Source organism: Streptomyces cinereoruber (genome assembly GCF_009299385.1).
Classification (GTDB): domain Bacteria; phylum Actinomycetota; class Actinomycetes; order Streptomycetales; family Streptomycetaceae; genus Streptomyces; species Streptomyces bikiniensis.
In genome coordinates, this window is the sequence record NZ_CP023693.1 from 1,540,347 (window position 1) to 1,652,948 (window position 112,602).

The following is a 112,602-nucleotide window of genomic DNA, read 5'->3' on the forward strand; positions in this document are numbered from 1 at the left end:
CGGGGACGTCGGGAGGGACGTCGGTGGGGGCGGGGACGGGGTCCCGCGAGGTATCCAGCATCTCGGGGGGATGATCGCGCACGCCGCGCACCCGACATCACGGAACACGCCTTCTGACCGGGGGGTTCACCCCTTCCCGTGGATCACCGAACCAGGACGGTCGGCGGAATCGCCAGAAGCGGTCAGATTCCGTGCTTCTTCAGAATCGCCTCGATGTCGCTGAAGTCGTCGCCCGCGGGCTCGGCGGCCCGCGGCTTCCCGGTCACGGCCCTCGGGGGCGCCGGCGCGCCGGGCGCCGCGGCTCTCGGGGCGGCCTCCGCGACGGCGGCTCCCGCCCGGCCGGCCCGGCGCCGCTCGACGGCCCGGGTGGACAGGAGGAGCAGCCAGGCCAGGCCGAGCACGCCGAAGCCGGCCCAGGCCACCGGGCTGAACGCCGTGTCCGCGATCCAGGCGACGGCCCCCGTCATCACCAGGCCGAGGGGCACCAGCGCGTAGGCCGCGATCCGGGCGGCGGACAGGAAGCGCTTCCGGTAGGCCGCGATCGCGGCGATGCCCAGGCCCGCCGCGGACACCGCGGAACAGATGGTCTCGGCGAGCATGCGGTCCTCCAGGTCCCCGGGTGATACGTCCCTTCCATCCTGCACCCCCGCCTCCGCCCGAGCCATGCCCCCGAGCCGGTCTCAGGGAGATCTCCGGGTCGCCCCGGCCGGGATCTCCTCCCCAGGTCCCGGTAAGTCCCCGGGTCCCGGTGAACCCCGTGCCCCGGTGGGGGAGACTGCTGGCATGAGTGACTCCACCACCGCACCCGTCTCCCCCGTCGTCCTGGAGGCGTGGTTCGACCTCCAGTGCCCCGACTGCTTCCGCGCCCTCGACGACGTCCGCGCGCTCCGCGAGAAGTACGGCGACCGGCTCGACGTACAGCTGCGCCACTTCCCGCTGGCGAAGAACAAGCACGCGTACGCCGCCGCCCAGGCCGCCGAGGAGGCCGCCGCGCAGGGCAAGGGCCGGCCGTACGTGGAGGCGCTGCTCGCCAGGACCGCCGAGCTCGGCGAGCGGGGCGAGCCGGTCCTCCTTGAGCTCGCGGCCGAACTGGGCCTGGATGCCGAGGAGTTCGACACCGCCCTGATCGACGGCCGGCACCTGCTGACCGTCGACGCGGACGAGGCCGAGGGCAAGGCGATCAAGGTCACCGGCACGCCGACCTACGTCATCGGCGGCGAGCGCCTGGACGGCGGGAAGAGCCAGGAGGGCCTGCGGGAGCGGATCGAGGCGATCGCCGACCGCCTCCTCGGCGCCTGACCCGGGCGGACGGGCCCGCGGTCCTGCGGGCCTACAGCAGCGGTTTGGCGCCGTTGACGTAAGTCGTGCGGTAGCCGAGCGACTCGTAGAGGCGGACCGCCGGGGTGTTGTCCGCGAAGACGTGCAGTCCGAGCAGGGTCTCCCCGGCCTCCCGCGCGACCCGCTCGGCGAGCAGCATGAGCGCCCGCCCGTAGCCGTGCCCGCGCTGCTCCTCGTCCACCTCGATGTCGTACACGTAGGCGGCCCAGCGCCCCGGTTCGAGCTCGGTCCGGCCCGTCCACAGGACACCGGCGGGCCGCCCGTCCCGGACGAGGACGTGGAACGCGGCGCCGGGGGTGGCGAGTCCCTCGGGCAGGAGGACGCGGTGGCTGCTCTCGGCCTTCGCGCGCGCCTGCTCCTCGGGGACGCCCCGCTCGGTCCACTCCTGTGCGAAGACCTCCCTGGCCCGCGCCCCCCACTCCTCGTACTCGGCGCCGGTCATCGGCCGGACCTCGACTCCCTCCGGCAGGACGGGCGGGGTGCCGGGCAGCTCCTTGACCATGTTCCGGCTGCGCTCGACGTAGCCGAGCGAGCGGACCATGCGCAGCGCGGGCGCGGCGTCGGCGGGCACCGACGCGGACACTTGGACGCAGCCCCAGCTCCGCAGCACCTCCTCGGAGGCGAGCGCGGCGACCGTGCCCCGGCCCCTCCCCCGGTCCGGCTCGTCGATCCGGAGGTCCCGGATCACTCCCGAGGCGGCGCCGAAGCCGGGGTCGGTGGTGAGGTGGACGGAGCCGACGCGGCGACTGTTCACGCACACGTCGTACGTGCGGGAACGGCCGCCGCCGGGCAACTGCTGAAGCGGCTCGACCGGCCGCAGGGTGGTGGTCATCGGAAGTGTTCTACCCACCCCGGGGCCGTCCGTCATCGGGTTTTACGGCGGGCCGCGACCGTCCTGCCCGAGGGCTACCCGAGGCGCGGGTCCCGGTCCCGGGCCGCGTGCTCGTCGAAGGCCCGCATGGCCTTGGCGGTGACCGGGCCGGGCGCCTGCGCCAGTTCGCGCCCGTCGATCCGGTGCACGGCCTGCACGTCGCGGAGGGTCGAGGTCAGGAAGACCTCGTCGGCGGTCTCCAGGACGTCCAGCGGCAGGTCGGTCTCCTCGGCGCCGGTCCACCGCACGGCGAGGGCGCGGGTGATGCCCGCGAGGCAGCCGGAGGAGACGGGCGGGGTGAGGATCCGGCCGTCGACCACGACGAAGACGTTGGAGCCGGTGCCCTCGCAGAGCTGCCCCACCGTGTTGGCGAAGAGCGCCTCGGAGGCCCCCTGCTCGCGCGCCTTCGCGAGGGCGACGACGTTCTCCGCGTACGAGGTGGTCTTGAGCCCGGTGAGGGCGCCGCGCTCGTTGCGGGTCCAGGGCACGGTGACCACGGCGGTGGTGTCGGGGCGGCGGCCGGTCTCGCCGAGGGCGACGACGAGGCTGGTCCCGGCGTCGCCGCGCTCCGAGCCGAGCGGGGAGGTGCCGCCGGTGTACGTGATGCGGAGCCGGCCGAGCTCCATCGGGTTGGCCTCCAGGACGGCGGCGCAGGCCCGGCGGACCTCGTCGAGGTCCGGGTCGGGCAGACCGAGGCCCCGGGCCGAGCGGGTGAGGCGCTCCAGGTGGAGGGTGAGGGCGAACGTTTCGCCGCGCTCGGCCTTGACCGTCTCGAAGATGCCGTCGCCGACGGTCAGTCCGTGGTCCAGTACGGAGACCCGGGCGGCCTCCGCGTCGTGCAGCCCGCCGTTGACCCAGAGTTTCATCGGGAAATGGCCTTTCCGGTCGCCTCGGAGGCGCCTGGTTCGTGGATGCCCGACGCTATCGCGACCAGCCGGGACGCCTTCAGTTCGGTCTCCTCCCACTCGCGTTCCGGGTCGGAGCCCCAGGTGATCCCGGCGCCGGTGCCGAAGCGCAGCACGCCCTCGGGGCGGTCGATCCAGAAGGTGCGTATGCCGACGGCCAGCTCGCCGGTGCCCGCGTCGGCGTCGACCCAGCCGACGCCCCCGCAGTAGGGGCCCCGGGGCGCGGTCTCCAGCGCCTCGATGATCCGCAGCGCGCTGGACTTGGGGGCGCCGGTGACCGAGCCGGGCGGGAAGGTGGCGGCCAGCAGCTCGGGCCAGCCGGCGTCCCGGCGCAGCACGCCGCTGACGGTGGAGACGAGGTGGACCAGGCCGGGGTGCTCCTCGACCGCGCAGAGGGCGGGGACGGCGACGGAGCCGGTCTCGCTGACGCGTCCCAGGTCGTTGCGGACCAGGTCGACGATCATCACGTTCTCCGCGTGGTCCTTGGGCAGGAGGTCGGCGGCGGTGCGGCCGGTGCCCTTGATGGGCCCCGAGCAGACCCGGGACCCCTCCCTGCGCAGGTAGAGCTCGGGGGACGCGGTGGCGACCTCCACGCCGTGGGCGGGCAGGCGAATCGTTCCGGCGTACGGGGCGGGGTTGCCCCGGGCGAGGAGCGCGGTGAGGGCGTCCACGTCGGCGGAGGCCGGGTCCGGGAGCGGTGCGGACAGCACCCGGCAGAGGTTCGCCTGGTAGACCTCGCCGCGCGCGATGTGCTCCCGCACGCGCCGTACGCCCGCGGTGTACGCGGCGCGGTCGAGGGAGGACGTCCAGGAGTCGGCGGTCGGGCCGCGCCAGGCGCCCGGCACGGGCGCGGGGACCGGGTCCGGCCGCACGTCCCCGAAGCGGGCGCAGGTCAGGCGCCCCTCGAAGTCCGCGCAGACGGCCCAGAACCCGGTGGAGTCCAGGGCCTCGGGGTCGTGGGTGACGTCCCGGAGGTCGGTGGCGACGAGGCCGCCGAAACGGGCCAGGGGTGCGAGGTCGTACACGCGTCGAGTCTAGGTCGGGCGGGGCGGGGACACCGGGCCGCGTCGCGGCGGGGGCACCGCGCGACCCGGGGAACACGGCGAGTGAACGCCTCGCGAACCCTCCGGGGGTCCCGTCGGAGCGTGGTCGTCGGCGCCCCGGTCGGCCCGCAGGTCAGCACGCTGCGGAAACGCGTTTTTGTACTGGCCCGGGAATCCGCTAGAGTTCAACACGTCGCCGGGACGCGCAAGCGGAACGGAAACGACAAGCGGACGTGGCTCAGTTGGTAGAGCATCACCTTGCCAAGGTGAGGGTCGCGAGTTCGAATCTCGTCGTCCGCTCGATGTGGGGGATCTTCCCGAACCCCCGTATTCACTCCTGGTGGAGTGGCCGAGAGGCGAGGCAACGGCCTGCAAAGCCGTCTACACGGGTTCAAATCCCGTCTCCACCTCCAAGGACGATTAGCTCAGCGGGAGAGCGCTTCCCTGACACGGAAGAGGTCACTGGTTCAATCCCAGTATCGTCCACTGGACCTTCGGGTCCCGGGTCTTCGGATCCCCCGCGCGATTAGCTCAGCGGGAGAGCGCTTCCCTGACACGGAAGAGGTCACTGGTTCAATCCCAGTATCGCGCACGCAGTACGACCGCCTTCGGGTAGGTTGTGCACAGCCCGCGCGATTAGCTCAGCGGGAGAGCGCTTCCCTGACACGGAAGAGGTCACTGGTTCAATCCCAGTATCGCGCACCACAGCAAGAAGCCCCCGGCCGCGTCTCGCGGCCGGGGGCTTCTTCGTTCCGGGGCTTCAGGAGGAGAAGAGCATCCGGCCGAAGCCGCGCTGGCGGTAGTGACCGCCGTGGTGGCCGCCGTGGTGCGGGGCGCCCCAGGCCGGAGCGGCGGGAGCGGGCTGCGCCGGGTAGGCCCCCGGGGCGGGCGGCGCCGGCGGGGCCTGCTGCACCCACTGGGACTCCAGACGGGTCAGGGCCTCCAGCTCGCCGTAGTCCAGGAATATGCCCCGGCAGCCGCTGCACTGCTCGATCTGGACGCCGTTGCGGTTGTACGTGTGCATGGCCGCATGGCACTTGGGACACTGCATGCTCGGCTCAACTCCCTGACATTGCCGTTCGAATGGTGGCTTCACCTTACGTGGACGCCGAAAGTGCCTACCCGGTTCGATGTCCGGCGATGCGGGCGCAGGTGTCGATCATCACCTCCTCGACCTCGTCCAGCGGCCGGCCCTCGGCCGTGGACTTCGCCAGGGCCAGCGCGGCGGTCTGCACCGTCAGGGCACGGGCCGGCACGTCGAGTCGGATCCAGGGGTCGGTCCCCACCGCCGGGCCGCCCGCCTCCTGGTACGCGCCGAGGAAGCGGGACCAGACCTCCGGGGGCAGGATGCCGGCGGCGAACCAGGCGGCCGGACGGGCCAGGTCCCAGGCGGGATCCCCCAGGCCGAGGTCGTCCACGTCGATGAGCCTCCAGGGGGGAGGGGTGGACGGGGTGGGTGAGGATGGGGCGAGGCGGACCAGTTGGCCCAGGTGGAAGTCGCCGTGACAGAGCAGGTGGGGGGTGTTCCCGGGGGCCATGAGTTCCGTGGGGATCGTTCCCCAGGCCGCGAGGACCGTGGCCGCGGCCGGATGGTCCGGCGCCGACCGGCGCATCCGGTCCACCGCGAGGGCGGCCTTGAGCGGGGCCCGCATCGGCGGAAGGTCGGCCCCGGGCGGGAGCGGAGTGCGGTGGAGCAGGGCGAGGAGCCGCGCCGCCTCCTCCCACGGGGCGGCGTCGGGGTCTCCCGGGTCGACGGGCGGCCCGTACGGCCAGGCCGTGACCGGACGTCCGCCGAGCACCTCCGGCGCGGCCGGCGGCAGCGGCAGGGGCGACAGGAGCACGTCGGCGACGTCCGGGCGGGCGGCCAGCGCGAGCCGCGCGCGGTGCGCCTCGGGGTCGGTGTCGGGGGCGTGCGCCTTCACGACGAGCGCCCCGTGCCGTACGACGGTCCCGTCCTCCCGGTCCGCGAGCACCCCGACGAGACCGCCGTCCGCGCAGCCGCAGGGAGTCGCGCCGGGCGGGTGGGCGGCGGTACGGGCCAGGGCGGCGAGGCCGTCGAGCGGGGCGCCCGAAGCGGGCGTGGACCGGGCGGTGGGAGTCACGCGGGGAGCGTACGGGGTGGGGCGGGGGGTGTGTACGGGGCGGGGGCGTGCGGGTGTGTGGGGAGCGTGCGGGGTGGTGGGGACGCGCGAGGGCCGGTCGGCTCCCCGGCCGACCGGCCCCACGCTGCCGTCCGTCGCACCCCCGTCCCCACGGGGCTGATGGCCGGATGTCCCGACCCGGGCCGCTCTCCCGGGTCCGGGGCGCCGCTCAGCGCCCCAGCATCACGCCCACGGACGACGCCTGTGTGACCACCGCTTCCCAGCCGCCGAAGACGACCACGAGCAGGGCCGCGAGAGGAAGGACCATGGCCGTGGCCACCAGGGGGTGACGGCGGCCCGGGGGCCGGCTGGTCGTCCGCGGTGCCGTGTAGGCCATGGTTCCTCTCCCGTCGTGTGGCGCGGCGGGTGCGTAACCTCGGGGGACGAGTGCTGCACCCGCCGCGTGACAACAACCTTAGGAAGCGGGGAGCGCCGGGGCGTCATGCCCGCGTACCGACTTGCGGGCCTCCCGGAGGATGACGGCCGCCCGCACGGCGTACTCCCCTGGGTGGAGACGGGGGCCCTCAACCCGGGGTCTTCCCCCAGGGGTTGCGTACGGGAGGCGCGTGGGCGGGAGGTGGGGTGACATCGCTCACTTCCTTGATCGTCTCGGGTGCGGCCGGGACCGTCCGAGCGGCCGGGTCCCTTCTCCGGGGGCGTGCGGCCGGGGTCGGGAGGTCTCGTCAAGTGGGTTTTTCGGGGCGGGTGTTGGGGATGGAGACCGGCCGCCGGTCCTTCGGGGGCTTTCACAGCACTGACAATCGATCCCGGTGCGAGGGCGCGGCCTATGAGCGCGTGCGGGCGCCACTACGTAAGCTGTGCCACGTCGAACGGACGAGGGGACGGACATGGCGATGATGCGGCTCCGGCGCGAGGATCCGCGGATCGTCGGGTCGTTCCGGCTCCACCGCAGGCTGGGGGCCGGCGGAATGGGCGTCGTGTACCTGGGGTCCGACCGGCGCGGCCAGCGGGTGGCGCTCAAGGTCATCCGGCCCGACCTCGCCGAGGACCAGGAGTTCCGGTCGCGGTTCGCCCGCGAGGTGTCGGCGGCCCGGCGGATCCGCGGCGGCTGCACGGCCCGGCTCGTCGCCGCCGACCTGGAGGCCGACCGCCCCTGGTTCGCCACCCAGTACGTGCCCGGCCCCTCCCTGCACGACCGCGTCGCCGAGGAGGGCCCGCTGCGCGCCGCCGACGTGGCCTCCATCGGGGCGGCCCTCTCGGAAGGCCTCGTCGCCGTCCACGAGGCCGGCGTCGTGCACCGGGACCTCAAGCCGTCGAACATCCTGCTCTCCCCCAAGGGCCCCCGGATCATCGACTTCGGCATCGCTTGGGCCACCGGCGCCAGCACCCTCACCCACGTGGGCACCGCCGTCGGCTCGCCCGGCTTCCTCGCCCCCGAGCAGGTGCGCGGCGCCGCCGTCACCCCCGCCACCGACGTCTTCTCGCTCGGCGCCACCCTCGCGTACGCGGCGATGGCCGACTCCCCCTTCGGGCACGGCAGTTCCGAGGTCATGCTCTACCGGGTCGTGCACGAGGAGCCGCAGCTGCACGGCGTGCCCGACGCGCTGGCGCCCCTCGTCCGGGCCTGTCTCGCGAAGGACCCCGAGGACCGGCCCAGCACGCTCCAGCTGTCGATGCGGCTCAAGGAGATCGCGGCGCGCGAGGCGCAGGGGCTGCCCGTCTCCCGGCCGCCCGTGCAGCGGGAACGGTCCGAGGAGCGCAGCGCCGTCCGGCCGACGGAGCGGTACACCGAGTACACCGAGCGGGACACGCGCGGGCGCGGGCCGGAGCGGGCGGGTGAGCGCGGTCTCGAACGCGGCTCCGAGCGGGAGCGGGGGCAGGGGCGGGGGTCTTCCTCGCGGTCCTCCTCCGCCGCCGGGCCGCGGACCGGGGGCTCGCGGTCCCCGCAGTCCCGGCCCGGCACCAGGCCCGGCGTCCGCTCCACCTCGACGGGCCGCCGGCCCGCCAACCCCCGGCTGCTGCGGCAGCGGCTCTTCGTCTTCGTGGTCGTCACCCTGGTCGTCGCCCTCGGCATCGCCGCCGCGCAGGCCCTCCAGGGCTGATCCGGGCGGGTTCGCTACGACTCCGGGCGGCCCGTCGCCACCGCGTAGAACGCCACCGCCGCCGCCGCTCCCACGTTGAGCGAGTCCACGCCGTGGGCCATCGGGATGCGGACCCACTCGTCGGCGGCCCGCAGCGCCTTCTGCGACAGTCCCTCGCCCTCCGCGCCCAGCATCAGCGCCACCCGGTCCAGCTTGTGCGGGGCGGCCTCGTCGATGGAGACCGCCCGCTCCGCCGGGGTGAGCGCGAGCAGCTTGAAGCCCGCCTCCCGTACCGTCTCCAGGCCTCGCGGCCAGCCTTCCAGGCGGGCGTACGGGACGGAGAAGACCGCGCCCATGGACACCTTCACGGAGCGCCGGTAGAGCGGGTCCGCGCAGTCCGGGGAGAGCAGGACCGCGTCCATGCCGAGGGCGGCGGCGCTGCGGAAGATGGCGCCGATGTTGGTGTGGTCGTTGACCGACTCCATCACCACCACCCGGCGGGCCTCCGCAAGCAGCTCGGACGCCTCCGGGAGCTCCTTGCGCTGCATCGACGCGAGCGCGCCCCGGTGCACGTGGTAGCCCGTGACCCGCTCCGCCAGGTCCGGATCGATCACGTACACCGGTGCCCCGGAGCCGTCGATGACGTCCCGCATGGGCTCGACCCACTTGGCCGAGAGCAGCATCGACCGCATCGCGTACCCGGCCTGGCCCGCCCTGCGGATGACCTTCTCGCCCTCCGCGATGAACAGGCCCTCGGCCGGTTCCCTCCTGCGGCGGAGTTCCACGTCGGTCAGGCCCGTGTAGTCGTGCAGGCGGGGGTCGTCGGGGGCTTCGATGGTGATGAGTTCGGCCACGGGGTGTTGCTGCCTCGTTCGGGGGTCGGGGTTGTGTGGGTGTGCTTTACGCCGTCGGCCCGTTCGGGCCTTCCGTGACCACCGTGCCTATGACGATCACTGCCGGCGGGCGGACCTCCTGGGTCCTGACCGTCTCCGCGACCGTCGCGAGCGTCGCGTCCACCCGGCGCTGGGCCGCCGTGGTGCCCTCCTGGACCAGGGCCAGGGGGGTCTCCGGGGCCTTGCCGTGGGCGATGAGGGCCTCCGCGATCTTTCCGATCTTGTCGACGCCCATGAGGATCACCAGGGTGCCCGTCAACTTGGCGAGCGAGGCCCAGTCCACGAGGGAGCGCGGGTCGTCGGGGGCCACGTGTCCGCTGACCACCGTGAACTCGTGGGCCACCCCCCGGTGCGTGACCGGGATGCCCGCCGCGCCCGGCACCGAGATCGAGCTGGAGATGCCGGGGACCACCGTGCAGGCGATGCCCTCGGCGGCGAGCGCCTGCGCCTCCTCCATGCCCCGGCCGAAGACGAACGGGTCGCCGCCCTTCAGGCGGACCACCGACTTGCCCGCCTTCGCGTGCTCGATCAGCGCGTTGTTGATGGCCTCCTGCGCCATGAACCGGCCGTACGGGATCTTCGCCGCGTCGATCACCTCGACGTGCGGCGGCAGCTCGTCCAGGAGGTCGCGGGGGCCGAGGCGGTCCGCGATCACCACGTCCGCCTCCGCGAGCAGGCGGCGGCCGCGCACCGTGATCAGGTCCGGGTCGCCGGGGCCGCCGCCGACCAGGGCCACGAACGGGGTGCGGGCGCGGTGCTGGGGTGCCGCGATCGAGCCGTCCCGCAGGCCCTCCACGATCGCGTCCCGCACGGCGGCCGAGCGGCGCGGGTCGTGGCCGGTGAGCACCGCCACGGTGACGCCGTCGCCGCGGCCGGTGGCCGGGGTCCAGGCGGTGGCCGCCTCGGCGTCGTCCGAGCGCACGCACCAGGTCCGGGTCCGCTCGGCCTCGGCGGAGGCGGCCTCGTTCGTGGCGGGGTCGGTGGTGGCGACCAGGACGTACCAGGCGTCGGCGAGGTCGCCCTCCTCGTAGCGGCGCTTGAGCCAGGTGATCTCGCCCGTCTCCGCCATCGCGTCCACGGACGGGGTCGCGGAGGGGGAGATCAGGGTGATGTCCGCGCCCGCGGCGATCAGGGCGGGGAGGCGGCGCTGGGCGACCTGGCCGCCGCCGAGGACCACGACGCGGCGGCCGGCGAGGCGGAGGCCCACCGGGTAGGCGGGGTGGGCGGCGGGGGTCGCCTTCTCGGTGTTCTCGGCCATGGGTGAGCGGCTCCTCGGGGCGTGGCAGGTGCGGGCCGCTGCGGCGGTGGAGCGGCTGGTGGGGCGCTGTTTCGGGTCCCACGATATCGGGGGCCCCGGGGGGTCACCCTGTGACGGATCTCCCCGCCGTGGGCGTGACGTGGGGGCCGCTCAGGAACAGGGTTCGGGACTGCATGATTTACGGCGCCCGCTGTACTGGAGAGCTGAGCCCACTGGTCGCGCCACACATCACGCTTGACGTCCCGAACCCTGTTCCTGCGCGGCCCCCACTCCCGTGTGGGGGTGGGGGCCGCGCCGGTGGTGACTACTTCTCGGTGACGCCCGCCGCGTCGAACGTGGCCACCTCGTGCATCGCGCGGGCCGCGCTCTGCACCAGCGGGAGGGCCAGCAGGGCGCCCGTGCCCTCGCCGAGGCGGAGGTCCAGGTCGACCAGGGGGCGCAGGCCCAGCTTGTTCAGGGCCGCCACGTGACCCGGCTCGGCGCTGCGGTGGCCCGCGATGCAGGCCGCGAGCGACTCGGGGGCGATCGCCCGGGCCACGAGGGCCGCCGCTCCGGTGGAGACGCCGTCGAGGATGACCGGGGTACGGAGGGAGGCCGCGCCCAGGATCAGGCCCACGAGGGCGGCGTGCTCCAGGCCGCCGACCGCCGCGAGGGCGCCGATCGGGTCCTCCGGGTCCGGGTTGTGCAGGGCGAGGGCGCGGCGGACCACGTCCACCTTGCGGGCGTGGGTCTCGTCGTTGATGCCGGTGCCCCGGCCCGTGACCTCGGCCGGGTCCACGTCGGTGAAGACCGAGATCAGGGCGGCGGACGCCGTGGTGTTGGCGATGCCCATCTCGCCCGTGAGCAGGGCCTTGTTGCCGGCCGCCACGAGGTCGCGGGCCGTCTCGACGCCCACCTCGATCGCCGCCAGGACCTCTTCGCGGGTCATCGCGGCGCCCGTGGTGAAGTCGGCGGTGCCGGGGCGGACCTTGCGGGGCAGCAGGCCCGGGGTGGCCGGGAGGTCGGCGGCCACGCCGACGTCGATGACGCAGACCTCGGCGCCCACCTGGTGGGCGAAGGCGTTGCAGACCGCTCCCCCGCCGAGGAAGTTGGCCACCATCTGGCCGGTGACCTCCTGCGGCCAGGGCGTGACGCCCTGGGCGTGGACGCCGTGGTCGCCCGCGAAGATCGCGACGGCCGCGGGCTCCGGGATCGGCGGCGGGCACATCCGGGAGAGGCCGGCGAGCTGGGCGGAGATGATCTCCAGCATGCCCAGGGCCCCGGCGGGCTTGGTCATGCGCTTCTGGCGCTCCCAGGCCTCGCCGAGCGCCTTGGCGTCCAGCGGGCGGATGTTCGCGACGGTCTCCTGGAGGAGGTCGTGCGGCTCCTCGCCGGGCAGGGCGCGGCGGCCGTACGTCTCCTCGTGGACGACCCAGGCCAGCGGGCGGCGCTTGGACCAGCCCGCCTGCATCAGCTCGGGCTCCTCCGGGAACTCGTCCACGTAGCCCACGCAGAGGTACGCGACCACTTCGAGGTGCTCGGGGAGGCCGAGGGCGCGGACCATCTCGCGCTCGTCGAAGAAGCTGACCCAGCCGACGCCGAGGCCCTCGGCGCGGGCAGCGAGCCAGAGGTTCTCGACCGCGAGCGCGGAGGAGTACGGGGCCATCTGCGGCTGCGTGTAGCGGCCGAGCGTGTGGCGGCCGCCCCGGGTGGGGTCGGCGGTCACCACGATGTTGACCGGGGTGTCGAGGATGGCCTCGATCTTCAGTTCCTTGAACTGCTTCGCGCGGGCCTTCGGGAGCGACTTGGCGTACGCCTCGCGCTGCCGCTGGGCCAGCTCGTGCATCGTCTGCCGGGTCTCGGCGGAGCGGATGACGACGAAGTCCCACGGCTGGGAGTGGCCGACGCTGGGGGCCGTGTGCGCGGCCTCCAGGACGCGGAGCAGCACCTCGTGCGGGATCGGGTCGGAGCGGAAGCCGTTGCGGATGTCGCGGCGCTCGCGCATGACGCGGAGCACCGCCTCGCGCTCGGCGTCGTCGTAGGCCGGGGCTGCCGGGGAGGGTTCCGGGGTCCCCTCCGGGGCCGGCGGCTCGGGGAGTGCTTCCGGGGTCGCCTCCGAAGTCCCCTCCGGGAGCGGTTCCGGGGCGGGCTCCGTGAGTGCTTCCGGGGTCTCCTCCGGGAGCGGTTCCGGGGTGGGGGCGGGCTCTTCCCCTTCGGTGGGGGCTGCCTCCGAGGCGGGGGTCGGTTCCGGAGCGTCCGGCGCAGGTGTCGGCTCCGGGGCGGGTGCCTGTTCCTGGGCCGGGGTCGGCTCCTGGGCCTGGAGCGGCTCCGGCTGCTCCTGGGGTGCGGCTTGCGGGGTCTCCTGCTCCTGCGGCTGCTCGGGGGCGGCCTCCGCGACCGGCTCCGCGGGGGCCTGCTCCACCGGGGCCTCGGGCTCGGTGGCCGGGGTCTCGGGGGCGGTCTCCTGCGCGGGCTCGTCCGGCACCGGGGCGGGCGCGGTCAGGACGGGCTCCGGCTCGACCGCTTCCGGCGCCGCCGGCTCGGGCTCGCGCGGGGCGGGCACGACGACCGCCTCCGGGCCGGTCGGCTCCTCCCAGATCTCCGGGGCGGCCTCGGGCGTCGGCTCCGTCTCGGCGGCGGGCGCCTCGGGCTGCTCCTCGGGGACGGGAACGGGTGCCGGAGGCTGTTCCTCGGTCGGCGTCGGGGCCAGGTGCGGGGTCGTCGGGACGGCGCCCTCGACCTGGACGAACCGGCCGGAGTGGTCCGGCTGCGGGACGACCGTTTCTGCGGGGGGCTGCGCCACCGGCTCCTGCGCGGTCCACGGCTCGGCGCCCTGCGGCGCGAGCTGCTGCTCCTGCGCGATGTCGAAGTACTCGGGGCCCGTGGTCGGCGGGCCCGGGGTGCGGACCGGCACCGGGGCGGGGCCGGTGGCCACGAGGGGTTCCGGCGCGGGCTGCGGGGCCGGGGCGGGCGCGGTGGCCGGGCCGCGGTCGGCCAGCGAGCGCACGACTCCGCCGGTGCCCTCGGGCACGGGCGGGCCCATGTGCAGCGGGCGGCGGGCGGGCGGCGGAGTCTGCGCCACGCCCTGCGGGGACGGGGGCACGGCGCCGAGGTCCACGGAGCCCGAGCCGTGGCCGGTGAACTCGTGCGCGCCGGTGTCGAGGATGCCCGGCTCGTAGCCGTGGTCGGTGACGACCGGCTCGTGCGGGGCGACGGGGACGCCGTGTGCGGGAGTGCCGGCGGCGGGGACGCCGTGTGCCGGGGTGCCGGTGTACGGGTCGACCGGTACGCCCTGCGGCGGGGTCTGGCCCTGCGGGGCTGTGAGGGCGTCGCCGAGGGCGACGGGCTGCTCGGGGAGCGGGTCCGTGAGCGGATCCGGCAGGGGGTCCGTCAGCGGGTCGCCCGTCGGGACCGGGACCTCCTGGTGCGGGACGGCCTGCGGCACGCCCTGGTGCGGGACCACGGGGGCCGGCGGCGGGGGCGGCACGGCGACCGGCGGCGCGGGCGCGACGCCCGGCGGGTGCTCGCTCCAGGCGCCCTGGGCGCCCGGCATCAGAAGGAGGTCGTCGTCCTCGGCGGTGTGCTCGGAGGGGTCCAGGAAGGTGTACGCGCCCGGTGCGGGGATGCCCGGCTGCTCGACCATGCCTGCGTTCTCCGGCAGCCCCTCGCCCGGGACCTGGCCGGTGTCCGTCATGCGTACCCCTCGCCCATCGCTTGTGCTCCTTCAGACCTGCGCCCGTCGACAAGAACGAGCGTGCGCGCCGCGCGGCACGAAGGACGCGGGCACCTGCACATTGTCCCGGCCCTCGGCCTCCGTGGCAGGAAGATTCGCCACGGTGCGCTGTGGACTGCGCCACGTCGCGCGGTCCCCCCTTGCCGCGTACCACACCGGCGTCCACCAGGGGCCACCAATTCAGGACATCGGCACACGAAGCGACGAGTGTCCGGACGCGGTACAACAATCGGCCAGCCTACCCCGCCCGGTGGGGCGGGCGGATCACGGGGCGCGTTCGATCCTGCGTCCGGAGAGCAGGAAGACGGCCGAACGATCGCGTTCCGACCAGGTGTCCGGGTCGAGTCCGACGGTCTGGAGGAGGAGGGTCTCGACGGCGTAGCCGCCCGCGGCGGTGAGGGCGGCTCCGATCGCCTCGGCCTCGTCGCGGGTGGAGGCGTGGGCGACGATGCGTTCCGGACGCCGGTCGGCGCAGGCGGTGACGACGGGGACGCCGCCGGTCGCGATCCGTACGACGTCGGGTTCGGGGAGGCTCTCCAGGACGTGCGGGGCGCGGCCCCGGACGGTCTGGAGGGGGACGCCGTGGCGGCGGGCGGCGGCTTCGGTGCGGGCGCAGGCGGCCGGGTCGAGGTCGACGGCGATGACGGCGGCGCCGAAGCGGGCGGCCTCGACGGAGAAGGCGCCGCCCGCGCAGCCGATGTCCCAGACGAGGTCGCCGGTGCGGGGCCCGAGACGGGCGAGCTGGGCGGCGCGGAGGGCGGGGTCATCGCCCGCCTTCGGGCGGACCTGATCGGTTCCGGTGGCAGGCCCCTCGGAGTCGTACTCCTCGGTGGGGAGGCCCCAGCCCCGGACCGGGCGGACGGACGGGTCCAGGCCCGCCAGCCAGGGAGTGGCCGGGGTGCCGCCGCCCCCGCCGATGACGAGGACGACGTTCGGGTCGCGCCAGGTGTGGTCGGCGGCCTTGTCGGAGGTGAGGACGGAGACCCGTTCGCGGTCGGTGCCCAGCTCCTCGCAGACGACGAAGGTGCGGTGGACCCCGTCGAGGAGGAGGGCGAGCTCGGCGGGGCCGGCGCCCGGCGAGGTGAGGACGGCGACCTTGGGGTGGGCGCGGCAGACGTTGACGGCGCGGCGCAGGGTGCGCTGGTGGGCGACGACGATCCGGGCGTCCTCCCAGGGCATCCCGGCCCGGGCGAAGGCGGCGGCGACGGAGGAGACGGCCGGGACGACCTCGACCTCCAGACCGTGCTCGGGGGCGCGCAGGGTGCGGACGACGCCGAAGAAGCCGGGGTCGCCGTCGGCGAGGACGACGGCGGTGCCGCGGTGGCCGGCGATGCGGCGGGCGGCGAGGTCGACGCTGCCGAGGCGGATGCGTTCGGCGGCGGGCGGGACCTCGGGCCGGGTCAGGTGGTGGCCGGCTCCGGCCACCAGGGTGGCGGCGGAGAGCGCGGACAGGGCCGCCGGGGAAAGGGGCGAGCCGTCCCAGCCGATCACCGTGACGCGGTCGGCCATCGTCGTCTGTCTCCCTGTGGTGTTGTCGCAGGTCGGGGGCGTGCCGAGCGTACCCCGGGATGGCCCCCGGGAATCAGTTCCAGTCGGTGTACGAGGAGTATCCGGCTTCGGCCATCTGGTCGGCGACGTCGTCGAGGTCCTCGGGGAGGAGGCCCCAGAGGATGAAGTCGGTGCGCAGTTCGGTCCAGCCGCCGTCCTCGGTGCGGGTGCGGGCTATGCAGGCGTTGCGCAGGACGCCCTCGCTGATGCAGCCGATCTTCTGGGCGACCTGCTGGGAGGCGGTGTTGTCGGCGGCGGTGCGCAGTTCCAGGCGTTCGAACTTCCGGTCGTTGAAGAGCCAGCGGGCGGTGGCGAGGGCGGCTTCGGAGGCGTAGCCCTCGCCGCGGGCCCAGGGGGCGACGATGTAGGAGAGTTCGGTGGAGCGGACGCGCCAGTTCGTGTTGCTCAGCTGGACGATGCCTACCAGGCGCTGGGTGAGGAACTCGGTGACGGCGAGGTCGATGCCCCGGCCGGCGGCGCGTTCGGCGGGGGCGTACTCGGTGATCCAGTGGTGGGCGGCGGCCTCGGTGAAGGGCTGGGGCACGGCGGTCCAGGCGCCGACGAGTTCGTCGTTCATCATCTCGGCGAGCGCGGGGGCGTCCGCCTCCTCCAGCGCGCGCAGCACCAACCGGTCCGTGTTGATGGAGATGTCCGGAAAGGTGGTAGTCATGCGCAGCTCCATGCCGTGGACCGTCCGAATCGACCGTGAACGCACAGCATGCAGCATGCCACCGCCGGTGCGCATGGCCGGGTCGGGTACGGCGGAAGGCCCCGCGCACCGGACGGGGTGCGGGGGCCTTCCGTTCAAGGACTGTACGGGGGAACCGTTCTGACGGCCCCTCGGGCGGCGCCTACTTCTGCGGGGCGCCGAAGGCCGGGACGACCGAGCCCTTGTAGGTGTCCTCGATGTACTTCTTCACCTCGGGCGAGTTGAGGAGCTCGGCGAGCTTCTGCACGCGGGCGTCCTTCTCGTTGCCCGCCTTGACGGCGAGGAAGTTGGCGTACGGGTTGCCCTCGGCCTTCTCCAGGGCGATGGCGTCCTTCGCCGGCTCCAGCTTCGCCTCCAGGGCGTAGTTGCCGTTGATGACGGCGGCGTCGACGTCGTTCAGGGCGCGGGGCACGGTGGCGGCCTCCAGCTCCTTGAACTCCAGGCCCTTCTTGTCGGTGATGTCGGAGAGCTTGGCGTTGGTGCCGACGCCGTCCTTGATCGCGATCAGGCCGTTCTCGGCGAGGAGCTGGAGCGCGCGGCCGCCGTTGGTGGTGTCGTTGGGGACGGCTACGGTCTGGCCGGGCTTGATGTCCTTCAGCGACTTGAGCTTCTTGGAGTAGAGGCCCAGGGGCTCCAGGTGGACGTTGACCACGGGGACGACGGTGGTCTTGTTCTTCTGGTTGAAGTCGTCCAGGTACGGCTTGTGCTGGAAGAAGTTGGCGTCGACCTGGCCGGACTGGGTGGCGGTGTTCGGCAGGACGTAGTCCGTGAACTCCTTCACCTCCAGCTTCAGGCCGGCCTTCTCGGCCAGGTTGTCCTTGACGTAGTTGAGGATGTCGGCGTGCGGCGTCGGGGACGCGGCGACGACGAGGGGCTTGTCGGCGGAGCCGGCCTGGTCCTTGGAGGAGGACGGGTCGGAGGAGGTGCCGCAGGCGCTCAGGCCGAGGGCGAGGGCTGCGGTGGCGGCGACGCCGGCGGTGAGCTTGATGTTCTTGCGCACGAAGAGTGCCTCTTTCAGGTGGAGTGGTAGTCGTCTGGACAACAAGTCCGGACTGTTCTTCGAAGGACGAAGTCGGGGGGCGGGGCGGGACGGCTCAGGCCGTGCGGCCCCGGCGGGCGAGGAGTCGGACGACTCCGTCGCCGATGAGCTGGACCACGGTCACGATCACGACGAGGACGACCACCGTGACGAGCATGAAGGTGGTGTCGAAGCGCTGGTAGCCGTAGGTGACGGCCTTGGAGCCGAGGCCTTCGCCGCCGACCGCGCCGGCCATCGCGGAGTAGCCGATGAGCACGATCACGGTGGTGGTGACGGCCGAGACCAGGGAGGGCAGGGCCTGCGGGAGCAGGACCTTGCGGACGATGGTGGGGATGCCGCCGCCCATGGCCTGGACGGCTTCGACCAGTCCGTGGTCGACCTCGCGGATCGCGGTCTCGACGAGGCGCGCGAAGAAGGGGATGGCGCCGATGGCGAGCGGCACGATCATCGCGGTCGGGCCGATGAAGGTGCCGACGACGAAGGTGGTGAAGGGGATCAGGGCGATCAGCAGGATGATGAAGGGCAGCGAGCGCCCGATGTTCACGATCGCGCCGACGACCTTGTTCACCGGCCGGTTCTGCAGCAGTCCGCCCTTGTCCGTGAGGACGAGGAGGATGCCGAGCGGCAGGCCGCCGAGGACGGTGACGAACGTGGCCCACAGGACCATGTAGAGGGTGTCGACGGTGCCCTGCTCCAGCAGGGGCTGCATCTCGGACCAGGTCACTTGGCACCTTCCTTCACCAGTGCGGGCGCGGTGGCGGACGCCGCTTCCCGGACGCCCGTTTCCTCGGCGGTCTCGGCTTCTTCCACGACCTCGACCTGGAGGCCCTGCTCGCGCAGGAAGCCGACCGGGACGACGTTCTCCTCGTACCGTCCGGGCAGTTCGATCCGCATCCGGCCGATCTGCCTGCCGCCGACGGTGTCCATCGCCGCCCCGAGGATCGAGATGTCGATGTTGTACGTGCGGGAGAGCTGGGAGATGACCGGCTGGGTCGCGGCCTCGCCGTGGAAGGTGACGTCGACGACCGTGCGGTCGGGACCGGTGGGAGCGCCGCCGACCGGGAAGAGCTCGGCCGCGAGCTGGGAGCCGGGGGTGGCGAGCAGTTCGCCGACGGTGCCGGACTCGACGACGCGCCCGTGCTGCATGAGGGCGGCGGAGTCGCAGATGGTCTTGACGACGTCCATCTCGTGCGTGATGAGCAGGACGGTGAGGCCGAGCTGCTGGTTGAGGTCGCGCAGGAGCTGGAGGATGGAGCGGGTGGTCTCCGGGTCGAGGGCGCTGGTGGCCTCGTCGGAGAGGAGGACCTTGGGCTTGCCGGCGAGGGCGCGGGCGATGCCGACGCGCTGCTTCTGGCCGCCGGAGAGCTGGGCGGGGTAGGCCTTGGCCTTGTCGGCGAGACCGACGAGGTCGAGGAGTTCCAGGGCGCGGCGGGAGCGCTCGGCGCCGGATGTTCCGAGGATCTCCAGGGGGAGCTCGATGTTGTCCTTGACCGTGCGGGAGGACAGCAGGTTGAAGTGCTGGAAGACCATGCCGATGCTGCTGCGCGCCCGGCGCAGGTCCTTGCCCGCGCGGCGGCCCTTGCCGGCGAGGGCGGTGAGGTCGACGCCGTCGACGGTCACCGTGCCGGAAGTGGGGCGCTCCAGGAGGTTGACGCAGCGGATGAGGGAGGACTTGCCGGCGCCGCTCTGGCCGATCACGCCGAACACCTCGCCCTCGCGGACGTGGAGGTCGACGCCGTCCAGAGCGGTGACCTGCCGGCCGCGCGACTCGTAGACCTTGGTCAGGCCCGAAGTGGTGATCACAGGGGGTTTCCGTCACTGTCGAGTGCGCGACGCGGGGTCCGTCACGCACGGGGCATTCGTCATCGGACAGTCAGGCGCACGGGGGCCGGTCCGGCGGGTGGCCGGGCGTCGGCGGGTGCGCGGGGGCAGGCACGGTCCGCCGCCGTGGGGCGGTGGGGAGCCGGTGCGGCCGTCGGTCTCGCTTCGGGGCGCGGGACGCAGCGGGGGCCCTCAGATGGCGCACATTCGACACGTACAACGAGCACCGGGCGTCGTGATCGCCTCGGTCGCAAGGGTGCGGCTGCTCGTCGTGGTCATGGCTGCAAGTAAAGCACGCACGGTCGCGAACGAAAGGGAACTGTCCGAATAGCGGACGTCGATGAGATGCCATGCGGACACTTCGGAGGGGCCCGTTCCGCTTCTTTCCCTTGTGCGGCCTGCGGGGACGGGGTTGCGGGCGGGAGCCGCCCGGAGCCCCTTCTGTGGCCAAGGCCACGCGGGGACAGGGGCCGAGGCGGCGAGGCGCGGACAGGAAGGACAGGGGGTGATGGGAGCGCGGGTGGGGAGGGCCGGGCGCGGCGGGGCGTTCGGGCCGTAATACCCTCGGGCGCATGCTCGACGCCCTGACGGTCGCGGTCTCCGTGGCCGCGCTCGCCCTCGCCGCCTGGTGCGGCTTCGCCGCCTTCCGCGACCAGCCGACCAAGGACTGGCACTTCATCGGCATGGCCGTGGTGACCTTCCTGGTCCTGGTCCAGCTGATCGTCGGCATCGTGCAGCTGGCGCGCGGCGAGAAGGCCGAGGAGGGCACGACGATCTTCGTCGCCTATCTGCTCGGGGCGCTGTGCGCGGTGCCGATCGCCGGGTTCATGTCGCTCGCGGAGCGCAGCCGGTGGGGTTCGGCGACGGTGGCGGCCGGCGCGGTCGTCCTGGCCGTGCTCGAAGTACGTCTCCACGACATCTGGACGGTGGGCTGACCATGACCGCGACCGAGGGAACGACCCGCCTGGTCAGGGGGCCGGGCATGCTCCTCGTCTGGCTGTACGGCGTGATGTCGGTCGGCGCGGTCTCCCGCTCGATCTACCAGATCTCCACCGAGTTCGACCGGGCGCCGCTCGCGTACTCCCTGTCGGGGGTGGCGGCCGTCGTCTACGTCTTCATCACGTACACGCTGGTACGGGGCGGGGAGAAGGCCCGCAGGGCGGCGCTGGTGTGCTGCGCCGCCGAGCTCACGGGTGTGCTGGTGGTGGGGGCCTGGACGCTGGTCGAGCCGTCCGCCTTCCCGGACTCGACGGTCTGGTCGGACTTCGGCTACGGCTACGTCTTCATCCCGGTGCTGCTGCCGCTGACCGGGATCTGGTGGCTGCGGAGGTCCAAGGCCGCCGCCTAGGGCCTGTCCGGCGGATCAGGCGTCGCGGCCCCGGCCATGATCCGCCGGACAGGCCCTGGGGTCCCGCTCCGGGCGGACAGGTCCTACGCGGCCTTCTCCAGGGTCACCAGGGTGAGCTCGGGGCCGAGTTCCCGGGTGGCGACCTGGGCGTACCCCTTGCTGCGGTAGAGGCGCAGGTTGACCTCGCTGCGGTGGCCGGTGAAGAGCTGGAAGCGCTTGACGGGCGAAGCCGCCTCGGGGACGGCGGCGAAGTGGCGCTCGATGGCGTCGAGGAGCCGGCCGCCGAGGCCGTGCCGCCGCATCCGGGGGTGGACGATGAGCTTGGCGATCCGTACGGTGCCGTCCTCGTCGACGCGGGCCCGTACGGAGGCGACGACCTCGTCGCCGAGGCGGGCCACGAGCCCGTGCCCCTCCTCCAGTTCGGCGCGCAGGGCGTCGAGCGACTGGGTGAGCGGTTCGATGGACCAGTCCCCGTAGAGCTCCGCCTCGCTCTGGTAGCAGAGGTACTGCAGCTTCAGGACGTGCTCCGCGTCCCGCGCGTCCGCCGCTGAGATGGTCACACTCAGGCCCATGTGTGCACGCCTCCCGCTCATCTGTCGATCATCGGTTCAACACACCCTTCCCCGACGACCCGGGGCGGGAACCTCTGCCGCCAGCATTCTGCGCAGGCATCCCAGGCAACGGGAACGCATCGGCCCCAGACTCCCCTGTGAGATACCCAACTCTCCTGCGATTTCGCGGTAGGTGGGGTCCTTCGGGTCGAGCATCGCGGCGAGGACCCCGGGGCAGCGGCCGGGGGTGCGGGTGACGGCGGCGCGCAGGGTGCGGCGGCCCTCGGCGGCGAGGAGGGAGTGCTCCGGGGAGCCGTGGGGTTCGGCGCCGGCCGGTTCGTGGACGGGCTCGTCCCGGTACGGGCGTTCCCGGTCGCCGGTCCTGCGGGCGCGGCGGGCCTCGGCGCGTACCGCCCGGCGCAGCCACTCGGCGGGCCGCTCGGGGGCGCCGGTCTCCCGGAGGCGTTCCAGGAGGCGGAGCCAGACGGCCTGTTCCAGGTCGCCGGGGTCGACGCCGGCGGCCGGCGCCTCGGCGTCCGACTCGGCGGCGAGGAGCGGGGCGAGTTCGGCGAGGAGACCGGCCGGCACGTCGGCGGTGTCGGGGGTGGGTGCGGGGGTGGCGGGGGTGGTCATGCCCCGCACGATGCCGGGGTGCGCGCCCGTGGTTGCGGTACGGGGCGTAAACCACCCGGGAGGGGGTCGCCGCGCGGGCCCGGGGGCCGGGTTCGCCTCGTACGGGCCCGGGGGCGGGTCCACGGCGTGCGGGCCCGGGGTGGCCGGGCCCGCGGGGGTGTCAGCGGTGGGCGGTGAGGTCCGCGGCGGCGAGCAGGGCGGTGTCCGGGTTGTCGGAGAAGATGCCGTCGATGCCCGTCTCCAGGTACTTCCTCAGGGCCCCGAAGGAGTCGCCGTAGGCGTTCGGGTCGGTGCCCCGGCGGAACTCGGCGGGCAGGAAGGCGTTCTCGTTGCGGTGCGTGTACGGGTGGAGGACGAGCCCGGCCTTGTGCGCGTCGCGCACCAGGGTGGTCGGGGTGCCGAGCCGGCCGCCCGCGTCCCGGGGGATGACCAGGTCGAGCGTGGGGCCGATGCCCTTGGCGTACGAGGAGATCCAGCGCAGGCCCTCGGGGGTGATCAGGTCCGCGACCGTGCGCGGGTCGCCGGCCTCGGTGAAGTCCCAGGGGCGGGTGCCCGCGCCGGAGAGCAGGACCACGCCGGGGGCGTCGACCAGCTTCGCCAGGCGCTGGATGCTGCTCGGCTCGAAGGACTGGAGGATGACCGGGGAGTGCGCGCGGTGGCGCCCGTACCGGCGCAGCAGCCTGGCGAGCCGTTCCTCCAGGCCGAGGCCGAGGGAACGGAAGTGGCTGGGGTGCTTGGTCTCGACGTACAGCCAGACCTCGCGGCCCCGGCGGCGGCCCTCCTCCTCGGCCCAGCGCAGGACCTCCTCGAAGGTGGGGACGGTCCAGCGTCCGTCGTAGAGGGTGTTCTCCTGGCGGTTGCCGGGGATGCGCTCCTTGGCGCGCAGGGTCTTGAGCTCGGCGAGCGTGAAGTCCTCGGTGAACCAGCCGGTGAGCCTGGTCCCGTCGACGGTCTTGGTGGTCCTCCGGGACGCGAACTCGGGGTGGTCGGCGACGTCGGTGGTGCCGGTGATGTCGTTCTCGTGGCGGCAGACCAGGTGCCCGTCCCGGGTGGGGACGAGGTCCTGCTCGATCACGTGGGCGCCCAGGTCGAGGGCCAGCCGGTAGGCGCCCAGGGTGTGTTCGGGCCGGTAGCCGCTCGCGCCGCGGTGGCCGATGACGGTGGGGACGGGCAGGGAGCGGTAGCCGCGGCCCCGGCCGTGCGCGCCGCTCGCCCCGGCGGCCGGCGCGGCCTGCGGGGCCCGGTCGGCGGCCTGCGCGGTGCCGGCGGTGAGGGCCGCGGAGGCGCCGAGGACGGTGGCGCCCGCCGCGCCGAGAACCGTCCGCCGCGCCGGGGTCCGGCGTTCGCCCTGGGTCATGGGGGATCCTCCTGGTGGTCCGTGGTGTGATGTCGATGTGATGTCCCGCACCTGTCGGCGGTGACCCCGACGCTAGGCACGGAGCCCCTACGGGCGGCAGACCTGCGCGGAACATGGCGGAAACACACGTCAACACTGCGTATCGACTAGGTGAACCCGATGTGCGCGCGGTGGTGACCCGCGAGTATCGTCGCCGGGTGCACCGTCGGTGCGGCCGCCTTCGCCCGACCCGCTTCCCACCGGAGGAACCGTTGTCCCGTCTCGCGATCATCAAGGCAGTGCTCGGGCCGGTCATGCGCCTGATGTTCCGCCCCCGCGTGGAGGGCGCCGAGAACATCCCGGGGACGGGTCCCGTGATCCTCGCGGGGAACCACCTGACCTTCATCGACTCGATGATCATGCCGATCTGCCTGGACCGTCCGGTCTACTTCATCGGCAAGGACGAGTACGTGACGGGCAAGGGGCTCAAGGGCCGGGCGATGGCCTGGTTCTTCACCAGCGTCGGCATGATCCCGGTGGACCGGGACGGCGGCCGGGGCGGGGTGGCGGCGCTGATGACGGGCCGCCGGGTCCTGGAGGAGGGCAAGGTCTTCTCGATCTACCCGGAGGGCACCCGCTCCCCCGACGGCCGGCTGTACCGGGGCCGTACGGGCATCGCGCGGCTGACCCTGATGACGGGCGCGCCGGTGGTGCCGTTCGCGATGATCGGCACCGACAAGATCCAGCCGGGCGGGGCGGGCTTCCCGCGCCCGGGCCGGGTGACGGTCCGCTTCGGCGAGGCGATGGAGTTCTCGCGGTACGAGGGGATGGACCGCGACCGCTACGTCCTGCGGGCGGTGACGGACTCGGTGATGGCCGAGGTGATGCGGCTCTCCGGGCAGGAGTACGTGGACATGTACGCCACCAAGGCGAAGGCCGCGTAGGTCTCGCTCGTACGCGCACGGAAGCGCCCCCGTACGGTTTCTTGCCGTACGGGGGCGCTTTCGTGTGCGGGGCGGGCCCGTAGGGGCGCTCCCGGCCGCGGGGCCGCGCGTCAGTGTTCGATGCCGTCGGCCAGCTTCTGGCCCTTGAGCAGGAACCAGGCCGCGACCGCCGTCGCGAGGAGGACCGCCGCGCCGACGCCCGCCGCGATCCGCAGGCCGTCGACGAAGGCCTCCTGGCCGGCCGAGACGAGGGCCGCCGCCGTCTGCGGGGCGAGGGCTCCGGAGGCCTCGACGGCGCCGCCGAGGGACTCGTGGGCGGCCGACGCGACGTCCGCGGGGACGCCGGCCGGGACGGGGAAGCCCCGGTAGACCCCGGTCACGATGGAGCCGAGGACGGCGATGCCGAGCGCGGCGCCCAGTTCGTACGCGGTCTCGGAGACGGCGGACGCGGAGCCGGCCTGCTCCTTGGGGACGCTGGAGAGGATCACGTCGGCGGTGACGGTGAAGGCGAAGCCCGCGCCGACGCCGACGACGAGCAGGGCGGCGCCGAGCAGCGGGTAGCCGGTGTGCTGGTCGAGGGTGGTCAGGACGGCGAGGGAGAGGCCGACCGCCGCGAGGCCGGCGGTCACCACGGACCGTACGGAGAAGCGGCGGGCCGCGACGCCCGCGACCAGGCCCGCGGTGACCGCGCCGATCGCGGCGGGCAGTTCGGCGAGCCCGGCCTCCAGGGGCTGGCGGCCCTGGACCAGCTGGAAGAACTGGGACAGGAAGAACACCAGGCCGGAGAGGCCGAGGATGGTCAGCAGGTCCGCGAGGACGGCGCCGGAGAAACCGCGGTGGCGGAAGAGGCGCATGTCGAGGAGGGGCGCGGGCAGGGTCAGCTGCCTGCGGACGAACCAGGTGAGCGCGCCGGCGCCGGCGAGGGCGGCGAGACCCGCGTCCAGGGAGGGGCCGTGCGAGGCCAGTTCCTTGATCGCGTAGACGACGCCGATCATGCCGACGAGGGAGAGGGCGACGCTGGGCAGGTCCCAGGGGCCCGGGTTCGGGTTCTTCGACTCGGGGATCAGCTTGACGCCGACGAGGACGAGGACGGCCATGACGGGCAGGTTGATGAGGAAGACCGAGCCCCACCAGAAGTGCTCCAGGAGGAAGCCGCCGACGACCGGTCCGACGGCCGCGCCGGCGGAGGCCATGGCGCCCCAGATGCCGATGGCGAGGCTGCGCTCGCGCGGGTCGTGGAAGAGGTTGCGGATGAGCGCCAGGGTGGACGGCATCAGGGTCGCGCCGGCCACGCCGAGGAGGGCGCGGGCGACGATCATCGTCTCGGGGCTGCTCGCGTAGGCGTTGAGCACGGAGACGGCGCCGAAGGCGGTGGCGCCGATCAGGAGCAGCTTCTTGCGGCCGATGCGGTCGCCGAGGCTGCCCATGGAGACCAGGAGTCCGGCGATGACGAAGGAGTAGACGTCGCCGATCCAGAGCAGCTGGGTGCCGGTGGGTTCGAGGTCCTCGGAGAGGAAGGGGGTGGCGAGGCCGAGCACGGTGGCGTCGACCGCCACGAGCAGGACGGCCAGGACGAGGACGGAGAGGGCGAGCCACCGGCCGGGGCGGCGCACGCCCCCGGTATGGCCCGTGCTCTTGAAGGTGCTGGTGGTCACTTCTCCACGCTCCTGCGCGCTCCGCCGAGCAGCAGCTCGACGATCATGTACTGGAAGTCCTTGGCGGCGACCCGGCCGTCCTGCACGGCCCAGGCGCCGGAACCGACGAGCCCGTAGAAGGCCTCGGTGAGCCAGACGGGGGTCAGGTCGATCCGGAAGACGCCGTTCTCCTGTCCGCGCCGGAAGAGCGCGGAGACCCGGGCGTCGATGCGGGCCCAGCCCTCGTTCTGCTGGTCGCCCTCGAAGAGCTGGTTCTCGGTGACGAGGAACGAGAGCAGGGGGCCGACGGGCTCGACCGCGGCGACGAGCCGGCGTACGGCGTCGTCCTCGGGTCCTTCGTCGATCGCGGCGGTGTCGAGGGCCGCCTCCAGCTCCTGGAGGCCGAGCTCTTCGAGCGCCCGCACCAGGGCGTCGCGCCCGGCGAAGTGCCGGTGCAGCGTGGCCCGGCCGATCCCGGCGGCCCGGGCGACCTCGTCCATGGTGGCGGTCGCCTTGCGGGTGAGCAGGGCGGCGGCGGCGCGGAGCACCTGGGTGCGATCGACTGACATGAGACGAGCATACACCGAATGAGACATCAGCGTCTCATTCAATAAATCGATGCCTCATCAGGGGCGGGAACGGAATGCTGTGAACATGACGAAGCCACTGCTGCTCATCGACGTGGACGGACCGCTGAACCCGTACGCGGCGAAACCCGAGCGGCGCCCGGAGGGATACGAGACCCATCGGATGAGCCCCACGGGCTGGACGGGGGCGAAGCCGCTGCGGGTGTGGCTCAACCCGGACCACGGGGGCGAGCTGCTGGCGCTCGCGGAGACGTACGAGCTGGTGTGGGCGACGACCTGGAAGGGCGAGGCCAACGACTGGATAGGTCCTCCGCTGGGGCTGCCCGTGCTGCCGTACATCGACTGGCCCCAGATGCACGGGAAGGCCCCTCTCGGGACCTTCTGGAAGACGCAGTACATCCTGGAGTACGCGGCGGGGCGGCCGTTCGCGTGGGTCGACGACGACATCACGCCGTACGACCGCGAGCACGTGGAGCGGAACCACCTCGCCGCCGCCCTGCTCCTGCGCGTCGACGAGCGGATCGGGCTGATCCGGCCGGACTTCGACGCGCTCGCGGAGTGGGCGGCGGCGCTGTGATCCCCTGGCGTCCTACTGCTTCGCGGTGGCCCAGGCGTGCTGGATCACCAGGTCCGCCTTGACCTCGACGAGCTGGGTGGCGACGGCGGAGGGGGCGGTGCCGCCGCGGCCGTTGCGGGAGGCGAGGGCGCCGGGGACGTTCAGGACCGTGCGGACCTCGGGGGTGAGGTGCTCGGAGATCTTGGCGAACTGCTCGTCCGTCAGCTCGTCCAGCTCCTTGTCCTCGGACTCGGCGACCTTCACGCACTCGCCGGCCACCTCGTGCGCCACCCGGAACGGCACGCCCTGCTTGACCAGCCACTCCGCGATGTCCGTGGCCAGCGAGAAGCCGGCCGGGGCGAGGGCCTCCATGCGCTCCCGGTTCACGGTGAGCGTGGCCATCATGCCGGTGAAGGCGGGCAGCAGGAGCTCCAGCTGGTCGCAGGAGTCGAAGACCGGCTCCTTGTCCTCCTGGAGGTCCCGGTTGTAGGCGAGCGGGAGCGCCTTGAGGGTGGCCATCAGGCCGGAGAGGTTGCCGATGAGGCGGCCGGACTTGCCCCGGGCGAGCTCCGCGATGTCGGGGTTCTTCTTCTGCGGCATGATCGAGGAGCCGGTGGAGAAGGCGTCGTGGAGGGTGACGAAGGAGAACTCCTTCGTGTTCCAGATGATGACCTCCTCCGCGATCCGGGAGAGGTTGACCCCGATCATCGCGGTGATGAAGGCGAACTCGGCGACGAAGTCGCGGGAGGCCGTGCCGTCGATCGAGTTGCCCGCGCTGCCCCGCTCGAAGCCGAGGTCCTTCGCGACCGCCTCCGGGTCGAGGCCGAGGGAGGAGCCGGCGAGGGCGCCGGAGCCGTACGGGGAGACCGCCGTCCGGGTGTCCCACTGGCGCAGCCGCTCGGCGTCCCGGGAGAGGGACTGGACGTGGGCCAGGACGTGGTGGGCGAAGAGCACCGGCTGGGCGTGCTGGAGGTGCGTGCGGCCGGGCATGGCGACGTCGGCGTGCGCCTCGGCGAGGCCGACCAGGGCGTCCTGGAGGTCGGCGAGGAGGCCGCCGATGATCCGGGCGTGGTCGCGCAGGTACATCCGGAAGAGGGTGGCGACCTGGTCGTTCCGGGACCGGCCGGCGCGCAGCTTGCCGCCGAGGTCCGGGCCGAGGCGCTCCAGGAGGCCCCGCTCCAGGGCGGTGTGGACGTCCTCGTCGGCGATCGTGCCGACGAAGGAGCCGTCGGCGACGTCCGCCTCCAGCCGGTCGAGCCCGGCCAGCATGCGGGTCAGCTCGTCCTGGGTGAGGAGGCCCGCGGTGTGCAGCACGCGCGCGTGGGCGCGGGAGCCGGCGATGTCGTACGGGGCGAGACGCCAGTCGAAGTGGACCGACGCGGACAGCTTCGCCAGGGCCTCGGCGGGACCGTCGGCGAACCGTCCGCCCCAGAGCCGTACGTCACCGTTGTTGCTGCTCACAGCTGCTGCTCCTCGGGAGGGTGGGTGGACCGTCGCCTTCCCGGCCCCGGACCTCTCGGGGGGACAGGAGAAGACGATGGCATAACTATGCAATCCTCCGTATGTTTTGTCAATGCGCGGCGGCGGGTGTGCCTCCGGCCCGATATTCGGCGGCGCCCCCGGCCTCACGGACCTAGGCTCCGCCCATGCCGACCAGCGCTTTCGACGCCCTCGCAGACCGCTTCGCCCGGATACCGGAGGGGGCCGGCGCGAGCGCGTGGACCGACTTCGACGAGGACGTCCGGGAGGCGCTGCGGTGGAGCCGCTCCGTCCCGCCCGTCCACACCTGGTTCCCCGGCACCCCGGGCCGGCGGCCCACCGCCGCCGAGACGGCCGTCGCCCTGTGCGGTCCCGACGGGCGGACGCGGGAGGCCGCCCTCTCCTTCGCGGGCGGCTCACCCGGACTCCTGCCCCTGGTCGTCGTCCGGTGCGCCGACTGGGCCGGGCCCGTACGGGAGCGGGCGCGGTCCGTGCTGCGCGCGGAGCTGCCGGGACTGCCGCACAGGGCGTTCGGCGACCTCCTGGCGGTCGCCCTGCTGATCGCGGGGCGCCTGCGCGGGGACGCCGCGCGGACGCTGCTGACCGGGGCCCTGCGGGAGGGGCCCGAAAGCCGGGTCGCCGCGCTGCTCGGACACGGCGACCGCGGGATCCGGCGGCTGGCCCACCGGATCGGCGTCGAGCGCGGACTCCTCTCCCCCGCCCGGCTCGCGGAGATCGCCGCGACGGACCCCGACGCGGTCGTCCAGGACCTCTGCGCGAACGCCGTGCTCGCGACGGTCCGGGACGCGGTCGACGGGGCCCTCCTCGACCCGCTCCTGTGCTCCCGGCAGGGCCGGGTGCGGGCCGCCGGGGTCACGGGGCTGCGCCGGGCGGGGCGGGCCGCCGGGGCCGAGCCGTTCCTGTACGACCGCTCCGCACTGGTGCGCGCCTGCGCCCGCTGGGTGCTGCGGCAGGCGGGCACGGAGCCGCTGCCGCTCTACCGGGCGGTCTGCGCGGCCGGGGCCGGTGCCGGTGCCGGTACCGCGGCGGGGATGCCCGACGACGCGCCGCTCGGACTCGCCGAGTGCGGCGACCGGGCCGTGGACGTCCCGGCCCTGTGGACGCTCACCGGGCACGAGCGGCCCCGCGTGCGGGCGAGCGCCGTGGCGGGACTGCGCCGGCTCGACGCCGTACGGGTCGATCCCCTCGTACCCCTGCTGGACGACGGTTCGGCGCGGGTCGTGCGGGAGGCCGTGACGGCGCTGCTGCCGTGGGCCGACCGGATTCCGGCCGACGCGCTCCTGCGGCGCGCGACCGCCGGCCCCGCCCCGCACGTGCGGAAGGGCGCGCTGCGGCTGCTCGCCGAGACCGGTGGCGCCGCGTTCCGGGAGGCGGCCCGGGTGCTCGCCGACGACCCGGACCCGAAGCTGCGCGCCCTGGCGCGCCGGGCGACGGGGGCATGAGCGCCTTCTTCCGCAAGGGAGTCGCCAACCCGTCGCCCCCACCAGGAGCGTTGAGGAGAATGCAGACCATGGGAAAGACATACGAACGCATCGAAGGACGGCTGCGCGCCTTCATCGAGGAGCAGCCGGTCTTCTTCACCGCGACCGCTCCCCTGTCGGGCGACGGTCACGTCAACCTCTCCCCCAAGGGCCGGTACGGCACCCTCGTGGTGCTCGACGAAATGACCCTGGCCTACGTGGACTTCGGCGGCAGCAGCGCCGAGACGCTCGCGCACCTGCGGGAGCCGGGCAACGGGCGGATCACCCTGATGTGGACCTCGTTCTCGGGGCCGCCGACGGTGGTCCGGGTGCACGGCTCCGGGGAGGTGGTGCTCCGTGACGACCCGCGCTGGAGCGAGCTGTTCGCGCGCTTCCCGGCCGAGGCCGTGGAGGGGCAGGGCAGCGCCCGGGCGATCGTCCTGGTGCGGGCGCGGCGGATCAGCGACTCCTGCGGGTTCGCCGTCCCGCTGATGGAGTACCGGGAGGACCGGACGCTGCACGCCGAGTACTTCAACCGGAAGTCGGACGAGGAGTTCAACGCGTACTGCGAGGGCAAGGAGCACATCGCGAGCAGCCTGGACGGGCTGCCCGCGCTGCCGCTGCCGCTGCCGCCGATGCCCCGTACGGCCGGATGACCCGTACGGGCCCGTACGGGTCATCCGGCCGTACGGGCCCGCCCCCCGGGCGGAGGCCTACTTCTGGGCCAGCTTCAGGAGGTGGTCCGCCAGGGCCTGGCCGCCCACCGGGTCGCGGCTGATCAGCAGGAGGGTGTCGTCGCCCGCGATCGTGCCGAGGATGGCGTGCAGTTCGGCCTGGTCGATGGCCGACGCGAGGAACTGGGCGGCGCCCGGCGGGGTCCGCAGGACCACCAGGTTCGCGGAGGCCTCGGCGGAGATCAGCAGTTCGCCGGAGAGGCGCCGCATGCGCTCCTCCTTGGCGGACTCGCCGAGCGGGGCCTGCGGGGTGCGGAAGCCGCCCTCGCTGGGCACCGCGTAGATCAGCTCGCCGCCGGTGTTGCGGATCTTCACCGCGCCCAGCTCGTCGAGGTCGCGGGAGAGCGTCGCCTGCGTGACGCTCAGCCCGTCGTCCGCGAGGAGCTTGGCCAACTGGCTCTGCGAGCGCACCGGCTGCCGGTTGAGGATGTCCACGATCCTGCGGTGGCGTGCGGTGCGGGTCTGCGGAACGGACGGCCCTCCGTGCTCGTTCTCCTGCGCGTCGGTCATCGTCGTCTCAATCTCCGCTTCGTCCTTGCCCGTTCACCACGTCGAGGACCCCGGGCAGGGCCCGGACGAAGGCGTCCGCCTCGGCGTCGGTGAGGAGCAGCGAAGGCATGATCCGTACGACGTCGGGCGCGGGCGCGTTCACCAGGAGGCCGGCGTCCTGAGCCGCCTGCTGCACCTGGGGCGCGAGGGACTCCGTGAGCACGATACCCAGCAGGAGGCCCGCACCACGGACGTGGGAGACCAGCGGGTGGCCCAGGGCCTCGATTCCCTGCCGCAGCCGCTCCCCGACCGCCTTCACGTGGTCGAGGGCCGCGTCCGCGGCGAGGGTGTCCAGGACGGCGAGTCCGGCGGCGCAGGCGACCGGGTTGCCGCCGAAGGTGGTGCCGTGGTGGCCGGGGCCGAAGAGGTCGGCGGCCGGGCCGAAGGCGACGGTCGCGCCGATCGGGAGGCCGCCGCCGAGGCCCTTGGCGAGGGTCACGACGTCCGCCTCGACGCCCTCCGCCTGGGCCGCGAACCAGTGGCCGCAGCGGCCGATGCCGGTCTGGACCTCGTCGAGGACGAGCAGGGTGCCGGTGGCGCGGGTGATCTCCCGGGCCGCCTTGAGGTAGCCGGGGGGCGGGACGACGACGCCGTTCTCGCCCTGGATCGGCTCGATGATCACCAGGGCGGTGTCCTCGGTGACCGCGGCCCGCAGCGCCTCGGCGTCGCCGTACGGCACGTGGGTGACGTCGCCGGGCAGCGGCAGGAAGGGGGTCTGCTTGGCGGGCTGGCCGGTGAGGGCGAGGGAGCCCATGGTCCGGCCGTGGAAGCCGCCGTGGGTGGCGACCGTGTGGGGGCGGCCGGTGAGCCGGCCGAGCTTGAAGGCGCCCTCGACGGCCTCGGCGCCGGAGTTGCAGAAGAAGACCTTGCCGGGCCGGCCGAAGAGGCCGAGGAGCCGTTCGGCGAGGGCGACGGGCGGTTCGGCGACGAACAGGTTGGAGACGTGGCCGAGGGTGCCGATCTGGCGGGAGACGGCCTCGACGACGGCCGGGTGGGCGTGGCCGAGGGCGTTGACGGCGATGCCGCCGACGAAGTCCAGGTACTCCTTGCCGTCGGCGTCCCAGACCTTGGCGCCCTCGCCGCGGACGAGGGGCAGCCGGGGCGTGCCGTAGTTGTTCATGAGCGAGCCCTGCCACCGGCGGGTCAGCTCGGCGTTGCCAGTGTCAGTGCCGGTGCCCGTGCTGTCGTTGCTGCCGTTGCTGTCGTCGGCGCTCATCAGTCCCCCTGTCCGTGGTGGCCGTCCGGTACGACCATCGTGCCGATGCCCTCGTCGGTGAAGATCTCCAGCAGGATCGAGTGCGGGACCCGGCCGTCGATCACCCGGGCCGTGGTGACCCCGTTCCGTACGGCGTGCAGGCAGCCCTCCATCTTGGGGACCATGCCGCTGGAGAGCTCGGGCAGCAGCTTCTCCAGCTGGCTCGCGGTGAGCCTGCTGATGACCTCGTCGCTGTTCGGCCAGTCCTCGTAGAGACCCTCGACGTCGGTCAGGACCATCAGGGTCTCGGCACCCAGCGCCGCAGCGAGTGCCGCAGCCGCCGTATCAGCATTGACGTTGTAGACATGTCCGTCGTCCTGGGAGCGTGCGATGGAGGAGATGACCGGGATCCGGCCGTCCTCCAGGAGTGCTTCGATGGCGCCGGTCTCGATGGCGGTGATCTCGCCGACCCGGCCGATGTCGACCTGCTCGCCCTCGATGAGCGGCCGGTGCTGCGTGGCGGTGATGGTGCGGGCGTCCTCGCCGGTCATGCCGACGGCGAACGGGCCGTGCTGGTTGAGCAGTCCGACGAGTTCGCGCTGGACCTGTCCGGCGAGCACCATCCGTACGACGTCCATCGCCTCGGGGGTGGTGACCCGGAGGCCGGCCTTGAACTCGCTGACCAGGCCGTGCCGGTCGAGGGCGGCGTTGATCTGGGGGCCGCCGCCGTGCACCACGACCGGCCTGAGGCCGGCGTGCCGCAGGAAGACGACGTCCTGGGCGAAGGCGGCCTTGAGGTCCTCGTCGACCATGGCGTTGCCGCCGAACTTGATGACGACGGTCCTGCCGTGGTGGCGGGTGAGCCAGGGCAGGGCCTCGATGAGGATCTGGGCCTTGGGGAGCGCGGTGTGCTTCCGCGTGGCGCCGGTCACGACGAGTACGCGCTGTTCTCGTGGACGTAGTCCGCGGTGAGGTCGTTGGCCCAGATGACGGCGGACTCGGAGCCGGCGGCGAGGTCGGCGGTGACGGTGACCTCCCGGTAGCGCATGTCCACGAGGTCGCGGTCCTCGCCGACGGAGCCGTTCTTGCAGACCCAGACGCCGTTGATGGCGACGTTGAGCCGGTCGGGCTCGAAGGCGGCCGAGGTGGTGCCGATGGCGGAGAGCACCCGGCCCCAGTTGGGGTCCTCGCCGTGGATGGCGCACTTGAGGAGGTTGTTGCGGGCGATGGTGCGGCCCACCTCGACGGCGTCGTCCTCGGTCGCGGCGTTGACCACCTCGATGCGGATGTCCTTGCTGGCGCCCTCGGCGTCGCCGATGAGCTGGCGGGCGAGGTCGTCGCAGACCGTCCGTACGGCCTCGGCGAACTCGTCCCGGGCGGGGGTGAGGCCGGAGGCGCCGGAGGCGAGGAGCAGGACGGTGTCGTTGGTGGACATGCAGCCGTCGGAGTCGACCCGGTCGAAGGTGGTGCGGGTGGCGCTCCGGAGGGCGGCGTCGAGGCCCTCGGCGTCCACGTCGGCGTCGGTGGTGAGGACGACGAGCATGGTGGCGAGGCCGGGGGCGAGCATGCCGGCGCCCTTGGCCATGCCGCCGACCGTCCAGCCGTCCTCGGTGACCACGGCGGTCTTGTGGACGGTGTCGGTCGTCTTGATGGCGATGGCGGCCTTCTCGCCGCCGTGCTCGGAGAGTTCGGCCGCGGCCTTCTCGACGCCGGGGAGGAGCTTGTCCATGGGGAGCAGGACGCCGATGAGGCCGGTGGAGGCGACGGCGACCTCACCGGCGCCGACCTCCTCGCCCTGCGCGGAGAGGACTTCGGCGACCTTCTCGGCGGTGGCGTGGGTGTCCTGGAAGCCCTGGGGGCCGGTGCAGGCGTTGGCGCCGCCGGAGTTGAGGACGACGGCGGTCAGTTCGCCGTCGGTGAGGACCTGCTGGGACCAGACGACGGGGGCGGCCTTGACGCGGTTGGAGGTGAAGACTCCCGCGGCGGCGCGGCGGGGCCCGGTGTTGACCACGAGGGCCAGGTCCGGGTTGCCGTTCTGCTTGATCCCGGCGGCGATGCCCGCCGCCGTGAATCCCTTCGCTGCGGTGACGCTCACGGAGCGACTCCAATCGTGGAAAGTCCGGTCGCCTCGGGGAGCCCGAGGGCGATGTTCATGCTCTGCACCGCGCCGCCGGCGGTGCCCTTGGTGAGGTTGTCGATGGCGCTGATCGCGATGATCCGCTGCGCGCCGGGGTCGTACGCGACCTGGATCTGGACGGCGTTGGAGCCGTAGACGGACGCGGTCGCCGGCCACTGCCCCTCGGGGAGCAGGTGGACGAACGGCTCGTCCGCGAAGGCCTTCTCGTACGCGGTCCGTACGGCCTCGGCGGTGGTTCCCGGCTTCGCGGCGGCCGTGCAGGTGGCGAGGATGCCGCGGGGCATCGGGGCCAGGGTGGGCGTGAAGGAGACGGTGACCCGCTCCCCCGCCGGTCCGCTGAGGTTCTGGATCATCTCGGGGGTGTGGCGGTGGCCGCCGCCGACTCCGTACGGGGACATGCTGCCCATGACCTCGCTGCCGAGCAGGTGCGGCTTGGCGGCCTTGCCGGCGCCGGAGGTGCCGGAGGCGGCGACGATCACGGCCTCGGGCTCGGCGAGGCCGTGCGCGTACGCGGGGAAGAGCGCGAGCGAGACGGCGGTGGGGTAGCAGCCGGGCACCGCGACGCGCTTGGACCCCTCCAGTGCGGCGCGGGCGCCCGGCAGTTCGGGGAGGCCGTAGGGCCAGGTCCCGGCGTGCGGGGAGCCGTAGTACGTCTCCCAGTCGGCCGGGTCCTTCAGCCGGAAGTCGGCGCCCATGTCGACGACGAGGACGTCCGGGCCGAGCCGCTCGGCGACGGCGGCGGACTGGCCGTGCGGCAGCGCGAGGAAGACGACGTCGTGCCCGGCGAGTTCCTCGGCGTCGGTGGGCACGAGGACGCGGTCGGCGAGCGGGAACAGGTGGGGCTGGAGGGCCCCGAGTCGCTGACCGGCGTTGGAGTGGCCGGTCAGGGCCCCGATCTCGACATGGGGGTGCGCCAGGAGCAGACGCAGGAGCTCTCCGCCCGCGTATCCGCTCGCACCCGCCACTGCTACTCGTACCGTCATCGAAACCCTCCTCATGGATGGCATGACTATACGCAAGGCCGCACTTTTATGCAACGAGTGATGGGGGCCTCGACGTCGCTCCGTACGCCCGCCCGCCCGGGGCGCCGGCGTCATCCGGCACCATTCGGCGTTATTCGGCGTTATTCGGCGGCGGAACGGTCCTCGCGCTCCCACTTCCGGCGAAAGATCGCGGAGAGACGGTGGTCGTGCTCGTAGCCGGGCCGGGAGAGCGGGCCGAGTCGTTCGATCGCCTCGTCGGCGCGCGGGTCGTGGCGCCGGAGGAGGCCGTAGGCGGCATTGAGCCGCGTCTCGAACTCACCCTCGTCGCGCAGGGCCGCGAGGGCGTCGGCGATCGCCCCGGTGCGGTCCGTGCCGCTCGCGACGGCCTCCGCGGCTCGGGCCCGCACTTCGGCCGCGGGGTCCCGGAGCAGGGCGACGACGGCGTCCGTGAAGCCGGGGCCGGTGCCGTGGGCCGCGGCCAGCGCCCGGGCGGCTCCGGCGCGCACGTCGCGGTCCTCGTCCCGGGCGAGCGCGAGCAGGGCGGCGCGGATCGCCGCGCCGGGGGCGGGGCCCTCCCCGTCGAACAGGAGAAGGGGGACCCGGGCGCGGACACGCGGATCCGAGTGACCGGCGTGCCGCAGCCCCACGGCTTCCAGCTCCCGGTGCTCCGCCTCGCCGAGGACGCGGAGCACCTCGGCGAGGACGCGGGGGTCGCTCTCGCCCTCGGTCGCCCAGGCGACGAGCAGTTCCGCCGTCTCCCGCTCGTAGGAGTTCCGCCAGTTCGAGATGAAGAGGAGGTGGAGGCGGAGGACGTCGAGGACGAACAGCCGGCGTTCCGGATCCGGGCAGTGGCGGTGCGCGGTGACGGCCGACCACGTCTCCCTGCCGCGCCGCTTGTCGAGGGTCCACAGGGCGGCCGACCGGTCGACGTGCTCCGGGTCGTGCCGCGCCACGGCCCTGGCCACCAGTTCGTCCACGGGTGCCAGGACGCGGAAGGCCCATTCCAGCTCGGTGAGGATCGCGCCGTGCCCGTCGCGGACCGTCAGGCCGCCGAGCGTCAGCTCCGGCACGGAGCCGTACTCGTCGTCCCTCACCGACGACCGGCGGACGGGGCCGGATCCGCCCACCCTGTCCCGGAGCCCCTCCTCCGCGCCCCGCTCGTACCAGCGCCGGGCCAGGGCGAGCAGTCGCTCCCTCTCGGCCTCCGGGAGACGCGTCCGGGGCTCCCGGCCCAGTACGGCGGTCACGACCGCCGGGGAGCCGCCTTCGACCGCCCGTACCAGCGGGGTCGTCCCGTCCGGCAGCCGCCGGTCCGGGTCCGTGCCGCCCTCGGCGAGTGCCTCCGCGACGGCGGCGTCGTAGGCGGCGACCGCGAGGCAGAGCACCGGCAGGCCGTCGTCCGTGACCGTGTCCGGGTCCGCTCCGGCCTCCAGCGCGGCGGTCACGGCCTCCGCGTCCCCCCGCTCGGCCGCCGCCACGAGCCGCTCGTCGTCCATGTTCCGCCGTCCCCCCGTCCCGTACCGGAGCGGATCGTCGGCCGTCCGTCCCGGTTCACCGCGCACGTTACGTCGGATGCGGCCGCGCCACGGATACGGGCGGGCGGGCACGCCCCCCTTCTCGGCCCGGCCGCATCCGCGCCCCCGGCCCCTTTCCACGGTCTCCCCCGACCCTCTTTGCATGACCATGCGAGATGATGCATACTCTTCCCATGTCCAAGGTCCTCACCTCCCTGCCCGCCGGCGAGCGCGTCGGCATCGCCTTCTCCGGCGGCCTCGACACCTCCGTCGCGGTCGCATGGATGCGCGACAAGGGCGCCATCCCCTGCACCTACACCGCCGACATCGGCCAGTACGACGAGCCCGACATCGCCTCGGTGCCCGGTCGCGCGAAGACCTACGGTGCCGAGATCGCGCGCCTGGTCGACTGCCGGGCGGCGCTGGTCGAGGAGGGCCTCGCCGCGCTCACCTGCGGCGCGTTCCACATCCGCTCGGGCGGTCGCGCCTACTTCAACACCACGCCCCTGGGCCGCGCCGTCACCGGCACGCTGCTCGTCCGGGCGATGCTGGAGGACGACGTCCAGATCTGGGGCGACGGCTCGACCTTCAAGGGCAACGACATCGAGCGGTTCTACCGCTACGGCCTGCTCGCCAACCCCCACCTGCGGATCTACAAGCCGTGGCTGGACACCGACTTCGTGACCGAGCTCGGCGGCCGCAAGGAGATGTCGGAGTGGCTCCTCGCCCACGACCTCCCCTACCGGGACAGCACGGAGAAGGCGTACTCCACCGACGCCAACATCTGGGGCGCCACCCACGAGGCCAAGACCCTGGAGCACCTGGACACGGGCGTCGAGACCGTGGAGCCGATCATGGGCGTCCGGTTCTGGGACCCGTCGGTCGAGATCGCCACGGAGGACGTGACGATCGGCTTCGACCAGGGCCGCCCGGTCACCATCAACGGCAAGGAGTTCGCCTCCCCCGTCGACCTGGTGATGGAGGCCAACGCCATCGGCGGCCGCCACGGCATGGGCATGTCGGACCAGATCGAGAACCGGATCATCGAGGCCAAGAGCCGCGGCATCTACGAGGCCCCGGGCATGGCCCTGCTGCACGCCGCGTACGAGCGCCTGGTCAACGCGATCCACAACGAGGACACCCTCGCCCAGTACCACAACGAGGGCCGGCGCCTCGGCCGGCTCATGTACGAGGGCCGGTGGCTGGACCCGCAGGCCCTGATGGTCCGCGAGTCGCTCCAGCGCTGGGTCGGCGCGGCCGTCACCGGCGAGGTGACGCTGCGGCTGCGGCGCGGCGAGGACTACTCGATCCTCGACACCACGGGCCCGGCGTTCAGCTACCACCCGGACAAGCTGTCCATGGAGCGCACCGAGGACTCGGCCTTCGGCCCGGCGGACCGGATCGGCCAGCTCACCATGCGGAACCTCGACATCGCCGACTCCCGCGCCAAGCTGGAGCAGTACGCGGGCCTCGGCCTGATCGGCAGCGGCGGCCCGGCCATCGGCGCCGCGCAGGCCGCCGCGACCGGACTGATCGGCAGCATGCCGGAGGGCGGGGCCGAGGCCATCGCCTCGCGCGGCGAGTCCTCGGGCGACGACGAGCTGCTCGACCGGGCCGCGATGGAGTTCGGCACGGACTGACGCGCGGGCGCCGGGCGGCGCCCCGGCGGTACGGAAGGCCGGTACGGCGCCTCGGTGCCGTACCGGCCTCTTCGCTGTCCGCCTTTTGCCGCCGGTCTGTCCCTAGGGGCGGCGGACCGCGCGCAGGATCACGAACTTCGGGTCGCTCGCGACCAGTTCGCTGTTGCCGAAGACGCGGCGGAGGGTGACGTGGTAGCCGAGGTGCCGGTTGCCGACGACCCACAGTTCGCCGCCGGGGCGCAGGGCGCGCCGGGCGTCGGCGAACATGCGGCGGGCGGTGCGGTCGGTGGTGGCCTGGTGGCTGTGGAACGGCGGGTTGTTGAGGACCAGGTCGAGCGAGCCGGGTTCCAGGTCCGCGAGCCCGTCGCCGACGTGGAACCCGGCCGTGCGCCCCTCGCCCGCGTGGGCGCGGAAGTTCTCCTCGGCCGAGGCGACGGCCTGGTACGACTCGTCGGTGAAGACCAGCTCCGCCTCCGGTTCGGCGAGGGCGACCGCGAGGCCCACCACGCCGTTGCCGCAGCCGAGGTCCGCGACGCGGGCCCGGCCGATGTCGCGGGGCAGGTGCGCGAGGAGGAAGCGGGTCCCGATGTCGAGGCGGTCGGCGCAGAAGACGCCGGCGTGGTTGGCGACGGTCCGTCCGGGGAGGCCGGGCGCGGGGGTGTCGGCGGGGAGGTCGTACCGGTACGGCCAGGGGTTCGGGCCCGGGGCGGCGGCCGGGTCGGGGGTGGTGTGGATCAGCCGGGCCTTCTTCACCGCGAGGGAGGTGCGGGTGGGTCCGAGGATCCGCTCGAAGAGCTTCAGCGTGGAGGTGTGGATCTCCTTGACCATGCCGGTGCCGACGATCACGGTGCCCTCGTGGACGGCGGGCGCGAGACGGTGCAGCTGGTCCTCCAGGAGCGCGAGGCTCTTGGGGACGCGGACGAGGAGCACGTCGATCCGCTCGGGCGGCGGGTCCTGGGTGGTGAGCAGCCGGACGGCGTCCGGGGCGGCGCCGGCGCGCGCGAGGTTGGTCCGGGTCGCCCGCCCGCCGAGGTACGAGTCGGTGATCTGGACCAGTGCGCCGGGGCCCGCCGCCTGGAGCGCGGTGACGAGGGCGCCCCAGCGGTCGCCGAGGACGGCGACGGTGCCGGAGAGGTCGGTGCCGGTCTCGGCCAGGTGTCCGAGGAGGTACTCGTCGGACGCGTCCCAGGCGCGCAGCGGGTCGCGCGGGTCCTCGGGGTGGCGGGTGAGCGTGAAGGCGCCCCATGACGTGCTCAAACGGTTCATCGTGGGTTCAGGCTAGCCGGTCGCGGGGGCGGGCCGCCCTTCTCCGCCGTGCGCCCCGTCCCGGTGACGCGGGCGGGCCCCTCAGCGCAGGGCCGCGTCGAGCTGGAGGTGCCAGAGGCCGGGGCGGCCGGTGAGGGTGACGGTGGAGAGGGGGCGGACGTCCACGTTCCAGTACGTGGCGGGCGGCGCCTTCAGGGCGTACACGAGGGCGGCCCGTACGACGGAGGGTTCGGCGACGGCGACGATGGCGCCGTCCTCGGCGGGGCGGGTGTCGAGCCAGTTCCCTATCCGGGTGATGAAGGCGAGGAGCGGTTCGCCGCCGTGCGGGGCCGTGCGGGCGTCGGTGAGCCAGGCGTCGACGGCGGCCGGTTCGAGGGCGGCGACCTCGGCGAGGGTCAGGCCGCGCCAGCGGCCCATGTCGCAGTCGCGCAGCGCGGGCTGGACGAGGGGCGCGTAGCCGAGGGCGGTGCCGGTGGCGCGGCTGCGCGGGGTCGGGGAGCAGTAGCGCAGTTCGGCCGCGCCGAGCGGGATGAGCGCGGGCGCGGCCTGCTGCACCTCGTACCAGCCGGCCTCGTCCAGCGGCCGGTCGTCGTCGAACCGTTCGGCGAGCAGGGAGGAGCTGCGTGCCGCCGTGACGAGCGTCACCCGAAGACTCATGGCGGCGATCGTGAGGCCGGTGGCGCCGCCGGTCAAGGGGTCGCTTCGAGGGGGCGGAGGGAGTGCGGCTCACTGCCGCCCGAGAGCCATCCACATGTCCGGATTTCGGAGTGGCGCGAAACCCACCTTCTCGTACACGCCGTGCGCGTCGGCGGTGGCGAGCATGATGCGGCTCAGCCCGTACGGCTCCAGGTGGTCCCGGACGGCGGTGACGAGCGCGGTGCCGAGGCCGGTGCCGCGGGCCGGGCGGTCGACGTAGACGTCGCAGAGCCAGGCGAAGGTGGCGTAGTCGGTGATGACGCGCGCGTAGGCGCTCATCTCGCCGGTCTCGCGGTGGTAGGCGCCGAGGTTGAGCGAGCCGGCGATGGCCCGGTCCTGCTTCTCCCGAGGTCGGCCGTGGGCCCAGTAGGAGTCGGTGGAGAGCCAGTGGTGGACGCGGGCGGCGTCGATCCGGGCCGGGTCGGACGAGATCTCGTACGCCCCGTGCAGGACGGGGCCCTCCGGGAGGCTGCTGTCGGTCATGGGCGCAGGCTTCCAGGAGGGCGGGGGCTTGTCAGGTGATTTCACCGGGAGCCGGGGCGGGGCGGAACGCCCGTACGGCACGGTCCCGGGGTCAGCCGGTGAGTTCGTCCACCGCCGTCCGCAGGCGGCGCACCCCCTCCGCGATCTCCGTGGGGCCCGCGACACCCGCGAAACTCAGCCGGATGTGGCCGGCGGGCGGTTCGGCGCAGAAATAGGGGCGGCCGGGGGCGACGGCGACCCCGGTGCGCAGGGCGGTGGCGTGGAGGGAGGCCTCGGGCAGGGTGTCGGGGAGGCGCAGCCAGAGGTGGTGGCCCCCGGAGGGGATGTGCGGCAGGGCGAGTTCGGGGAGGTGGTGGGCGAGGGCGCCGGTCATGGCGTCCCGGCGGCCCTTGAGCTCCTGGGAGACGGCGCGGAGGTGGCGGGGCCAGGCCGGGGAGCCGACGAGTTCGAGCGCGGCCTCCTGGAGGGGCCGGGGGACGAAGAAGCTGTCGACGACCTGGATGGCGCGCAGCCGTTCCAGGACGGGGCCCCGGGCGGCGAGGGCGCCGACGCGGAGGCTGGGCGAGGTGGGTTTGGTGAGGGAGCGGACGTGGACGACGACGCCGTCCGGGTCCTCGGCGGCGAGGGGTTCGGGGAGCGGCGGGGCGTCCTCGTGGACGAGGAGGCGGGCGAAGTCGTCCTCGACGACGAAGGCCCCGGCGGCACGGGCGATCCGGACGACCTCCCGGCGCCGCTCCGGCCCGAGGACGGCGCCCGTCGGGTTCTGGAAGAGCGGCTGGCAGACGAGGACGCGGGCCCCGGTGGCGCGGAACGCGGCTTCGAGGAGTTCGGGGCGGACTCCCCCGGCGTCGGCGGGCACGGGGACGGGCCGGAGTCCGGCGGCGCGGGCGACGGCGAGCATGCCCGGGTAGGTGGGCGACTCGACCAGGACGGGGGCGCCGGGCGGGGCGAGGGCGCGCAGGGCGGTGGTGATCGCGGACTGGCCGCCGGCGGTGACGAGGACCTCGGCCGCGGTGACGCCGCCGCCGATCTCGCGCGCGAACCACGCGCGCAGCTCGGGCAGGCCGTCGACGGGCGGCCTGCCCCAGGCGCCGGGGCGGCGGCCGGCCCGCGCGAGGGCGGCGGCGAGGGCCCGTTCGGGCTGGAGGGAGGGGTGGAGGTAGCCGCCGTTGAACTCGATCGTGCCGGGCGGCGGCGCGGAGAGGGTGACGAGGACGCCGGAGGCGTCGACGGACCGGGGCACGAGTTCGGTGGCGGTGTCGGCGCTGAGGGCGACCTCCTGCCAGGAGGTGTCCCCGGCGGCCGGGGTGGGGGTACGGGGCTCCGCGCGGAAGGCGCCGGCGCCGGGGCGGGTGACGACGAGCCCTTCGGCGGCGAGCTGGGCGAGGGCGCGGGTGACGGTGACCGGGGAGACGCGGTAGCGCTCGACGAGCGCCCGACTCGACGGCAGCTTTCCTCCTGGGGAGTAGCGGTCGAGCTCAAATCTCAGGGATTTCACGAGTTCCGCGACACTGCTACGCTCATGCATGAGGACACACGATAGCGCTACTGCTCCTGACGCGATAGCGGTCACCGGCCCGGGGGCCCGCACCGCCGGGGCGTCCGGCCCTTCGACTCCCGCGCCCGGCTCCCGGGCCGCGGCCTCCCAGGCCCCTGGCTCCGGCTCCCGAGCCGCTGTCGCCGGTTCTCGGACCGCGGCCCCCCGGGTCCCCGACTCCGGCCCCGACTCCGGCCCCGATTCCCGGGCCACCGTTTCCCGGGCCCCCGCCCCCGACTCCCGGCGCCGTGGCACCCTGCTCGCCGGGCTCGGTGTCGTCGCGTTCTCCCTCACCTTCCCCTCGACCGTCTGGGGCCTGGAGAGCTTCGGCCCCTGGTCGCTCGTGGCCGTGCGGTCCGCCCTCGCCGCGCTCCTCGCCGGCGTCTTCCTGCTCGCCGGTCGGGTGCCGCTGCCGGAGCGGCGCCACTGGGCGGGGCTCGCGGTGGTCGCCGGCGGTGTCGTCATCGGCTTCCCGCTCCTGACCAGCCTGGCCCTGCAGACCTCCACCACCTCCCATGCCGCCGTGGTGGTGGGCCTCCTGCCGCTCACCACGGCCGCCTTCGCCGCCCTGCGGACGGGCCGGCGCCCCTCCCGCACCTTCTGGATCGCGGCCGTCTCCGGAGCCGTGGTGGTGCTCGGCTTCACGCTCGCGGAGAGCGGCGGGGCGCTCTCGACAGGCGACCTGTACCTGTTCGGGGCGCTGCTCGTGTGCGCGGCCGGGTACACCGAGGGCGGCCGGCTCGCCGGGCTGATGCCGGGCTGGCAGGTCATCGGCTGGGCCCTGGTCCTCTGCCTGCCGCTGATGGTGGCCGCCTCGGCCGTCGCCCTGTCCCTGGAGCCGGTCCGCCTCAACGCCCACGGCGTCATCGGCCTGGTGTGGGTCGCCGCCGGCTCGACCTTCTTCGGCCTGTACGTCTGGTACCGGGGCATGGCCGCGATCGGCATCCCGAAGGCCAGCCAGCTCCAGCTCGCCCAGCCGCTCCTCACCCTCGTCTGGTCGGTCACCCTGCTCGGCGAGACCCTGTCGCCGGCCGCCCCCGTCGCGGCGGTCGCGGTCCTGGTCTGCATCGCGGTCACCCAGCGGTCGAAGTCGTGAGCCGGAGGCCGGGAGGCCAGGCGCGACGGAACCGGCCGAAAAGGGTCACAATGACAAGCAGAGGCCTTGAAGACTCGAAGAACGGGAGACCGGCACGGGTCCGGTCGCGAGGAGGTCACCCCGATGCAGGCGAGCGTGGGCGACAAACTGCTGGTGCACGGACGGACCGTAGGCCACCACGACCGTACGGCCGAGGTCCTTCAGGTACTGGGGGAGAACGGCACTCCCCCGTACCGCGTGAAGTTCGACGACGACGGACACGAGGCCCTGATGTCGCCGGGCCCCGACGCCGTCGTGCGTCACCGCCCGGAGGCGAAGTCAGGCTGAGCGGCGAGGTCCGACCGAGAGGCCAGGACCGGCTGAGGAGCAGGAACCGGCCGGGAGGCCGTCACCCCGGCGGGCGGACCCTGGTCGGGTAGTGGTCGGCCACCACGGCGGCCATCGCCCCGATCCGGTCCCGCGCGACCTCCTTGGCCGAGAAGAAGCAGTGGCCGCCGACCCCGGCGTACCCCTTGGCCAGCTCCAGATGGCGCGAGAGCTCCCCCGGGTCCTGCCAGGCGGCCGGCTGGGCGGGGTCGCCCGCCTTGTGGAGCGCCTCGCCGACGTAGAGGCCGACGCCGGTGCCCCGTACCGTCTCGTCCCACCAGGGCAGCAGCTCGGCGTAGTCCGCCGCGGGCAGGCCGATGTGCCAGTACAGCTGTGGCACGACGTGGTCGAGCCACCCCTCCCGCACCCACTTGCGGGTGTCGGCGTACAGGTCGTCGTACGTCTGGACGCCGGCGTTCGTGTTCGAGCCCTCCGGGTCGGTGGCGCGGTTCCGCCAGACCCCGAAGGGGCTCACGCCGAAGGCCACGTCCGGCTTGGCAGCCTTGATGCGGGCGGACATCTCGGAGACCAGCAGATCGGTGTTGTGCCGCCGCCAGGACGCCTTGTCGGGGAAGTCCCCGCCGTGGCGCGCGTACGTCTCGTCGTCGGCGAAGGCCTGTCCGGCGACCGGGTACGGGTAGAAGTAGTCGTCCCAGTGCACGGCGTCGATGTCATAGCGGCGCACCGCGTCCAGCATGGCGTCCTGGACGAAGCGCCGGACCTCGGGAAGGCCGGGGTCGTAGTACAGCTTCCCGCCGTAGGGCAGCACCCACTCGGGGTGCCGCCGGGCCGGGTGGGAGGCGGTGAGCCGGGCCGGGTCGGTGTGGTTCGCCACCCGGTACGGGTTGAACCAGGCGTGCAGCTGGAGGTCCCGCGCGTGGGCCTCGGCGACGGCCGTGCCCAACGGGTCCCAGCCGGGGTCGCGGCCCTGGGTGCCGGTCAGGCACTCCGCCCACGGCTCGTACGGCGAGGGCCACAGGGCGTCGGCGGTCGGCCGGACCTGGAGGACCACGGCGTTGAGGCGCCGCTCGGCCGCCGTGTCGAGGTGGACGAGGAGCTCGGAGCGCTGCTGCGCTGCGGTCAGGCCGGGCCGGGAGGGCCAGTCGATGTTGGCGACCGTCGCCAGCCACATGCCGCGGAACTCCCGGCGGCGGTACGGCCTCCCCCGCGCCTGGCTCCTCACCTCGGGCGCCGCACCCGCCTCCGTCACCCCGCGAACCGCTTCGTCCGCCGCCACCGCTGCTCCTGTCGTCCCCGTCGTTGCTGTCGTTCCCGTCACGGCGAGCGCCGCCCCGGCGGCTCCGGCCACGAACCCTCTTCTCCCGATAGGCCGCACTTGTACCCCTCCTGTGTTGGATACGTCACACTCACCGGGAGAGCATGCCCACGTCCCGGGCGATCGATCATCGGTTAATGAGCGGTAACGTCGTGGGACAGAGGCGGACGCACCGGAATCGCACGGCCCCGCCGCCGGCAGAGAGCGAAAGGCACGAGGTGACGGACTCCATGGCCGACATTGAGCGCGTCGGAGTGGTGGGCTGCGGCCAGATGGGCGCGGGCATCGCAGAGGTGTGTGCCCGGAGCGGCCTTGACGTGAGGGTCGCCGAGACCACCGGCGAGGCGCTGGAGATCGGCCGCACGCGGCTCTACAACTCGCTGTCGAAGGCCGCCGAACGCGGCAAGATCAGCGAGGAGGAGCGGGACGCGACGCTCGCGCGCCTCAGCTTCACCACCGACCTGGGCGAGTTCGCCGACCGCGACCTCGTCATCGAGGCCGTGGTGGAGAACGAGCAGGTCAAGACCGAGATCTTCCAGGTCCTCGACCAGGTGATCACCCGGCCGGACGCCATCCTGGCCTCGAACACCTCCTCCATCCCGCTGGTGAAGCTGGCCGTGGCGACCTCCCGCCCCGACCAGATCATCGGCATCCACTTCTTCAACCCGGCCCCGGTGCAGAAGCTCGTCGAGCTGATCCCGGCCCTCACCACCTCCGAGGGCACGATCAGCCGGGCCCAGGCCTTCGCCGAGAAGACGCTGGGCAAGCACGCGATCCGCGCCCAGGACCGCTCGGGCTTCGTGGTGAACGCGCTGCTCGTGCCGTACCTGCTCTCCGCGATCCGGATGTTCGAGTCGGGCATCGCGAGCCGCGAGGACATCGACAACGGCATGGAGTTCGGCTGCGCCCACCCGATGGGCCCGCTGAAGCTGTCCGACCTGATCGGCCTGGACACGATCGCCTCGATCGCCGACTCGATGTACTCGGAGTTCAAGGAGCCGCTGTACGCCGCTCCCCCGCTGCTCCAGCGCATGGTGGACGCGGGCCGGCTCGGCCGGAAGACGGGCTCGGGCTTCTACCCGTACGCCTGACCCCGTCCCTCGCGGGACACCCTCAGACCACTCTCCGCACCACCCGGACGGCCCGTACTCCCGCACAGGTACGGGTCGTCCGGCCTTTCCCCTGCCTCTGGGCGCCGCTTCCGGCTCAGCCGAGGCGCAGGTGGTGGAGCATCAGCAGACCGGCGGCCATGTTGGCGGCCGGGACCTCGCCCCGGGCGATCATGTCGGGGATCTGCTTGAGCGGGATCCAGGCCCGCCGCGAGGACTCGAAGGCGTCCTCGGGGGGCCCGGTGTAGGTGGCCCGCTCCGCCCAGTAGAGGTGGTGGCGGGCGTCGGTGAGGCCGTTGGAGGGCTCGACGGTGAGGAGGTGGCGCAGCGGCCCCGGCCGCCAGCCGGTCTCCTCCTCCATCTCGCGGGCGGCGGCGGACTCGACGTCCTCGCCGTCCTCGACCACGCCGGCGGCCAGTTCCCAGCCCCAGCTGTCGGTGATGAAGCGGTGGCGCCAGAGCATCAGGACTTCGTCGGCCTCGTTGACGGCGGTCGCGACGGCGACCGGACGGAGCCGGATCAGGTAGTGGTCCAGGTGGCGGCCGTCCGGGAGTTCGACGTCCGCGAGGTTCACCCGGAACCAACGGTTCTCATAGACAGAGCGTTCGCTCAGCTTCGTCCACTGCACGTTCTTGCCACCTTCCGACTGATCGGAGCTTGTTCGGTGGCAATATCGCAGCAGTCGGAGACCCGAAGGGGACCGGAGACGACCGGAAAGGATCGTCAAGGGGCGGAAAGGAGCAGGGGGAGGGCCCGGAAGGAGGCAGAGGCAGGGGTCGGAAGAGGTCAGAGGGAAGCAGAGGGGTTCAGAGGGGGACGCGCAGCGCCCCGTCGATGAGCGCCGCCGCCTCCCGCGCGTCCTCCGCGCCGCTCGCGAGCAGGTGCTCCCGCACCTCCCGCAGCCGGTCCCGCAGCCGCCGCGACTCCGTCCCGCGCGCCAGCTCCGTCATCTCCACGGCCGTGTGTGCCGCCCCGTCGGCCTCCCCCTGCCGGAGCTGGACCCGGCACAGCATGGCGAGCCGGTGGACCCGCCCCCGGTCGTGCGAGGGCGCCCCGACCGCCGCCGTGGCGTGCTCGTGGGCCGCCGGGAGGTCGCCCAGGCCGAAGAGGGCCTCCGCGATCTGCACGTTGACGAGCCCCGGCTGCACATAGCCCGTCTCGGCCGGTTCCTCGCCCGGACTGATCCGCTCCGCCGCCGCCTCGGCCCGCCGGATGCAGGCGAGCGCGGTCGCGCCGTCGCCCAGGTGCGCGTACGCCTTCGCCTGCATCGCCGTCAGGTCGGCGGCGAGCGCCGGGGTGATCTGCCGCCCCGCCGCCCGCAGCGCCGCCTCCGCGAACGCCACCGCCTGCCGGTACTCGCCCGTGAACAGCGACTGGTTGACGAGGAGCGCGATCACGTACGCGCCGAGCCCCCGGTCTCCGCTGGCCTTCGCGAGCCGCAGCGCCTGGTGGAAGTAGCGCTGGGCCAGGCCGTGGGCGTCGGCGTCGTAGGCGCAGATCCCGGCCACCGCCACCAGGCCGCCGGCGGCGCGGTGCAGCCGCCGTCCGAGGTCGTCGCCGTAGCTTCCCCGGAGCAGCGGCGCCGTCTCGGTGGTGAGGAAGCCGACGATCCGGGCCCGGGTCGCGATGCCCCCGGCCTTGCGGTACATCTGCTCGTAGTGGGTCCGGGCGGCGACCAGGACGTCGATGTCGGCGGCCGAGACCGCGGTCCGGCCGGTGCGGGAGACGTCCGTGTCCTCCGGCGGGTTCTCCCACTCCCAGACGGGCATCACCGCGGGGGTGCCGGTCAGGGCGGGCGCGGCGACGATGTGCGGCCGCTGCTGCTCGTCGGAGCGCCAGAGGGCGGCCGCCCGCTCCACGAAGCCGGAGAGCGGCGAACCGGGCGCAGGGACCGGGCCGCCCGGCACCCCGAGGCCGATGTCGTCCAGGGTCACCTGCCGGTCCAGCCGGGCGGCGAGCACCTCGCAGATCAGGTCCGGCACCTGGCCGCGCGGCCGCTGGCCCTTCAACCAGCGGGCCACGGCGGTGTGTTCGTAGCGCAGGGTGAGTCCCCTGGCCCGGCCGGCCCGGTTCACCCGGGTGGCGAGGCCGGCGTGCGAGACGCCCGCTTCGTCGAGCAGGGCGTCGAGCAAGGTGTTGGGCTGCATGGCCGCTCCGGTCCGCTCGGTGAACTCAGCGTAGCGGTGGCCGATTTCGTACGGGGCAAAGTGACGTGGAGTGGCCCGTACGGGGGGATTCGCGCACACGAGGTGTACGCGCGGAGGGTCCGGGAGGCCTCCTCCGAGGGTTTCGCACGGGGTGTGAACGAAGCACCCGTTCTTCCGGTCCGCGTGCTCTGCCGCGCCCGGCCCGTCCCCGGTTGACTGTGCTTCTCGCCGCAAGGCGACGACCGGGCCGCCGGCTCCCCCTCGTACAGTGCGGCCGCCCGGTCCGCGTCGCCCGCCCCGCTGATCTGCCCGACACTCCGTGGCGGGGCGGGCGGCGCCGGTACCGTCCCCTCCCTCCCCTCAGGGGGAGGAGGGGGCGGGCCGGGGCCGGCGCAGCCCGGGTTCGGCGGGCTGCGCCGGCACCCTGGCGCGGTCGTTCCGTACGACGAGGAGCGCGATGTCGTCGGCGAGCCGGCCGCCCGTGTGGTGCAGCAGCTCCGCGTGGACCCGGCGGACGAGCGCCGCGGGCGCCTCGCCGGGCGGCCCGGCCAGGGCGGCGTCGAGGGCGAAGAACCGGCCCCGGTGGTCCCGGGCCTCCTCCGCGCCGTCGGTGTGCAGGACGAGGGTCTCGCCGGGCAGCAGCCGGGCCGCGGTGTACGGGGCGAGGCCGGCGGGCAGCGGCAGCACGCCGAGCGGGGGCAGCGGGTCCCCGACGGGCAGCCGCTCCGCCTCCCGTCCGAGGCGGTACGGGCCGGGGTGACCGCAGTTGAACACGGAGAGCCGCCCGTCGGGCCCGATCTCCAGGAGCAGCAGGGTCACGAACTCCTCGGCCGCCGGGTGCTCGGGGTCCGTCCCGGCCCGCGCCGGGTGCTCGTCCCGGGCCCGCTCCCGCAAGTGCCGCTCCAGGGCGCGCTCCAACCGCCGCAGCACCCCCGCGAGTTCGGGCTCGTCATGGGCGGCCTCGCGGAAGCTGCCGAGCAGCGCGACCACGGCGCCGAGCGCGGCGAGCCCGTGGCCCCGGACGTCCCCGACGACGATCCGCACCCCGTAGGGGGTGGCCACCGCCTCGTACAGGTCGCCGCCGACGGAGGCGCCCCGGGAGGCGGAGAGCTGCCCGGCGGCCAGGGTCAGCCCTTCGAGACGGCCCGGCGGGGGCCGCAGCAGCACCTGCTGGGTGGCCTCCGCGACGGCCCGCGCCCGCGCCAGCTCCCTTGCGAGGCCGCGCCGGACGCCGAGGACGAGCCCGATGCCGACGGAGAGGAAGACGACGCTGGTGGCGATCCGTATCGGCAGCCCGGGCTCCCGGGCCGACGGACAGGCGAACTTCCACGCCACGGCCACCGCGCCCCAGGCGGCGGGAGGAGCGAGCGGGGCCAGCCGGCGGAGCCGGGAGCCATCGGAGTCCAACGACCTCGTACGGATCATGCACGGCCCTTCCCGAGCCCCGACAGCGCCCGAAGGCCCTGCGGCACGCAGGTCCGCCCCTGCGACCGCGTCGATTCTCCCGACCGCACCCATCCCCGCGGAACACCCCCCACCGATCTCACCCGAAGGAGTGAGCACCCCCGGCGCGCCGCCCCGCGCCAGGGTCGCGCCATCGGCACGGACGTGCCATTCCCGTAAGGGTGTGCGTGCCGTGGCCCCCGGAAAGGACGGAGGGCCGCCCCGGAGAGGATCTCCGGGGCGGCCCTCCTGGTGCCGCTGGGTGGCGCCGCGGGGTCAGGCGCCGCGCAGGACGGCGCCGGTGCGGTCGGTGGCCAGGGCGACGGCCGCGTCGCGGGCCGCGGTGGCCTCGTCGACCGTCAGGGTGCGGTCCGGGGCGCGGAACTTCAGGGCGTACGCCAGGGACTTGGTGCCCTCGCCGAGCTGGTCGCCGGTGTAGACGTCGAACAGCCGGATGGACTCCAGGAGTTCGCCCGCGCCCTCGCGCAGGGCGGCCTCGACCTCGGCGGCCGGGACGCCGTCGGCGACGACCAGGGCGACGTCCTGGGTGGCGACCGGGAAGGAGGAGATCCGGGGGGCCCTGAGGGGACCCTCGTTCGCCTTCTCCAACAGGTCCAGGTCGATCTCCATCGCGCAGGTGCGGGCCGGGAGCCCGAACGCCTTCACCACGCGCGGGTGGAGCTCGCCCGCGTGGCCGACGAGGACCTTCTCACCGTCCGCCTCGACGTGGAACGCGGCGCAGCGGCCCGGGTGCCAGGGAGCGTGCTGGTCGGCGCTGATGATCAGCTCGACCCCGGCCTCGGCGGCCACGGTGCGGCCGGCCTCGACCGCGTCCGCCCAGTCGGACGGACGTCCCTTGCCCCACCAGCCGGCCTGCTCGCGCGCACCGGCGAGGACGACGGCGACCCGGCGCGGCTGCGCGGGCAGCACGGCGTTGACCTCGGCGATCTCCTCGTCGGTGGGGCGGCGGTCGACGGGCAGCCGGACGGCGACGCCGGGCCGGCCCTCCGGCCGGAAGACCAGACCGGTCTCGAAGAGGGCCAGGTCGTGGCCGCCCCGGCTGTCGTTGCGGCGCAGCGCCCCGAGCAGGCCCGGGAGCAGCGTCGTACGGAGCGCGGGCTCCTCGTCCGAGAGCGGGTTGACCAGCTTCACCAGGCGGCGACGGGCGTCGTCCGCGTCGAGGCCGAGGTTGTCGAGGGCCTGCTCGCCGATGAACGGGTAGTTCAGGGCCTCGACGTAGCCGGCGCCGGCCAGGGCGCGGCCCACTCGGCGGTGGACGCGCTGGCGCTCGGTGAGCCCGCGGCCTGCCGGGGGCTTGGGCAGCGTGGAGGGCAGGTTCTCGTAGCCCTCCAGGCGGATGACCTCTTCGGCCAGGTCGTTCGGCTCGTTGAGGTCGGGGCGCCACGAGGGCACGGTGACGACCAGCTCGTCCTGGCCGTAGACGTCGCAGCCGACCTCCTGGAGGCGCCGGACGACGGTCTCGCGGCCGTAGGCGACGCCCGCGACCTTGTCCGGGTGGTCCGCCGGGATGACGATCGTCCGGGGCGCGGACGGGGCGACGACCTCGGTGACGCCGGCCTCGGCCGTGCCGCCCGCGAGCAGCACGAGCAGGTCGACGGTGCGCTGCGCGGCAGCGGCGGCGGCCTGCGGGTCGACGCCGCGCTCGAAGCGCTTGGACGCCTCGGAGGACAGCTTGTGGCGGCGGGCCGTGCGGGCGATCGAGATCGGGTCGAAGTGCGCGGCCTCGACGACGACCTCGGAGGTGCCGGTGACGACGCCGGTCTCCGGGTCGAGGACCGGGTCTGCGATCTCCGTGTTGGCGCCGCCCATGACGCCCGCGATGCCGATCGGGCCGCGGTTGTCGGTGATGACCAGGTCGGCGGCGTCCAGGACGCGCACGGTGCCGTCGAGCGTGGTGATCTTCTCGCCGGCCTCGGCGCGGCGGACCCCGATGGGGCCGTCGAGCCGGGTGCGGTCGTAGGCGTGCAGCGGCTGGCCGAGCTCCAGCATCACGTAGTTGGTGACGTCCACGGCCAGCGAGATCGGGCGCATGCCGGCCTTCTGGAGGCGGCGCTGGAGCCAGATCGGGGAGCGGGCCTCGGGCGCCAGGCCGACGACGGTGCGCGCGGTGAAGCGGTCGCAGCCGATCGGGTCGGTGATCTGGACCGGGTAGCCGTACGAGTTCGGCGCGGGCACGTCGAGCAGCGCCGGGTCGCGCAGCGGCAGGCCGTAGGCGGTGGCCGTCTCGCGGGCGACGCCGCGCATCGAGAGGCAGTAGCCGCGGTCCGGGGTGACGGCGATGTCGAGGACCTCGTCGAACAGCTCCAGGAGGACCGTGGCGTCGGTGCCGACCTCGTGCTCCGGCGGCAGCACGATGATGCCGTGCGAGCCGTCGTCGCCCATGCCGAGCTCGTCGCCGGAGCAGATCATGCCCCGGGAGACGCGGCCGTACGTCTTGCGCTCGGCGATCCGGAAGTCGCCGGGGAGGACGGCGCCGGGCAGGGCCACGACGACCTTGTCGCCCTCGGCGAAGTTCCGGGCGCCGCAGATGATCTCCTGGGGCTCGCCGGTGCCGTTGGCCTGACCGACGTCGACGGTGCAGAAGCGGATGGGCTTCTTGAACTCCGTCAGCTCCTCGATGGTGAGGACCCTGCCGACCACCAGCGGGCCGGACAGGCCGGCGCCGAGCTGCTCGACGGTCTCGACCTCGAGGCCCGCGGAGATGAGTTTGGCCTGGACGTCGCGGCCGGTCTCCGTCGCCGGCAGGTCGACGTACTCCCGCAGCCAAGAAAGCGGGACCCGCATCAGATCTCCATCCCGAACGGCCGGGTGAACCGGACGTCACCCTCGACCATGTCTCGCATGTCTTCGACGTTGTGGCGGAACATCAGCATCCGCTCGATGCCGAACCCGAAGGCGAATCCGCTGTACTTCTCGGGGTCCACGCCGCAGGCGACGAGCACCTTCGGGTTGACCATGCCGCAGCCGCCGAGCTCGATCCAGCCCTCGCTGCCGCAGGTGCGGCAGGGCCGGTCCGGGTTGCCGACGGACTCGCCGCGGCAGACGTAGCAGAGCATGTCCATCTCGGCGGACGGCTCGGTGAACGGGAAGAAGTTCGGGCGCAGCCGGGTCTTCATGTCCGGACCGAAGAGCGCCTGGACCATGTGGTCGAGGGTGCCCTTGAGGTCGGCCATGGTGAGGCCCTCGTCGACGGCGAGCAGTTCGATCTGGTGGAAGACCGGGGTGTGCGTGGCGTCGAGCTCGTCGGTGCGGTAGACGCGGCCGGGGCACACGACGTAGACCGGGGGCTCCCGGTCGATGAGCGTGCGGGCCTGCACCGGGGAGGTGTGGGTGCGCAGGACGACGCCGGACTCGTCGCCGGTCGTGCCCTCGGGGCCCTCGACGAAGAAGGTGTCCTGCATCTGGCGCGCCGGGTGGTCCGGGACGAAGTTGAGGGCGTCGAAGTTGAACCACTCCGCCTCGACCTCGGGGCCCTCGGCGACCTCGTACCCCATGGAGACGAAGACGTCGGAGACGCGCTCCATGAGGGTGGTCAGCGGGTGGCGGGCGCCGGCCGGGACGCGGTCGTACGGCAGGGTGACGTCGACGGCCTCCTCCACGAGGACGCGGGCGTCGCGCTCGGCCTCCAGCTCGGCCTGGCGGGCGGCGAGCGCCTTGGAGACGACGCCGCGGGCCTGGCCCACGAGCTTTCCGGCGGCGGCCTTGGCCTGCGGGGGCAGGGCGCCGATCTCCCGGTTGGCGAGCGCCAGCGGCGAGGTGCCACCGGTGTGGGCGGTCTTCGCGTGCGCGAGCGCGTCGAGGTCGCCCGCGGCGGCGAAGGCGGCGAGCGCCTCGTCCCGCATGCGCTCGATCTCTTCCGGTTTCAGTGCCTCGACCTCAACCGGGTCGTACGACTTATTGGGTGCGGACATCTCTTCCCGTGCTTCCGTTGGCTTGGCTGGGCGGCCCCGCTCGACGTCAAGGGCGCAAACGTGCCAAAGGTCGAGTCTAACGGGGTGGGGGGACGCGAATGAGCCCGTGGGCAGGCCGGGCGGCTCCTGATCGTCCGAGGTCTCGCGGGGTGAGACGTCAGAGGAGGTGGGCCGGGGTGCCGACGGGCAGGGTAAATCGGAACTCGGCCCCGCCGCGGGGGCCCCGTCCGACGGTGATGGTTCCGCCGTGGGCCTCGACGACGCCCTTGACGATGTAGAGGCCGAGTCCGGTGCCGCCGCGCTTGCTGCCCCGCCAGAAGCGGGTGAAGACGCGGTTCATGGACTCCTCGGGGATGCCGGGGCCCTCGTCGCTCACGGTGACCTCCGTCCCCTCTTCTCCGTCGTCGCCCGCCGTGGTGGGTGCCACCTCGATGGTGACGGTTCCCTCGCCGTGGCGCACCGCATTTTCGAGGAGGTTCCCGAGGATCTGGTCGATCTTGTCGGGGTCGGCCCAGAGCGGGGGCAGCTGGGGCCTGATCCGTACGAAGAAGCGGTCCGGGGACTGGCCGCCGGTGGTGTGGGCGTGGACGTGCCGGCCGACGGCCGCCGCGATGTCGACGGGCTGGCGGCGCACCTCCAGGCGGCCGGAGTCGATCCGGGAGATGTCGAGGAGTTCGGCGATGAGCCGCTTGATGCGGCCGGCGTCGGCGTCGACGGTCTCCAGCATCAGCCGCTTCTGCTCGTCGGTGAACCGCTCCCACTTGTGCAGGAGGGTGGCGGTGAAGCCCTTGACGGAGGTCAGCGGGGAGCGCAGCTCGTGGGCGACGGTGGCGATGAGCTCGGCGTGGCTGCGTTCGGTGCGGCGGCGGGCCTCGGTGCCGCGCAGGGAGACGACGACCCGGCGGACGGGGCCGGTGGGGTGCTCGCGGACGTAGCGGGCGGAGACGAGGACCTCGCGGCCGCCGGGCAGGAGCAGGTTGCGCTCGGGCTGCCCGCTGCGGGTGGCGAGTCCGCCGTACGGGTCGGTCAGCGCCCACCAGCGGCGGCCCTTGAGGTCCTCCAGGGGCAGCGCCCGGTCGAGGGGGAGGCCGAGGGCCCGGTCGGCGGGGAGGGCGGTGATGCGGGCGGCGGCGGCGTTGAAGCAGACGACGCGGCCGGTGCCGTCGGCGACGACGAGGCCGTCGGGCAGGTCGTCGGGGCGGACCCCGGCGAAGCCGGCGGGGTCGGCAGGGCCGGGGAGGTCTGCGGGGGCGGTGCGGACCGTGGTGCCGGTGGTGCCGGCGGGGGTCTGGGTGCCCGCAGAGTCGGCGGGAGCGGTGCGGGCGGCGGCCGTGGTGCCGGTGGGAGTCGCGGCGTCGGCGGGGGCCGCGGCGTCCGCCGTGTCCGCGGGTCCGGCCCGTTCCGGGGCGTGCGGCCCGGTGCTCCGTGCCTCCGTGGAACTGCCCGTGCCGGCCGTCATCCCCGTCCCCCACCCCTTCGTGTGACGCGCAGTGGGCCCCCGAGTGCGTCACTCTACTGGGCGGGCGGGGCGGAATGGGCCCTTCCGGGGTCCCTCAGGCGGAGGTCCGGGGGCGCTGGGCGCGCGCGGAGGCGTACAGGCAGACCGCGGCGGCGGTGGCGAGGTTGAGGCTTTCGGCCTTGCCGTGGATCGGGACGCGGACGACGGCGTCGGCGAGGGCCCGGGTCTCCTCGGGCAGCCCCCAGGCCTCGTTGCCGAAGATCCAGGCGGTGGGCCCGCCCATGGTGCCGGCGTCCAGCTCGTCGTCCAGGTCGTCCCGTCCGGCCCCGTCGGCGGCGAGGATCCGTACGCCCGCGGCCTTGAGTCCGGCGACGGCCTGCTCGACGGGGACGCCGACGGCCACCGGCAGGTGGAAGAGCGAACCGACCGAGGCGCGCACGGACTTGGGGTTGTAGAGGTCGACGGAGGCGTCGGTGAGGACGACGGCGTCGGCGCCGGCCGCGTCGGCGCAGCGCAGCACGGTGCCGGCGTTCCCGGGGTCGCGCACGTGGGCGAGGACGGCGACCAGCTTGGGGCGGGCCGCGACGATCTCCTCGAACGGCGAGTCGAGGAACCGGCAGACGCCCACGAGCCCCTGCGGGGTGACGGTCTGGGAGACCTCGGCGAGGACGGCGTCGGAGGCGTGGTGGACGCGGGCCCCTGCGGCGCGGGCCGCGTCGACGATGGCGGCGTAGCGCTCGGCGGCCTCGACGGTGGTGAACAGCTCCACGAGGGTGGGCTCCCCGCCGGGTCCCCGGTGCTCGACGGCCTCGCGGACGGCCTGGGGGCCCTCGGCGATGAAGAGGCGGTCCTTGCCCCGGAAGTTGCGCTTGGCGAGCCGCCGGGCGGCGACGACGCGCGGGGAACGCGGGGAGATCAGCTCGGGGGTGACCATGGCGTGCGGCGGTTCTCTCTTCGGGGCCGGGGGCTGCGGGGGCCGGGGACGGTCGCGGCCCGGTACGGGCGCGGGGACGCGTCACGCGCGCGGGTGCGCCACGGGTACGGGTACGGCGCGGGCCGGGTGGTGCGGGGGGCCGACGCACCCGGACCCGCAGGCGCGTGAGCGACTGCGGGTCCGGGCGGAGGTACTGCGGCCTGGAAGATCAGGCGGCGGCCTTCGGGGCGTTGACGTCGGCCGGGAGGGCCTTCTGCGCGACCTCGACCAGCGCGGCGAACGCGTTGGCGTCGTTGACGGCCAGCTCGGCGAGGATCTTGCGGTCCACCTCGATGTTGGCGGCCTTCAGACCCTGGATGAGGCGGTTGTACGTCATGCCGTTCAGGCGGGCAGCGGCGTTGATGCGCTGGATCCACAGCTGACGGAAGTCGCCCTTGCGCTTCTTGCGGTCGTTGTAGTTGTAGACCAGCGAGTGGGTGACCTGCTCCTTGGCCTTGCGGTACAGGCGCGAACGCTGACCGCGGTAGCCGGAGGCCTGCTCGAGGATCGCCCGGCGCTTCTTGTGGGCGTTGACTGCCCGCTTGACGCGTGCCACTTCTTAACTCCTTGTAGCGGGGTCGTGGTGGTCCTCACACGACCCGGAAAACGGATGGGTCCCGGTCTGTGCCGGATGCCCTCGTCGCCGAGGGCGGGAGATCAACTCAGATGCCCAGCATCTTCTTGATCTTGGCGGCGTCACCCGGGGCCATCTCGGCGTTGCCGGTGAGGCGACGCGTCAGCTTGGACGACTTGTGCTCGAGCAGGTGGCGCTTGCCGGCGCGCTCCCGCAGGATCTTGCCGGAGCCGGTGACCTTGAAGCGCTTCTTGGCACCGGAGTGCGTCTTGTTCTTCGGCATGGCGCCGTTCTCTCCTCGTCAGTGGCGCTCCCCCCGGCGCGGGCACCGGTCTGCGGGGAGCGTCATTCTTCGATTGGGTGGGAACCGGGCGGAACCCGGGGGCCGCCTGCGGGGCAGCCCCCTCGGATCACGCCTCGGCGTTCTCGGCCGGGGTCTCCGGGGCGGTCGCCTCGGGGGCCTCGGCGGCGGCCTCGGACGAACCGCCCTGGCGCTCCGCCTTGCGCGCGGCCTGGGCCTCGCGCGCCTCGGCCATGGCCTCGGTCTTCTTCTTGTGCGGACCGAGAACCATGATCATGTTCCGGCCGTCCTGCTTCGGGTTGGACTCGATGAAACCGAGTTCCTGGACGTCCTCGGCGAGGCGCTGCAGGAGTCGGTAACCGAGTTCGGGCCGGGACTGCTCACGACCACGGAACATGATCGTGATCTTGACCTTGTCGCCCTGCTTGAGGAACCGTACGACGTGACCCTTCTTGGTGTCGTAGTCGTGCGGGTCGATCTTCGGCCGGAGCTTCATCTCCTTGATGACCGTGTGCGCCTGGTTCTTGCGCGCCTCACGGGCCTTCATGGCCGACTCGTACTTGAACTTCCCGTAGTCCATGAGCTTGCACACGGGCGGGCGGGCGTTCGCCGCGACCTCGACCAGGTCGAGGTCGTACTCCTGAGCGAGCTCCAGGGCCTTGGCAAGCGGCACAATGCCGACCTGCTCGCCGCTGGGGCCGACAAGACGCACCTCGGGAACGCGAATCCGCTCGTTGATGCGGGGCTCGGCGCTGATGGATCCTCCTCGGTAGCACCACGCGACCGCCTTGGCGGACGGACACGTCACGTGAAACAGTTGAGACCAACCGCGCCGGTACGTGAAAAACGCCCCGGACGGTACACAGGCGGGGCTCCACGGAAACCGGAGCACCGCCGCGGTGGCCGCGGGGCGCGCATTCGGGCGGTTCCATCGTCCGTACGGAACGATGGGGACCGCCTGACCGGTGACCCGCCGCCCGTGAGGGTGGTCGGGTGGGAGTACGGAGCCTCCACTTGTGGGCCGGGCACAGAGGTGTCCAGCCGGTCGTTACACAAGGTTAGCAGGACTCGTCCCGGTTCGCGAACGGGGACGGCCGCTCCCCCGTGCGGGAGGGACCGGCATATCGTGTGGGGCATGAGCGAGACGCCCCAGAACGAGTCCACCGACTCCTCCGACACCCCCGACTTCGAAGCCATGACCCGCGACATCGCCGAGGTCCCGGCGGTCGAGGTGATCGTGACAGTCGCCGTCAACCTGATGAGCGCCGCCGCGGTGAAGCTCGGCCTCACCGAGGAGGGCGACAAGCACAAGGACCTCGACGAGGCCCGCAAGCTGGTGCACGCGCTCGCGGGTCTGCTCGACGCCGGCGCGACGGAGGTGTCCTCCTTCCACGCCGCGCCCCTGCGGGACGGCCTGAAGTCCCTCCAGCTCGCCTTCCGCGAGGCCTCCCTGGTCCCGGACGAGCCGGGCCAGGGGCCTGGCGAGAAGTACACGGGGCCGGTGTACGGCTAGGACCCGTCGCGGGGGTACGGGGGTCGCCCCCCGGAAGACAACAGCCACGGGGCCGGTGTACGGCTAGGACCCGTACGTCTACACGTTCCGTACGTAGAAGGGCTCGCCCGGAGGCGTGGCCGAGGCCGGCAGGAGTGCCAGGTCGAGGCCCCGCACCAGGCGGGCCCTCAGTGTCTCGTCGGCGGCCAGGGCGCGCGCCACCCGCTGGGCGGCCTCCGCCGGGGAGGCGTCCCCGGCGAGGACCAGGGCGAGGGTGCCGTCGGCGGGGCCGGGGCCCAGGTGGGCGCGGAGCACGGCGGGCTCGGCGGCGACGGCGGCCCGGACCGCCTCCCGCACGGCGGGGTCGTCGAGCGGGTCGGCGCTGGTACGGCCCTCGGCGAGGGCCAGCAGGGCGGGCCCTGTGACCTGGTACGGCACGGGGCCCGCGAGGTCGAGGAGGAGGGTGTCCGCCTTCTCGTGCGCGACGGCCTGGAGCGCCTGGTGCAGCGGGACGGCCACGGGCCGGGCCTGCGGGTCCCAGAGGGCGAGCGAGGCGGTCGAGGTGAAGGCGGGCAGGGCGCGCCGGTCGCCGGCCGTGAGGGTGGGGACCGCCATGTCGCTGGTCTTCTCGCGGCGCAGGCCGTTCTCGTCGGTCTCGACCTCGCCGAGGACGGCGACCACGGGGACGAGGAGCCGGGCCCCCCGCAGCGCTTCGAGGACGGGGCCGTGGGCGGTTCTGTCCTCCGCCCAGGCCGCGAGGGCCGCGGCGAGCCGCGGGTCGGCGGTGCCGTCGTCGTCGGAGAAACCGGGGTCCGGGATGTTCTTGAGCGCCACGCCCCGAGCCTAGTCCCCGGACCGGTCCGCCCGGCCCGCCGGGTGCCGGGCCGGGCCCGGGGGCTCAGTCGGCGCGAGGCGTGCGGCGGAGCACCACGGCGGTGAGGAGCAGCAGGGCGCCGAGGCCGCCGAGGAGGGGGGCGAGCAGGCCGAAGGAGCGGGGCTCCTCGGCGGGGGCGGTGGGGCCGGGCCCGAAGTGGCGCCCCTGGTAGCCGGCGGCGGTGTTCTTCGGGTCGCCGCCCTTGAGCCGGGCGCCCGCCTCGATCGCCGCGGCCGGGTCGACCGTCCCGTACCCCTTGGCGTCGCTGCGGCCGCCCTCCGGCCGGCTGCGCGCGGTGTCGATGAGGAGGGTCTTGATCTGGGCCGGAGTGAGGTCGGGGTGGGCGGCCCGGACGAGGGCGACGGCGCCGGAGACGAACGCGGCGGCGGCGCTGGTGCCCCAGCCCTCGTAGTAGCGGCGGTCGGGGTAGGCCATGACGATGTCGACGCCGGGGGCGCTGACCGTGGCGTACCAGCGGCGGGTGGAGAAGGAGGCGCGGGTCCCGTAGCGGTCGACGGCGGTCACGGCGATGACGCCGGGATAGGCGGCGGGGTACGAGGCGTGGTCGCCCTTCTCGCCGCCGTTCCCGGCGGAGGCGACGACGGCGACCCCCTTGGACAGGGCGTACTGGACGGCGGCGTCCTCGCCCGCGTCGGGGTGGGCGGACTTGGAGTCGTCGCCGAGGGAGAGGTTGATGACGTCGGCGCCGTGGTCGGCGGCCCAGCGGATGCCCTGGGCGAGGGCGGTGCCCCGGCTCTTGCGGGCCTTGTCGCGGGCCTTGTCGGAGGACTCCAGGATGACCCGTACGGGCAGGATCTCGGCCTCGGGGGCGATGCCGAGGACGCCGTCCTCGCCGTCGGGACCGTGGCCGTGCCCGGCGATGATCCCGGCCATGGCGGTGCCGTGCTGGGCCCAGGCGCGGTCGCCCCGCGCGGCCCCGAAGCCGATGAGGTCGTGGCCGGGCAGGACGGAGCCCTCCAGGTCGGGGTGCTCGGCGTCGACGCCGGTGTCGAGGACGGCGACGGTGATCCCCTCGCCCCTGGTGGTGCGCCAGGCCTCGGTGGTGCGGAGGGCTTCGAGGCCCCACTGCCGGGCCCGGATGGTGTCGGCGTGCGCGGGCGCGGTGGTGGCGGGCAGGACGGAGAAGGCGGCGGCGAGCAGGACGGCCGCGCCGGCGCGCGCCCGCCGGCGGACGGATCGGTTCACCGGGCCTCCTTCTCCTTCGCCGCCGTGGTGGCGGTCGTGCGCAGCAGGCGCTCCAGGCGCTCGGTGATGCCCTTGGCCTCGTGGCCGAGGCCGGACTGGGCGACGGCGTCGGTGCGGCCCTTGGCGGTGGCCTTGTCGGCGGGCTGGGGGGCGTCGACGGCCCGGCCGTCGGCGAAGCCGGAGACGGCGGTGACGACGACGGGGAGGTCGGCGGGGGCGCTCGTCCACCAGCTCGCGCGCTGCCGGTCGCCGAAGCGGGCGGCGACGGTGGAGGGGCCGGAGAGGGCCGGGGGGACGTCCTGGCCGAGGCGGGCGGTGAGGCCTTCGCCGAGGGTGCGCTGCACGGTGGCGTCGGCGCGGGTGAAGACGAGGCCGACGGTGATCACGCTGCTGGCGGTGGCGTCGGTGTACGTGGCGCGCAGGACGCGCTCGCAGCCGAGCGGCTCGACGGCGGTGAGCAGGCCCTTGGCGAGGACGGCGGGCGAACAGGGGGCGTCCGGGGCGACGACGATCCGGGTCCAGGTGCGGTCGGCGGCGCCGGGGCCGGCGCCGGGGCCGGGGAGGGTCTGGGGGAAGAGGGCGTCGACGGGGGCGTTGTGCCAGAGCTCCCGGGCCTCGGCGTACCCGACGGGTTCGGCGGGCTTCCCGGGCTCGGAGGCCGCCAGCCACACCCCGGCGAGGGCACCGCCGATGAGCCCGAAGCCGAGCACGGCGCAGGCGGCGGCCGCGGCCGTCCGCCCGGCACTCCGCCGGTCCCGGACGGGCCGCAGCCGCGTGGTGGTCTCGACGGGCGCCTCGGGCGGCGGGGCGTAGCCGGTGGTACGGCCGTACGGCGCCGGTACGAAGGCGGCGGGCGCGGGCCGCGCAGGCGCAGGCGGCGCGGCCTGCGGGGGCACGGACCGCGCGGCCGACGGCCGGGCCGGTGCGGGCGGCCCGGACGCCGGTCGGGGCGGGGCGGCGGCCCGCGGCGGGCCGAGCGGATCGGATACGGACCGTACGGACCCGGAAGGCGCGGACGTGGGGCGGGGCGGGGTGGTCGGCGCCGGGGCGGGAGGCGCGGCCGGGGGACGAGGCGCGGCGACCTGCGGGGGCGCGGTCGGGGCGGGCGCGGGGCGGGGCGGCACGGGCGGGCGCGCCGGACCGGTCTGCGGACCGGCGGCGCCCTGCGCGGGACGGATCGGGCGGAGGCGGGCCGTCGTCTCGACGGCGGGCAGATCGGCGCCGGCGGGCCCCGGACGATCGGAAGCGGAGCTTCCGGCGGGGCCGGCTGCCACCGGGCGGGCGGGGGCCGAGCCGGCAGCAGCGGGCGGCGCCGTGTGCGCGGGAGCGGGGCCGGTGGGGCCGGGCGACGCGGTACGGGTGGGAACCGGGCCATCGACAGGGCGGGGCGGCGCCGAGCGGGTGGGAGCCGAACCCTCGGCGGGGCCGGGCGTCGTCGGGCGGGTCGGGGGTTCTGTCGGGGAGGGCGGGAGGAGGAGGTCGGTGATGCGGGAGGGTGTGGGGCGGTGCTCGCTGGTCATCCCCGTCTCCCGCTCGTGTCGACAATGCCCGTCACTCTACGGGCTGTTCCCCGCCGTACGGGAAATCAGGGGCTACCCACCCGTAAACCCGTCTGGCAAGCTCGGGCCATGACTCCCCGTGCCGGCGACCGGGCCCGTTACGACCGGGCCACCGCTCATCTCGACGCGCCCGTGGCGATCGTCGATCTCGAAGCCTTCGACGCCAACGCGGCGGACCTCGTGCGCCGGGCCGGGGGCAAGCCCATACGCGTGGCCAGCAAGTCCGTGCGGTGCCGGGCGCTCCTGGAGCGGGCGCTCGCGCGGGAGGGCTTCGCCGGGATCATGTCGTTCACGCTGGACGAGTCGCTGTGGCTGGCCCGTGCCGGGTTCGAGGACGTCCTGCTCGCGTACCCGTCGGCGGACCGCGCCGGGTTCGGGGAGTTGGCGCGGGACCCGAAGCTGGCCGCCGCCGTGACCGTGATGGTGGACGACGTGGCGCAGCTGGACCTCGTCGACGCCTCCCGCGCGGGCGGCACGGAGGAGGTCCGGGTCTGCCTGGAGCTGGACACCGCGCTCAGCCTGCTCGGCGGCCGGATCCGGATCGGCGCCCGCCGCTCCCCGCTGCGCGAGCCCGCCGAGCTGGCGGAGCTGGCCCGCTCGGTGGTGCGGCGGCCGGGGTTCCGCCTGGTCGGGATCATGGCGTACGAGGGGCACGTCGCGGGGGTCGGGGACGCGGTCGCGGGCCGGCCGCTGCGGTCGCGGGCGATCCGGCTGATGCAGTCCGCCGCCCGCAGGGAGCTGGCGGAGCGCCGGGCGGCCGTGGTGCGGGCCGTGCGGGCGGTGGCGCCGGACCTGGAGTTCGTGAACGGCGGCGGCACCGGCAGCGTGCAGCACACGGCCGCCGAGGAGGCGGTGACGGAGATCGCCGCCGGTTCGGGGTTCTTCGTGCCGCGCCTCTTCGACCACTACACGTCCTTCAGCGGCCGGCCCGCCGCGCTCTTCGCACAGCCGGTGGTCCGGCGGCCGGGCGTGGGCGTGGTGACCGTGCTCGGCGGCGGCTACCCGGCCTCCGGGGTGGCGGGCCCGGACCGGCTGCCCGTGCCGTACCTGCCGGAGGGGCTGCGGTACGACCCGCAGGAGGGGGCCGGCGAGGTGCAGACCCCGCTGCTCGGCTCGCCGGCCGACGACCTGCGGATCGGCGACAAGGTGTGGTTCCGGCACGCGAAGGCCGGCGAGCTGTGCGAGCGGTTCGAGAGCCTGCACCTGGTCGAGGGCGACCGGATCACGGCGACCGTGCCGACGTACCGGGGCGAGGGCCGCACCTTCCTGTAGGGCCTCCAGGAGCGACACGGGAACGGCCGGGCGTCTCGTGACGCCCGGCCGTTCCCGTGGGCGGGGCCTACAGCGGGGTCACGTACGCGCCCGCGATGCCGCCGTCCACGAGGAAGTCGGTGGCGTTGACGAAGGAGGAGTCGTCGCTGGCGAGGAAGGCGACGGCGGCGGCGATCTCGTCGGCCTCGGCGAAGCGGCCGACGGGGATGTGGACGAGTCGGCGCGCGGCCCGCTCGGGGTCCTTGGCGAACAGCTCCTGGAGGAGCGGGGTGTTGACGGGCCCCGGGCAGAGGGCGTTGACGCGGATGCCTTCGCGGGCGAACTGGACGCCCAGCTCGCGGGACATGGCGAGCACGCCGCCCTTGGAGGCGGTGTAGGAGATCTGGCTGGTGGCGGCGCCCATGATCGCGACGAAGGAGGCGGTGTTGATGATGGAGCCCCGGCCCTGACGGCGCATGTAGGGCAGGGCGGCCTTGCAGCAGAGGTAGACGGAGGTGAGGTTGACGTCCTGGACGCGCTTCCAGGCCTCCAGGCCGGTCTCCAGGATGGAGTCGTCGTCGGGCGGCGAGATGCCGGCGTTGTTGAAGGCGACGTCCACGGAGCCGTACGTGTCGAAGGCGGTCCTGAACAGCGCCTCGACCTGCTCGGGGTCGGTGACGTCGACCCGTACGAAGGTGCCGCCGACCTCCTCGGCCGCGGCCTTGCCGGCGGTCTCGTCGATGTCGCCGCAGACGACGTTCGCGCCCTCGGAGGCGAGGCGGCGGGCGGTGGCGAGGCCGATGCCGCTGCCGGCGCCGGTGATGACGGCGGTGCGGCCGACCAGACGGCGGCAGATGATCTCTTCGGTGGTCATGCGGTTCGGGCCTCCGTGCTGAGGAAGACGTTCTTGGTTTCGGTGAAGGCGGTCAGGGCGTCGGGGCCGAGTTCGCGGCCGAGGCCGGACTGCTGGTAGCCGCCGAACGGGGTCCAGTAGCGGACGCTGGAGTGGGAGTTGACGGAGAGGTTGCCGGCGCGGACGGCGCGGGAGACGCGCAGGGCGCGGCCGAGGTCCCGGGTCCAGATCGAGCCGGACAGGCCGTACTCGGTGGCGTTGGCGAGGCGGACCGCGTCGGCCTCGTCCTCGAAGGGGAGGACGACGGCGACGGGTCCGAAGACCTCCTCGACGGCGCAGGGGGCGTCCTCGGGCAGGCCGGTGAGGACGGTCGGCGGGAACCAGAAGCCGGGTCCTTCCGGGGCCTTGCCGCGGATGCCTTCGAGGGTGTCGGGGACGTAGGAGCGGACGCGGTCGAGCTGGGCGCGGGAGATCAGCGGGCCCATCTGGGTGCGCTCGTCGGAGGGGTCGCCGACGACGATCTCCTCGATCGCGGGGGCGAGCAGCTCCAGGAAGCGGTCGTACGCGCTGCGCTGGACGAGGATGCGGGTGCGGGCGCAGCAGTCCTGGCCGCTGTTGTCGAGGAAGGACATGGGAGCGGCGGCGGCCGCGGCTTCGAGGTCCGCGTCGGCGAAGACGACGTTGGGGCTCTTGCCGCCGAGTTCGAGGGTGACCCGCTTCACCCGTTCGGCGCACTTGGCCATGACGGCCTTGCCGACCCGGGTGGAGCCGGTGAAGACGATCTTGGCGACGCCGGGGTGTTCGACCAGGGCGTTCCCGGCGACCGGGCCGGTGCCGGGGAGGACCTGGAAGAGCCCTTCGGGCAGGCCCGCCTCCAGGGCGAGTTCGGCGAGGCGGAGCGCGGTGAGCGGGGTGGTCTCGGCCGGTTTGAGGATCACGGCGTTGCCGGCGGCGAGGGCGGGGGCGGTGGCCCAGGCGGCGATCGGCATGGGGAAGTTCCAGGGGGCGATGACGCCGACGACCCCGAGGGGTTCGAGGATCGTGACGTCGAGGCCGCCGGCCACCGGGATCTGGCGCCCGTTGAGGCGCTCCACTCCCCCGGCGGAGAATTCGAGCAGGTCGCGGACGTTTCCGGCCTCCCAGCGGGCGTTGCCGAGGGTGTGGCCGGCCTCGGTGACCTCCAGGCGGGCCAGTTCCTCGACGTGTTCGTCCACGGCGGCGGCGAAGCGGCGGAGGAGCCGGGCGCGGTCGGCGGGGGCGGCGGCGGCCCAGCCGCGCTGGGCGGCGGCGGCCCGGGTGACGGCGGCGTCGACGTCGGCGGGGGTGGCTGCGGGGACGTCGGCGACGTGTTCCTCGGTGGCCGGGTTCAGTACCTGGAGCAACTCTTTCCTCACAAGCGTTCGAAGGAGCGGCGCAGTTCCCAGTCGGTCACCGCGGCGTCGAAGGCGTCGAGTTCGACGCGGGCCATGTTGCGGTAGTGGGCGACGACCTCGGGGCCGAAGGCGGCCTTGGCGATCTCGCTGGTCTCCCAGAGTTCGGCGGCCTCGCGCAGGGTGGTGGGGACGTGGGCGTAGTCGGCGGCGTAGGCGTTCCCCGTGCAGGGTTCGGGCAGTTCGAGGCGCTGCTCGATGCCGTGGAGTCCGGCGGCGACCAGGCCTGCGACGGCGAGGTAGGGGTTGACGTCGCCGCCGGGGAGGCGGTTCTCGAAGCGGGTGGAGCGTCCGTGGCCGACGACCCGGAGGGCGCAGGTGCGGTTGTCGTGGCCCCAGGCGACGGCGGTGGGGGCGAAGGAGCCGGGCTGGAACCGCTTGTAGGAGTTGATGTTGGGGGCGTAGAGGAGGGAGAAGTCGCGGAGGGCGGCGAGCTGTCCGGCGAGGAAGTGCCGCATGGTCCCGGACATGCCGTGCTCGTCGTCCCCGGCCATCACGTTCTCCCCGGCGGCGTTCTGGAGGGAGAGGTGGATGTGGCAGGAGTTGCCCTCGCGTTCGTTGTACTTCGCCATGAAGGTGAGCGAGTGGCCCTCCTGGGCGGCGATCTCCTTGGCGCCGGTCTTGTAGACGGCGTGCTGGTCGCAGGTGGTGAGGGCCTCGTCGTACTTGAAGGCGATCTCGTGCTGGCCCGGGTTGCACTCGCCCTTGGCGGACTCCACGGTGAGCCCGGCGGCGGTCATCTCGTTGCGGATGCGGCGCAGGAGCGGTTCGACGCGGCCGGTGCCGAGGACGGAGTAGTCGACGTTGTACTGGTTGACGGGGGTGAGGCCGCGGTAGTTCGCGTCCCAGGCCTGCTCGTAGCTGTCCTTGAAGACGATGAACTCCAGCTCGGTGCCGACGTGGGCCGTGAGGCCGTGCTCCGCGAGGCGTTCGAGCTGGCGGCGGAGGATCTGGCGGGGCGCGGCGGTGACGGGGGTGCCGTCGGCCCAGGCGAGGTCGGCCGTCACCATGGCGGTGGCCTCGTTCCAGGGGACGCGGCGGAGGGTGGTGAGGTCGGGGTGCATGGCGAAGTCGCCGTAGCCGCGGTCCCAGGAGGACATCTCGTAGCCGTCGACGGTGTTCATCTCGGTGTCGACGGCCAGGAGGTAGTTGCAGCCCTCGGTGCCGTGGCCGAGGACGTCGTCCAGGAAGAACCGCGCGGCGAACCGCTTGCCCTGGAGCCGCCCCTGCATGTCGGGGAAGGCGAGGACTACGGTGTCGATCTCGCCGCTCGCGACGAGGGCGCGCAGCTCCTCGACGCGGAGCGGGGGTGTGCGGTCTGCCACGGGATTGCTCCTCCTTCGGCCTGCCGGGAGCCATAAGGTATTGCGCGAGACCATTGCTTGGGAAGTCCCGGCGGGAAGGAAACGAGAACGTGGCCAGTACGAGTGAATCGGCGGACCGGCTGACGCCCGTGCTGCGGCCGGTGCGGGCGGGCAACGGGTTCGAGGAGGCCCTGGAGCAGATCCTCCAGGTGGTGCGGCTGGGCCTGGTGCCGGACGGGGAGCGGCTGCCGGCCGAGCGGGAGCTGGCCGAGCGGATGGGGATCAGCCGGGTGACCCTGCGCGAGGTCCTGAAGGTCCTCCAGGAGCAGGGGCTGGTGGAGAGCCGGCGCGGCCGGTACGGCGGGACGTTCGTGCTGCCACGGGTCCGGACGGGCGACGAGGACGAGCTGCGCCGCCGGATCGCCTCGGTGGACGTGGAGGACACCCTGCGCTTCCGGGAGGTCCTGGAGGTGGGGGCCGCCGGGCTGTGCGCGGCCCACGGCCTGGACGCGGCGGGCGCCGAGCGGCTGCGGTCCGCCCTCGCGGCGACCCACGACGCCCCGCTCGGCGACTACCGGCGGCAGGACACCCTGCTCCACCTCACGCTCGCGGAGCTGTCGGGCTCGCCGAGCCTGACGGCCCGGTACGCGGCGGTCCGGGCGACCGTGAACGACCTGCTCGACTGCATACCGCTGCTCGTGCGGAACCTGGAGCACTCCCAGCACCAGCACACCGCGCTCGTGGAGGCGGTCCTCGACGGGGACGCGGACGCGGCGCGCGAGGTGATGCGGGAGCACTGCGCGGGGACGGCGGCGCTGCTGCGGGGCTTCCTGACGTGAGCGGGGCCCGGGCCGCACGGAGGGGCCTCGTAACCCGAAAGTAACGCACGGGGGTTGCGCCGCACCGACGGCCGACGCAAAGGTATGGCCTCAATCCATTGGGCCCGTTGCGGGGAGCTGACGCTGCCATGACGCTCGAAGACACGACCGGGAGCACGTCCGGGAAGACGCCCGGGGACGGGAAGACACCGGGAGCCCCGCCGGAGGACGACTACCTGAGGCGGCGGGCGCTGCGCCGCGGCAGCGCCGGCTGGCTGCTGCTCACCGGCCTCGGCGTCGCCTACGTCGTCTCCGGGGACTTCTCCGGCTGGAACATCGGCCTGTCGAAGGGCGGCTTCGGCGGGCTCGCCGTCGCCACCGTCCTGATGGGCGCGATGTACGCCTGCCTGGTCTTCGCGCTCGCCGAGCTCTCCGCCATCCTGCCCACGGCCGGCGGCGGCTACGGCTTCGCCCGCCGGGCGCTCGGCACCTGGGGCGGCTTCCTCACCGGAACCGCGATCCTCATCGAGTACATCCTCGCCCCCGCCGCCATCTCCATCTTCATCGGCGACTACGTCGAGTCCCTGGGGCTCTTCGGCCTGGAGTCCGGCTGGCCGGTCTACCTGGTCTGCTTCGCGCTCTTCATCGGGATCCACCTGTGGGGCGTGGGCGAGGCGCTGCGGTTCAGCCTGGTGGTGACGGCGATCGCGGTCGCGGCCCTGGTCGTCTTCGCGCTCGGCGCGTTCACCGACTTCCGCGTGGACGGCCTGAACGACATCCCGGTGGACGGCGAGGCCTTCGGCTCGAACTCCTGGCTGCCGTTCGGGCTGCTCGGGATCTGGGCCGCGTTCCCCTTCGGCATGTGGTTCTTCCTCGGCGTCGAGGGGGTGCCGCTGGCCGCCGAGGAGGCGAAGGACCCGGTCCGCTCGATGCCGAGGGCGCTTGCGATCTCGCTCGGCGTCCTGGTGCTGCTCGCCGTCATGACCTTCTTCGCCGCCACCGGGGCACGGGGCGCGGCCGCCATCCAGGAGGCCGGGAACCCGCTGGTCGTGGCGCTCCAGGGCGACGGGGAGCCGACGGCGCTGAGCCGGTTCGTGAACTACGCGGGCCTGGCCGGCCTGGTCGCCTCCTTCTTCTCCCTCATCTACGCCGGCTCGCGGCAGCTGTTCGCCCTCTCCCGGGCGGGCTACCTGCCCCGCTTCCTCTCCCTGACCAGCCGCCGCAAGTCGCCCTACCCGGGGCTCCTCATCCCGGGCGCGATCGGCTTCGCGCTGGCGGCCGGGACCGGGAACGGGGCGCGGATGCTGAACATCGCGGTCTTCGGCGCCACCATCTCGTACGCCCTGATGGCGCTCTCGCACATCGTGCTGCGCCGCCGCGAGCCGCACCTGCACCGGCCGTACCGCACGCCCGGCGGGACCCTGACCTCCTCGACGGCCTTCGTGCTGGCCCTGTCGGCCCTGGTGGCGACCTTCCTGGTGGACCGGACGGCGGCGTTCATGGCGCTCGGGGTGTACGTGATCGCCCTCGCCTACTTCGCGTTCTACAGTCGGCACCACCTGGTCGCCAAGGCGCCCGAGGAGGAGTTCGCGGCGCTCGCCGCGGCCGAGGCCGAACTCGAACGCGGCTGACGTCGTCCCGATCTCTCTGGAGGAATCCTCGTGTCCGAGCCGCTGATCGGCGTGACCACCTATCTGGACCGGGCCCGCTGGGGGGTGTGGGACATGGAGGCGGCGCTGCTGCCCGCCCCGTACCCCCGGCTGGTGCGGGAGAGCGGGGGGCTCGCGGTGCTGCTCCCGCCGGACCGGCCGGCCGTCGCCGCGACGGTGGTGGCCCGGCTCGACGGGCTGGTCGTCGCGGGCGGGGCGGACGTCGAGCCCGTACGGTACGGGGCCGAGCCCGACCCCCGTACCGGACCGCCGGCCCGCGCCCGGGACTCCTGGGAGCTGGCCCTGATCGACGCGGCCCTCGCCGCCGGCATCCCGCTCCTGGGCATCTGCCGGGGGATGCAGCTGCTCAACGTGGCCCTCGGGGGCACGCTGGTCCAGCACCTGGACGGGCACGTGGAGGCGGTCGGGGTGATCGGCCGGCACAAGGTGGAGCCGGTGCCGGGCACCCGCTACGCCTCCCTGGTGCCGGAGACGGCCGAGGTGCCGACCTACCACCACCAGGCCGTGGACCGGCTGGGCGCGGGGCTCGCGGCCTCGGCCCACGCGGAGGACGGCACGGTGGAGGCGGTGGAACTGGCCGCCCCGGCCTGGGCCCTGGGCGTGCAGTGGCACCCGGAGATGGGCGAGGACACGCGCGTGATGCGGGGACTGGTCCAAGCGGCGGCGGCCCGTGGACGTACCTGATCAGGCGGCCGCGCGGGCGGCGAGCACCGTGCGGTCGCCCCGCATCAGGAGGGCGTAGAGGGCGGCGGAGACGCCCATGCCGACGGGCAGCGAGAGGTCGGCGCCGCCGAGGGCGGCGGCGACGGGCCCGGTGTAGAGGGTGTTGACGCAGAGGGACGCGGCGGCGACGCCGCAGACGAGGGCGAGCGCCCCGGCCCGGTTGACGCCGGCGGTGTACCAGAAGGGGCTGCCGGGGGTCTCGTCGGAGAGCGCGGCGCCGTCGTAGCGGCAGCGGCGCAGCAGGACGTCGGTGACGTACACGGCCATGAGCGGGCCGACCAGGACCGTGATCACCTGGAGGGCGTTGCTGACGGTGTCCAGGAAGTCGGAGACGAGCACGCCGTACAGGGTGAGGGCGACGGCCACGGCTCCGTCGAGGAGGACGCTGACGGAGCGGCGGACGCGCAGGCCGACGGCCTGGAGGGCGAGTCCGGCGCTGTAGGCGGTCAGGGCGTTGATGGCGATGGTGCCGAGGACCAGGGCGAGCAGGAAGACCGGCACGAACCAGCCGGGCAGGATCTCCTGGAGCGCGGTCTGCGGGTCGGTCATGTCGACGGTGGTGGCCGCGAGGGCGCCGAGCGAGGAGACGACGACGCTGGGCAGGAAGGCGCCGAGGGCCGTCCAGCCGACGATCGCCTTCTTCGAGGCGGTGCGGGGCAGGTAGCGGGAGAAGTCGGCGCTCGTGGTGTACGAGAGCGGGCCCGAGGCGATCATCGTGGTGCCCGCCAGGAGCAGGGTCCAGAGCTCGGCGCCGGAGAGGCGCTCGGCGGGGACGTACGCGAGGTCGGCGTGGAGCAGGACGGCGAACGCGACGACGGCGAAGGCGGCGGCGAGGGCGAGCGTGATCGGCAGGTACAGCCTGACGATCAGACCGTGCCCGTAGACGCTGATGACCAGCGTGAGGGCGGCGATCACCACGATGACGACCACCTCGACGGGGACGGTGACCGCGATGCCGGTCTTCTCCACGAGCGCGAAGGCGGCGGTGGCCGCGGCGGCCAGGTTGAGGGCGAAGTAGCAGACGGAGACGAGCCAGCCGCCGACGGCGTTGTTCACGCGGTTGCCGCGGACGCCGTACACGGCCCGGGTGATCACCTCGCTGGGCGCGCCGGCGGCCGGGCCCGAGGTGGCGAGCAGGCCGGTGAGCACCCAGAAGAGGTTGCCCGCGACGATCACGCCGAGGGCCTGCCAGAGGCTCAGGCCCATGAGGACGAGGGCGCCGCCGATGACCAGGCTCAGATAGTTGACGTTGGCCGCGGCCCACACGGAGAACAGCTCGCGGGGGTGTCCGTGGCGCTCCTCGTCGGGGATGTGGTCGATGCCGTGGGCCTCGATGCGGCCGGGCCGATCGGCGGCCGGAGGGGTGACCTGAGCGGCCCGGGAGGCCGGGTCCTGGTCGGGGATCGTGGAAGCCATGCGGCCCTCCGGAAGCGTGTGGTGCCCACCTGGTTGCTTATTGGTCGCACACTCAATAGCATCCCCGGTATGTCGTCAAGCGTCGAGCGCAAACGAATCCGGAAAACCCCCGAAGCCCGGCGGGCGGAGATCGTGGAGGCCGCGGCCCGGGTCGCCCTGACCGAGGGCCTGGAGTGCGTCACGCTGCGGCGGATCGCCGAGGAGCTGGCCGTACGGCCGGGTCTGATCAGCCACTACTTCCCCTCGGCGGAGGAGCTGGTGGCCGAGGCGTTCGCCGTGGCCGCCACCGGGGAGCTGGACTCCCTGCTGCCCGCCGAGCGGCCGCACGGCACCCCCGCGCAGTACCTCGCGCGCTACTTCGCCCTCTCGGCCGGAGAGGCGTACGACGACATCAGCCGCCTGTGGATCAACGCCCGGCACCTCAGCCGCTACCGGCCCGTCCTGCGCGACCGGGTCGCCGAGCAGGAGCTCGCCTCCGACGACCGCCTCGAAGGGCTCATCCGCGAGGGCGTCGAGCGGGGCGAGTTCCGCACGGACGACCCGCGCGCCGCGGCCATCCAGATCCTGGTCGTCCTCGACGGCCTCGGCGCCCACGCCAACACCGACCGGAGCAACCGGCCGGAGGCCGTGACCCGCATGGCCGTCACCACGGCGGAACGCGAACTCGGGCTTGAGGCCGGGGCGTTGACGGAGACGCCGCTGCCGGGCGTAGCGGACTGAGCCCCCGGTCGTACGGCGCGTCGAGCCGCCGGGCGGGCCCGATCCGTAGAGGCTGGTCCGCACCGGTCTTCCCCTCGGGGGCCGCCCTGTACGCGTCTCCGCCCCGCACGCTCCGGACGCGCCTTCCCCCATACGCACCTCCGCCCATCCGCGCGACCCGCCCCCGTACCGCCGAAGAACCACCCCGCAACCCTCCCTGGAGCCACCCGTGCGCACCCGACTCGTCCTGCTCTCCGCCCGTCTGCTCGACCCCGGCACGGGGGCGTTCCTGCCCGAGACCGCGCTCGCCGTCTCCGACGACGGCCGGATCGCGGCCCTGGGCGACGACCGCGGGATCCGCGCGCTCGCCGGTCCCGCGACCACCGTGATCGACCTCAAGGGGGCCGTCGTCACCCCCGGCCTCGTCGACGGGCACGTGCACCCGGTCAGCGGCGCCGAGCTGACGCACGGCCTCGACCTGTCGTACTGCGCCGACCTCGACGACGTCCGGGAGGCCCTCGCCCGCGAGGTGCGGACCCTGGAGCGCGGGGCGTGGCTGTTCGGCTGGGGCCTCGACCCGAACGTCTTCGGCGACCGCCCCCTCGGCATCGCCCCCTTCGACGCCGTCCTCGACGGAGTGCCCGCCTTCCTGCTGCTCTTCGACGCCCACTCGGCCCTCGCCAGCCGCCGGGCCCTCGAACTCGCCGGGGTCGACGGCCCCCGCACCTTCGACCAGGCCTCCGCCGAGGTCGTCTGCGACGCCGACGGGCGCCCGACCGGCCTCCTCCAGGAGGACGCCGCCTGCGAACTGGTCGAGCGGGTCGCCCCGAAGCCGACCCGCGAGGAGAGCCGGGAGCGGCTGGCGGCCGCGCTGCGCGCCATGGCCACCACGGGCCTGACCGGCGGCCACGCCATGGACGCCAACGGCGACAGCCTCGCCCTGTACGGGGAGCTGGACGCGGCCGGCGAGCTGCCGCTGCGGCTCCGGGTCGCCCCCTGGTGCCAGCCCGGCACCGACGCCGACGGCGTGCGCGAGCTGATCGAGCGGCAGGGCACCGGCGGGGCGCTGTGGCGGGTCGCCGGCGTGAAGCTCTTCATGGACGGGACCATCGACAACGGCACCGCGTGGCTGGAGCGGCCCGACTGCCACGGCGAGTCCACGCACGCGTTCTGGCCGGACCCCGAGGCGTACACCCGGATCGTCGGCGAGCTGCACCGGGCGGGCGTGCCCACCGCGACGCACGCCATCGGGGACGCGGCCGTCCGGCACGTCCTCGACTCCGTCGAGAAGGCGCGCGCCACGGGCGGCGGCGAGGTGCGGCACCGGGTCGAGCACATCGAGACCGTCCCGGACGACACCCTGCGCCGCTTCGCCGAGCTGGGCGTCGTCGCGTCCATGCAGCCCACCCACTGCTGCGACTTCACCCGCGCCGACCACACCGACAACTGGTCGCGCCGGCTCGGCGAGGAGCGCGCCTCGCGCGCGTGGCGCTGCCGGGACCTGCTGGACTCCGGGGCGGCCGTGGTCCTCGGCTCGGACTGGCCGATCGCGCCGTTCCCGCCGCTCGGCGTGATGGCCGGGGCGCGGCACCGGCGCCCCAGCCGCGACCTCGGGCAGGCGCCGCACGGGCCCGAGCAGGCGCTGACGCCGCTGGAGGCGCTGCGGGGCCTGACGACGGCTCCGGCGTACGCGGCGGGCGAGGAGCACGAGGCGGGCCGGATCGCCGTCGGCCACCGCGCCGACCTGGCCGTCTTCGACGGCGACCCGCTGACCACGGCCGCGACGGAGCTGCCGGACCTGCCGGTGCTGCTGACGGTCCTGGACGGGCGGATCACGCACCGGGCGGCGAGCGTCTGATCACCGCTCCCGGGGCCGGTCGCGGGTCAGGGAGAGCAGGTCCCGGGCCGGGCCCGTGGGGCGGTGGCCGGTGGGCCAGACGGCCCGCAGGTCCCGGCGCAGGACCACCCCTTCGACGGGGACGGCGACCAGGCGGCGGGAGGCCAGCTCCTCGGTGATCGCGAGTTCGCTGAGGACGGCCGGCCCGGCCCCGCTGACGGCGGCGGCCTTCACCGCCGTCGTGGAGGCGAGTTCGAGGAGCGGCCGCGCGAGGCCGCCGTGGGCGGCGAGGGCCGCGTCGAGGACCTGCCGGGTGCCCGAACCGCGCTCCCGCAGCACCAGCGGGGTCGCGGCCAGCTCGGCCGGGTCGAGCGGGGCGCGGCGGCGGGCCCACGGGTGAGAGGGGGCCGCGACGATCGCGAGGCGGTCGTGCGCGACGACCACGCCGTCGAGGCCGTCCGGGACGGCGAGGCCCTCCACGAAGCCGACGTCCGCGTCGCCCGCGAAGAGGCGTTCCGCGACGGCCGCCGAGTTCCCGGCCTGGAGCGACACGGCGGTGTCGGGGCGCTCGGCGCGCAGGGCGATCAGCCAGCCGGGCAGCAGGTACTCGGCGATCGTCATGGACGCGGCCACCCGCAGCCGCGAGTCGCGCCGCCCGCGCAGGGCCTGCGCCCCAGCGTCGAAGGCCTCCGCCGCCTCCACGATCCGCCGCGCCCAGTCCGTGACGAGGGCGCCCGCGTCGGTGAGCCGGGAGCCGCGCGGCGAACGGTCGACCAGCGCCACCCCCAGCTGCCGCTCCATGGAGCGGATCCGGCTGCTCGCGGCGGGCTGGGTGATCCCGGCCTCGCGGGCGGCGGCCCCGAGGCTGCCGTGCCGGGCGACGGCGAGGAGCAGTTCGAGCGCGCCGAGGTCGGGGACGCGGTGGGAGAGGTGGGGGCGGGGGGCTCCGTCCGCCGGCCCGCTCCCGGTACCGCTCCGGGCGCTGTTCCCGGTGCCGCTCCCGGCCCTGTTCCCGGCGCCGCTCCGGGAAGCACCCCGGTCTCCGCCCTCGTACACGCCGCCCCCGTACGTCCCGTCCTCGTACGCGCCGTCCTCGTGGGCCCCACCGCCCCGCGTTCCCCTGCTCATAAACCCAGCTTATGGCGTCATAGCCGCATGATCCCTGGTCCGGGCCCGGGAACGGGACGACGGTGGGGTCATGGCAAGCGTCGCACCCCTCCACCCGACCCCCCTCCCGGTCCCCCGCGCCACCACTCCCGGCGTCCGGCCGGGCCCGCGGGTCCGCTCCGTCCGGCACCTCGGCCCCCACTGGTACGCCTCCGTGATGGGCACGGCGATCGTCGCCACCGCGGGCGCCGCCCTCCCGGTGCACGTCCCCGGCCTCCGTACGGTCTGCGCGACGGTCTGGGCCCTGTCGCTCGCGATGCTGCTCGTCCTGCTGCCGGCCCGCGCGCTGCACTGGGTCCACCACCGCGACCAGGCCCGCGCCCACCTCATGGACCCGGCCGTGGCCCCGTTCTACGGCTGTCTGTCGATGGCGCTGCTCGCGGTCGGCGGCGGGGCCCTGATCGTGGGCCGGGACTGGATCGGGCTCCCGGCGGCCGTCGCGCTCGACACCGTCCTGTTCGCCGCCGGCACGCTGATCGGCCTGGTGGCGGCCGTGACCGTCCCGTACCTCATGGTGGTGCACCACCGGATCGAGAGCGCGTCCCCGGTGTGGCTGCTGCCGGTCGTCGCCCCCATGGTCTCCGCCGCCCTCGGCCCGCTGCTGGTGCCCCACCTGCCCCCGGGGCAGGCCCGGCAGACGCTCCTGATCGGCTGCTACGCGCTGTTCGGCCTCAGCCTGCTCGCCACCCTGCTCGTGCTGCCCCTGGTCTTCGGGCGGCTCGTCACCGGCGGTCCGCCGCCGCTCGCGCTCACCCCCGCCCTCTTCCTGGTCCTCGGCCCCCTCGGCCAGTCCACGACCGCCGCGAACAAGTTCGCCGACGCGGCCCCGGGCGTGCTGCCCGAGCCGTACGCGCAGGGCTTCGCCGCCTTCGCCGTCCTCTACGGGGTGCCCGTCATGGGCTTCGCGCTGCTGTGGCTAGCGCTCGCCGGGGCGATGGTGCTGCGGGCGCGGCGCCGGGGCATGGGCTTCGCGATGACCTTCTGGGCGTTCACCTTCCCGGTCGGCACCTGCGTGACCGGCGCCGGGGGGCTGGCCGGACACACCGGCCTGGCCGCCTTCCGGTGGCTGGCGGTCGGCCTGTACGCGCTCCTCGTCGCGGCCTGGCTGGTGGCCGCCCTGCACACCGCGCGCGGGCTCGTCAGCGGCGCGCTGCTCGCAGGGCCCGGGACAGCCGCTCCGGGGCCTCGGCCAGCGACGGCCCGTACCAGGTGAGCATGCGCCCGTCCACGAGGGCGGCGGCGGTCCCGGGGAAGGCCTCGGGGCCGTCGTCGCGCGTGAAGCGGTAGGGCTCGTCGGGCAGGACGACCAGGTCGGGGGCGGTGGCGCGCAGCTCGTCGAGCGGGAGGCGGGGGTAGCGCTCGGGATGGTCCGCGTACGCGTTGCGGACGCCGAGGCGGGCGAGCAGGTCGCCGGCGAAGGTGTCGCGGCCCAGGACCATCCAGGGACGGCGCCAGATCGGCACGACGGCGGTGAGCGGCGCCTCCGGGTGCGGGGGCGCGACCGCCGCCCAGGCGTCCTCGGCCTCCGCGAGCCAGCGGGGGCGGCGGGGCGCGCCGCAGGCGGCGAGGGTCCGGGCGAGCTCGCGCAGGCCCTGGTCGAGGGTGCGGACCTCGGTGACGAGGACGTCGAGACCGGCGGCGCGCAGGGCGTCGAGGTCGGGGGCGCGGTTCTCCTCCTCGTTGGCGAGGACGAGGTCGGGGCGCAGGGCGGTGATCGCGGGGACGTCGGGGTTCTTGGTGCCGCCGATCCGGACGACGTCGAGACCGGCCGGGTGCGTGCACCAGTCGGTGGCGCCGACGAGCACGCCGGGCAGGGTGACGGCGACGGCCTCGGTGAGGGAGGGCACGAGCGAGACGACCCTCATCGCGACGCCTCCGGGATCTCCCGGTCCGTCGTGGCCGTACCCCCGAAATCCCCCCGGCCCCTCATTCCTCCTCCGCCTCCACGTGCTCCCCGATCGCCACGACCAGGAGCCGGGTGCCGGGCTCGGTGGCGCGCCAGCGGTGCCGTACCCCGCCGGAGAGGTAGAGGGTGTCCCCCCGGTCGAGCCGGTAGGCGCGGCCCTCGGCCTCGACCTCGGCGGCGCCGTCGGCCACGTAGAGCAGTTCGTCGTTGCGGTGCTGGAACTCGCGGCCCGCGTCCTGCTCGCCGGTGAACTCCAGGGCGTGCAGCTGGTGGCGGCCCCGGACCAGGGACCGGACGCCCTCGGGCAGGTCGGGAGAGGTCTCCCCGGACCGTACGACGTCGACGGTGCGGGAGGCCTCGGCGACGGCGAGGAGTTCGCCGGCCGTGGTCTCCAGGGCCCCGGCGACGAGTTCGAGGGAGCGGCGGCTGGGGCGGGCCCGGTCGTTCTCGACCTGGCTGAGGAAGGGCACGGAGAGGCCGCTGCGGGAGGCGACGACGGCCAGGGTGAGCCGGAGCTCTCTGCGGCGCCTCTTGACGGCCGCGCCCACGCGGGGCGACTCCTTCTCGTCCATGTCGGCTCCCTCCCTCTCGCCTCGTGCCCGTCGCGACCCTCGTACCGGTCGGTTACCTGAACCTTACGCAGCTTCGGGGCGGGGTTTCGCGTCGTGCGGAAAAGGAGCGGTCGCCGTGCACATACGGCGACCGCTCCTTTTCGGACAGGAACCGTTCCGGTCCCGTCGGGCGGCTACTGCGGGGTGAGCTTCTCCGCGAGACCGGGGTTCCGGTCGAGCCAGGTGCGGACGGCCTGCTGCTCCTTGCCCTTTCCGGTCTCCTGGATGACGGCTTCGAGGTCCGTGAGCTGCTTCTCGGACAGCTCGAAGTCCTTCAGCCAGGCGCCGACCTCGGGGTTCTCCCCGGTGAAACCCTTACGGGCGAGGGTGTGGACGCCGTCGCCCTTGCCCCAGGTCCCCTTGGGGTCCTTCAGCTTCTTCAGGTCGTGGGCGGAGTAGGCCCAGTGCGGGGACCAGAGGGTGACGACGACGGGCTCCTTGCGCTCGTACGCGCGCTTCAGCTCGGCGAGCATGCCGGGCGTGGAGCCGTCCACCACCTTGTACTCGCCCTCCAGGCCGTACTCCTCGAGCACCTTGTCCTTGAGGATGCCCATCATTCCGGCGCTGGGCTCGATGCCGACGATCCGGCCCTTGAACTGCCCGGCCTTCCCCTTGAGGTCGGCGAGGGAGTCGACGCCCTTCACGTACGAGGGGACGGAGAGCTCCAGGGAGGTGGGGCCGTACCAGGAGCCGAGGTCCTCCAGGTCGTTCTTGTACTTCTCCCAGTACTGGGCGTGGGTGACGGGCAGCCAGGAGTCGGTCTGGAAGTCGAGCTGCCCGCCGGCCAGGCCGGTGTAGAGGGCGCCGGCCTCCAGCTGCTTGGCGTCGACCTCGTAGCCGCGCCGCTCCAGGAGCTCCTTCCACAGGAACGTGGAGGCGATGCCCTCGTCCCAGGGGATGTAGCCGATGCTGATCTTCTTGCCGTTGCCGCCGCCGGCGTCTCCGGAGCCGGTGCCGAGGAAGCCGGTGCCTCCCGCCACGAGGGCGAGGACGACGACGCCGACGAGGGCGGTGACGGGCTGCGGCCGATGGGCCCAGAGCTTGGCGCCGGGGCGCTTGGCGGTCGCGGCGCGCGCCTTGGCAGCGGCGCGGCGGCCCAGCGGGGAGACCTGGCGGCCGAGGGCGCCGGTCATCCGGTCGAGGTACATGGCGAGGACGACGATGGAGACGCCGGCCTCGAAGCCGAGGCCGATGTCGACGTTGCCGATGGCGCGGTAGACGGCGCCGCCGAGCCCGCCGCCGCCGACCATGCCGGCGATGACGACCATGGACAGGCCCAGCATGATGACCTGGTTGACACCGGCCATGATCGTCGGGAGGGCGAGCGGCAGTTGCACGCGCAGCAGGGTGTTGCGCGGGGTGGTGCCGAACGCCTCGGCCGCCTCGACGAGTTCGCCGTCGACCTGGCGGATGCCGAGCTCGGTCATCCGGACGCCCGGGGGCAGCGCGAAGACGATGGTGGCGATGATGCCGGGGACCACGCCGACGCCGAAGAAGATGATGCCGGGGATCAGGTAGACCATCGCCGGCATGGTCTGCATGAAGTCGAGGACCGGGCGCATGACGGCGCTGACGGTCTTCGAGCGGGCCGCCCAGATGCCGAGCGGCACGGCGATCACCAGGGTGACCAGGGTGGCGACGAGGACGAGCGAGAGCGTCGCCATGGCCTCGTCCCAGAGCTGGACGGAGTCGACCAGCGCGAGGCCCGCGAAGGCGAGGAGGCCGGCGGCGAAGCCGCGCAGCCACCAGGCGACGACGGCGAGGATGCCGGCGAACAGCAGGGGCTGGGGCGCGGACAGGACGGCGTCGATGCCGTCGTAGAGGCCGGTGACGCCGGTGGTGACGGCGTCGAAGAGCCAGGAGAACTGGGACTGGAGCCAGTCGACGGAGGTGTCGACCCACTGTCCGAGGGGGAGCCTAGGCACCGGCGGTCACCTCCCGGCCGTTCTTCGCGGAGGCGTTCTTCGCGGAGGCGTTCTCGGCGCCGTCGCCGCCCTTCGTGACGGAGGTACGGCCGGAGGTCTGCGCACCGGATTTCTCGATGCCGGCGTTCTCCGTATCGGAGCCCTGCGCGCCGGAGTCCTGCGTGCTCGCGTCCTCCGCGCCGAGGTCCTTGGTGGCCGCGCGCCTGTCCTCGACGCCCTTCGTGGTGACGTCCTTCACGGCGGTGTCGTGCGTGCCGAGGCCGCCCATCACGCCGAGGAGGCGCTCCGGGGACACGACCCCGAGGACGGTGCCGTCGGTGTCCTCCACGGTCACGGGGTGCGGGGCGCCGGCGGCGATCGCGCACAGGTCCGCGACGAGGGTGTCGGGCCCGACGGGCCGGCAGGAGCAGTCCTCCGGGCAGTCGGCGGCGGGGGCGCCCGCCGCCATGACGGCGGAGGCGGTGAGCACGCGGGAGCGGTCGACGTCCTGGATGAAGGAGGCCACGTAGTCGTCGGCGGGGCGGACGAGGATGTCCTCGGCGGTGCCGAGCTGGACGATCCTGCCGTCACGCATGACGGCGATCCGGTCGCCGAGCCGCATGGCCTCGTTCAGGTCGTGGGTGATGAAGACGATGGTCTTCTTCAACTGCTTCTGGAGGACGAGGAGCTGGTCCTGCATGTCGCGGCGGATCAGCGGGTCGAGCGCGCTGAACGACTCGTCCATGAGGAGCAGGTCGGCGTCGGTGGCGAGCGCCCTGGCCAGGCCGACGCGCTGCTGCATGCCGCCGGAGAGCTCGTCGGGCCAGGACTTCTCCCAGCCGGCGAGACCGCACAGGGCGAGGGCCTCGGCGGCGCGGGTCTCGCGCTCGGCGCGGGGCACGCCCTGGACCTCCAGGCCGTAGGCGGCGTTCTCCAGGACGTTCCGGTGCGGGAAGAGCGCGAAGTGCTGGAAGACCATGCTGATCCGGCGGGAGCGGACCGCGCGCAGGTCGCGGGGCGAGAGCGCGGTGAGGTCGTCGCCGTCGAAGAGGACCCGGCCCGCGGTGGGTTCGAGCAGCCCGTTGAGCATGCGCAGGAGCGTGGACTTCCCGGAGCCGGACAGGCCCATCACGACGAAGATCTGGCCGGGCTCGACGACGAAGCCGGCGTCCACGACGGCCGCTGTCGTCCCCTCGGCGCGCAGCTCCTCGCGGTCGGCACCGTCCACCAGCCTGCGGACGGCTTCGTCGGGTCGTCTGCCGAACACCTTGTACAGGTGGTCGGCCTGGAGCCTGGACACATACACCTCACGGGTAGCAACGAAGAACGGCCCCGCCACCCCCGCGAGGCCGGACCGTGGAGCCCGCGGGATCGGCCCGCACCCCGTCGCGTACGGGACCTTTTCGTTGAATTCCGCACCGGGGTTCACTCCGGGGCCGCGCATGCCCGGGGCCGAAGGGCACAAACGCAAAGGTGACGGGGGTCACGGAAAGACGGTCCGGAAGTCCCGTTTCCGGTGTTCCCCCGACGCGTCTCGCCGCGCCATAGGATCGGCCGGGTGACGCGACGTTTGATGCTCCTCGACACCGCCAGCCTCTACTTCCGCGCGTACTTCGGCGTGCCGGACTCCGTCCGGGCCCCCGACGGCACCCCGGTGAACGCCGTGCGCGGGCTGCTCGACTTCATCGGCCGGCTCGTCCAGGACCACCGCCCGGACGACCTGGTGGCCTGCTGGGACGACGACTGGCGCCCGCAGTGGCGGGTGGACCTCATCCCCTCGTACAAGGCGCACCGGGTGGCCGCGGAGACGGAGACGGGCCCGGACGAGGAGGAGGTCCCGGACACGCTGGCCCCGCAGGTGCCGGTGATCGAGGAGGTCCTGGCGGCGCTCGGCATCGCGCGGATCGGGGCGGCCGGGTACGAGGCGGACGACGTGATCGGAACGCTGACGGGCCGGGCCGCCGGACCGGTGGACATCGTCACGGGCGACCGGGACCTGTTCCAACTGGTGGACGACGCACGGCGGGTGCGGGTCCTGTACCCGCGCAAGGGCGTCGGCGACTGCGACCTGGTGGACGACGAACTGATCCGTACGAAGTACGGGGTGCGCCCCGACCAGTACGCGGACTTCGCGGCGCTGCGCGGGGACGTCAGCGACGGCCTGCCGGGCGTGAAGGGCATCGGCGAGAAGACGGCGGCGCAGCTGATCACGGAGTACGGGGACCTGGCGGGGGTGCGGGCGGCGGCGCAGGACCCGGCGTCGAAGCTGACCCCGGCCAAGCGGCGCGGGATCGTGGAGGCGGCGGCGTACCTGGACGTGGCGCCGACGGTGGTGCGGGTCGCCACCGACGTACCGCTGCCGGAGTTCGACCCGGCCCTGCCCGCCGGGCCCCGCGACCCGGCGGCCCTGGACGCGCTGGTGAAGCGGTGGGGCCTCACCGGGGCCGTGGGGCGGCTGCTGCCGGTCCTGGAACGCTGATCCGGAGGGCCCGGACCGGTCCGGAGATCCTGACCGGTCCGGAGATCCTGGCCGGTCCGGAATCGGGCTCCGCGTGCCGCGGGGTGCTAGCTTAGGCATACCTAAGTAGGCGAATTCCAGGGGAGCACGTCGTGGCAGAGCAGCCGACCCGCAGGTCACCGAAGGCCACCGAAGCGCGCGTGGTGCACACGGAACGGATCACCCCGCACATGGTGCGGCTCGTCCTCGGCGGCCCGGGGCTCGACGGCTTCGACGCCGGCGAGTACACCGACCACTACGTGAAGCTGCTCTTCGCCCCCGAGGGGGTCGCCTATCCGGAGCCGTTCGACATGGAGCGGATCCGGGAGGAGTTCCCCCGGGAGCAGTGGCCGACGACCCGGACGTACACGGTACGGGCCTGGGACCCGGAGCGGCGCGAGCTGACCATCGACTTCGTGGTCCACGGCGACGAGGGCCTCGCGGGCCCGTGGGCGGCGCGCGCCGAGGCGGGCGACACCGTGCGCTTCCTCGGCCCCGGCGGCGGCTACGCGCCGGACGAGGCGGCGGACTGGCACCTGCTCGTGGGCGACGAGAGCGCCCTTCCGGCGATCGCGGCGGCCCTGGAGCGGCTGCCCGCCGGGGCGCGGGCGCACACCTTCGTGGAGATCGCGGACGCGGCGGAGGAGCAGAAGCTGGAGACGGCGGCGGGCGTCGACGTCACGTGGCTCCACCGGGGCGACCGCCCGGTGGGCGAGGCGCTGGTCGAGGCGGTCCGGACGCTGGACTTCCCGGCGGGCGACGTGCACGCCTTCGTCCACGGCGAGGCGGGCTTCGTGAAGGAGCTCCGCCGCCACCTGCGCCTGGACCGGGAGGTGCCGCGCGAACGCCTGTCGATCTCGGGCTACTGGCGCCTGGGCAAGTCGGACGAGGCCTGGCGCGCGATCAAGCGCGAGTGGAACGAGCAGGTGGAGCGCGAGCAGGAGAGCTGAGCGGATCCCGGGGCGGGGGTGGCGGGGGTTGGAGGCCCCGGCCACCCCCGTTCGCGTGAGCGCGGGCGAAGGGGGAGAGCCGATCCCGTCGGGCCGTACGGGCGGCACAGGCCGCACGGGCCGCACGGGCCGCACGCCAACATGGCGCCAGGCCTCCAAGGCATCAGGGTGCCAAGGCACCAGGGCGTCGGGGCATCAGGGCGCCAAGGCGTTGGGGCGTCAAGGCACCAGGACGTCGAGCGCCAGGGCGTCCGGGCGTCAGGACATCCGGGCGTCAGGGCGTCTCCCCGAAGACCCGGTCCGACGCGTCCACGTGCGCGAGCCGGCGCAGGGCGGCGAAGACGGCGTCGCCGATGACCGTGCCGACGACTACGCTCTCCACGAGTTCCTCCCGCGCCACCCGGTGCGCCACGTACTCCAGGTCGACCCGCGCCACTTGTTCCGCCGCGTCCGCGTACACGTCCAGGACCTCGGTGAACCGGCCGTGGCCGACCTCGTCGAGGGCGGCGATCGCCGTCGCCAGGGACTCCGCCGCCGGACTGCCCTCGTACGTGCGCCATCCGCGCGCCTCGATCAGCTCGGCGACCCTCTTCCTCGCCTCGGCGATCCCGGACCCGCCCCCGTGCTCGTAGCGCGGCACCACCTGGTCCGCCGCCTCGCCGAGCACCGTGTGCAGCGGCCGCCGCGGATCGTCGATCGCCTCGATCACCCCACGGATCCCCGCCACCGACAGACCGCCCACATCGAGGAGCGCCCGGATCAGGCGGAGCCGCCGCACGTGCGTCTCTCCGTACGAGGCCTGGTTCGGGCTCGTCAGCTCTCCGGGCGGGAGCAGCCCTTCCCGTACGTAGAACTTGATCGTCGGCACGGACACCCCGGTCCTGCGACTCAACTCTCCGATGCGCACTGCCTGTTCACCTTCCCGGTCCTCCTTCGGCCTTGCCGACCGACACCGACATCATAGATAGTGGCGCTATCAGATAGCGGCGAGTGCCGCTATCCATACTTTCCCACGGGGGGATTCGTATGCCTTCGCCGAAACAAGTCGAACAAGTCGAACCACTCACCCCGCCCGCCCGGCTCAGGCTGCACCGGCCCCTGGCCTGGTTCGCCGCCTCGATGGGCGCCCTCGCCCTCGTCTCCGCCGTCGGCCTGGCGGTGGACGACCGGATCCTGGTCGGCGCACCGATCTGGGCCAAACCGTTCAAGTTCTCGGTCTCGTTCGTCGCCTACGCCCTCTCGCTCGCCTGGATGCTCTCCCTGCTCCCCCGGGGCCGCCGGACCGGCTGGTGGGCCGGAACGGTGGTCGCCGTCGCGAGCGCGGTGGAGATGGTGCTCATCACCCTCCAGGTGGTACGGGGCACTCAGAGCCACTTCAACCAGGCGACCCCGTTCGACAACGCCGTCTTCCAGATCATGGGCGGCACCGTCGTCGTGCTGTGGCTCGGCGCCCTCGTCATCGCCCTGCTCCTGCTGCGCGCCCGGATCCTGGACCTCGCCACGGCCCGGGTTGTCCGCCTCTCCTCCCTGATCGCCCTGGCGGGTGCCGCCGTCGGCTTCCTGATGGTGCGTCCGACACCGGAACAGCTCGCGTCCGACGACCCGCCGATCGTCGGCGCGCACAGCGTCGGCGTCCCGGACGGCGGCCCGTCCATGCCGGTGACGGGCTGGGCCACCACCGGCGGCGACCTGCGCGTGGCGCACTTCTTCGGCATGCACGCGCTCCAACTCCTCCCGCTGGTCCTCCTGGCCCTGACCGCCCTCGCCGCCCGCTCCCCCCGTCTCACCCGCTTCGCACGCCTCGCAGACGAGCGGGTCCGGCTGCGCCTCGCCCTCACCGCCTCGGCGGTCTACGCGGCGGTCTTCGTCCTGCTGACCTGGCAGGCGCTGCGCGGCCAGGCCCTGCTCGCCCCGGACGGCGCGACACTGGCCGGCGCGGGGGCGATCGCGTTACTCGGCGCGGCCGCCACCGCCTTCTCCTTCCGCCGCACCTCTCCCGGGGGCCCCTCCCCCTCCCCCACCCCTCCCTCCCCCGCCCCACCCACCACCCCCACCGAGGAGTTCTCGGCATGACCGGCTTCCTCTTCGAGCTGACGTTCTACCTCGCGGCTCCCGTCTGGCTCCTGATGATCCTCGCGCCCCGGTGGCGGCTCACCGAGCGCGTCGCGGCCTCGCCGCTGACCGTCCTCCCCCTCCTGGTCCTCTGGGCGGTGCTGGCCGTCCCGGTGCTGCCCGAGTTCTGGGCGGCGGTCAGCGCCCCGGACATCGACGCCTTCCGGGACCTCGCGGCGCTCGCGAACGGCGCCGGCGCGATCTGGGCCCAGGTCCTCGCCTGGGACCTGCTGCTCGGCCAGTGGATGTACCGGGAGGGCCGACGCCTCTCCGTACCGCCCCTCCTGATGGGTCCTCTGCTCCTCCTGACGATCCTCCTCTCCCCCGTCGCCCTGCCGATCTTCCTGGTGGTCCGCTCCCTCTGGACCGCACGCGCACGGCACGGTGAACGCCACCCGGCTCCCGCACCGGTGTGAGCCGCAGGCATCAAGCCGGGCCGGTCGAGCACTGCGGCCACCGTTCGGTAACGTACGTTTCTTCGGGTGCCGTCGGGACCTGGAGTCCCAAAGGTGTGCCGATGACTCCTGGTGAACCGCCTGTCGTGTGGAGCCTGCCCTCCGAGGACGCCCGAGCCGGATGGCAGGCCCTGTGGTGGACCGTCGGACCGAGCAACGAACTCGCGGTGATGCTGGTCCACAAACGGAACCTCCACCGTTCCCCGTACATCAGGGGGTGGGCCGGATGGCACGTGGTAGCTCCGTGCGACGGCGTACTGGTTGTGATCTCGGACGGGGCGGAACACCACACCCCGGTGACGGGCATAACCGCAGACACCGGCCACTTGGCCCTGCTCTCGTGGTCGCGGTTCCTGCTGGCGTCATACCGCACACGCCGGGACAGGACCGGGAGCTGGGAGAGCAACGCGATCGTGTACTCCCCCGGGGGCTACCCGACAGGTCACATCTGTATCGGCGACGACATCGACCACGTCCTCACCGACCGTGACGGCGGCATCTGGACCTCGCACGGTGACGAGGGCATTCATGGAAGCCATCCTGCCTCCAGTGGGGGCTTGGCCCGCTGGAACACCGACGGTGCTCAGACCTGGGGCCCTCTGGGACGGGGACGGCTCCCTGTACTGCCCCTCGGCGGGATCGCGGGCGCGACCGGGGAGAACACGGTCTGGCTCGGTTGGTACAGCCACGAAGGTTCCTTCCTGTCCCGGGTCGATTCCTCCGACGGCAGCATCATCAGCTACCGCCACCCTTTGAAAAACTCCGACGGCATCGCCGTACGCGGCACCCGGATGATCCTGAGCCATCAGTTCCACAACCGCCCCGGCGTCGAACTGAACCGCGCCGAACTCGTCGACAACGCCTGGGTGATCACCTCCCAGGAACAACTGCGACTACCGGAGCCGGTAACCAGGCGCTGCGTGCAGGGCCGCGATGGCGTTCTCTGGATCCGCGGCGGCGACACCTGGGTACAGGTCGAAGCCTGAGCCGCCAGGAATCGACCGCCCAACTCCCTCCCCGCGTCCAGGGCGCCGGCTACAAACCAAACCCACTGGCCGTTCATCAGGTCACCACATCCCATTGCCAATGATCGCCAACAATCAAGATCTACTTTCATCACGGACCCCAACACCCCGGCTACGCTGGGCCGATGACGGACATCGACCGCGCCGTGGGCGCCGTTCTGGGCTCCGCCGCGGGTGACGCCCTGGGCGCCCCCTTCGAGTTCGGTCTTCCCGGGGTCTTCCGGGAGCGTTTCCCGGACGGCGTCGGCGAGCTGTGCGGAGGCGGCGGCTGGGATCCGGGCGAGGCGACGGACGACACGCAGATGGCCGTTCTGCTCGGGGAATCGCTCCTCGAACGGGGCGGCCTCGACCTGCCGGACGTCTTCGACCGCTTCCGGCGCTGGGCGGCGGCCGACCCCAAGGACATCGGCCTCCAGACCGAACAGGTGCTCCTCGGCGGCGACCCGTGGGACCTCGCCGCCGCCCGCCATTTCCAGGTCAACACCCACGCCGCCGGAAACGGTTCGCTCATGCGGGCCGCCACCTCGGCCGTGTACTTCGCGGCGCGGGGCCGCACGGAGACCATGGACGCCGCCCGCCGCATCGCCGCCCTGACGCACGGCGACGGCGCGGCCTGGGAGGGTACGGCGGTCCTCCACGAGCTGGTCCGGGTCGCCCTCCTCGGTGAGGACCCGCTCGCCGCCCTGCCCGCCGCCCTCGCCGAGGTGGACCCCGCCCACCGGGACCGGTGGGCGACGGCGCTCGCTCCGGACTGGCACCCGGACGACGCGACCGAGTTCAACGGCGCGGTCTGGCCCTGTCTCGGCTCGGCGGTGTGGGCGCTGCGCACCACCCGCTCCTTCGAGGAGGCCCTCGCCGCGGCGGTCGACCTGGGCGGCGACACCGACACGGTGGCGGCGGTGACCGGCACGCTCGCGGGCGCGGTGTACGGCTCCGCCGCCGTCCCCGCCCGCTGGCTGCCCGTCCTCCACGTCCCCCTTCCCGGCTTCGGCGGCCGCGTCCTGCGCGCCGACGACCTGCGGGACCTGGCGAGGGCCCTGGCCACGGCCGACCAAGAGCGCCGGTCGCCGGCCTGGCCGTAGGTCCAGGCCCGGTCCTGGTCTCAGCCCCGGGCGCGGACCGTCGCCAGGACGTCGCGGTCCGGCTGGAGGGTGAGGCTGGGGACCGGGCGTATCCCGTCGGTGGTGACGTCCAGGTGGAAGCGGCGGGCGAGGACCGCGAGGACGAGGACCGCCTCGACGAGGGCGAAACGGGTGCCGAGGCACACGCGGGGGCCGCCGCCGAACGGGAACCAGGCGTACTCGGGTATCTCCTCCGTCTCCTCGGCCGGTTCGCCGCCCTTTCCCTCCTCGCGGTCCGCGGTCAGCCAGCGCTCGGGGCGGAAGGCCTCGGGGTCGCCGTACCAGCGGGGGTCCCGGTGGGTGGCCCACTGGCTGGACCAGACACGGGTGCCGGCGGGGACGGGGGTGCCGCCGATGGTGGCGCCCTCCTTCGCCAGGCCGGTGATGAGCCAGATGGTGGGGTAGAGCCGCAGGGTCTCCTTGACGACGGCCTGGGTGTAGGTGAGGGAGGCGTAGTCGTCGTATCCCGGTTCGTGGTCGGCGAGGACCCGGTCGAGTTCCTCGGTGAGGGCGTCCCGGACCCGGGGGTTGCGGGAGAGCAGGTGCCAGGCCCAGACGAGGGTGGAGCTGGTGGTCTCGTGACCGCCGATGTAGAGGGTGACCGTCTCGTCGCGGATCTCCCGGTCGGAGAGGCGGGCACCGGTCTCGTCCCGGGCGGCGAGGAGCCGGCTGAGCAGGTCGGGGCGTTCGGTGTCGCCGTCGCGGTGGCGGGAGACGATCCGGGAGACCTCGGTGTCGATGACGGCCGTGGCGCGTTTGACGCGGGCGCGTCCGGGGGTGGGGACCCAGTCGGGCAGCAGGGCTCCGATGCCGCTGAACTCGGCGCCGATCTCCTTCTGCGCGACGTCCATCGCCCGGCCGATGGACTCGGCGTCGGCGGCCGTGTCGACGCCGAAGATGGTGCGGACGGCGATGAGTTGGGTGAGGGCGGCCATCTCCCTCTTGACGTCGATCCGTTCTCCGTCGGCCCACCGGTCGGCGAGTGCGACGGCGCATTCGGCCATGGTCGCCGCGTAGGAGCGGACCTGCTTGGGGCGGACGGAGGGCTGGACGAGGGAGCGCTTGCGCCGCCAGTCGGCGCCCTTGGCGACGACGACGCCGTTGCCGAGGAGGGTGCGGAAGGCGATGCCGAGGTCGGGCTGGTCGAAGGTGCGCTCGACCTCGGTGAGGAGTTCGCCGACGTTGTCGGGGTGGGCGATGAAGAGGGCGCGACTGCGGCCGAAGCGCCAGTGGACGAAGTCCCCGCGCTCCCTGAGCTGTTCGAAGAAGGCGAGGGGGTCCTTGCCGAAGGCGGGCAGGTTCCCGAGGAGGGGGACGCCTCGGGGCCCTTCCACGAAGGCCACCGGGCCCTGGGACGATGTCCCCGTCGGCTGTTCCTCGTTGTGCGTCCCGGCATCCGGACCGGCGTGCGTGGTCATCCGTTTCCCCTCCCCAACTGCCCTTCTCTGCATGTGAGTCCATGCAATCGGAAGGGTCGGGCCCCGCGCCACCCCTGTGGACGACGGCCTGTGGACAACGGCGATGAGAACACGACAGAGGCCGGGGACCATGGCGTGATCTCCATGGTCCCCGGCCGGAAGTCACCCGATGGGGTGAGGAGTGTCAGCCCACGGAGCTGTAGGCGACGACGCCCCGCAGGAGCGAGTCGACGGCCTTGCGGGCGTTCTTGGCGACGGTGCTGTTCTCCTTGGGCGCGGCGGCGGCGATCTGTCCGAGGACGTCGATCACCTGCTTGCACCAGCGGACGAAGTCGCCGGCGGGCATCTCCGCCTCGCGGAGCACCTGGTCGAGGCCCTTGTCGGAGGCCCACTGGTAGGCCGCCCAGGCGAAGCCGAGGTCGGGCTCGCGCTGGCCCACCCCCTCTGCCTGGTTGATCTTGAACTCCTCTTCGAGGGCGTCGAGGCGTCCCCAGATCCGGACCATCTCGCCGAGCGCCGCCTTGGCGTTGCCGGTGGGCAGCTTGGGCGCGACGGCGTCGTCGGCCTGGCGGGACTCGTACACGAGGGCGGAGACGCAGGCGGCGAGCTCGGGCGGGGTGAGGCCCTCCCAGACGCGGTCGCGGAGGCATTCGCTCGCCAGCAGGTCGAGTTCGCCGTAGAGGCGGGCGAGCCGCTTGCCGTTGTCCGTGACCTCGTCGCCGCGCAGGTAGTCGAGCTCGGTGAGGAGCGCGACGATCCGGTCGAAGGTGCGGGCGATGGTGTTGGTGCGGCCCTCGATGCGCCGCTCCAGCTGCCGGGTGTCGCGCTGGAGGCGGTGGTAGCGCTCGGCCCAGCGGGCGTGGTCCTCGCGCTCGTCGCAGCCGTGGCAGGGGTGCGCGCGGATGGCGGTGCGCAGCCGGGCGATCTCGCGGTCGTCGGCGGCGGCGGAGCGGTTCTTGCGGTGCCGATCGGGGTTGATGTGTCCGGCCTTGCTGCGCAGCGCGGAGGCGAGGTCGCGGCGCGACTGCGGGGAGCGCGGGTTGAAGGACTTGGGGATCCTCATGCGCTCCAGGGCCTCGACGGGGACGGGGAAGTCGATGGAGGCGAGCCTCTTGACCTGCCGCTCGGCGGTGAGGACGAGCGGGCGGGGCCCGTCGTGGTGCTCGAAGCCGCGGTGCCCGTTGGTGCGGCCCGCGGGGATGCCGGGGTCGAGGACGAGGGCGAGGCCGGCGAACTTGCCGGTGGGGACGTGGATGACGTCGCCGGGCTTCAGCTTCTCCAGGGAGCTGGCCGCCTGGGCGCGGCGCTGGGCGGCGCCCTGCTTGGCCAGTTCCGTCTCGCGGTCCTTGAGGTCGCGGCGGAGCAGCGCGTACTCCTCGAAGTCCCCGAGGTGGCAGGTCATGCCCTCGCGGTAGCCCTCCAGGCCCTCCTCGTTCTTCTGGACCTGACGGGAGATGCCGACGACGGAGCGGTCGGCCTGGAACTGCGCGAACGAGGTTTCGAGGAGTTCGCGGGACCGGTGCCGGCCGAACTGGTCGACGAGGTTGACCGCCATGTTGTACGAGGGCTTGAAGCTGGACCGCAGGGGGTACGTGCGCGTGCCGGCGAGTCCGGCGAGGTGGCCGGGGTCGAGGCCGCGCTGCCAGAGGACGACGGCGTGTCCCTCGACGTCGATGCCGCGGCGGCCGGCGCGGCCGGTGAGCTGCGTGTACTCGCCGGGGGTGATGTCGGCGTGCTGTTCGCCGTTCCACTTGACCAGCTTTTCGAGCACGACGGACCGGGCGGGCATGTTGATGCCGAGGGCGAGGGTCTCGGTGGCGAAGACTGCCTTGACGAGGCCGCGGACGAACAGCTCCTCGACGACCTCCTTGAAGGTGGGGAGCATGCCCGCGTGGTGGGCGGCGATGCCCCGCTCCAGGGCTTCGAGCCACTCGTAGTAGCCGAGGACGTGGAGGTCTTCGGCGGGGATGGAGGCGGTGCGCTCCTCGACGATCTCGCGGACCCGCTGCCGGGCGTCGTCGTCGTTGAGGCGCAGTCCGGCGTAGAGGCACTGCTGGACGGCGGCCTCGCAGCCGGCGCGGCTGAAGATGAAGGTGATGGCGGGCAGGAGTCCCTCGGCGTCGAGGCGGTCGATGACCTCGGGCCGGCCGGGGGTCCAGATGCGGGAGCGCTGGCGGCGCTCGCGCTCGCGGTCGGCCTCGCGGACCATCTTGCCGCGCCGCCGGTCGCGCGGGTTGTACGTGCGCGTGTTCTCGGTGCGGGCGAGGCGGAGGAGGTCGGGGTTGACCTCGCGGCGGGAGGCGCCGCGGCCGCCGTGGTCGGTCTCCTCCTCGAAGAGGTCGTACATCCGGCGTCCGGCGAGGACGTGCTGCCAGAGCGGCACGGGGCGGCTCTCGGAGACGATGACCTCGGTGTCGCCGCGGACGGTGTCGAGCCAGTCGCCGAACTCCTCGGCGTTGGAGACGGTCGCGGAGAGCGAGACGAGGGTGACGGATTCGGGGAGGTGGATGATCACTTCTTCCCAGACGGCGCCGCGGAAGCGGTCCGAGAGGTAGTGCACCTCGTCCATGACGACGTAGCCGAGGCCGGAGAGGGCCTGGGAGCCCGCGTAGAGCATGTTGCGGAGGACTTCGGTGGTCATGACGACGATCGGGGCGTCGCCGTTGACGCTGTTGTCCCCGGTGAGCAGGCCGACCTTGTCGGCTCCGTACCGCTTGACGAGGTCGGCGTACTTCTGGTTCGACAGCGCCTTGATGGGGGTCGTGTAGAAGCACTTGCGGCCCTGGGTGAGGGCGAGGTGGACGGCGAACTCGCCGACGATGGTCTTGCCGGAGCCCGTGGGCGCGGCGACGAGTACCCCCTTGCCCGCTTCGAGGGCCTTGCACGCCTCGATCTGGAAGGGGTCCAGGTCGAAGTCGTACATCTCGCGGAAGGGGGCCAGCGCGGTGGCCCGCTCGGCGTTGCGGGCGAGGGCGGCCGCGTACGCCTCGGCTGGTGTGAGGTCCTCTGTCATCTTGTTGTCGAGCCTACCCGCCACCTCTGACAGTGACGCGATCTTTATCGCGGGATGTGGAGCGGCGGTGAGGCGCGCCGGGGGCGGGGCTGCCGGGGGAGGAACCGCGGGTCTACGGGTGCGGTACGGGGGTGTCCGGGGCGAGGACGCGCAGGGCTGCGGGGACGCACTCCACGGCGAGGGGCAGCGGGCCGAGGGGCTCGCCGTCGGCGTAGCCGGTGGTGTCCGGGGCGTCGAGGGCGAGGGTGCGGGTGCGGTACGTGGTGACCTCGGGATGGTCGAGGTGTGTGCCCTTGTAGACGCGGGGGAAGACCTTGAGCAGGGTGGTGCGGTCGCAGTCCCCGACGACCGTGACGTCGAGGAGTCCGTCGTCGGTGCGGGCGTCGGCGCAGATCCGCATGCCGCCTCCGTAGGAGGTGCCGTTGCCGACGGCGACGAGGGTGGCGTCGACCTCCACGATCCGTCCGCCGTCGAGGGTGAGGCGGTAGGGGACGGGTCGGAAGGCGGCGAGTTCGGCGAGGATCGCGAGGTCGTACTTGAAGCGGCCGGCGGGGAGGCGCATGCGGTTGCCCCGGTCGTTGACCCGGGAGTCGAAGCCGGACGCGAGGACGGTCGCGTACCAGCGGGCCCCGGCCCCTGCGGTGGCGGTTCCTGCGGCAGAGGTTCCTGTGGCAGCGGTCCCGCCGCTCGTGACGCGGCCGAGGTCGACGGCCCGGCCGCCGGTGTCCTTCAGGATTCCGGCGGCGACGCGGGCGGCGGCGGCCGGGTCGCGGACGGGCAGGCCGAGGGTGCGGGCGAAGTCGTTTCCGGTGCCCGCGGCGATGATCCCGAGGGGGACGGGGGTCCCGGCGACGACCTCGAGGGCGAGGGAGACCATGCCGTCGCCGCCGACGGCGACGAGGGCGCCGGTGCCGTCCGCGACGGCCTCGCGGGCGCGTCGCAGGGCGTCGGCGGCGTCGTGCCCGAGGACGATGCGGACGGAGAGTCCGGCGTCCCGCAGGGCGTCGAGGGCGGGCCGGGCGGCCTGGGCGCCCCGGCCGCGGCCCGCGGTGGGGTTGACGAAGAGGGTGATGTCGCTGGTCATCAGTGGTCCCCCCGGACGGAGTCTGGGGGGACCCTACAAGATCAGGTGATGTCGTCGTAACCGTTGAGGCGCCGCACTCCGCCGCCGGGCTCCCCGGTGGCCTGCTCGGGCAGGGCGCGGGGGGCGCTCACCGACTCGACGGCGCCGACCGTCTCGGGGGTGAGGTCGAGCGCGGAGGCCTCGTCGTCGTCCAGCTCGGCGTCGGGGTCGTTGCGCCTGCGCCGCCGGTCGTTGAGGAGGGAGAAGCCGACGGCCCCGAAGTACAGGACGGTGATGGGCCCGGCGAGGGCGATCATGCCGACGGGGTCGGTGGTGGGGGTGATGACGGCGCCGAAGACGAAGACGCCCATGATCACGCCGCGCCACCAGCCGGCCATGCGGCGGCCGGTGAGGACGCCGGTGAGGTTGAGCATGACCAGGACGAGCGGCAGCTCGAAGGCGAGGCCGAAGACGAGCACCATGCGCAGGGTGAAGTCGAGGACGTCGCCGAGAGAGAGGATGTTCGCGGAGCCCTCGGGCGTGAGGCTGATGAGGACCTTCACGCTGATGGGGAGGATGAGGTACGCGAGGTACGCGCCGGCGGCGAAGAGCGGCACGGCCGCGCCGACGAAGGCGTACGTGTACTTCTTCTCGTTCTTGTGCAGTCCGGGCGCGACGAAGGCCCACAGCTGGTAGAGCCAGATCGGGCTGGCGACGACGAGGCCCGTCGTCAGCGACAGCTGGATCGTCGTGCTGAAGGGGGCCATCAGCGTGTTGAAGGAGACGATCGCGCAGTTTCCGCCGTTGCTGGTGACGTCCGGTGCGCAGGTGGGCACCGACTTCGTCAGGAACTGCATCAGCTCCTCGCTGTACACGAGGGCGACGATCGTCACCGCTGCGATGGCGAGGAGGCCCTTCGCCATGCGGTTGCGGAGTTCGCGGAGGTGCTCCACGAGGGGCATCCGACCCTCGGGGTCCTTCTCCTGCTTGCGGGCAGACTTGAGCAACCCACGTCCTCATCTCGTGCGGCAGCCGCCGCACGGTGCGGCGGCCGCGGCGGACCGGGTCAGCGCTTGGTGGTGTCCGTGGGCTCGGTCACGGGACGCGCGCTGGTCACGTCGCCGGGAGCGGCCTGGATGGTGCGCGGGGCGGGCTGGTCCGGCGTTCCGGTTCCGGCGTGCGGCGGGTCGGCGGGCGCGTTCTGCTGGTCGTCGGACTTCATCGCCTTGGCCTCGCTCTTGAGGATGCGGGCCGACTTGCCGAGCGAGCGGGCCATGTCCGGGAGCTTCTTGGCGCCGAACAGCAGGATGATGACGACGAGAATGAGGATGATCTCGGTGGGGCCGAGCCTACCCATAGCTTTTACCTTCTTCACCGAGGCGACATGGTGTGCGTGCCCGGCGGGTCGGACAGGTGTCCGGCCACCGCGCTGTCTGCGATCGTAACCCGCAGGAGTAAACGGGGGGCAATGCCCGTGCGTACTCCCGATTGCGTCCCGCGCGCCCCGGCCGGGGCCGCCTCCCGCAGCGTACGCCACGGGTTCAGCGGAGCGTTTCCCCGGTGCGGGCGAGGTCGGTGGCGGCCTCCTCCAGTTCTTCGGCGGCCCGGGTGATCCGCTCGGTGGTGCGGGCCACTTGGCGGCCGAGGCGCTGGACCTCCAGGAAGACCTTGACGGCGAGGACGCCGAGGACGGCGAGGCCGAGGAAGCCGAGGGCGATGGCGAGCATGGGCCAGAACATGGGGCGAGCCTAGACGGTGGGCGGCGGGGGGTCGTTCAGACGGTGGTGTGGAGGCGCAGTGTCCTGACGCCGCCGCCGGTGAGGAGTTCGACGATGCGCTCGCCGGCGGGCTTGCGGACGGAGCTTCCGCATTCGGGGCAGGTGAAGGAGTAGAAGGTGGTGCGGCGACTGGCCCCGATGGCGAGGCGCAGGGCGTTGGCCGAGAGTTCGAAGCGGGAACGACAGTCGGGGCAGGCGGCCTTGAAGAGGACCGGCGCCACCGTCACCGCAAAACCGTGCATCACGGACATTTTCCCCATCTCTCCCGCTCCCGATCCGACTTCCTGTCCGGCTCCCGGCCCGCTCGCCCCTCCGGCCCACGACTCCACGGCTCGTGACGCTCCGGCGCCCGTCTCACCGGTCCACGACTCATCGGTCCGTGACGCGCCGACCCCCGTCTCACCGACCCACGGCTCCCCGGTCCCCGTGCCGCCGGCCCGCGGCGGGACGAGGGCCGGCGGGGCGTCCCCGCCGTGCCTCACTCGCTCTCGTACGCGGCGAGCGCGGCGGCGGCGGCCGTCCTGGCGCTGTCGGCCAGCTCGGCCGGCGCGACGATGCGCCCGTCGCTGCCGAGCCGGAGCGCGAGCCTCCGCAGCGAGGCCGGGTCCGGCGTCCGCAGGGTGATCCGCAGGCCGCCGTCGGGCAGCTCGTCGGCCCGGTCGTGCGGGTAGTACTCGGCGACCCACCGGCCGCCGGGGCCGACCTCGACCACGACCTCGGGGTCGTCGGCGGAGGGCTGGACCAGGTTCTCGGAGAGGTCCCGCAGCTCCAGCTCCGGCGGCGCGGCGGGCTTGTCGAGGAGGCGGATCTCCGCGACCCGGTCGAGCCGGAAGGTGCGGCGCGCCTCGGAGAGGCGGCACCAGGCCTCCATGTAGGTGTGGCCGACGGCGAAGAGCCGGATCGGGTCGACCTCGCGCTCGGTGAGCTCGTCGCGCGCGGGCGAGTAGTAGCGCACCCAGAGCCGGCGGCGCTCGGAGATCGCCCGGTCGACCTCGGCGAAGACCCCGCCCTCGGCCTCGAAGGTCACCGAGAGCCGGGCGCTGGCCCCGGCGGCCTCGCCGGCCGCGGCCTCCAGCTTGGCGGTGGCGCGCAGCAGGGCCTCCCGGTCGCTCTCGCGGAGCCCCGGGAGGGTGGCGACGGCGCGGGCGGCGACGAGCAGGGCGGTCGCCTCGTCGGCGGCGAGGCGCAGCGGGGCGGCGACGTCGTCGGGGTTGTGCCACCAGATCCGGTCGCCGTCGGTGTCGATGTCGAGGAGGTCGCCGCCCCGGAAGCTGGTGCCGCACATGGGCAGCACGTCCAGGTCGGAGATCAGCTCGTCCTCGGTGATGCCGAAGGCGCGCGCCACGTCGGCGACGTGGGCGCCGGGGCGCTCGCGGAGGTAGGTGACGAGGGAGAGCATCCGCCTCGTCTGGTCGATCGCGTTGGCAGCCATGCGTCCGTCTTTCCCCTCAGCCCTTGGCCACGGCGCGCAGCCGGTCCACCACGTCGGCCCGCAGATCGGCCGGTTCCAGTACGACGACGTCGGGGCCGAACTCGACGAGCCAGGCGTCGAGGCCGTGCCCGTACGGGATCTCCAGCTCGTCCCAGCCGTCGGCGCCCTCCCGCACGGACTGGGCGCGGGCCCGCAGCGGGTAGCCGGCGCCGGCGCGGAGCCGGATGCGGGCGGAGCGGGTGGCGGTCTCGCCGGCCCAGCTCTCGACGGTCTCCCGGACGGTGACGACGTCGGGCACGGGCGCGGTGAAGGCGCCGGCCCGGGAGCGGACCTTGCCGGTGATCCGGGAGAGGCGGAAGACGCGCTCGGCGCCGCGGTCGCGGTCCCAGCCCGCGAGGTACCAGTGGCCGCGCCAGCATTCGAGGGTCCAGGGCTCGACGTGGCGGGGCTCGGGCCGTGCGGCGTTGGCCTTGCGGTAGTCGAAGACGACGGGCCGCCGGTCGCGACAGGCCAGCATGAGGGGCTCGAAGGCGGCCTCGCGGACCGGGATGCGGGGTTCGAGGGCGCTGGGCTGGACGTCGTACGAGTCCTCCGCCTCGGGCATGCCGGCGGCACGGAGCTTCTGGAGGGCGCCGCTGGCGGCTCCGGCGAGGCGGGCCTGCTGCCAGACCTTGGCGGCGAGGCCGAGCGCGGCGGCCTCCTCGGCGTCGAGGGTGATGGGCGGCAGCCGGTTGGAGTCGCGGCGGGCCAGGTAGCCGGTCTCGCCGTCCAGGTTCTCGACGGTCTCGATGACGAGGCCGAGTTCGCGGAGATCGTCCTTGTCGCGCTCGAACATGCGGTTGAAGGCGTCCTCGCCGCTCGCTTCGAGGTACGCCTCGATGGAGCCGCGGAGTTCGCGCTTGCTGAGCGGGCGGCGCGTCCCGAGCAGGCACAGCGCGAGATTCATCAGCCGCTCGGACTTGGCAATCGCCATTGACGCCCCGCACCTCTTCCGCCGGTTCCACTTCTCGGACGTCCGACCGTACCGTCCCGGGGTCCCGGGACAAAAGCCGAGGACCCCCGCCGTGGACGGCGGGGGTCCTCGGGACCTCGTCGGGGCGGGTCAGCGCTTGCCGACGCCCACGAGGTCGCAGACGAAGATCAGCGTCTCGCCGGGGGCGATGGCGCTGCCGGCGCCGCGGTCGCCGTAGGCGAGGTGCGCGGGGATGACGAGCTGGCGGCGGCCGCCGACCTTCATGCCCTGGACGCCCTGGTCCCAGCCCTGGATGACCTGGCCGACGCCGAGCTGGAAGCCGAGCGGGGTGCCGCGGTTCCAGGAGGCGTCGAACTCCTCGCCGGTGGAGAAGGCCACGCCCACGTAGTGGACCTGGACGACGTCGCCGGCCTCGGCGATGTCGCCGTCGCCCTCCCAGATGTCCTTGATCTCCAGGTCCTTCGGCGGCTCGCCACCCGGGAAGTCGACCTCGGGCTTCTCGATGCTCACTGCTGTGTGCTCCTTCTTGTGGTGCGTCGATCCGGAACAGTCTCACAGATCGGTGATCGAATCGGTGACGTCGGTGACCGGAGTGGTGATGCCGGTGACCGGATCGACGATCGGTCCGGCGGTCGGTCCGCCGATCAGGCGACGCCCAGGATGTCGACCGAGAAGACCAGCGTGTTCTTCGCCAGCTCGCTGCTCGGGTTGGCCCCGTAGCCCAGCGCCGGGGGGATCACCAGGAGCACGCGGTCGCCGACGTTCTTGCCGACCAGGCCCTTGTCCCAGCCCTGGACCACCGATCCGGTGCCGATCTGGAAGGCGGTGGCGCCCCCGTGGTCCCAGGAGGAGTCGAACTTCTTGCCGTCCTCCCACTTCACGCCGGTGTACTGGGCGATGAGTCCCTGGCCCGCCTCGACCTTGGGGCCCGTGCCCTTGATGAGCACCTGCTCCTTGAGCGCGGTGGGGGCCTTCTCGCCCTTCGGGATGGTGATCGTCGCGGCGGCCTGGGAGGGGGCCTTCACCTCCGGCATGCCGGCCGCGGGCGCCGCCTGGGTGCCCTTGACCTCGGCCTTGGAGTCCACCGTGGCGGCGCCCGCGACGTCGACGACCCAGACCAGGGTGTCGGTGGCCTTCAGGCCCGACTGCGGGTTCAGGTTCTCGCCGACCAGGTCGCCCGCGGTCCCCTGGACGAGGATGCGGGAGCCGGCCTTCTTGCCCTCCACCGCGTTGAGGACCTTCTCCGGCAGCTGCTGGCTCGGCTGGCCGAGCCGCTCGACGGACTGCGGGTGGGCTCCCTCGGCGGCGGGCGTCTGCTGCTGGGCCCAGGTGCCGCCGAGCGGCTTGTCGTCCTGCCACTTCTCGACGGTCCAGTCCAGCCTGACGAAGTCGCCCTTCTTGACCGTCGCCCCGCTGCCCTCCGTGACGGTCTCGATCACCGTCTTGCCGGCGGCCTTGGCGTCCTTGGGGACGACGACGTCCGGCTGGGCGCCGAACTTCCCCTTGACCTCGGCCACCGCGCCGTCCGAGGAGCCGCCCTTCTCCGAGTCCGAACCGCACGCGGCGGTGATCAGCAGGACGGGCACGGCAAAGAGCGCGGCGATGCGTCGCTTCGTGTTGTAGTTCATCAGTCCAACTGGGAGTCGGGGCCATGGGAACGTCCACACTCTACGGTGCGGCCCGTGCCCCGCAGGGGTTCTGCCGTACCCGACCCACGGAACCGAGGCCGCGCCCCCAGGGGGGCGCGGCCTTCGGCGCACGGGGCTGACCCGGGGTCCGGGTCAGCTTCCGTACGCCGCGTTCACCCTTGCGGTGAACCGGTCACATGCCGGCGATCAGCTTCTCCACGCGGTCGTCGACGGAGCGGAACGGGTCCTTGCACAGGACCGTGCGCTGCGCCTGGTCGTTGAGCTTGAGGTGGACCCAGTCGACGGTGAAGTCCCGGCGCTGCTCCTGGGCGCGGCGGATGAAGTCGCCGCGGAGGCGGGCCCGGGTGGTCTGCGGGGGCACGGACTTGCCCTCGAAGATCTTCAGGTCGTTGCAGATCCGGGCCGCCTGCCCGTTCTTCTGGAGCAGGTAGTACAGGCCGCGGCGGCGGTGGATGTCGTGGTAGGCGAGGTCTATCTGCGCGACCCTCGGGTTCGACATGGTCATGTTGTGCTTGGCCCGGTACCGCTCGATGAGCTTGTACTTCATGACCCAGTCGATCTCGGTCTCGATGCGGTCCAGCTGCTCGGCCTCGATCGCGTCGAGCGTGCGGCCCCAGAGCTCCAGGACCTGGGCGACGGTGCCGCTGCGGATGCCGCGGCGGTCGACGAAGTCCACGGCCTTCTCGTAGTACTCGCGCTGGACCTCCAGGGCGGAGGCCTCGCGTCCGCTGGCGAGCCGGACCTTGCGCTGGCCGGTGATGTCGTGGCTGACCTCGCGGATGGCCCGGATGGGGTTCTCCAGGGTCAGGTCGCGCATCACGGTGCCGGCCTCGATCATGCGGAGCACGAGGTCGGTGGCGCCGACCTTGAGCAGCATGGTCGTCTCGGACATGTTCGAGTCGCCGACGATGACGTGGAGCCTGCGGTAGCGCTCGGCGTCGGCGTGCGGCTCGTCCCGGGTGTTGATGATGGGGCGCGAGCGGGTGGTGGCGGAGCTGACGCCCTCCCAGATGTGCTCGGCGCGCTGGGAGACGCAGTAGACCGCGCCGCGCGGGGTCTGGAGGACCTTCCCCGCACCGCAGATGAGCTGCCGGGTGACGAGGAAGGGAATGAGGATGTCCGCGAGCCGGGAGAACTCCCCGTGGCGGGCGACGAGATAGTTCTCGTGGCAGCCGTAGGAGTTTCCGGCCGAGTCGGTGTTGTTCTTGAAGAGGTAGACGTCGCCCGCGATTCCCTCCTCGTGCAGGCGGCGTTCGGCGTCGACGAGCAGGCCTTCGAGAATGCGCTCGCCGGCCTTGTCGTGGGTGACCAGTTCGGTCACGTTGTCGCATTCCGGCGTTGCGTATTCCGGATGCGAACCCACGTCGAGGTACAGGCGGGCGCCGTTCCGCAGGAAGACGTTGCTGCTGCGGCCCCATGACACGACACGGCGGAAGAGGTAGCGCGCCACTTCGTCAGGAGACAGTCGGCGCTGTCCCCTGAACGTGCACGTGACGCCGTACTCGTTCTCCAGCCCGAAAATGCGGCGGTCCATGACTGAACATTACGCCTGACGGCCTGTGCTGAAACCGGGTTGGACACTCACGTTCGGATCATTTTCCGATCAGGGCGTGTTCTTTTCGCCGTGCGCGGCGGCGGGGGCGTCCGCGTCGGCGGCGTGTCGTGCCCCGGCGCCGGGAGGTTCGGGGGCCGTGGGGGCGTCCAGGACGCGGGTGGTGGCGAGGAGGACGGCGAAGGCGACGAGGCCGCCCACTCCTGCGACGGCGAAGCCGGACGCGGTCCCGGCGAGTTCGACGACGGGTCCCGCGACGGCGGAGCCGAGGGCCGAGCCGACGCCGAAGGTGGTGACGAGCCACGAGAAGGCCTCGGTGACGGTGCCGCGCGGCGCGTGCCGGTCGACGACGAGGAAGGCGCAGGCGAGGGCGGGGGCCAGGAAGACGCCGGAGAGGACCGAGAGGCCCGTCATGGCCGCGGGGCCGGGGACGAGGACCAGCGGCAGGTAGCAGACCGCGAGGAGCAGGACGAGGACGCGCAGGCGCCGCTCGGGCGCCCCGGCCCACCGGCGGGCGCCGTAGGCGACGCCGCCGAGGAGCGCGCCGAGGCCGAGGGCTGCCATGAGCCAGCCGTAGACGGAGGGCGTGCCCCGGTCGTCGGCGTAGGCGACGGCGGCGACGGTGATGGAGCCGAGGGCGAGTCCGACGAAGAAGAAGGAGCCGAGGAGGGCGAGGAGGCCGGGCGAGCGCAGGGCGCCCAGCCAGTGGGCCTCGCGGGGTGCGGAGCGCCAGGTGCGGGAGGGCTCGGAGAGGACGACGGCGAGGGCGCCGAGGACACCCAGGGCGTTGATGACGAGGAGGGCGGCGGCCGGGGACCAGAGGGAGACCAGGAGCGTCAGGAGCAGGGGCCCGGCGGTGAACATGACCTCCTGGGCGACCGCGTCGAGGGCGTACGCGCGGTGGACCCGGTCCTCGCGGCCGAGGACGCTCGGCCACAGGGCCCGCAGGCCGCCCTCCAGGGGCGGGGTGAAGAGGCCCGCGAGGACGACGGCGGCGTAGGCGAGGCCGAGGTGGCCGATGCCGGTGAGGGCGAGCAGGGCCATGCCGAGGGCGGAGAGGACGGCGGCGGGCAGCTGGACCCGGGGCTGGCCCTTGAGGTCGACGGCCCGGCCGAGGAGGGGCTGGCCGAGGGCGGTGGCGATGCCGTAGGCGGCGATGAGGCCGCCGGCGAGGGTGTAGCTGCCGCCCTGGTCGCGGACGAAGAGGGTGAGGGCGACGGGGCCGGTGCCGTGGGGCAGGCGCCCCACGAGGGTGCCGGCGAGCAGCCGGGCCGCGTGCGGCGCCCGGAGTATGTCGAGATAGCCGCCGTGTGCCGGTGCCTCGGTGGCCATGCCGGTCTCCCCTCGCCTCGGATCTTCCCGAAGTTTTACGTATAACGTCCGACGTCATACGTACCATGACGGCTGTACGCGGGTCCACCCCGCGTCCCTGGGACCGTCCGACGCGGAGGCTTGTGTGCAGACCCCGGAGCCGCCCGGCGGCACACGCCCGACCAGCCGGGACGTCGCCCGGGCCGCGGGCGTCTCGCAGGCCACCGTCTCCCTGGTGCTCGGCGACAAGTGGCGCGGCCGGGTCTCCGAGCGCACCGCGGGCGCCGTGCGGGAGGCCGCCCGGGGGCTCGGCTACCGGCCCAACCTGGCCGCCCGCAACCTCCGGCTCGGCCGCACCAGGACGGCCCTGCTCGTCGTCCCGGCCCTCACCAACGAGTTCTTCGCCCACGTCTACACGGGCGCCGCCGAGGCGGCGGCCCGGCACGGCTTCGGCGTCGTCCTCTACCCCTCCCCCGACGGCGTGGGACCGGCCCGGGACCCCTTCGCCTCCGCGCAGGCCGCCCTCGACGGCGTGATCGCCTCCTCCATGGCGGCCGAGGCCCTGGAGGCCTTCCGGGGCACCGACCTGCCGCTCGTCATGCTCGACAGCGACCCGGCCGGCACGGGCGCCGCCGCCCATCTGAACCTCGACGTGGCGGACGGGATGCGCCGGGTGACCGGGCACCTGCTCGATCTCGGCCACCGCCGCTTCCTGCACCTGGCGTCCGCGGCCCCGTCCTGGACCTTCGACGTCCGGGCCGACGCGCTCGCCCGGGAGCTGCGCGGGACGGAGGTCCGCACCGTGCGGACGCCGCTGAACGTCGCGGACGCGCGGGAGGCGGCGACCCTGGCCCTGGCCGCCCCCGGGCCCCGTCCCACGGCGGTGGTCTGCGACGACGACATCCTCGCGGCCGGCGTCTACAAGGCCGCGCGCCGGCTCGGTCTGCGCATCCCGGAGGACCTGTCGGTCACCGGCTTCGACGACATGGCCCTGGCCACGGTGGTCGAGCCCGAGCTCACCACCGTCCGGCTGCCCGCCGAGGAGTTCGGCCGGCGGGGCATGGAGGCGCTCCTCGCCGTCCTCACGGGCGAACCGCCCCGCCCGGAGACCCTCCCCGTCGCCCTGGTCCCCCGGGGCTCCTCGGGGCCCGCCCCGGCCGCCTGAGGCACTTCCGGAGGCGGACGGCCCGAGGGGCCCCGACCGCTCGCGCGCGCCGGGGCCCCTCGGGTGAAAGGTCCGCCTACTCCTCGGGAGCCTCGTCGGAGGGCTCGTCCGTCTTCGTCACCGCCGCGTTGTCCGCCTCCAGGAGGCGCGACAGCTGCCGCCCGACGATCCGCTTGAACTTGCGCTGCTGCGGGCGCGTGCGGTCCAGGACCGCCACCTCCAGGCGCTCGGCGGGGATGTCCCGCTCGCTGCCGTTGGTGTCCCGGGAGAGCGCCTGCACGGCCAGCTTCAGGGCCTCGGCCAGGGACATGCCGTCCCGGTGCCGCTGGTCGAGGAAGGAGCTGATCTGCTCGGCGTTCCCGCCGACCGCGACCGAGCCGTGCTCGTCGACGATCGAGCCGTCGTGCGGCAGCCGGTAGATCTGGTCGCCCTCCGGCTCGGTGCCGACCTCGGCGACGACCAGCTCCACCTCGTACGGCTTCTCCCCCGCGCTGGAGAAGATGGTGCCGAGCGTCTGCGCGTAGACGTTGGCCAGGCCGCGCGCGGTGACGTCGTCCCGGTCGTAGGTGTATCCCCGCAGGTCGGCGTAGCGCACGCCGCCGATGCGCAGGTTCTCGTACTCGTTGTACTTGCCGGCGGCCGCGAAGCCGATCCGGTCGTAGATCTCGCTGAACTTGTGGAGGGCGCGGGACGGGTTCTCGCCGACGAAGACGATGCCGTCGGCGTACTGGAGGACGACGAGGCTGCGGCCCCGGGCGATGCCCTTGCGGGCGTACTCGGCCCGGTCGGCCATGGCCTGCTGGGGTGAGACGTAGAACGGAGTGGACACCGGCGGTCCGTCCCTTTCTTCTGGGCTTCTGGAGCGACGAGTGGTCAGAGCAGGGCGGCGCGCGGCCCGTCGGGCTGCTCGAGCCGTCGCTCGGTGATCGACCGGGCAAGCTCGGAGGACTCGGCCTCGGTGAGCCTGCGGAAGCCCTCGTCGGTGATGACGGTGACGATCGGGAAGATCCGGCGGGCCAGGTCCGGGCCGCCGGTCGCGGAGTCGTCGTCCGCCGCGTCGTACAGGGCCTGCACGACCAGCGTGGTGGCCTGCTGCTCGGTCAGGTCGTCGCGGTAGAGCTTCTTCATCGAGCCCCGGGCGAAGATCGAGCCCGAGCCGGTGGCGGCGAAGCCGTGCTCCTCGGAGCGGCCGCCGGTCACGTCGTAGGAGAAGATCCGGCCCTTCTCCTTGCCCTCGTCCCAGCCCGCGAAGAGCGGCACGACGGCGAGGCCCTGCATGGCCATGCCGAGGTTGCCGCGGATCATGGTGGAGAGGCGGTTCGCCTTGCCCTCCAGGGAGAGCGTCGCGCCCTCCACCTTCTCGAAGTGCTCCAGCTCCAGCTGGAACAGCTTGACCATCTCCACCGCCAGGCCGGCGGTGCCGGCGATGCCGACCGCGGAGTACTCGTCGGCCGGGAACACCTTCTCGATGTCCCGCTGCGCGATCATGTTGCCCATGGTGGCGCGGCGGTCGCCTGCGAGGACGACCCCGCCGGGGAACGTGGCGGCCACGATGGTCGTGCCGTGGGGGGCCTCGACGATGCCCTCCGGAAGCTTCCGGTGGCCGGGGAGCAGATCCGGCGAGTGCGCGGACAGGAAGTCCAGGAACGAGGACGAGCCCGGCGTCAGGAAGGCCGCCGGCAGACGCCCGGTGCTACGAGGGTTGGCTTCCACGCGATTCCTTCCGGGTGGGAGAGTCGGCCCGCCGTGCGGAGCGCGGGCCGATCTTGCTTGCTGTGCACGGACCTTACCCGTGCCACGGCCTGTCATCCGTCCCCGGACCCGCGGCTTTCTCCGGGGCTCCGGGGACGGAGGACGACAGGTGCGCGAGGGGGCTACTCGCCGCCCTTCTGCACGAACGATCGAACGAAGTCCTCGGCGTTCTCCTCCAGGACGTCGTCGATCTCGTCCAGGACGGAGTCCACGTCCTCGCTCAGCTTCTCCTGGCGCTCCTGGAGGTCGGAGCTCGCCTCCGTGGTGGTCTCCTCGACCTCCTCCGTGGAGCGCGTCGCCTTCTGCTGTCCGCCGCCGGTGTCCTTGGTCGCCATATCCCTCACCCCGCTCGAATGGGCCCGCTCGGTTGAGTCCTTGCAAGATCAGACCCTATAGGTCGGGTCCGACTTCGGCCTCGTGGTTTCCACAACGCCCGGGCACTGGTTCCATGATTCCCAGCGCCGGGGCATTTCAGGCTCGTACCGGGCTCCCGGTTCAGTCGCCCGAGAGCACGCGCACCAGTTCCTCCGCCGTGCGGCAGCGGTCCAGGAGCGATTTCACGTGCGCCTTGGTGCCCCGGAGGGGCTCCAGGGTCGGGACGCGCTGGAGCGAGTCCCGACCCGGCAGGTCGAAGATCACCGAGTCCCAGGAGGCCGCGGCGACGTCGTCGGCGTACTGCTCCAGACAGCGGCCCCGGAAGTAGGCCCGGGTGTCCTCGGGGGGCTCCGTCTCGGCCCGCTCCACCTCGGCCTCGTCCAGGAGCCGCTTCATGCGCCCGCGGGCCGCCAGGCGGTTGTAGAGGCCCTTGTCGGGGCGCACGTCCGCGTACTGGAGGTCCACCAGGTGCAGCCGGGCGGCGTCCCAGTCCAGGCCATCACGGCGCCGGTAGCCCTCCATGAGCTCCCGCTTGGCGACCCAGTCGAGCTCGCCGGCCAGGCTCATGGGGTCGTTCTCCAGCCGGTTGAGGGTGTCCTCCCAGCGGGTCAGGACGTCCCTGGTCTGCTCGTCCGCGTCCGCGCCGTACCGCTCGTCCACGTACTTCCTGGCCAGCTCGAAGTACTCCATCTGGAGCTGTACGGCGGTGAGTGTCCGGCCGCTGCGGAGCGTGACCAGGTACTGGAGCGAGGGGTCGTGCGAGACCTGGTGGAGGGTGCGCACCGGCTGGTCGACGGCGAGGTCGACGGTGATGAAGCCGTCCTCGATCATCGACAGGACCAGCGCGGTGGTGCCCAGCTTGAGGTAGGTCGAGATCTCCGAGAGGTTCGCGTCGCCGATGATCACGTGCAGGCGGCGGTAGCGCTCGGCGTCGGCGTGCGGCTCGTCCCGGGTGTTGATGATGGGCCGTTTGAGGGTGGTCTCCAGGCCCACCTCGACCTCGAAGTAGTCGGCGCGCTGGCTGATCTGGAAGCCGTGCTCCCGCCCGTCCTGGCCGATGCCGACCCGTCCCGCGCCGGTCACGACCTGGCGGGAGACGAAGAAGGGGGTCAGGTGGCGCACGATGTCCGAGAAGGGGGTCTCCCGCTTCATCAGGTAGTTCTCGTGCGTGCCGTAGGACGCGCCCTTGTTGTCGGTGTTGTTCTTGTACAGGTGGATGGGCTGGGCGCCGGGAAGCTGGGCGGCGCGCTCGGCGGCCTCCGCCATGATCCGCTCGCCGGCCTTGTCCCAGAGGACGGCGTCGCGGGGGTTGGTGATCTCCGGGGAGCTGTACTCGGGGTGGGCGTGGTCCACGTAGAGCCGGGCCCCGTTGGTGAGGATCACGTTGGCCAGGCCGATGTCCTCGTCGGTGAGCTGGCTGGAGTCGGCGGCCTCGCGGGCGAGGTCGAAGCCGCGGGCGTCCCGCAGCGGGTTCTCCTCCTCGAAGTCCCAGCGGGCGCGGCGCGCCCGGTGCATCGCCGCCGCGTAGGCGTTGACGATCTGGGACGAGGTGAGCATGGCATTGGCGTTCGGGTGGCCCGGGACGGAGATCCCGTACTCCGTCTCGATGCCCATTACTCGCCGTACGGTCATGCGGCCCTCCTTGCCCGGCGGCGCTCACTGTGCGCGACTCGGCGGTACCGAAGAGCCTAGATCGGCTCCGCGCTGGTGGGGAGATCGTTTGCGGTATTTCCCTGAGCCTGTGGTGCCGGGGGAAATGCTGGATGGAATGCGACGGCTGCGGATGCCCGGTTTCCGGACATCCGCAGCCGGTGGGCGTTTTACAGGTACTGGCCGGTATTGGCCACCGTGTCGATGGAGCGCCCGGTGTCCGCACCCTGCTTTCCGGTGACGAGCGTGCGGATGAACACGATCCGCTCGCCCTTCTTTCCGGAGATACGGGCCCAGTCGTCGGGGTTGGTGGTGTTGGGCAGGTCCTCGTTCTCCTTGAACTCGTCCACGCACGCCTGGAGGAGGTGGGAGACCCGGATGCCCTTCTGGTTGTGGTCGAGGAAGGCCTTGATGGCCATCTTCTTGGCCCGGTCCACGATGTTCTGGATCATCGCGCCGGAGTTGAAGTCCTTGAAGTACAGGACTTCCTTGTCACCGTTGGCGTACGTGACTTCGAGGAAGCGGTTCTCCTCGGATTCCGCGTACATCTGCTCGACGACGGACTGGATCATTCCGTGGGCGGCGGCGGCCTTCGAGCCGGCGTGCTCGGAGATGTCGTCCTCGTGCAGCGGCAGGTTGGCCGTGAGGTACTTCGCGAAGATGTCCTTCGCCGCCTCCGCGTCCGGACGCTCGATCTTGATCTTGACGTCGAGCCGACCGGGCCGCAGGATCGCGGGGTCGATCATGTCCTCGCGGTTGGAGGCGCCGATGACGATGACGTTCTCCAGGCCCTCCACGCCGTCGATCTCGGCGAGCAGCTGCGGGACGATGGTGTTCTCCACGTCCGAGCTGACACCGGATCCACGGGTGCGGAAGAGGGATTCCATCTCGTCGAAGAAGACGATGACGGGGGTCCCCTCGCTCGCCTTCTCCCGCGCACGCTGGAAGACGAGGCGGATGTGCCGCTCGGTCTCGCCGACGTACTTGTTGAGGAGCTCGGGGCCCTTGATGTTGAGGAAGTAGGACTTCCCCGCGGGCTGACCGGTCACCTCGGCGACCTTCTTGGCCAGGGAGTTGGCCACGGCCTTCGCGATCAGCGTCTTGCCGCAGCCGGGCGGGCCGTAGAGCAGGATGCCCTTCGGCGGCCGCAGTTCGTGCTCCTTGAAGAGGTCCGGGTAGAGGTACGGGAGCTCGACCGCGTCGCGGATCAGCTCGATCTGGTTGCCCAGGCCGCCGATCTTCTCGTAGTCGACGTCCGGGACCTCTTCGAGGACGAGCTCTTCGACCTCGCTCTTGGGGACCACTTCGTAGACGTAGCCGGACCGGGGGTCGAGCAGCAGGGCGTCGCCGGAGCGGATGGTGACGTCCAGCAGGGGCTCGGCGAGCCTCACCACCCTCTCCTCGTCCGTGTGCCCGACCACCAGGGCGCGCTCGCCGTCCTCGAGGATCTCCTTGAGGGTGACGATGTCGCCGGCGCGCTCGAACTCCATGGCCTCGACCACGTTGAGCGCTTCGTTGAGCATGACTTCCTGGCCGCGCCTGAGCTCTTCGAGCTCGATGCTCGGGCTGACGTTCACCCGGAGCTTGCGACCACCGGTGAAGATGTCGCACGTGCCGTCCTCGTTGGCCTGCAGGAAGACACCGAAGCCGGCCGGCGGCTGCGCGAGCCGGTCGACCTCCTCCTTGAGGGCCACGATCTGGTCGCGGGCCTCACGGAGCGTGCTCGCCAGACGTTCGTTCTGCGCGGACACGCCGGCCAGGTTGGTCTGCAGCTCGACGATCCGCTCTTCGAGAATCCTCGTGTGACGCGGAGAGTCGGCGAGCTTGCGGCGCAGGACGGCGATTTCCTGCTCGAGATAGGCAACCTGGCCGGCGGGGTCTTCAGACCCTCGCCCCGGCCGGATGCCGCGGTTGATGTCGTCGTCGTGGGCTGCCACGGTCCTCACCTCCTCCAAGGGGAGCTGGACGCTTCCTGACCCTACCTGCGTGGGTGGTGATTGAAACCCCTAGATCAAAAAGACTCCGGGGTGTGTCCGATCTTCACCCTTGCGCTTCCCCTCTCGCCAGGGGAATACCCACCCTTCACCGTCTGAAAGCGGGCGGTTGTATCGTCGTTACCGGCCAACACCCTCCAAGGGCGGCCGGACTTATCGAGCGAAGCAGAAACGGCGGGAGACATGACCGTGCGGAACGAGGCCCCGGCGACGGGCGCCGGCGAGGCGCTGGAGGTCTGGATCGACCAGGACCTGTGCACCGGGGACGGGATCTGCGCGCAGTACGCTCCCGAGGTCTTCGAGCTGGACATCGACGGGCTCGCTTATGTGAAGAGCGCCGACGACGAGCTCCTCCAGGACACCGGTGCCACCACCCCGGTGCCGCTGCCGCTGCTCCAGGACGTGGTGGACTCCGCGAAGGAGTGCCCGGGCGACTGCATCCACGTGCGCCGGGTCGCGGACAAGGTCGAGGTGTACGGCCCCGACGCGGAGTGACGGGTCAGGCGCCGCGCGCCTCGTCCTGGCCGGCGCGGACGAAGGCGCCGCCCCGCCAGCGCCAGCTGACCTGCTCCTTCTCGTCCGGGCAGCAGCGGGGGACGTCGAAGGACGAGTAGCCGAGGAGGGTGGCGAGCACCGCCCCGTCGCGTACGGCGAGCTCGGTGACGCTGCGGTGCTGGTCGGGTGCGACGAGCGTGGCCACCACGCGCGCGGGCGCGTCCGCCCCCTTGCCGCGGGTGAGGACGTAGACGCCGCTCGGCGGGGTGCCGGAGCCGGCTTCGCAGTGTACGACCGCAACGGTCTCGGGGTTCCCGTCGCCGTCCAGGTCCCCGGAGGCCCGCTTGGCGACCGTACGGGGGCCTCCCCCGCACTCCACGGGGTACGCGACTCCTGCGGCCTCGGGGGCGGCGGCCGGGCGCGGGGCGGCGGCCGCGGTCGCGGTGGTGGTTCCGACGGGGCCGGGCTGGAGGAGTCCCGCGAGGGCGACGACCGCGGCGGTCGCGGTCGCGGTGGCCAGCCAGTGCATCGGCCCGGCGTGGGTGTGCGCGAGGTCGGTGAGGTCCGGGGCGGCGGGCAGCTGCACGCGAGACGTCTCCTGTGGGGTGGTGCGACGAGGGTTTCCGGCATCGTGCCACACGTCACAGGGGGACGGAACACGTGGGGTGAAGGGCGGACGGCCGCCTCCCGGAGGGTCCGGGCCGGCGCCCGTGTTCCCGGCCGTCGCCCGGGGCCCGGGCGGTCGCCCGCGGATCGAACCGTTCCCCGGGGGGCTCGAACATGAGGACGCCGCCGCCGAGTTCCGCTCGGGGCGGGAACTCGGCGGCGGCGTGCCACGGGTGTCGGGACGTCAGCCCTTGTTGGGGCCCTCGTAGTCCTCGCCGTAGGCTCCCTTGGCGGGGCGGCGGCGACGCATCGGGGGCTCGACCCCGTCCGCGAGGCGGCGGGCGGTGACGAGGAAGCCGGTGTGGCCGATCATGCGGTGGTCGGGGCGGACGGCGAGGCCCTCCACGTGCCAGTTGCGGATCATGGACTCCCAGGGCTGCGGCTCGGCGTAGCAGCCGAACTCGCGGATGGACTCCACGGTGCGGGCGAGCTGGGTGGTGGTCGCCACGTAGCAGCAGAGGATGCCGCCGGGGACGAGGGCCTTGGAGACGGCCTCCAGACACTCCCAGGGGGCGAGCATGTCCAGGATGACGCGGTCGACGTCGGTGTCGGACAGGTTGTCCTGGAGGTCGCCGACGGTCAGCCGCCACGCGGGGTGGGGGCCGCCGAAGTAGCGCTCGACGTTGCCCTTGGCGATCTCGGCGAAGTCCTCGCGGCGCTCGTAGGAGTGCAGCATGCCGCTGTCCCCGATGGCGCGCAGGAGGAAGCTGCTGAGCGATCCCGAGCCCACCCCGGCCTCCACGACGCGTGCGCCGGGGAAGATGTCGGCGAAGGCCAGGATCTGCCCCGCGTCCTTGGGGTAGACCACGGCGGCGCCGCGGGGCATGGACAGGACGTAGTCGGGGAGCAGGGGGCGCAGCGCGAGGTAGGCGACGTTTCCGGTGGTGCGGACAACGCTGCCCTCGGGGGCGCCGATCAGTTCGTCGTGCGGGAAAGAACCCTTGTGGGTGTGGAAGTTCTTTCCCTCTTCGAGCGTGAACGTGTAGTGACGGCCCTTGGGGTCGGTCAGCTGAACCTGGTCCCCGACCTTGAAGGGCCCGCGTCGGCGGGCGGCACCGGTCGGTTCGGACATACGAGCAGGATACCGGGGTTACGAACCGGGTCGTGCCATGGCCCTGACGAAGGCCCGTTCGACGTCCGCGGTGGAGAGGACTCCGTAGATCGCGCCGGTCTCCTCGACGACCAGGTACTCGGTGGCCGGGCTGGCGCGGAGGTGGTCGAGGAGGGGCTGTCCGGTGAGCTCGGCCGGGACCCGCATGCCGTCGGCGAGGTCCTGGGAGAGGGTGCTGACGGCGACCCAGGGGCGCCGGTGCTGGGGCACGGCGGCGATGGCGGCCTCGCGGACGATGCCGGTGGGCTCGCCGGTGCCGTCCACGACGACCAGGGCGCGGGCGCCCGCCTCGTTGGCCCGGCGGAGGGCCTCGGAGAGCGGGGTGACGGGCTCCACGGGGATGGCGCGCCGGGTGAGGGAGCGGGCGCTGAGTTCGGGGAGGTGTTCGCGCAGCCGGGCCATGCGGAGGCTGTTGCCGGCGCCGGTCCAGATGATGGCGGCGAGGATCGCGGCGAGCAGGGCGTCGGTGACGGTGTCGAAGCCGCTGATGTCCTCGGTGGAGTTGCCGAGGAGTCCGGTGCGGGTCAGCAGGGGCAGGCCGACGAGGACGAGGACGGCGAGGGCGCGGCCGACCCAGGCGGCGGCGACGGTGCCGCTCATGGGCTTGCCGGTGATCTTCCAGATAACGGCGCGGAGCATCCGGCCGCCGTCGAGCGGGAGGCCGGGGAGCAGGTTGAAGACGGCGACGATCAGGTTGGAGATCATCAGGCCGGCGAGGAGGACGCCGGGGACGGTGCCGGGCTCGACGGCGTACAGGGAGAGGTAGAACAGGCCGGCGAGGACGAGGGAGAGGAGGGGGCCGACGAAGGCGAGGACGAATTCGCGGCCGGGGGTCTCGCTCTCCTTCTCGATCTCGGAGACGCCGCCGAAGAACTGGAGCTGGATGCGGCGCACGGGCAGCTTGAAGCGGAGCGCGGCGATCGTGTGGGCCAGTTCGTGGACGAGCACGGAGGCGTAGAAGGCGACCGCGAAGAAGAGGGAGACGAGGTAGCGGGCGGCGCCGAGGTCGGGCAGGACGCGTTCGATCTGGTCGCCGAAGACCCAGG

The 112,602-nt window shown here is 73.2% G+C and carries 104 protein-coding genes, 5 tRNA genes and 1 pseudogene (2 of these 110 running past the window's edge); 33 read left to right on the forward strand and 77 right to left on the reverse strand.

Going from position 1 to position 112,602, the window contains the following annotated elements:
• Together CP977_RS06700 and CP977_RS06705 are read right to left on the reverse strand one after the other, a co-directional pair.
• Nucleotides 1–61, reverse strand: partial view of a hypothetical protein gene (locus CP977_RS06700; RefSeq protein WP_152371523.1) — the beginning only. 128 nt of this gene lie to the left of the window's left edge; only the first 61 of its 189 coding nucleotides appear in the window; it begins with the start codon at nt 59–61; its stop codon lies beyond the left edge, outside the window.
• A gap of 121 nt (nt 62–182) precedes the next feature.
• Nucleotides 183–599 (reverse strand): hypothetical protein, encoded by a 417-nt coding sequence (locus CP977_RS06705; RefSeq protein WP_062758529.1) that lies wholly within the window; start codon nt 597–599, stop codon nt 183–185.
• Nucleotides 600–783: 184 nt separating this feature from the next.
• Here CP977_RS06705 and CP977_RS06710 point away from each other — a divergent pair, with 184 nt between their 5' ends.
• Nucleotides 784–1,299, forward strand: coding sequence for a DsbA family protein (locus CP977_RS06710; RefSeq protein WP_062758532.1), 516 nt, complete (start codon nt 784–786; stop codon nt 1,297–1,299).
• A 31-nt stretch (nt 1,300–1,330) separates the two neighbouring features.
• Here CP977_RS06710 and CP977_RS06715 read toward each other — a convergent pair whose 3' ends face one another.
• The 3 genes from CP977_RS06715 to CP977_RS06725 form a co-directional block, all read right to left on the reverse strand.
• Nucleotides 1,331–2,170, reverse strand: coding sequence for a GNAT family N-acetyltransferase (locus CP977_RS06715; RefSeq protein WP_152369771.1), 840 nt, complete (start codon nt 2,168–2,170; stop codon nt 1,331–1,333).
• 74 nt (nt 2,171–2,244) lie between these two features.
• Nucleotides 2,245–3,075 (reverse strand): aminotransferase class IV, encoded by an 831-nt coding sequence (locus CP977_RS06720; protein ID WP_062758539.1) that lies wholly within the window; start codon nt 3,073–3,075, stop codon nt 2,245–2,247.
• Nucleotides 3,072–4,139: a chorismate-binding protein gene (locus CP977_RS06725; RefSeq protein ID WP_062758543.1), complete on the reverse strand. Its 1,068-nt coding sequence runs from the start codon at nt 4,137–4,139 to the stop codon at nt 3,072–3,074. Before CP977_RS06725 ends, CP977_RS06720 begins: the two co-directional genes overlap by 4 nt.
• Before the next feature lie 245 nt (nt 4,140–4,384).
• Here CP977_RS06725 and CP977_RS06730 point away from each other — a divergent pair.
• The 5 genes from CP977_RS06730 to CP977_RS06750 all read left to right on the forward strand — a co-directional run bounded on the left by CP977_RS06730 (nt 4,385) and on the right by CP977_RS06750 (nt 4,862).
• Nucleotides 4,385–4,457, forward strand: a tRNA-Gly gene (locus CP977_RS06730).
• Nucleotides 4,458–4,496: 39 nt separating this feature from the next.
• Nucleotides 4,497–4,570, forward strand: a tRNA-Cys gene (locus CP977_RS06735).
• A gap of 1 nt (nt 4,571) precedes the next feature.
• Nucleotides 4,572–4,643 (forward strand) — tRNA-Val (locus tag CP977_RS06740).
• Between the two features lie 34 nt (nt 4,644–4,677).
• Nucleotides 4,678–4,749, forward strand: a tRNA-Val gene (locus CP977_RS06745).
• A 38-nt stretch (nt 4,750–4,787) separates the two neighbouring features.
• Nucleotides 4,788–4,862 (forward strand) — tRNA-Val (locus CP977_RS06750).
• Between the two features lie 55 nt (nt 4,863–4,917).
• On the opposite strand, the gene CP977_RS06755 is transcribed toward CP977_RS06750, so the two are convergent.
• The 3 genes from CP977_RS06755 to CP977_RS33985 form a co-directional block, all read right to left on the reverse strand.
• Nucleotides 4,918–5,208 (reverse strand): TFIIB-type zinc ribbon-containing protein, encoded by a 291-nt coding sequence (locus tag CP977_RS06755; RefSeq protein ID WP_030214791.1) that lies wholly within the window; start codon nt 5,206–5,208, stop codon nt 4,918–4,920.
• A 67-nt stretch (nt 5,209–5,275) separates the two neighbouring features.
• On the reverse strand, nt 5,276–6,259 hold the full coding sequence (locus CP977_RS06760; protein WP_183953308.1) for a phosphotransferase family protein: 984 nt from the start codon (nt 6,257–6,259) through the stop codon (nt 5,276–5,278).
• Between the two features lie 208 nt (nt 6,260–6,467).
• Nucleotides 6,468–6,635: a hypothetical protein gene (locus CP977_RS33985; protein WP_167309031.1), complete on the reverse strand. Its 168-nt coding sequence runs from the start codon at nt 6,633–6,635 to the stop codon at nt 6,468–6,470.
• 511 nt (nt 6,636–7,146) lie between these two features.
• Between CP977_RS33985 and CP977_RS06765 the strand changes: the two genes are divergently transcribed.
• The gene (locus CP977_RS06765; protein WP_062758550.1) at nt 7,147–8,361 is read left to right on the forward strand and encodes a serine/threonine-protein kinase; all 1,215 of its coding nucleotides are present in this window, start codon (nt 7,147–7,149) and stop codon (nt 8,359–8,361) included.
• Between the two features lie 14 nt (nt 8,362–8,375).
• On the opposite strand, the gene CP977_RS06770 is transcribed toward CP977_RS06765, so the two are convergent.
• The 8 genes from CP977_RS06770 to CP977_RS06805 form a co-directional block, all read right to left on the reverse strand.
• A complete protein-coding gene (locus tag CP977_RS06770) occupies nt 8,376–9,194 on the reverse strand; it encodes a TrmH family RNA methyltransferase (protein ID WP_062758553.1) in 819 nt (272 codons plus the stop codon).
• 46 nt (nt 9,195–9,240) lie between these two features.
• Nucleotides 9,241–10,491, reverse strand: coding sequence for a uroporphyrinogen-III C-methyltransferase (gene cobA / locus CP977_RS06775; RefSeq protein WP_152369772.1), 1,251 nt, complete (start codon nt 10,489–10,491; stop codon nt 9,241–9,243).
• Between the two features lie 304 nt (nt 10,492–10,795).
• On the reverse strand, nt 10,796–14,164 hold the full coding sequence (gene cobT / locus CP977_RS06780) for a nicotinate-nucleotide--dimethylbenzimidazole phosphoribosyltransferase (RefSeq protein WP_152369773.1): 3,369 nt from the start codon (nt 14,162–14,164) through the stop codon (nt 10,796–10,798).
• 303 nt (nt 14,165–14,467) lie between these two features.
• Entirely contained in the window at nt 14,468–15,712 is a 1,245-nt protein-coding gene (cbiE, locus tag CP977_RS06785) for a precorrin-6y C5,15-methyltransferase (decarboxylating) subunit CbiE (RefSeq protein ID WP_062758562.1), read from the reverse strand.
• A gap of 73 nt (nt 15,713–15,785) precedes the next feature.
• Nucleotides 15,786–16,421, reverse strand: a complete 636-nt coding sequence (locus CP977_RS06790) for a GNAT family N-acetyltransferase (protein ID WP_062759312.1) — start codon at nt 16,419–16,421, stop codon at nt 15,786–15,788.
• A 181-nt stretch (nt 16,422–16,602) separates the two neighbouring features.
• Nucleotides 16,603–17,460, reverse strand: coding sequence for a MetQ/NlpA family ABC transporter substrate-binding protein (locus CP977_RS06795; RefSeq protein ID WP_062758566.1), 858 nt, complete (start codon nt 17,458–17,460; stop codon nt 16,603–16,605).
• Nucleotides 17,461–17,554: 94 nt separating this feature from the next.
• Nucleotides 17,555–18,223 carry a methionine ABC transporter permease gene (locus tag CP977_RS06800; protein WP_062758569.1) on the reverse strand — a complete coding sequence of 223 codons (669 nt, stop codon included), beginning with the start codon at nt 18,221–18,223 and terminating at the stop codon, nt 17,555–17,557.
• The gene (locus CP977_RS06805) at nt 18,220–19,302 is read right to left on the reverse strand and encodes a methionine ABC transporter ATP-binding protein (protein ID WP_062758573.1); all 1,083 of its coding nucleotides are present in this window, start codon (nt 19,300–19,302) and stop codon (nt 18,220–18,222) included. The genes CP977_RS06800 and CP977_RS06805 overlap by 4 nt, the downstream gene beginning before the upstream one ends.
• Nucleotides 19,303–19,892: 590 nt before the next feature.
• Here CP977_RS06805 and CP977_RS06810 point away from each other — a divergent pair.
• Nucleotides 19,893–20,255: a hypothetical protein gene (locus CP977_RS06810; RefSeq protein WP_062758576.1), complete on the forward strand. Its 363-nt coding sequence runs from the start codon at nt 19,893–19,895 to the stop codon at nt 20,253–20,255.
• Nucleotides 20,256–20,257: 2 nt separating this feature from the next.
• Entirely contained in the window at nt 20,258–20,668 is a 411-nt protein-coding gene (locus CP977_RS06815; RefSeq protein ID WP_062758579.1) for a hypothetical protein, read from the forward strand.
• Between the two features lie 83 nt (nt 20,669–20,751).
• Here the strand turns inward: CP977_RS06815 and CP977_RS06820 are convergent, their stop codons facing one another.
• The 3 genes from CP977_RS06820 to CP977_RS06830 form a co-directional block, all read right to left on the reverse strand.
• Entirely contained in the window at nt 20,752–21,240 is a 489-nt protein-coding gene (locus tag CP977_RS06820) for a GNAT family N-acetyltransferase (protein WP_062758584.1), read from the reverse strand.
• A 36-nt stretch (nt 21,241–21,276) separates the two neighbouring features.
• Nucleotides 21,277–21,852 carry a sigma-70 family RNA polymerase sigma factor gene (locus tag CP977_RS06825; protein ID WP_062758587.1) on the reverse strand — a complete coding sequence of 192 codons (576 nt, stop codon included), beginning with the start codon at nt 21,850–21,852 and terminating at the stop codon, nt 21,277–21,279.
• 160 nt (nt 21,853–22,012) lie between these two features.
• Nucleotides 22,013–23,209 (reverse strand): glycerophosphodiester phosphodiesterase, encoded by a 1,197-nt coding sequence (locus CP977_RS06830; RefSeq protein ID WP_109187009.1) that lies wholly within the window; start codon nt 23,207–23,209, stop codon nt 22,013–22,015.
• Nucleotides 23,210–23,460: 251 nt separating this feature from the next.
• On the opposite strand from CP977_RS06830, the gene CP977_RS06835 reads away from it, so the two are divergent.
• A complete protein-coding gene (locus CP977_RS06835; protein WP_062758594.1) occupies nt 23,461–24,132 on the forward strand; it encodes a lysophospholipid acyltransferase family protein in 672 nt (223 codons plus the stop codon).
• A 110-nt stretch (nt 24,133–24,242) separates the two neighbouring features.
• Here the strand turns inward: CP977_RS06835 and CP977_RS06840 are convergent, their stop codons facing one another.
• Nucleotides 24,243–25,787, reverse strand: coding sequence for an MFS transporter (locus CP977_RS06840; RefSeq protein ID WP_062758597.1), 1,545 nt, complete (start codon nt 25,785–25,787; stop codon nt 24,243–24,245).
• Complete coding sequence (locus CP977_RS06845) at nt 25,784–26,335, reverse strand: TetR/AcrR family transcriptional regulator (RefSeq protein ID WP_062758600.1); 552 nt, start codon at nt 26,333–26,335, stop codon at nt 25,784–25,786. Before CP977_RS06845 ends, CP977_RS06840 begins: the two co-directional genes overlap by 4 nt.
• 85 nt (nt 26,336–26,420) lie before the next feature.
• Between CP977_RS06845 and CP977_RS06850 the strand changes: the two genes are divergently transcribed.
• Nucleotides 26,421–26,930: an HAD domain-containing protein gene (locus CP977_RS06850; RefSeq protein ID WP_152369774.1), complete on the forward strand. Its 510-nt coding sequence runs from the start codon at nt 26,421–26,423 to the stop codon at nt 26,928–26,930.
• Nucleotides 26,931–26,942: 12 nt separating this feature from the next.
• Here CP977_RS06850 and argH read toward each other — a convergent pair whose 3' ends face one another.
• Entirely contained in the window at nt 26,943–28,370 is a 1,428-nt protein-coding gene (gene argH, locus CP977_RS06855) for an argininosuccinate lyase (protein ID WP_062758604.1), read from the reverse strand.
• Nucleotides 28,371–28,555: 185 nt separating this feature from the next.
• On the opposite strand from argH, the gene CP977_RS06860 reads away from it, so the two are divergent.
• Nucleotides 28,556–29,851, forward strand: coding sequence for a hypothetical protein (locus CP977_RS06860; RefSeq protein WP_152369775.1), 1,296 nt, complete (start codon nt 28,556–28,558; stop codon nt 29,849–29,851).
• Nucleotides 29,852–29,919: 68 nt separating this feature from the next.
• A complete protein-coding gene (locus tag CP977_RS06865; RefSeq protein ID WP_062759320.1) occupies nt 29,920–30,525 on the forward strand; it encodes a pyridoxamine 5'-phosphate oxidase family protein in 606 nt (201 codons plus the stop codon).
• Nucleotides 30,526–30,582: 57 nt separating this feature from the next.
• On the opposite strand, the gene CP977_RS06870 is transcribed toward CP977_RS06865, so the two are convergent.
• The 6 genes from CP977_RS06870 to CP977_RS06895 form a co-directional block, all read right to left on the reverse strand.
• The gene (locus tag CP977_RS06870; RefSeq protein ID WP_030214728.1) at nt 30,583–31,113 is read right to left on the reverse strand and encodes an arginine repressor; all 531 of its coding nucleotides are present in this window, start codon (nt 31,111–31,113) and stop codon (nt 30,583–30,585) included.
• A gap of 7 nt (nt 31,114–31,120) precedes the next feature.
• Nucleotides 31,121–32,368 (reverse strand): acetylornithine transaminase, encoded by a 1,248-nt coding sequence (locus tag CP977_RS06875; RefSeq protein WP_152369776.1) that lies wholly within the window; start codon nt 32,366–32,368, stop codon nt 31,121–31,123.
• Nucleotides 32,368–33,279, reverse strand: a complete 912-nt coding sequence (gene argB / locus CP977_RS06880) for an acetylglutamate kinase (RefSeq protein ID WP_062758610.1) — start codon at nt 33,277–33,279, stop codon at nt 32,368–32,370. The genes CP977_RS06875 and argB overlap by 1 nt, the downstream gene beginning before the upstream one ends.
• The gene (gene argJ / locus CP977_RS06885) at nt 33,276–34,442 is read right to left on the reverse strand and encodes a bifunctional glutamate N-acetyltransferase/amino-acid acetyltransferase ArgJ (RefSeq protein WP_062758613.1); all 1,167 of its coding nucleotides are present in this window, start codon (nt 34,440–34,442) and stop codon (nt 33,276–33,278) included. The genes argB and argJ overlap by 4 nt, the downstream gene beginning before the upstream one ends.
• Entirely contained in the window at nt 34,439–35,467 is a 1,029-nt protein-coding gene (gene argC / locus CP977_RS06890; protein WP_062758617.1) for an N-acetyl-gamma-glutamyl-phosphate reductase, read from the reverse strand. The genes argJ and argC overlap by 4 nt, the downstream gene beginning before the upstream one ends.
• A gap of 140 nt (nt 35,468–35,607) precedes the next feature.
• The gene (locus CP977_RS06895) at nt 35,608–36,963 is read right to left on the reverse strand and encodes an ankyrin repeat domain-containing protein (RefSeq protein ID WP_152369777.1); all 1,356 of its coding nucleotides are present in this window, start codon (nt 36,961–36,963) and stop codon (nt 35,608–35,610) included.
• Between the two features lie 212 nt (nt 36,964–37,175).
• On the opposite strand from CP977_RS06895, the gene argG reads away from it, so the two are divergent.
• Nucleotides 37,176–38,621 carry an argininosuccinate synthase gene (gene argG, locus CP977_RS06900; protein WP_062758623.1) on the forward strand — a complete coding sequence of 482 codons (1,446 nt, stop codon included), beginning with the start codon at nt 37,176–37,178 and terminating at the stop codon, nt 38,619–38,621.
• Nucleotides 38,622–38,723: 102 nt separating this feature from the next.
• Here argG and CP977_RS06905 read toward each other — a convergent pair whose 3' ends face one another.
• The 4 genes from CP977_RS06905 to CP977_RS06920 form a co-directional block, all read right to left on the reverse strand.
• Nucleotides 38,724–39,887 (reverse strand): methyltransferase, encoded by a 1,164-nt coding sequence (locus CP977_RS06905; protein WP_183953307.1) that lies wholly within the window; start codon nt 39,885–39,887, stop codon nt 38,724–38,726.
• 81 nt (nt 39,888–39,968) lie between these two features.
• Entirely contained in the window at nt 39,969–40,544 is a 576-nt protein-coding gene (locus CP977_RS06910) for a histidine phosphatase family protein (RefSeq protein ID WP_062759690.1), read from the reverse strand.
• 69 nt (nt 40,545–40,613) lie between these two features.
• Entirely contained in the window at nt 40,614–41,066 is a 453-nt protein-coding gene (locus tag CP977_RS06915) for a GNAT family N-acetyltransferase (protein WP_062758629.1), read from the reverse strand.
• A 91-nt stretch (nt 41,067–41,157) separates the two neighbouring features.
• Nucleotides 41,158–42,594, reverse strand: coding sequence for an aminotransferase-like domain-containing protein (locus CP977_RS06920; RefSeq protein WP_062758633.1), 1,437 nt, complete (start codon nt 42,592–42,594; stop codon nt 41,158–41,160).
• Between CP977_RS06920 and CP977_RS06930 the strand changes: the two genes are divergently transcribed.
• Both CP977_RS06930 and CP977_RS06935 read left to right on the forward strand, forming a co-directional pair.
• Nucleotides 42,593–43,699 carry a DMT family transporter gene (locus CP977_RS06930; RefSeq protein WP_229991594.1) on the forward strand — a complete coding sequence of 369 codons (1,107 nt, stop codon included), beginning with the start codon at nt 42,593–42,595 and terminating at the stop codon, nt 43,697–43,699. The two genes, CP977_RS06920 and CP977_RS06930, sit on opposite strands and share 2 nt — an antisense overlap.
• A 123-nt stretch (nt 43,700–43,822) precedes the next feature.
• A complete protein-coding gene (locus CP977_RS06935; protein ID WP_062758639.1) occupies nt 43,823–44,026 on the forward strand; it encodes a DUF1918 domain-containing protein in 204 nt (67 codons plus the stop codon).
• Nucleotides 44,027–44,087: 61 nt separating this feature from the next.
• Here CP977_RS06935 and CP977_RS06940 read toward each other — a convergent pair whose 3' ends face one another.
• Nucleotides 44,088–45,374: a glycoside hydrolase family 10-like protein gene (locus CP977_RS06940; RefSeq protein WP_372460694.1), complete on the reverse strand. Its 1,287-nt coding sequence runs from the start codon at nt 45,372–45,374 to the stop codon at nt 44,088–44,090.
• Nucleotides 45,375–45,571: 197 nt separating this feature from the next.
• Between CP977_RS06940 and CP977_RS06945 the strand changes: the two genes are divergently transcribed.
• Nucleotides 45,572–46,432 (forward strand): 3-hydroxybutyryl-CoA dehydrogenase, encoded by an 861-nt coding sequence (locus CP977_RS06945; protein WP_062759692.1) that lies wholly within the window; start codon nt 45,572–45,574, stop codon nt 46,430–46,432.
• A 115-nt stretch (nt 46,433–46,547) separates the two neighbouring features.
• Here CP977_RS06945 and CP977_RS06950 read toward each other — a convergent pair whose 3' ends face one another.
• The 10 genes from CP977_RS06950 to infC form a co-directional block, all read right to left on the reverse strand.
• Nucleotides 46,548–47,078, reverse strand: a complete 531-nt coding sequence (locus CP977_RS06950) for an NUDIX hydrolase (protein ID WP_053649196.1) — start codon at nt 47,076–47,078, stop codon at nt 46,548–46,550.
• A 178-nt stretch (nt 47,079–47,256) separates the two neighbouring features.
• Nucleotides 47,257–48,597: an NsdA family TPR-like regulatory protein gene (locus CP977_RS06955; protein ID WP_152369778.1), complete on the reverse strand. Its 1,341-nt coding sequence runs from the start codon at nt 48,595–48,597 to the stop codon at nt 47,257–47,259.
• Between the two features lie 360 nt (nt 48,598–48,957).
• On the reverse strand, nt 48,958–50,022 hold the full coding sequence (locus CP977_RS06960) for a PP2C family protein-serine/threonine phosphatase (protein WP_062758648.1): 1,065 nt from the start codon (nt 50,020–50,022) through the stop codon (nt 48,958–48,960).
• A 294-nt stretch (nt 50,023–50,316) separates the two neighbouring features.
• Nucleotides 50,317–52,845, reverse strand: coding sequence for a phenylalanine--tRNA ligase subunit beta (pheT, locus tag CP977_RS06965; RefSeq protein WP_062758661.1), 2,529 nt, complete (start codon nt 52,843–52,845; stop codon nt 50,317–50,319).
• On the reverse strand, nt 52,845–53,972 hold the full coding sequence (pheS, locus tag CP977_RS06970; protein ID WP_109187020.1) for a phenylalanine--tRNA ligase subunit alpha: 1,128 nt from the start codon (nt 53,970–53,972) through the stop codon (nt 52,845–52,847). The genes pheT and pheS overlap by 1 nt, the downstream gene beginning before the upstream one ends.
• A gap of 157 nt (nt 53,973–54,129) precedes the next feature.
• Nucleotides 54,130–55,431, reverse strand: a complete 1,302-nt coding sequence (locus CP977_RS06975) for a sensor histidine kinase (protein ID WP_229991593.1) — start codon at nt 55,429–55,431, stop codon at nt 54,130–54,132.
• 94 nt (nt 55,432–55,525) lie between these two features.
• Entirely contained in the window at nt 55,526–56,365 is an 840-nt protein-coding gene (locus tag CP977_RS06980) for a TrmH family RNA methyltransferase (RefSeq protein ID WP_062758670.1), read from the reverse strand.
• A gap of 208 nt (nt 56,366–56,573) precedes the next feature.
• Complete coding sequence (gene rplT, locus CP977_RS06985; RefSeq protein WP_019884941.1) at nt 56,574–56,960, reverse strand: 50S ribosomal protein L20; 387 nt, start codon at nt 56,958–56,960, stop codon at nt 56,574–56,576.
• 106 nt (nt 56,961–57,066) lie between these two features.
• A complete protein-coding gene (gene rpmI, locus CP977_RS06990; RefSeq protein WP_015032399.1) occupies nt 57,067–57,261 on the reverse strand; it encodes a 50S ribosomal protein L35 in 195 nt (64 codons plus the stop codon).
• A gap of 127 nt (nt 57,262–57,388) precedes the next feature.
• A complete protein-coding gene (gene infC, locus CP977_RS06995; protein ID WP_078489921.1) occupies nt 57,389–58,087 on the reverse strand; it encodes a translation initiation factor IF-3 in 699 nt (232 codons plus the stop codon).
• A gap of 327 nt (nt 58,088–58,414) precedes the next feature.
• On the opposite strand from infC, the gene CP977_RS07000 reads away from it, so the two are divergent.
• Nucleotides 58,415–58,792 (forward strand): DUF1844 domain-containing protein, encoded by a 378-nt coding sequence (locus CP977_RS07000; RefSeq protein ID WP_062758673.1) that lies wholly within the window; start codon nt 58,415–58,417, stop codon nt 58,790–58,792.
• A gap of 78 nt (nt 58,793–58,870) precedes the next feature.
• Here CP977_RS07000 and CP977_RS07005 read toward each other — a convergent pair whose 3' ends face one another.
• The 3 genes from CP977_RS07005 to CP977_RS07015 form a co-directional block, all read right to left on the reverse strand.
• Nucleotides 58,871–59,605 carry an SseB family protein gene (locus CP977_RS07005; RefSeq protein ID WP_152369779.1) on the reverse strand — a complete coding sequence of 245 codons (735 nt, stop codon included), beginning with the start codon at nt 59,603–59,605 and terminating at the stop codon, nt 58,871–58,873.
• A gap of 64 nt (nt 59,606–59,669) precedes the next feature.
• A complete protein-coding gene (gene mycP, locus CP977_RS07010) occupies nt 59,670–60,851 on the reverse strand; it encodes a type VII secretion-associated serine protease mycosin (protein ID WP_152369780.1) in 1,182 nt (393 codons plus the stop codon).
• On the reverse strand, nt 60,848–61,747 hold the full coding sequence (locus CP977_RS07015; protein ID WP_229991592.1) for a hypothetical protein: 900 nt from the start codon (nt 61,745–61,747) through the stop codon (nt 60,848–60,850). The genes mycP and CP977_RS07015 overlap by 4 nt, the downstream gene beginning before the upstream one ends.
• A gap of 732 nt (nt 61,748–62,479) precedes the next feature.
• Here CP977_RS07015 and CP977_RS07020 point away from each other — a divergent pair.
• Nucleotides 62,480–63,682, forward strand: coding sequence for an amino acid deaminase/aldolase (locus CP977_RS07020; RefSeq protein WP_062758684.1), 1,203 nt, complete (start codon nt 62,480–62,482; stop codon nt 63,680–63,682).
• Nucleotides 63,683–63,749: 67 nt separating this feature from the next.
• On the opposite strand, the gene CP977_RS07025 is transcribed toward CP977_RS07020, so the two are convergent.
• From CP977_RS07025 to CP977_RS07035, 3 genes are read right to left on the reverse strand one after another with little or no spacing between them, the layout of a single operon-like run.
• Nucleotides 63,750–64,535 carry a 3-oxoacyl-ACP reductase gene (locus CP977_RS07025; RefSeq protein ID WP_062758687.1) on the reverse strand — a complete coding sequence of 262 codons (786 nt, stop codon included), beginning with the start codon at nt 64,533–64,535 and terminating at the stop codon, nt 63,750–63,752.
• On the reverse strand, nt 64,532–65,896 hold the full coding sequence (locus CP977_RS07030; protein WP_183953306.1) for an aldehyde dehydrogenase family protein: 1,365 nt from the start codon (nt 65,894–65,896) through the stop codon (nt 64,532–64,534). The genes CP977_RS07025 and CP977_RS07030 overlap by 4 nt, the downstream gene beginning before the upstream one ends.
• An 8-nt stretch (nt 65,897–65,904) precedes the next feature.
• The gene (locus CP977_RS07035) at nt 65,905–67,269 is read right to left on the reverse strand and encodes a glutamine synthetase family protein (RefSeq protein ID WP_109187021.1); all 1,365 of its coding nucleotides are present in this window, start codon (nt 67,267–67,269) and stop codon (nt 65,905–65,907) included.
• An 89-nt stretch (nt 67,270–67,358) separates the two neighbouring features.
• On the opposite strand from CP977_RS07035, the gene CP977_RS07040 reads away from it, so the two are divergent.
• The 3 genes from CP977_RS07040 (at nt 67,359) to CP977_RS07050 (ending at nt 70,420) form a co-directional block, all read left to right on the forward strand.
• The gene (locus CP977_RS07040) at nt 67,359–68,087 is read left to right on the forward strand and encodes a FadR/GntR family transcriptional regulator (RefSeq protein WP_062758696.1); all 729 of its coding nucleotides are present in this window, start codon (nt 67,359–67,361) and stop codon (nt 68,085–68,087) included.
• A 128-nt stretch (nt 68,088–68,215) separates the two neighbouring features.
• On the forward strand, nt 68,216–69,697 hold the full coding sequence (gene eat, locus CP977_RS07045) for an ethanolamine permease (protein ID WP_109187022.1): 1,482 nt from the start codon (nt 68,216–68,218) through the stop codon (nt 69,695–69,697).
• A gap of 30 nt (nt 69,698–69,727) precedes the next feature.
• On the forward strand, nt 69,728–70,420 hold the full coding sequence (locus tag CP977_RS07050; protein ID WP_152369781.1) for a gamma-glutamyl-gamma-aminobutyrate hydrolase family protein: 693 nt from the start codon (nt 69,728–69,730) through the stop codon (nt 70,418–70,420).
• Here CP977_RS07050 and CP977_RS07055 read toward each other — a convergent pair whose 3' ends face one another.
• The gene (locus CP977_RS07055; RefSeq protein WP_062758705.1) at nt 70,421–71,875 is read right to left on the reverse strand and encodes a purine-cytosine permease family protein; all 1,455 of its coding nucleotides are present in this window, start codon (nt 71,873–71,875) and stop codon (nt 70,421–70,423) included.
• Between the two features lie 69 nt (nt 71,876–71,944).
• Between CP977_RS07055 and CP977_RS07060 the strand changes: the two genes are divergently transcribed.
• Both CP977_RS07060 and CP977_RS07065 read left to right on the forward strand, forming a co-directional pair.
• A complete protein-coding gene (locus CP977_RS07060; protein ID WP_062758708.1) occupies nt 71,945–72,595 on the forward strand; it encodes a TetR/AcrR family transcriptional regulator in 651 nt (216 codons plus the stop codon).
• Between the two features lie 208 nt (nt 72,596–72,803).
• On the forward strand, nt 72,804–74,432 hold the full coding sequence (locus tag CP977_RS07065; protein ID WP_152369782.1) for an amidohydrolase: 1,629 nt from the start codon (nt 72,804–72,806) through the stop codon (nt 74,430–74,432).
• Here CP977_RS07065 and CP977_RS07070 read toward each other — a convergent pair whose 3' ends face one another.
• Nucleotides 74,433–75,539, reverse strand: coding sequence for a LysR family transcriptional regulator (locus CP977_RS07070; protein ID WP_229991591.1), 1,107 nt, complete (start codon nt 75,537–75,539; stop codon nt 74,433–74,435).
• Nucleotides 75,540–75,609: 70 nt separating this feature from the next.
• On the opposite strand from CP977_RS07070, the gene CP977_RS07075 reads away from it, so the two are divergent.
• Nucleotides 75,610–76,791 (forward strand): TDT family transporter, encoded by a 1,182-nt coding sequence (locus tag CP977_RS07075; RefSeq protein ID WP_152369783.1) that lies wholly within the window; start codon nt 75,610–75,612, stop codon nt 76,789–76,791.
• On the opposite strand, the gene CP977_RS07080 is transcribed toward CP977_RS07075, so the two are convergent.
• The 4 genes and pseudogenes from CP977_RS07080 to CP977_RS07095 all read right to left on the reverse strand — a co-directional run.
• Nucleotides 76,718–77,443 carry a helical backbone metal receptor gene (locus tag CP977_RS07080; protein ID WP_062758724.1) on the reverse strand — a complete coding sequence of 242 codons (726 nt, stop codon included), beginning with the start codon at nt 77,441–77,443 and terminating at the stop codon, nt 76,718–76,720. The two genes, CP977_RS07075 and CP977_RS07080, sit on opposite strands and share 74 nt — an antisense overlap.
• Before the next feature lie 61 nt (nt 77,444–77,504).
• Nucleotides 77,505–78,056, reverse strand: a complete 552-nt coding sequence (locus tag CP977_RS07085) for a helix-turn-helix domain-containing protein (protein ID WP_104860570.1) — start codon at nt 78,054–78,056, stop codon at nt 77,505–77,507.
• Nucleotides 78,057–78,229: 173 nt separating this feature from the next.
• Entirely contained in the window at nt 78,230–80,020 is a 1,791-nt protein-coding gene (locus CP977_RS07090; protein WP_062758727.1) for an ABC transporter permease/substrate binding protein, read from the reverse strand.
• Nucleotides 80,021–80,282: 262 nt separating this feature from the next.
• Nucleotides 80,283–81,299 (reverse strand): annotated as a pseudogene (locus CP977_RS07095) (quaternary amine ABC transporter ATP-binding protein); the annotation flags it as partial.
• A 273-nt stretch (nt 81,300–81,572) separates the two neighbouring features.
• Here CP977_RS07095 and CP977_RS07100 point away from each other — a divergent pair.
• Both CP977_RS07100 and CP977_RS07105 read left to right on the forward strand, forming a co-directional pair.
• Complete coding sequence (locus CP977_RS07100) at nt 81,573–82,478, forward strand: 5'-3' exonuclease (protein WP_062758730.1); 906 nt, start codon at nt 81,573–81,575, stop codon at nt 82,476–82,478.
• Nucleotides 82,479–82,609: 131 nt separating this feature from the next.
• Nucleotides 82,610–83,446, forward strand: coding sequence for a siderophore-interacting protein (locus CP977_RS07105; RefSeq protein ID WP_152369784.1), 837 nt, complete (start codon nt 82,610–82,612; stop codon nt 83,444–83,446).
• 274 nt (nt 83,447–83,720) lie between these two features.
• Here the strand turns inward: CP977_RS07105 and CP977_RS07110 are convergent, their stop codons facing one another.
• Nucleotides 83,721–84,353, reverse strand: coding sequence for a MerR family transcriptional regulator (locus CP977_RS07110; protein ID WP_152369785.1), 633 nt, complete (start codon nt 84,351–84,353; stop codon nt 83,721–83,723).
• A gap of 212 nt (nt 84,354–84,565) precedes the next feature.
• On the opposite strand from CP977_RS07110, the gene CP977_RS07115 reads away from it, so the two are divergent.
• The 4 genes from CP977_RS07115 (at nt 84,566) to CP977_RS07130 (ending at nt 88,120) form a co-directional block, all read left to right on the forward strand.
• Nucleotides 84,566–85,519 carry a hypothetical protein gene (locus tag CP977_RS07115; RefSeq protein ID WP_152371528.1) on the forward strand — a complete coding sequence of 318 codons (954 nt, stop codon included), beginning with the start codon at nt 84,566–84,568 and terminating at the stop codon, nt 85,517–85,519.
• A complete protein-coding gene (locus CP977_RS07120) occupies nt 85,516–85,974 on the forward strand; it encodes an abscisic acid-deficient protein Aba4 family protein (protein ID WP_152369786.1) in 459 nt (152 codons plus the stop codon). Before CP977_RS07115 ends, CP977_RS07120 begins: the two co-directional genes overlap by 4 nt.
• A gap of 101 nt (nt 85,975–86,075) precedes the next feature.
• Entirely contained in the window at nt 86,076–86,999 is a 924-nt protein-coding gene (locus CP977_RS07125) for a hypothetical protein (RefSeq protein ID WP_152369787.1), read from the forward strand.
• Nucleotides 87,000–87,163: 164 nt separating this feature from the next.
• The gene (locus CP977_RS07130) at nt 87,164–88,120 is read left to right on the forward strand and encodes an ADP-ribosylglycohydrolase family protein (RefSeq protein ID WP_109187031.1); all 957 of its coding nucleotides are present in this window, start codon (nt 87,164–87,166) and stop codon (nt 88,118–88,120) included.
• 20 nt (nt 88,121–88,140) lie between these two features.
• Here CP977_RS07130 and CP977_RS07135 read toward each other — a convergent pair whose 3' ends face one another.
• From CP977_RS07135 to CP977_RS07195, 13 genes are all read right to left on the reverse strand, one after another.
• On the reverse strand, nt 88,141–89,577 hold the full coding sequence (locus CP977_RS07135) for a cytochrome P450 (RefSeq protein ID WP_062758751.1): 1,437 nt from the start codon (nt 89,575–89,577) through the stop codon (nt 88,141–88,143).
• A gap of 184 nt (nt 89,578–89,761) precedes the next feature.
• Nucleotides 89,762–92,590, reverse strand: coding sequence for a DEAD/DEAH box helicase (locus CP977_RS07140; protein ID WP_109187032.1), 2,829 nt, complete (start codon nt 92,588–92,590; stop codon nt 89,762–89,764).
• A gap of 112 nt (nt 92,591–92,702) precedes the next feature.
• Nucleotides 92,703–93,674 carry a diacylglycerol kinase gene (locus tag CP977_RS07145; protein WP_152369788.1) on the reverse strand — a complete coding sequence of 324 codons (972 nt, stop codon included), beginning with the start codon at nt 93,672–93,674 and terminating at the stop codon, nt 92,703–92,705.
• 41 nt (nt 93,675–93,715) lie between these two features.
• Nucleotides 93,716–94,660: a twin-arginine translocase subunit TatC gene (gene tatC / locus CP977_RS07150; RefSeq protein WP_062758764.1), complete on the reverse strand. Its 945-nt coding sequence runs from the start codon at nt 94,658–94,660 to the stop codon at nt 93,716–93,718.
• 59 nt (nt 94,661–94,719) lie between these two features.
• The gene (tatA, locus tag CP977_RS07155; RefSeq protein WP_062758767.1) at nt 94,720–95,010 is read right to left on the reverse strand and encodes a Sec-independent protein translocase subunit TatA; all 291 of its coding nucleotides are present in this window, start codon (nt 95,008–95,010) and stop codon (nt 94,720–94,722) included.
• A gap of 184 nt (nt 95,011–95,194) precedes the next feature.
• Nucleotides 95,195–95,392: a hypothetical protein gene (locus tag CP977_RS07160; protein WP_062758770.1), complete on the reverse strand. Its 198-nt coding sequence runs from the start codon at nt 95,390–95,392 to the stop codon at nt 95,195–95,197.
• 35 nt (nt 95,393–95,427) lie between these two features.
• Entirely contained in the window at nt 95,428–95,691 is a 264-nt protein-coding gene (locus CP977_RS07165) for a CpXC domain-containing protein (RefSeq protein WP_062758774.1), read from the reverse strand.
• A gap of 218 nt (nt 95,692–95,909) precedes the next feature.
• Nucleotides 95,910–96,863, reverse strand: coding sequence for a helix-turn-helix transcriptional regulator (locus tag CP977_RS07170; RefSeq protein WP_062758777.1), 954 nt, complete (start codon nt 96,861–96,863; stop codon nt 95,910–95,912).
• A 16-nt stretch (nt 96,864–96,879) separates the two neighbouring features.
• The gene (locus CP977_RS07175; RefSeq protein WP_062758780.1) at nt 96,880–97,836 is read right to left on the reverse strand and encodes a helix-turn-helix transcriptional regulator; all 957 of its coding nucleotides are present in this window, start codon (nt 97,834–97,836) and stop codon (nt 96,880–96,882) included.
• Nucleotides 97,837–97,965: 129 nt separating this feature from the next.
• Entirely contained in the window at nt 97,966–98,346 is a 381-nt protein-coding gene (locus CP977_RS07180; RefSeq protein WP_062758783.1) for an FKBP-type peptidyl-prolyl cis-trans isomerase, read from the reverse strand.
• Between the two features lie 134 nt (nt 98,347–98,480).
• Complete coding sequence (locus CP977_RS07185) at nt 98,481–99,464, reverse strand: FKBP-type peptidyl-prolyl cis-trans isomerase (RefSeq protein WP_062758786.1); 984 nt, start codon at nt 99,462–99,464, stop codon at nt 98,481–98,483.
• Nucleotides 99,465–99,657: 193 nt separating this feature from the next.
• On the reverse strand, nt 99,658–101,019 hold the full coding sequence (pafA, locus tag CP977_RS07190) for a Pup--protein ligase (protein WP_030213106.1): 1,362 nt from the start codon (nt 101,017–101,019) through the stop codon (nt 99,658–99,660).
• 69 nt (nt 101,020–101,088) lie between these two features.
• Nucleotides 101,089–102,369, reverse strand: a complete 1,281-nt coding sequence (locus CP977_RS07195; protein WP_152369789.1) for an MFS transporter — start codon at nt 102,367–102,369, stop codon at nt 101,089–101,091.
• 124 nt (nt 102,370–102,493) lie between these two features.
• Here CP977_RS07195 and CP977_RS07200 point away from each other — a divergent pair, with 124 nt between their 5' ends.
• Complete coding sequence (locus CP977_RS07200) at nt 102,494–103,513, forward strand: LacI family DNA-binding transcriptional regulator (RefSeq protein WP_152369790.1); 1,020 nt, start codon at nt 102,494–102,496, stop codon at nt 103,511–103,513.
• 76 nt (nt 103,514–103,589) lie between these two features.
• On the opposite strand, the gene prcA is transcribed toward CP977_RS07200, so the two are convergent.
• From prcA to arc, 5 genes are all read right to left on the reverse strand, one after another.
• Complete coding sequence (gene prcA / locus CP977_RS07205) at nt 103,590–104,342, reverse strand: proteasome subunit alpha (protein ID WP_062758794.1); 753 nt, start codon at nt 104,340–104,342, stop codon at nt 103,590–103,592.
• Nucleotides 104,343–104,386: 44 nt separating this feature from the next.
• Nucleotides 104,387–105,226 (reverse strand): proteasome subunit beta, encoded by an 840-nt coding sequence (gene prcB / locus CP977_RS07210; protein ID WP_062758797.1) that lies wholly within the window; start codon nt 105,224–105,226, stop codon nt 104,387–104,389.
• Nucleotides 105,227–105,387: 161 nt separating this feature from the next.
• Nucleotides 105,388–105,600 (reverse strand): ubiquitin-like protein Pup, encoded by a 213-nt coding sequence (locus CP977_RS07215; RefSeq protein ID WP_030213091.1) that lies wholly within the window; start codon nt 105,598–105,600, stop codon nt 105,388–105,390.
• A 160-nt stretch (nt 105,601–105,760) separates the two neighbouring features.
• On the reverse strand, nt 105,761–107,272 hold the full coding sequence (gene dop, locus CP977_RS07220; protein ID WP_152369791.1) for a depupylase/deamidase Dop: 1,512 nt from the start codon (nt 107,270–107,272) through the stop codon (nt 105,761–105,763).
• Nucleotides 107,273–107,460: 188 nt separating this feature from the next.
• The gene (gene arc, locus CP977_RS07225; protein WP_062759696.1) at nt 107,461–109,227 is read right to left on the reverse strand and encodes a proteasome ATPase; all 1,767 of its coding nucleotides are present in this window, start codon (nt 109,225–109,227) and stop codon (nt 107,461–107,463) included.
• A gap of 240 nt (nt 109,228–109,467) precedes the next feature.
• On the opposite strand from arc, the gene CP977_RS07230 reads away from it, so the two are divergent.
• On the forward strand, nt 109,468–109,779 hold the full coding sequence (locus CP977_RS07230; protein ID WP_062758803.1) for a ferredoxin: 312 nt from the start codon (nt 109,468–109,470) through the stop codon (nt 109,777–109,779).
• Between the two features lie 4 nt (nt 109,780–109,783).
• Here CP977_RS07230 and CP977_RS07235 read toward each other — a convergent pair whose 3' ends face one another.
• The 3 genes from CP977_RS07235 to CP977_RS07245 all read right to left on the reverse strand — a co-directional run.
• Nucleotides 109,784–110,365, reverse strand: coding sequence for a hypothetical protein (locus CP977_RS07235; RefSeq protein ID WP_152369792.1), 582 nt, complete (start codon nt 110,363–110,365; stop codon nt 109,784–109,786).
• Between the two features lie 264 nt (nt 110,366–110,629).
• On the reverse strand, nt 110,630–111,517 hold the full coding sequence (locus tag CP977_RS07240; RefSeq protein ID WP_062758808.1) for a tRNA (adenine-N1)-methyltransferase: 888 nt from the start codon (nt 111,515–111,517) through the stop codon (nt 110,630–110,632).
• An 18-nt stretch (nt 111,518–111,535) separates the two neighbouring features.
• On the reverse strand, nt 111,536–112,602 hold the 3' portion of the coding sequence (locus tag CP977_RS07245) for a site-2 protease family protein (RefSeq protein WP_208421656.1). 67 nt of this gene lie beyond the right edge of the window; only the last 1,067 of its 1,134 coding nucleotides appear in the window; its start codon lies beyond the right edge, outside the window — the gene reads right to left on this strand; the stop codon is at nt 111,536–111,538.

Coding starts and splice junctions, on each gene's coding strand:
- CP977_RS06705 (WP_062758529.1), bottom strand. CDS start 599: ATGCTCGCCGAGACCATCTGTTCCGCGGTGTCCGCGGCGGGCCTGGGC.
- CP977_RS06710 (WP_062758532.1), top strand. CDS start 784: ATGAGTGACTCCACCACCGCACCCGTCTCCCCCGTCGTCCTGGAGGCG.
- CP977_RS06715 (WP_152369771.1), bottom strand. CDS start 2,170: ATGACCACCACCCTGCGGCCGGTCGAGCCGCTTCAGCAGTTGCCCGGC.
- CP977_RS06720 (WP_062758539.1), bottom strand. CDS start 3,075: ATGAAACTCTGGGTCAACGGCGGGCTGCACGACGCGGAGGCCGCCCGG.
- CP977_RS06755 (WP_030214791.1), bottom strand. CDS start 5,208: ATGCAGTGTCCCAAGTGCCATGCGGCCATGCACACGTACAACCGCAAC.
- CP977_RS33985 (WP_167309031.1), bottom strand. CDS start 6,635: ATGGCCTACACGGCACCGCGGACGACCAGCCGGCCCCCGGGCCGCCGT.
- CP977_RS06765 (WP_062758550.1), top strand. CDS start 7,147: ATGGCGATGATGCGGCTCCGGCGCGAGGATCCGCGGATCGTCGGGTCG.
- cobA (WP_152369772.1), bottom strand. CDS start 10,491: ATGGCCGAGAACACCGAGAAGGCGACCCCCGCCGCCCACCCCGCCTAC.
- cobT (WP_152369773.1), bottom strand. CDS start 14,164: ATGACGGACACCGGCCAGGTCCCGGGCGAGGGGCTGCCGGAGAACGCA.
- cbiE (WP_062758562.1), bottom strand. CDS start 15,712: ATGGCCGACCGCGTCACGGTGATCGGCTGGGACGGCTCGCCCCTTTCC.
- CP977_RS06790 (WP_062759312.1), bottom strand. CDS start 16,421: ATGACTACCACCTTTCCGGACATCTCCATCAACACGGACCGGTTGGTG.
- CP977_RS06810 (WP_062758576.1), top strand. CDS start 19,893: ATGCTCGACGCCCTGACGGTCGCGGTCTCCGTGGCCGCGCTCGCCCTC.
- CP977_RS06815 (WP_062758579.1), top strand. CDS start 20,258: ATGACCGCGACCGAGGGAACGACCCGCCTGGTCAGGGGGCCGGGCATG.
- CP977_RS06820 (WP_062758584.1), bottom strand. CDS start 21,240: ATGGGCCTGAGTGTGACCATCTCAGCGGCGGACGCGCGGGACGCGGAG.
- CP977_RS06825 (WP_062758587.1), bottom strand. CDS start 21,852: ATGACCACCCCCGCCACCCCCGCACCCACCCCCGACACCGCCGACGTG.
- CP977_RS06830 (WP_109187009.1), bottom strand. CDS start 23,209: ATGACCCAGGGCGAACGCCGGACCCCGGCGCGGCGGACGGTTCTCGGC.
- CP977_RS06845 (WP_062758600.1), bottom strand. CDS start 26,335: ATGTCAGTCGATCGCACCCAGGTGCTCCGCGCCGCCGCCGCCCTGCTC.
- CP977_RS06850 (WP_152369774.1), top strand. CDS start 26,421: ATGACGAAGCCACTGCTGCTCATCGACGTGGACGGACCGCTGAACCCG.
- CP977_RS06860 (WP_152369775.1), top strand. CDS start 28,556: ATGCCGACCAGCGCTTTCGACGCCCTCGCAGACCGCTTCGCCCGGATA.
- CP977_RS06865 (WP_062759320.1), top strand. CDS start 29,920: ATGGGAAAGACATACGAACGCATCGAAGGACGGCTGCGCGCCTTCATC.
- CP977_RS06870 (WP_030214728.1), bottom strand. CDS start 31,113: ATGACCGACGCGCAGGAGAACGAGCACGGAGGGCCGTCCGTTCCGCAG.
- CP977_RS06875 (WP_152369776.1), bottom strand. CDS start 32,368: ATGAGCGCCGACGACAGCAACGGCAGCAACGACAGCACGGGCACCGGC.
- argC (WP_062758617.1), bottom strand. CDS start 35,467: ATGACGGTACGAGTAGCAGTGGCGGGTGCGAGCGGATACGCGGGCGGA.
- CP977_RS06895 (WP_152369777.1), bottom strand. CDS start 36,963: ATGGACGACGAGCGGCTCGTGGCGGCGGCCGAGCGGGGGGACGCGGAG.
- argG (WP_062758623.1), top strand. CDS start 37,176: ATGTCCAAGGTCCTCACCTCCCTGCCCGCCGGCGAGCGCGTCGGCATC.
- CP977_RS06905 (WP_183953307.1), bottom strand. CDS start 39,887: ATGAACCGTTTGAGCACGTCATGGGGCGCCTTCACGCTCACCCGCCAC.
- CP977_RS06910 (WP_062759690.1), bottom strand. CDS start 40,544: ATGAGTCTTCGGGTGACGCTCGTCACGGCGGCACGCAGCTCCTCCCTG.
- CP977_RS06915 (WP_062758629.1), bottom strand. CDS start 41,066: ATGACCGACAGCAGCCTCCCGGAGGGCCCCGTCCTGCACGGGGCGTAC.
- CP977_RS06930 (WP_229991594.1), top strand. CDS start 42,593: ATGAGGACACACGATAGCGCTACTGCTCCTGACGCGATAGCGGTCACC.
- CP977_RS06920 (WP_062758633.1), bottom strand. CDS start 42,594: ATGCATGAGCGTAGCAGTGTCGCGGAACTCGTGAAATCCCTGAGATTT.
- CP977_RS06935 (WP_062758639.1), top strand. CDS start 43,823: ATGCAGGCGAGCGTGGGCGACAAACTGCTGGTGCACGGACGGACCGTA.
- CP977_RS06945 (WP_062759692.1), top strand. CDS start 45,572: ATGGCCGACATTGAGCGCGTCGGAGTGGTGGGCTGCGGCCAGATGGGC.
- CP977_RS06955 (WP_152369778.1), bottom strand. CDS start 48,597: ATGCAGCCCAACACCTTGCTCGACGCCCTGCTCGACGAAGCGGGCGTC.
- CP977_RS06960 (WP_062758648.1), bottom strand. CDS start 50,022: ATGATCCGTACGAGGTCGTTGGACTCCGATGGCTCCCGGCTCCGCCGG.
- pheT (WP_062758661.1), bottom strand. CDS start 52,845: ATGCGGGTCCCGCTTTCTTGGCTGCGGGAGTACGTCGACCTGCCGGCG.
- pheS (WP_109187020.1), bottom strand. CDS start 53,972: ATGTCCGCACCCAATAAGTCGTACGACCCGGTTGAGGTCGAGGCACTG.
- CP977_RS06975 (WP_229991593.1), bottom strand. CDS start 55,431: ATGACGGCCGGCACGGGCAGTTCCACGGAGGCACGGAGCACCGGGCCG.
- CP977_RS06980 (WP_062758670.1), bottom strand. CDS start 56,365: ATGGTCACCCCCGAGCTGATCTCCCCGCGTTCCCCGCGCGTCGTCGCC.
- rpmI (WP_015032399.1), bottom strand. CDS start 57,261: ATGCCGAAGAACAAGACGCACTCCGGTGCCAAGAAGCGCTTCAAGGTC.
- CP977_RS07000 (WP_062758673.1), top strand. CDS start 58,415: ATGAGCGAGACGCCCCAGAACGAGTCCACCGACTCCTCCGACACCCCC.
- CP977_RS07020 (WP_062758684.1), top strand. CDS start 62,480: ATGACTCCCCGTGCCGGCGACCGGGCCCGTTACGACCGGGCCACCGCT.
- CP977_RS07025 (WP_062758687.1), bottom strand. CDS start 64,535: ATGACCACCGAAGAGATCATCTGCCGCCGTCTGGTCGGCCGCACCGCC.
- eat (WP_109187022.1), top strand. CDS start 68,216: ATGACGCTCGAAGACACGACCGGGAGCACGTCCGGGAAGACGCCCGGG.
- CP977_RS07055 (WP_062758705.1), bottom strand. CDS start 71,875: ATGGCTTCCACGATCCCCGACCAGGACCCGGCCTCCCGGGCCGCTCAG.
- CP977_RS07060 (WP_062758708.1), top strand. CDS start 71,945: ATGTCGTCAAGCGTCGAGCGCAAACGAATCCGGAAAACCCCCGAAGCC.
- CP977_RS07070 (WP_229991591.1), bottom strand. CDS start 75,539: ATGAGCAGGGGAACGCGGGGCGGTGGGGCCCACGAGGACGGCGCGTAC.
- CP977_RS07075 (WP_152369783.1), top strand. CDS start 75,610: ATGGCAAGCGTCGCACCCCTCCACCCGACCCCCCTCCCGGTCCCCCGC.
- CP977_RS07080 (WP_062758724.1), bottom strand. CDS start 77,443: ATGAGGGTCGTCTCGCTCGTGCCCTCCCTCACCGAGGCCGTCGCCGTC.
- CP977_RS07085 (WP_104860570.1), bottom strand. CDS start 78,056: ATGGACGAGAAGGAGTCGCCCCGCGTGGGCGCGGCCGTCAAGAGGCGC.
- CP977_RS07100 (WP_062758730.1), top strand. CDS start 81,573: ATGCTCCTCGACACCGCCAGCCTCTACTTCCGCGCGTACTTCGGCGTG.
- CP977_RS07115 (WP_152371528.1), top strand. CDS start 84,566: ATGGGCGCCCTCGCCCTCGTCTCCGCCGTCGGCCTGGCGGTGGACGAC.
- CP977_RS07120 (WP_152369786.1), top strand. CDS start 85,516: ATGACCGGCTTCCTCTTCGAGCTGACGTTCTACCTCGCGGCTCCCGTC.
- CP977_RS07125 (WP_152369787.1), top strand. CDS start 86,076: ATGACTCCTGGTGAACCGCCTGTCGTGTGGAGCCTGCCCTCCGAGGAC.
- CP977_RS07130 (WP_109187031.1), top strand. CDS start 87,164: ATGACGGACATCGACCGCGCCGTGGGCGCCGTTCTGGGCTCCGCCGCG.
- CP977_RS07135 (WP_062758751.1), bottom strand. CDS start 89,577: ATGACCACGCACGCCGGTCCGGATGCCGGGACGCACAACGAGGAACAG.
- CP977_RS07140 (WP_109187032.1), bottom strand. CDS start 92,590: ATGACAGAGGACCTCACACCAGCCGAGGCGTACGCGGCCGCCCTCGCC.
- CP977_RS07145 (WP_152369788.1), bottom strand. CDS start 93,674: ATGACCAGCGACATCACCCTCTTCGTCAACCCCACCGCGGGCCGCGGC.
- tatA (WP_062758767.1), bottom strand. CDS start 95,010: ATGGGTAGGCTCGGCCCCACCGAGATCATCCTCATTCTCGTCGTCATC.
- CP977_RS07160 (WP_062758770.1), bottom strand. CDS start 95,392: ATGTTCTGGCCCATGCTCGCCATCGCCCTCGGCTTCCTCGGCCTCGCC.
- CP977_RS07165 (WP_062758774.1), bottom strand. CDS start 95,691: ATGGGGAAAATGTCCGTGATGCACGGTTTTGCGGTGACGGTGGCGCCG.
- CP977_RS07170 (WP_062758777.1), bottom strand. CDS start 96,863: ATGGCTGCCAACGCGATCGACCAGACGAGGCGGATGCTCTCCCTCGTC.
- CP977_RS07175 (WP_062758780.1), bottom strand. CDS start 97,836: ATGGCGATTGCCAAGTCCGAGCGGCTGATGAATCTCGCGCTGTGCCTG.
- CP977_RS07185 (WP_062758786.1), bottom strand. CDS start 99,464: ATGAACTACAACACGAAGCGACGCATCGCCGCGCTCTTTGCCGTGCCC.
- pafA (WP_030213106.1), bottom strand. CDS start 101,019: ATGGACCGCCGCATTTTCGGGCTGGAGAACGAGTACGGCGTCACGTGC.
- CP977_RS07195 (WP_152369789.1), bottom strand. CDS start 102,369: ATGGCCACCGAGGCACCGGCACACGGCGGCTATCTCGACATACTCCGG.
- CP977_RS07215 (WP_030213091.1), bottom strand. CDS start 105,600: ATGGCGACCAAGGACACCGGCGGCGGACAGCAGAAGGCGACGCGCTCC.
- dop (WP_152369791.1), bottom strand. CDS start 107,272: ATGACCGTACGGCGAGTAATGGGCATCGAGACGGAGTACGGGATCTCC.
- CP977_RS07230 (WP_062758803.1), top strand. CDS start 109,468: ATGACCGTGCGGAACGAGGCCCCGGCGACGGGCGCCGGCGAGGCGCTG.
- CP977_RS07240 (WP_062758808.1), bottom strand. CDS start 111,517: ATGTCCGAACCGACCGGTGCCGCCCGCCGACGCGGGCCCTTCAAGGTC.